Genomic DNA, 115,343 nt, shown 5'->3' on the forward strand with positions numbered 1-115,343 from the left:
TTAGTCATGGCAGATCCAAAAAAAACTGGGGTTAAAGAGCCATTAAAAACTTTTTCTTTTTCAAATTTAGATCCTGCCTCATCAAGAACCTCCAATTCTTCAAGTGAGTTTTCAAGTAAATCTCTCTCTACATATTTTGATAGCTCTTTATCTTCAAGACTTAATCTTTTCTCATTCGATTGTTTCCCTCTCACTGCTTTATCAAATAAAATCACCTCTCTTGAAAATCTATCAATAACCCCTCTAAATTCCTCGCCACTCCCAATTGGCCAGTTTATGGGTAGGGTGTTTAATCCAAGTTCTGATTCAATTTCATCAAGTAAAGAAAATGGCTCTCTTCCTGGTCTATCCATTTTATTTATGAAAGTAAATATTGGTATTTTTCGCATCTTGCAAACTTCAAACAATTTTCTAGTTTGAGGTTCTAGTCCTTTAGCAGCATCTTCCAACATAACTGCATTATCAGCAGCAGCTAATGTTCTATAAGTATCTTCGGAGAAATCTTGGTGACCCGGTGTATCTAATAGATTAATTACTGATCTTTCATATTCAAATTGCAATACAGTTGATGTAATAGAAATACCTCTTTGTTTCTCAAGTTCCATCCAGTCTGAGGTGGCTTTTCTCTGATTACCCCTAGCTTTTACTGCTCCTGCCTGTTGAATGGCACCTCCATACAAAAGAAGCTTCTCGGTAAGAGTCGTTTTCCCAGCATCAGGATGTGAAATAATAGCAAAATTTCTTCTTTTATTTACCGCGTCCAGTATTTCTTTATTATTTAGAATTTTAGTACCTAAGCTCATTTATATAATATAAGGGTCTTTCACTTAGTTCTTAAACATTACCATAGACTATTAAATAATTTTCACCTTCTTCAAACACATCTAAAGAAGATAGATCATTCTCTAAGGTGAAATTTTTTAACTCTTTAAAAGTATAAGAAGCTCTTAAAGATGCATAATAATCATTAGTTAAAATCTCATTATATTTAGTTGAACATTGTGCTTTGAGTTCTAAAGCAGACTTTTCATCTAATGGCCTTTTTAAGTCCTTGTGAAAATTTACAGTGATATTACTAGATAAACTTCTTATTGTGTTGAAGAAATCCTCAAGATTGGTAATGTGATGAATCAAACTGTTGCTTACAAGTAAACTAATTCTTTTTTTAAATAAAAAATTATTTGATCTAATATCTTTGATGTCAGAACAAATGTAGCGTAAATTTTTTAATTTTTTTTGATTATTAGAAATACTTTTATTATATTCTGCTCTCAAAATCATCTCTTTAGAACCATCTATTCCTACAACTGCAGTATTAGGCCATTTTATTGCTAACTTCTCAGAAATATTTCCTGGGCCACATCCTAAATCAACTATTAAATCTTTTTCACCTAAAAAAATATTTTTTTTCAAAAGATATTGATTTATTTGATTAATTAGATTAACTTCCCCTTCTGAAAAATCAGCTTCGTCATAAGAAATGACCTGCTCTTTTTCTTCCATTAATTCAGGTTCGGGGACTCTTTCCATATCCTTTCTTGAAACAAAGATTTCATATTAAACATAATTCTACACAAACCGTTAAATAGTGGTAAGAATAGTTGCAGACGCCACAGGTAGAGTTATTCTTCCATTACGGGTTATTTACATACGTTTTTTTTTATCGTGACTGTTGCACCAAATAAAGCTTCTTCAGAGAGCAATTCCAATAATCTTAAAAAAGATGATTTTCCGAAGACTGCGCCAGCTGCTTACCCAGTTTTTTTCAGATCTTATAGTAGAAAAACTTCAACTGGCAAAAGGGAGAACTGGAGCGAAGTAGGCGAAAGGAATTTATCGGGACTAAAAGAATTAGGAAAACTTTCTGAAGAAGAATTAATCTTAATGAGAGAGATGCAAAGTAACCAAAAAGCTCAACCTTCAGGAAGATGGTTATGGATAGGCGGAACCCCTTGGATTAATAAGAACCAAAATTTCTCAGGAGCATACAACTGCACCTCAACAAACTTAATTGATTGGGAAGCCTTCGCATTAATGATGGACTTAGCAATGATGGGATGTGGAACTGGTGCAATAATTGAGCCTCATTTCATAAATAATCTACCTACGGTAATTAACAAAATAAATATTAAATCAGTCAGTGAAGTTGGAATAACTCCTAAAGATCAAAGAGAAGAAAAGTCATCATTAGAAATTAAAGGAAAAGATCTTCACATCAAAGTTGGAGACAGCAGAAGAGGATGGGTAGATAGCTATAAATATCTTCTTGAGGCATCAAGTAACGAGAGTCTTGAAAGAGAAATTGATGTTTACATTGATTTGAAAGATATTAGGCCTGCTGGAGAATCATTAAAAGGTTTTGGAGGTATGGCAAATCCTATCAAATTGAAAGATCTTTACTCCAGAGTCGCATCACTTCTTGGAAAAGCAATTGGTAGGAAATTAAGTACTGTAGAGTGTTGTTTATTAATTGATGAAGCTGCAGTAACCATAGTTGCTGGGAATATAAGAAGAAGTGCCGGAATGAGACAATTTGCTTCAGATGATAAGGAAGCCGCATCAGCAAAAGAAAATTTATGGAGTCAAGATGAGAATGGTAATTGGAGAATAGATCCTGAAAAAGATGCTCTCAGAATGGCTAATCATACTAGGGTTTACCATACAAAACCAACTTACCAAACTGTTTTGGATGCAGTAACAAAACAATTCCATTCAGGTGAGGGGGCCATTCAATTTGCTCCGGAAGCAATCGCAAGGTCAAATGCAGATATTTTCAAAGATGATGAATTGAGAAAGGAATTTATTGAAATCTACTCAGAACAAGGCAAGGATGAAGCGAGAAATTGGATAAATAGTAGTTATGGTCCTTTTTCAGAAGAAGAGTTAGACCACAGGATGAGCCGATATGGACTTAACCCTTGTGGTGAGATCTTGGGAAATGATTTCCATTGCAATTTGGCTGAAGTTCATTTAAATCAGATTGATCCAGGAAATTTTGAAGAGCAAAAAAAAGCTTTTAAAGCAGCCGCTCTTTCTGTAGCATGCTTACTTAATCATGAATTTGAAGTTGAGCGTTACAGAAAAAGTAGGGAATATGATCCTATCGTAGGAGTAAGTTTCACTGGATTATTTGATTTTTGTGTCCATGCCTTTGGGACGCCATGGTTGAAATGGTGGGAAGCAGGAAGGCCAAATAGCGAAGAAGGGAAGGCTTTCAAAGAAAAGGAAGCTAAATTCTTAGATTCTTGGAGAAAAATAGTAAAAGAAACTGTATGGGAATATTGTGATAAGCATAATCTTAGGAGACCAAATAGATGCACAACAGTTCAGCCAGCTGGAACTAAAAGTCTTCTTACTGGAGCAGCTCCAGGTTGGCATCCTCCAAAGGCTCAAAGATTCATAAGAAGAATAACTTTCAGGAAAAATGACCCAATCGCTTTAGCTTGCATGGATTATGGTTACTCAGTAGTTCCATCTCAATCTGATAAAGATGAAAATGGTTGCTTGCTCGATAATCCATTTGATCCAAGATGTACAGAATGGTTAGTTGAAATCCCTACAGAAGTTAGTTGGGCAAATATAGACGGCGCAGACCAAATAGACATCAATAATTTCTCAGCATTAGCTCAATTTGATTTTTATATGCAAGTGCAGAAATTTTACACAGAGCATAATACCTCTGCAACCGTAGAATTTAGAGAAAATGAAATCGAGGATTTAGCTAAAGCTATTCATAATGCAATAGAAAATAATGAGGGATATATTTCAGCAGCATTGCTAGCTAGATTTAGTGCTAACGCTACTTTCCCGAGATTACCCTTTGAACCAATAACTAAAGAGGAATATATATCATTGCAGAATAAAGTAATAGAAAGGAAAGTTAATAACGATTTCTTTGACGCTCTTAATAAATATGATGTTGGAGAACTATCTGAAGCAGGACCAGCAGGTTGTGATTCAGATAAGTGCTTGCTTCCTCTTGCTAAACCAAAAGATTAAATTTTGAATAATTTGTAAATAAAAAATATAAATTAGTTTTTAAAAATTTAATTTATGGCTACCTCTTAAATAAGGACATAAATTATTTATGACATTAAGCTTAAATATTGGGAACTTTTTTAATGATTCCTCTAGTCATGCATTGGTAGATGAGCTAAGAAAAAGAACATCTGAAGAGGATATCTTAGAATTTGAGAAAAAATTTAACTCCAAAAACGAAAAAAATCTACACGTATATATATGTAGATTTCTAAAAAATAGATCAATATCCAGAGGCCTAGCCTCTAGATGGTTAATAACCATAATTGAAAACAAAGAATCAAAAATTGATGCTTTGCAAAAATTAAATATTTAGGTCAGCCCTGATAGTTTCCATAGAGCAATTCCAAAAATTGAGAATCCCATAATAAAAGTAAAAGCCAAAGCATTTACCAATTGGACCTTATCATTCATTCTGTTTGCGAATGGTAATAATTGAGCAAATAATGGAGTCTCTTCAACTATTGCAGATTTTTTTACTGTAGGTTTTTTGCTTCTAGAAAACATAAAACAAATTTTATAATCCTAAGAATTTTACATTTAAAAGTTCATTAAATAAAAAATACTTCTCAAAAACGAACAAAATGTAACCTGTAAGCAATTAAGCCATGATTAAAATAAATATTTTTATCATAAACCTAACCTATCATTAATATATTAAGTTTTTTTTCTTAAAACCTAGACAAATAATTTCAATGGATGTTATTATAAATTTGTAGCAACCGCTACCAAAACGTTCAACTTGCGTATAGCAAGCTGCAAATCGACTTAAGCCATGGAACGGGGACTTAAGCGAAACCGGAGCTAAAAAAATGACTCTAATTTACAGAGGACAAAAGTACGTCCAGAATAAAGAAGCAGCTAAAAAGCAGCACAATGAACTAACTTACAGAGGAAAAGCTTACACAAGCTAGTTTATTTAACCATTAAAAGAAAAAGCCACTTTTAGTGGCTTTTTTATTATCCATTTTTAGACTAAACAATAACTTAATACTTCTCACAAGCATTAAAATAATATGATTCAATTGCATTTATATAGTAGATAACAATGGCAGACCAAAAACCTTTATTTAAAGCTCCTTATGACATAAAAGATGTTAGTGCTCTTTTCGCCATAGTTGCCTTCGTTTTGATAATCGCTGCCATAGTTGGGAATAACTTATTTGGTTTATTTCAACAAAATGTCAACTTTGGGTGATTTTTTTTGTGGCCTAAATTTTTGGAATAAATGTGACTAATATTTGACTGTTATAACGACTTAACCCGTCATTTTTAAATAAAATTCCTCTCTCAGACAAGTTTCTTGAAATAAATTTTTAATCTTTGAATTTATAGACTATGACAAATTTCTTATGTTATAGTTTTGAAGTTCAACAAAACTAAATAGCCTCTGGAGGGGTGGTCGAGTGGTTTAAGGCTCTAGTCTTGAAAACTAGCGTGTCTGCAAGGGCACCGTGGGTTCGAATCCCACCCCCTCCGTTCTAATAAAAAGTAATTGAAGTTCAACTGAATAATATGAACGCCTTTTTGGTACGTCTTTGTTAAAGTAGTTTTTATTTATTCTATGAGTAAAGGATTTGCTACAGACACTTTAATATCCAAAAAATCGAAAAAAAAGGTTATTTCAAATGAACCGCAAGGAAGATTAATATCTTGGTCACCTTGGCCACCTGCTAATTTTCAAACACGGTATCCTGCATTCCCTTTTGTTCTTACAATATTGATTATAGTAATCGGGCAATGGTACCTTTCTTTACTCAGGTGACCCGAACCTTTTTTTGTATTTAAATTAGGATGAATTAAGTTTGAGAATTAATTTTGTTTTTTTCAATTTTATTATTTGCCCACTTTCAAGCGGCAATCATCCCGATATTATTAGGTATTAGATCTATCAATAAATTCAATCATATAAGCAAGAACAAATTGATACCTTTCGGTTTTATTTTTTTAGGATTGGCTTCGATTTCTGAAATGATAGACCATACCCAAACATCTTGGATTTATATAGATCACTCCTCTTTATTTAATTGGTTATTTTATTCTTTCCTATCTTTAGGTCTAACATGTTTATCAATATCAGTTATAAAAAATAAATTTATTCAAAAAACTAATTTTTGCATTTCTTTATGTTCAATAATCTCATATTTTTTATTTGATAAAACTATTACTCTTCTTTTTCAAGTAATAATAAGTATACTTTTAATTATAAATTGGCAAAGAGTTTTTAAAGACTGGCTTTTTATTCTTTACCCAATATTTGGTATTATTTTTACGACTTTCTTTGGCACAAGGCTCTCAATTAGTGGGGATCAATTTTGGCATGTTTTAATAGGCCCATCTGGAACAATTAGCGTTATTACCTTTTATTTAGTATTGAAGAGATCGGACAAAAAATTTACTTAAGATTCTTATGAAAATATTTGTATTTGTAAGTTTTATAGTGTGCATAGTCACAATAATCTCTCCAGTTGAAATCTTTGCTGATACCGCACTTGATGTTTACATGAATGATTTCTATTCTAAATCGAATGAAGCTAGCCAGATTCTTAAAGAAATCGAAAATAGTTTAAAAGAGGGATCAAGAAAAAAAGTATGCTCTAGACAAAGAGAGGCCGCAAGATTAGGCCTATTAGCTAATAAATCATTAATAAAAGCCTTTGAAATAGAGGGGGCTAATCCGCCAATGCAAGCAATAAAGGCTAGTCAACAAAGATGGGAATCTATTCTGAATGAGTGCTGAAGAAAGTCAGTGAATCTATAAATATTTTTAAATTTGCATTCTTACAGATTTACTAATTAAGGGAATTTCAGGTTCAACTCCAAAAATACATTGAGAAATCGAATAAATAAAAATACATAGTGTAAATATAAAAATTATTGAGCCTAATTCAACTATTGGAAATATTCTCAAGAGATATGAAATTATTATCAGAGCAATATCAATAAGTAATGCTTGGCATGCGTTATATCTTACGAAATAGGGAACATTTGGATTTCTTACTAATCCAGCAAACAAAATTATAAATAATAAAAAACTACCAAAAGGCAAAGATTTTTCAATTATTGCTATCGGGAACGTGAGTAATAAAAGAATTTTTAAAAATGCATATTTATAGAACAAATAATATCCAAAAGGTATTGATGCCTTTAATGGCAAAGTATACAAAAATACTGATGAGAGTCTTTGGAATATCTGATTCAATATATTATTGAAATTTTGTATTAATATTTTAACCTAATTTTTTGAACTTAATAAAAAGACTTACTTTCAAAAAAATCAACTTTGGCAGATGGTTATTAAATATTAGATAATTGATTCAGGTTCATAATTCAAAATGCGTATCCTACATACAATGTTGAGGGTTGGAGATTTAGATAAATCAATTGATTTCTACGTCAATAGATTAGGAATGAATTTATTGCGAAAAAAGGATTACCCTCATGGAAAATTCACTTTGGCATTTGTTGGTTATGGCTCAGAAAAAGAAAACTCAGTAATTGAATTAACTTATAACTGGGACAAAAAGTCTGAAGACTATGAGCTTGGAGATAAATATGGTCATATAGCTATTGGAGTAAAAGATATTCATCTAATTTGCCAAGGATTGGAAAAAAATGGTTGTAAAATAACAACCAAACCTAAAACGATGAAAAACAGTACTACTGTCTTGGCTTTTGTTGAGGATCCTGATGGTTATAAAATTGAACTTATTGAAAGAGATTAAAAGCTCAGAAGTCTTTAATTAAATAAACAAATAACCCAAATTTAAAAGGATTGAATAGTCTAATATATCGTTTTCATTTAACAAAAAATATCTCTAAGTTCATATTGAATAGATTCTGCAATTTCAATTCTTTTAAAAGATTATTTCTAAGATGAGGAATTATTAAAGATAACATTAGAAAATTATTTAATCTATATTAAGTCTCTTTAGAATGTATAGACAATCTATTCAGATTTATATATCATAAAATTATCGCATAAAGCTTATGCCTAGTAATTGGTCAAAAATAAGAGATGAATGGCTTGATAGAACCGCTGTTGCGAAAGATGATGCTAAATGGGCATTAGAAGCTTTAATTAATTCTGAAGAAGAGTTATTTGAAATAGAGCAGAAAATAAAGAATAAAGAGGACGCTGTAAGCCAAGTAAAATTTTTGAAGAAAAAGGTTAAAGAAACTATTTCCTCTAAAGAAATTAGTCTCGATGATATTGCATTAAACACTTCAAATTCAAACAAAGTACAGATCTCAGTACCATCAAACCTTACTTATCTTTTGAAAGTTTGGGCCGCAGCAGAAGGAAGAGATCTATCAAGTGTTGCTTTTCAATGTTTAGAAACTGGTATAAGGGAAATGAAAAGCAAAGGTTCAATACCTTCAGTAGCAGTAAATAGATATGACTCGGCCTGTCAAAAGAGGATTGCACTAGCAGAAGTAAACAATCTATTGGAGAAATACGAATTAGCTCAGGATGAAATCAAATAATTATGAATAACAGAAAAATCATTAAAGGATACAAAACATTAATATCATCAAGATTTAATGTAGATACTTCTGAAGATAAATTCAAAGATGGAATAATTTATACTCTTTATTCTGATGAATTTAATTCACTTAAAGTTGGTTTTGCTGAAAATGATAAGGTTCTAGAAAAAAAATTATCAAGTGAAGCATTGATATTACTGGATATGAAAAAAGGCAAAAAGAAAGATCTATGTTTATTATTAACCACTCTAAAAGAACTTGGCATAAAATATTCAAACAATTTTTATTTCAAATACTCAGGTTCTTTAATGAAACATTTATCTACTTTAGGTTGGCCTGTTGGAAGATCACTTTATAAACAAAGAAAGATTAAAAAAGAACTTTTATGTGCATAAATTTAAATGTAATCGCACTCTAAAGTTTCTCTAGTTTCTCTATTGGTAATTGGATTAGTTCCAGTGGCACTCTCACAAAATTTCCTAATAATATCTTTTGGCAAAAAAACATTTGTGAAGTCTGCGCCTTGTATCTTTACATTTTCAAACTGTGTACTATAAGCAAATGAATCCTCTAAGTTAGTATTTGATAAATCTGTTCCATCTAAAATAGCCGAGTCTAAAGTTACTTCTCTTAAATTGGAGTTACTTAAATTAGTATCTTTCAATTTTGCTCCATAAAGAGTAGCATTTTGGAGCTCACAATCTGATAAATTTGCATCTTGTAAATCAGTCAAATAGAAAGTTGCTCCTTTTAGATCAGATCCAGAAAAATCAGCTCCAATTAAGGATTGTTTACCATAATCCAATGCAGCGAAGCTTCTAGAAGGGAGAGTTAAAACAATCATTAAAACAATTAAAATTATAAATCTCATTTTTTGAGTAGTATTTCAATAAATTCTAACTTCTTAAGCTGAAATCTAAAAATTAATTATTTACTGAATGCTATATTTATTGAAATAACAAATCACGAACTAGGTTTTGGATATAAGTCCTTATGATGCAATTGTTGTTGGTTCTGGAGCTACAGGAGGAATAGCAGCACTTACATTGGCAGAACAAGGAATCAAAGTTTTAGTAATAGAAGCAGGGCCTCAAGTTAAAAGGCATGAAGCTAGTAATGATGAGCCAAAAAGTACATTCAAAAGATTATCAGGAGTTTTAACAAAAAAACATGCCAATCAATGCCAACATCCTGGTTATTGGAAAAATAATCCTGACTTATATTCAAATGAATTGAAGCATCCTTATGACTTCCCAACAAAAAAGCCATTTCTTTGGACCCAAGGTAAACAATATGGGGGGAGATCATTAACTTGGGGAGGCATAACATTAAGACTTTCCTCAGAAGACTTTCATCCTGCTAAAAAAGACGGATTCGGACCAAACTGGCCTATTTCATACGATGAACTATCCCCTCACTATGATTTTATTGAAAATTTTTGCGGCATCTATGGACGAAAAGATGACATTAAAGAAGTCCCAAACGGTAAATATATTGGAGAAATACCTCTTACAGAAAACGAAAATGTTTTTGGCAACAAAGTAAAATCAAAATTAAACTATCCATTTATCCAATCAAGAGGATTTGACCGTAATTCATCAGTAAAAGAAAAAAAATGGCCAAAGTCCTCTAGCTTAGGAAGCTCTTTAAAAAAAGCTTTAGATACTGGAAATGTACAAATAATCTCTAATTACCTAGTGGAGTCTTTTGAGATTAACAAGGCAACAGAGCTTGCCTCAAAACTAACGATCGTAAACCTAGAAAATGGACAAAAAGAAGTATTGAATTGTGATTTAATTTTTCTCTGCGCATCAACAATTTCAACACTCAGAATACTACTCAACTCAGAATATAAAACAAATTCCTCAGGGTTTAAAGATAATTCTGGAAAATTAGGCAAATACCTCATGGATCACATATCTATCTGTAGATTTTTTTCAGTCCCAAAAACAAAAAACTTAGATAAACCAGTAGATAATTCTCCCGATCTTTCTGGAGCAGGCAGCTTCTTTATTCCATTTGGTTCAAATTTACCAGAAATTGACGACATAAATTTCCATAGAGGTTATGGAATCTGGGGGGCAATTGATCGATTAGGGATTCCTAAATTTTTGCAAAAAGACACAAACACATCCATTGGCTTTCTTATCGCCCATGGCGAAGTCCTTCCTAGAGAGAAAAACTCAGTTTCTCTCTCACGAAAAACAGATGAATGGGGTATCCCAATTCCCTACATTGAATTCGAATGGAGCAAAAATGAATTAAATATGGCTAAACATATGGAAAACACAATACGTAAATCAATCACAGCTGCTAATGGAGAAATAAAAAATATTAATGAACTAATGAATATCCCATTAGGGAGTCTATTTACAAAAAATTTGATCGCACTTTCAGATAGTCCTCCTCCTCCTGGATATTACATTCATGAAGTAGGGGGGGCACCAATGGGGGTAGATGAAGAAACTAGCGTAGTTGATAAATTTAATAGATTATGGAGATGCAAGAATGTACTTGTATTAGATGGAGCATGTTGGCCCACATCATCTTGGCAAAGCCCTACACTTACGATGATGGCCTTGAGTAGAAGAGCCTGCTTAAATATTAAAAAGACTTAGATGGTGTAAATAATTGATTTAAATAAATTTCTGAGACAGCATTATCTGTACATCCGTTTTGAACGAGAAAAGTAGCTAATGCTGAATTTATAAGCTTATATTGATCCCAAGTTGGGTTACTTAATACGAAATCTTTCATAGTGTCATAAAGAGTTTCTGAAAGCTCTGTTTCTAAAGAGACTTTATTTGGAGAGCACTCGACAAGTTTCTTGTCAGTTAAATTTGACTGGCTGATTTGATCCATAGATTTATATTTTTCTGCATAACTATAATGATATTTATTTCTAAAAAAATCAAAAAAAATCTGCATTTAAACTTTTCAATTTATCAAATGAGACTCATGTTATAAGTTAGTTTTTAAAAAATTTACTTTTTAAAAAAGGAAATTGAATAAATCTTAAAGAAAAGTCAATAATAATGTTGATGTCCAGTTTTTTTTGAAAAATACTGGCATTTCTAATTCAATGTGGATTTGGACGTGGAAAACAACCTTTAAATTGTGGAAAATCTAGTCCAAAATACTTTCAAGAATTTATATTAAGAATACTTATATATACTGAGTCTATTAAGACTAAGTCGAGAAAGAGACAGGTGATTAATTGATTTTCAACGGATTTTCTTAAGATTTAGTCTTTATTAGGCAAGCGAAGCGTGACAGGTCCTAAAGGATGTTTTGAGTTTGGATAAATACTATGGTGATGGTGATGGTGATTATGTTCATGTTGATGAGCCTCCACATGTTCATGTTCCAAGTAATCTCCTCCTCCCGAGTTTGATTTTTCTTGGTTATGAGTTGGTATTTGATTTTGTATTTCACAAGCACCATTACATTCAGGATCACATAAATCACAACTGATACCCAAGCCCTCTACATGGTCATGATGACTTTCTTGTACCATTCCAACTTCTTTTTCAAAGCCAAATAAATTTGACCTATATTTACAGGTTGAGCAATTCATAAAATTATTACCTTCGTTATTAAGAATCTCTTCAATCCTTTCAACAAAAGTGTCGACCACATAAGACTGTGACGAAAGATATTTTGCATGTATAAATGAAATATTTGGATTATTAATAGCAACTAAATCACTTTGCCTTTTTATTCTTGTGACAAGGACACCTGAGAAAAGGAAATAAGGGAAAATAATTATATTTTTATAACCAAGTCTCGCAACATTTTTCAAGCCAGGTTCAACTAGAGGGAAAGTTACCCCAGAAAAAACTGTTTCCCCCCACCCTAAACCAATACCTTCTACGATCATTCTCGTAATTTTTGAAACATTGGAATTCGCATCTGGGTCAGAAGAGCCTCTACCAACAACAACTAATAATGATTCTTCAGGTTTGAGTGTATTATTTTGTTTAAATACATCTTTAACTCTTTCACAAGCTGCACTAATCATTAAATTATTAATACCTAATTCTCTTCCATAAATTATTTCAATACCTGTTTTACTTGAATAATTCATAAGCAAGCTAGGTATATCATTTTTCACATGGCCAGCAGCAAAAAGCATTGCGGGTATTGCAATTACTTTTTTTATAGAAAGATCTCTTAATTTGTCTAGAGCATCAACAAGTGAAGGTTTAGCGAATTCCAAGAAACCATATTCAACCAAATAGTTTGGATATCTTTTTTGGATAAACTGAGTTAATTCTTGAAATTCAGTAATGGCTAGTTTATTTCTACTGCCGTGTCCACAGATAAGTATCGCGACTTGATTATTTAACTTCGAATCTAAATTATCCAAAATCAAGTTATTACTTATACCATAATAGTAAAGAACAATATCATGTAGTGAAAAATAATAGTTTACTTGAAGTTCCAAATATCAACTCAAAAGATGCAAAATTAAAGAAATTAATTTATGACGTTGATGAGTCCTTATTTTATGAGGATAATTATTCTAATGTAGAATTCGAGCACCTTTGCGTATGTAGTGGAGGTACAACCTCTAGCTGTGCAAAAAATGGTTTTACAACTCTTGATCTAAGAAAAAATTACAACAAAATTCACCTAGATAGAAAAACCAATTTAGTGACAATTGGAGGTGGAGTAATAATGGGGGATCTAGTAAATCATTTACAAAAACATAATCGAAGTTTTCCAATCGGACTTTCTAAACTTCCTGGAGCAGGCTATATACTCACTGGTGGAGTAAGCCCGCTCAGTAGAGCATACGGATTAGCTATTGATAATATTGAATCAATAAAAGGTTTCTTGGGAAATGGCACATTTATCTCTTTAAAAAAAAATCAAATAAATCCAAAAGAACAATTGATTTGGGAAGCAATTAAAGGCGCAGCACCCTTCTTTTCAATTATTACTGAAATAGAACTTAAGACTATCCAATCTAATCCAATAAAGGTTATTGAAGGATATGTAAATCTAAATGAACTTTCAGAAATAATAAAACTATCAGAAGAATTTCCAGAAAATATTAGTCTTCAATGGATTTATGCCCAAAAAATTTATATATATATTTTTGCTGAGCTTAATAATTTAGAGGATAAAAGAACAGAAGAAAACTTAATGCTTCTAGACAAATTTCCTGCTCTAGAAAAACAATTTTATGAAAACTTTAACAAAATTAATTTTTTTCCAAAGGAATTGAATTTATATGATCTGAATGCAAATAACCATTCTGAGGTAATTAGTCTTCTTGGAGAAGATTTAAAAAATGATATCCCAATTTTTATAAAATGTTTGAGTGAAATAATGGAAAATAAACCTAATAATTCCTGTTATGTTGCTTCTCAACAATTAGGTGGCAAAACTAAAAAGTTAAATCATGGAGCAAGCTTTTTTGTTCATAGAAAAAGTACTTGGAAACCATGGATATATGCATCATGGAAAAAAAATGATCTTCAAGAAAAAGAAGCCGCTCTGGAATGGATTTATAAATCATGGAGCAAGCTAAAAAGGTTTTATCCGAATATTCACTTAGCCCAATTGCATAATCATTTGAATTCTCATGACGAAGAAATTACATTAGCCTTTGGAAATAGAATGACCGAATTGAAAACTTTAAAGAATATTTTTGACCCACAAGGTATTTTGCCTCCTCTATGAGGTAACTTCTTAATTATAAAGAAACTTAAAATGTCAAATTTCTCAAGATATTTATCTAAAAATTGGTTAGATGATCCAAAGTCAAATATTCTCTCTGGCTTAGTTGTAGCTTTTGCAATGATCCCAGAAGCAATTGCTTTTTCAGGTATAGCTGGTGTAGATCCTAAAGTTGGCCTTTTTGGTGCATTTTGCCTATCTATAACGATTGCCATTGTTGGAGGTAGAAGGGGGATGATCACTTCAGCCACAGGTTCAACAGCTCTTTTAATGACTGGACTTGTTGCTTATGGAGAATCACAAGCTCCTGGATTAGGAGTCCCATATCTCATTGCAGCTGGAATATTAACTGGAATTTTCCAAATTCTTTGGGGATACTTAAGGCTTGCCTACCAAATGCGATTCGTTCCAACAGGAGTATTAAGTGGATTTGTAAATGCATTGGCACTTTTAATATTTCAAGCACAACTACCTCAGTTAGGAATAGGGATTAAAGAATCAAAAGAATTAGTTGAACAAACTATCAGTCAATATCCAATTAACTCTCAGATTCCAGTAGTTTGGATTCTTGTAATCCTAGGATTAGTAATTATCTATGGACTTCCAAAAATCACAAAAGTAGTCCCATCTCAACTTATCGCAATAGTAGTAATTACTCTTATAAGCATATTTTTTAATCTAGATGTCCCAACAGTTAGCGATTTGGGTAAATTACCTGATGGATTGCCAAGTATTTCTCTTCCTTTTGGATCAATAGAAAATGGGAAAGTACCTTTTAGTCTTGAAACATTAGGGATAATTTTACCGACTTCACTTGCAATATCTCTCGTAGGTTTAATGGAAACCTTTTTAACTCAAGACATTTTAGACGATGTAACTGATACAAGTTCTAATAAAAATAAAGAAGCAAGAGGACAGGGAATCGCAAATATTGTGGCATCCTTATTTGGTGGAATGGCAGGATGTGCCTTGGTTGGGCAATCTGTTATGAATACTGAGAATGGTGGTAAATCTAGATTATCAACCCTCTCCTCAGGTATATCTCTACTAATTATGATTATCCTCTTGAAGTCTTGGATTGGAGCAATCCCAATGGCTGCTTTAGTAGCAATCATGATAACGATCGCAATAAGTACAGCAGATATAAATGGATTAAAAAATATTAGAAAGATACCTAAAAGCGATACTGCAGTCATGCTTATGACTTTCTCAGTTACTATGCTTACAAAACCTCATAATCTTGCGCTTGGAGTTATTGCAGGAGTTGCATTAGCTGCAATTCTTTTCAGCAGAAAAGTTGCAAAAGTTATAACTGTCTCAAGAGCAAAAGAAAATAATTTAACTACCTATAAAGTAAAAGGACAATTATTTTTTGTAAGTAAAATTTATTTTTTACAAGGATTTGATATTCATGAACATCCAGAAAATATTGTAATTGATATGTCTTTAGCTCATATTTGGGATCAAAGTGGCGTTGTTGCTCTTGAGCAAATTATTAGAAAATTCCAGAATGGTGGATCTAAAGTTGAAATTGTAGGATTAAATAAAGAAAGTCTTAACCTATTTGAAAGACTAGGTGGTATTGAAAGCGCTCATTGAAAAAAGTTAATTAAGACTAACTTGTTGATAACAAAACCAAAGCCATTGCTGAAAAAGTAAATTCCTATGAGATCTCCAAGCTGTTTTTGAACTATTTAGATCAAAATTTTCAGGTGGAGGAACATCTCCCTTTTCTTTGTCTCTTTCAATTTCACTAATAATTCTATGCACCGTATACTCAGGATGACCTAAATGCATAAGTTGTTTTTGATCATTAGATTCAAATATTGTATATCCAACGTTTTCTCCATATGCCAACAAATTCAATTTCCCTTCTTTTTGGGCCTTCTCCATTTCCAAATCTGGTAATCCAGCAAATCTACTTTGAGGACAAATAAATTCATCATCTTGTGTACCCATCAAAGGGTGTCCAGGAACAAGACTTTTTAAAGGGAATACCCCAAATAATTTCCTATCAAAAACTTGCTTATCAACCCCTGCCAAATAAGCCAGAGCAAAGCCAGCCCAACATAATCCAAGAGTACTCGCACAAGAATTTCTGGCTTCATTTACAATTTTCACAAATTCATCCCAATACTTAACCTCCTCAAAGGCTAGGTGCTCAATAGGTGCTCCAGTAATAATGATTCCATCTAACGGTTCTGGATTATTTGCTTCTTCCCAAGTTATGTATAGATTATTTAGATGATTAAGATCCCATGTTTTATAAGAGTGAGTTTTAAGCTTTATCCAAACTGGCTCAATTTGAAGAGGAGATAAACCAAGTGGATGTAGTAAGTTAAATTCATACTGTTTGCCAAGAGGCATGATATTTAAAATACCAATCCTAAGAGGACGTATATCCTGTCTTTTTGCCAATTCTGGTTCTATCCAAGATATATGATTTTTCTCGACATCACTAATCTTGTGATAGTTACTAGGAATTATTAAAGCCAATAAATCTCCTTTCCTATGTGATTTGTGAAAGTGCTTGTTCGAAATCTGCTTTTATATCATCAATATGTTCGATTCCTACAGAAACTCTTACCATTGTAGGAGTCACACCTGCAGATAATTGTTCTTCTTCAGATAATTGCTGATGAGTTGTTGAAGCAGGATGAATTACTAATGTTTTTGAATCACCCACGTTAGCAAGGTGGCTCGCCAATTTTAAGGAATCAATAAATTTTACTGCATTTTCATAACCCCCATTTAGGGAGAACATAAGCATGCAACCCATTCCCCTTCCAGTAGTATATTTTTTGGCACTAGAGTAATATGGATCAGATTCTAGGCCAGGATAATTAACACTACTTACATTAGAATTAGTATCTAACCATTTTGCTAATTCAAGAGCATTAGAAGTTTGTCTTTCTATTCTTAAACTTAGAGTTTCCAAACCCTGCAATAGCAAGAAAGAATTAAAAGGACTTTGAGCTGACCCCCAGTCTCTAAGGCATTCAAGTCTTGCTCTTAAAGCAAAAGCTATATTTCTGTTATCAGGTACTCCCAAAGATTTGCAGATATCACTACCGAATCCAAAAGCATCCCAATGAACGAGCCCATGATAAGCAGCGCTTGGCTCACTCATTAGTGGGAATTTACCATTTCCCCAATCAAAGGTTCCGGCATCAACAATAACCCCACCGATGCTTGTTCCATGTCCACCGATCCATTTCGTTGCACTTTCCACAACAACATCGGCTCCAAAATCAATTGGTCTTATTAAAGCACCGCCAGCACCAAGGGTATTATCCACTATTAGAGGAATTCCATTTTCCTTCGCCAAAGCAGAGAGTCCCTCAAAATCTGGAATGTTGAACCTAGGATTTCCCATTGATTCAACATATATTGCTTTGGTTTTATCATCAATTTTATTTCTAAAACTATCGATACTATCACCATCAGCAAATTTAACTTCTATTCCTAATCTTGGAAATTGTACTTTAAATTGATTGTAGGTCCCACCATATAAAAAAGATGTAGAGACAAAATTATCCCCTGCTGTCATGCAGTTCACGATTGCCAGGAATTGAGCAGCTTGACCTGAGGATGTTGCAAGTGCTGCCATACCTCCCTCCAAAGCTGCCATCCTTTTTTCAAAGACATCTGTGGTGGGATTCATAAGTCGAGTATAAATATTTCCAAATTCTTTTAATCCAAAAAGATTCGCGCCATGCTCGGCATTGTCAAAAACATAGGAACTAGTTTGATAAATGGGAACTGCTCTAGAATTTGTAGTTGGATCAGGCACTTGGCCTGCATGTAACTGAAGCGTCTCGAACTTTTGGTTGCTCAAAATTTTTTAAATAATCCTATTATCTATTTAACTTAAAAAAGTTCAAAAAAAAAACAAAAAAAAGATAAATATTTATAAATCCTTTTTTAATGATGGGTAATTATCTTTCATATATAAACTCAAATCCTCCTTTATCGCAGATCTGAGTTTCTCAATATTGGCAGAATCAATTATTGGGAAAGTTTTATTAGCCTCAGGATCTTTTTCAGTAATTGATTTCCAATTCTTACCTATATCTTTTTCAGAGTTGTTAAGAACCTCATCAAAATTGAAACACTTATCATTGTTCTTAGCATCAAATTCGCTAAAAGCTTTATTTATAAGCTCTTTTCTATTTTCGAATAGATTCTTAGCTTTTAAAGTATCTGGAAGACCCATAACTGGTTGTAATTCCTTAAGAAGTTTTATTTCCTCTTCAATTAAGAGTGTCCAAACACCATATTTATTTTTTTGAAGATTAGAATTACTAAAAATATTAATTTCATCGAGGTAAAAATTTAACCATAGATAATAAGATTTTTCTTCAATAGTTTTTTTAACGGATATCTTTTTATTTTGGATCTTTGGGAGTAACTTTTCTGCCTTCTTTAAAAACTGTCTGTCTTCTCTTTCTAAATTTATTAATCCCCATCTTTGACTATAGTCCCATAAATCTTCGTATCTTGTTAAGTCTTCCTGATTCCAACCAAGAGCTTTAAGTTCATGAGAACGATGAGTTAATTCCTTTTTCAAAAAAAACCTTTTAAACCATAATAATTCTAACCCTGCAAACAAGATTAGTAAATAAATTAAGAACTTTACTTTCTAGCAAATTAGAAAAATAATCAATTATTAAAATATTTATTAATAATTTTCAATACATTGATATAACTAGGATTTTTTTTAGAATTTTGATTATTATATTTATTTGTTTTAAGGGCGTTTTGCTCTTTGTCAATAAATAATTTCTTATAAAAGTTTTCAATGTCATCAAAAAGATAATCTCCTTTTAATTTTTCATTTAGTTCGAAAGATAATTCAGATTTCACAGATTCTTGACAAAAATTAGTGATTTCTTCTGAACTAATTAAAACCTCATAAATTTCTTTTTTTTCTTCTGAATTAGCATTAAAGCATAAATAAATCAGATTAATCATTGAACAATTGTTATTTTTAATTTTGAATTCTTTATAAATGTCTGGCCAAAATTTTAAAGATTTTAGACCTTCTAAACCTCCTTGACTAAGAGAGTATTTATTACACCAATTTACGAATTCTGAGACATCTTTTGGACATCTGTTGAGTTGCAAAAGCATATCGGATAAAACTTGTCCTGCTTGAAAATTCCTTGTTGGTTTTCCTTCAGTTGGTAAAGTCATACTCCCTAAGACATCAGCCTTAACAGCATTTAATTGAGAAAAAGTATAATCTCCTTTTTCACAAAATTTATCGTTAATTATCTCCCTTGCACTAATTATTTCTTCACCATAACCAAGTTCTTTTAATGAAAGATATTTATTCTCTAATTTATTTTCTTTTCTAACTTTTATTGATACTGATGCGGCCTGATCTAAACATTGAGTTAACAAAATCGTATTAATGGTAGGCAGCATTCCTGGCTTATCGGAATGAAAGTTATTTACAAAACCTGCAAATATTGATGAGATATTTTTTATTGATTTTATATATTGACATTCAATATTGTGAACTCCAGGAGAAACTTGAATTTTCGGTGATAATTGATTCAAAATGCGTGCTCCTATTAATGCTGTTAGAGCATCAGGATGGCAGAAATTTGCAGTGAAACTATCATTAGGATTTCGTAAAGCTCCGTGACGATGAAATCCTGTAAAAAAAGCTAAATTTGGATATTTATTACAAAGAATAAAAGGGTTTTTATTTTTATTATCAATGCAAAAAGAACCGACTAGACAGCCAAGAACCACATTTTCTCTTTTTAAATTTTTTCTGAGTTCTAAAGCATTTTTAACATCATCTTGTATGTGATTACTATTTGAAGCAAGAATAACTATCTCACATTTCAAGAGAAGATCTTTTAAATCAAAAGACTTTATTTTTCCCTCTGAAGAATAATTGCCCATTCTCTTAATCTTTTCAATAATCTCATTATCCATATCAGAAATAACATCATTTGAGAAAGCACCTAACAAATCTCTATCTTCCCTAGGAGCCAAGAGAATATTATTTGATTTTCCATGCATAGCACAGTTGTATGCTAGTGATGCAGGATATAAACCAACACTGTAAAAACCAACTTTGCTATTCTCTATATCTTCAATCAATGAATAAAAATATTTTTCATCCTTGATGTTTTCTACGAAATTATTCTTCATTTTTGGAAATTCTTGATAATTTTTTTAATTTCTTACCCATACCAACATTTTTCTACATTAAAGCAATTTTTGACCATAGCAAATTATTTATTGAAAATATTGAGTTTTTTAATTTATAATTTCTGAGAAAGTGGAAATTAAAAGAAAAATAATTTTAAATATGGAAAATATGGCAAGTAATTTAAATGAACAAAAACAATTAATTTCTTCTAAAAATATCTTATTTATTCAAGACATTGACGGAGTTTGTATTCCTTTAGTTAAAGATCCAATGACTAGAGAATTAGAATCAAAATATATCTATGCAGTAAAAAAATTTGCCGAGGAATTCTTTGTATTAACTTGCGGGGAACATGAAGGTCCAAGAGGAGTTAACAGAATAATAGAGAGAAGTTTAAGGAGCACTACTGAGCCTAAAAACAAAGAACTATATTTAAGAGGTTTAGCTGCCTGTGGAGTAGAGTATCAAGACAGTAATGGTGAAATAAGTTTTGAAGGAGTCTCAGAAAAAGAACTAAGTTTTTTATCTAAAGTACCTAGTTTAATAAGACCAAAATTTAATCATATAGTTAAGAATATTTTTCCTGGACTAAGCCAAGAGGATATCAATTTTCACGCAGTAAAATCAATATGTGAAACACGCTTCTCGCCAACTATTAATTTCAATAGTCTATTTGATTTAGTTCATGAAGATTCTCATAAAAGAAAGCTTATTCAAATTAGTTTTGAAAAAATGATGAATGAAATCATTTTAAAAGCTGAATCCGAAGGCCTCAAAAACTCATTTTTCCTTCATATTTCACCAAATTTAGGTAATAAAAATGGTAGAGAAACAATTAAACTTTCTTCTCAAGATGATATCGGATCAACAGACATACAATTACTTATTAAAGGAGCAGTTAAAGATTCTGGAGTTTTATTTCTTTTAAATAAATTTATTACGGATAAAACTGGTAAAGCTCCTTTTGGAAGAAATTTTAATTTTAAAAACTCTCCAAATTCTATTACGGAAAAAATTGATTTATGCAAAAGAACTATTCAAAAAGAAGATATGCCGTTGATTGTAGGAGTTGGTGACACAGTCACATCAAAAAAAAATAATGATGAAAAAAGTTATTCAAGAGGAGGAAGTGACAGGTCTTTTCTAGAATTAATACAAATATTAGGTAATGAATTTGGGATTAATAATAAGATAATTTTTGTAGATAGTAGTTCTGGTGAAGTTGAAAGACCCTCTACAAAAAAAACTGGTTTAATAGGGATCAGTGATGTTCATGACAACTTGAAATTTGACATAATTTTTAAAAATGGTCCGAAAGAATACATAAGTTGGTTTATTGAACTTGCTAATCAGAGATCAAACTTTAAAAAAAATAGTTGACTTTTTTATTTTCGAATAACAATTTATAAATAATAGATTCATGAAAGAAAAATTCCCTGCAATATATAAAGAACCTATAGAGACATTGCAAATTAACATCGGTTATAAATGCAATCAGGCTTGTAAGCATTGTCATGTCAATTCAAGTCCCCTAAGGACTGAAAAGATGTCCAATGAAATGATTTCTCTTATTCCAAAGATAATTGAAAAATATAAAATCAAGACTTTAGATATTACTGGTGGGGCACCAGAACTTCACCCAGAATTTAAAAACCTAATAACCAGCTTAAGTACAAAACAAGTTGATATTATTGATAGGTGCAATTTGACAATTTTTTTTGAAGAGGGTTATGAAGATCTTCCTCAATTTCTTGCAAAAAATAAAGTGATAGTTACTGCTTCGCTGCCGTGTTATGAAAAAAATAATGTTGATTTTCAAAGGGGTTTTGGCGTTTTTGAAAAAAGTATTAATGCCATTAAAATTCTTAATGATTTAGGCTATGGAAAGAAAGAAAATGGATTACAATTAAATCTTGTTTACAATCCTGTAAACCCAATTCTTCCTCCTTCTCAGGAAATATTGGAGAAGGATTATAAAAAGATTCTATTAGAAAAATTCAATATCGTTTTTAATAATTTATACACAATAACTAATATGCCAATAAATAGATATGAAGAATCTCTTAGAAGAGAAGGTAAACTAAATAGTTATTACAAATTACTAAAAGAAAATTTTAATGAAAAAAATTTAGAAAATCTTATGTGTAAAAAGACAATTAGCGTAAATTGGCTAGGAGAAATTTATGACTGTGACTTTAACCAACAGATAAATTTCCGAGAGAATACAGGACCAAAGACGCTTTTTGATCTATTGGATGAATCATATACTTTTGACTACGGGGTAGCTGTAAAAGAACATTGTTTTGCTTGCACTGCAGGTGCTGGGTCAAGTTGTGGAGGGACTTTAAGTTGAAACTTGCTAAATGCAATTAGGACAAATAGCTCTTACATTTAAAGAGGATTCAATTAGTTTAAAACCATTAACTTTTGCTGCAACTTTGCCTGCCTCTAAAACCTCATCATTTTCGAATTCTTCTGTTCTTCCACACCTAATGCAAATCAAATGATGATGATCAGGTGTGTCGTTACTAAGCAATTCATATCTGTGCCCACCCTCACTGAGTTCTAATTCATGAAGCAAACCCATTTGAACTAAAAGTCTTAAAGTTCTATAAATTGTTGCTAGTGAAACTTTGGAGCTTGTTTTAACTAACTTTTCATGAACCTCTTCAGCACTAAGATGCTTCCCTGAGCCAATATTTTCAAATAAATTAAGAACTTTTAGCCTCTGAGGAGTTAATCTCTTCCCATCTTTATGTAATCCATCACCAAGAGGAGAAGTGATGACTTTGTATTGAGAGGATAATGACAAAATTAACCCATGGCTATTCTCAATAATAACTCTAGATGAGAGTAAAACAACTTATTGATTTAAAATGTTTACTAAAGTTCTTCAAAATATTATGTTAAATGTATCTTTTTATATAAATGATGAATGATCAAGAAATCTCTTCTGAAAAATTATCATCGCAAGTAAACGCCTTGATAATTATTGATATTCAGGAAAAAATAATAAGACCAATTTTTAATAAGGATTCAATAATCAAAAACATTAAAAAGCTAATAGATGCTTACCAAATTTTAGAAGAAAACATATTTATATCTGAACAGAACCCACTCAAATTGGGAGTAACTATACCTGAATTATCACCCATAGCAGAATTTAGAAAATTTGAAAAAATGGAATTCAGCCTAGCTAAATCAGAAGATTTTTTAAAACAACTTAAAGATAAGAAAATTACTAATTTGATAATTTGTGGGATCGAAACACACATTTGTATTCAACAAACTGTCTTAGATTGTTTACAAAAAGGATTTGAAGTTATTCTAATATCAGATTCCATGGGAAGTCGAAATAGGGTAGAGCATGAAATAGCATTACAAAGAATGACTCAGAGTGGGGCGATCATAACAACGACTGAATCAATAATTTTTGAATTATGCAAAACTGCGGATAGAGAAGAATTTAAAGAAATTAGAAACATAATAATGAGTTAAAGAAAAATAAAGACTGGTTTGTTGTTTTGAGATAATTTAATATTTTATTAGATATAAATTTTAAGGGTTTATTTGAATATGAAATTAGTTACTGAAAACTTCCTTCTGGCAATATCTATTTTTTTTATTGGAACTTTATTGTCGATAATAATTTCAAAAGTTTCAAAAATATTTTTTAAAAAGATTTCCAAAAGAACAAAAACAGATTTCGATGATTTTATTTTTGAGGTGATCTTTGGAATTATAAAACCTATAGGTTTCCTCCTATCATTTTATTTTTCAATTGACTATTTTTTTGCTGATGAAATAACTTTCATCTCTGTCTTATTGAATATTTTGAAATTATTTATATTAATAATCATCATAAAAGCTCTCAATAAAGTTTTAATAAGATCTTTAACAGAAACGACCTCCAAAATTAATGATGCCTCAATTAGTTCGATGGTATCTTCACTAACTCCATTGATAAAAGCATTAACATGGACGATTGGCTCAATTTTTTTCTTACAAAATTTAGGTGTTCAAATGACTGCTATTTGGGCTTTACTTAGTGCAGGAGGTATTGGAGCAGGATTAGCTTTGAAAGATCCAGTTCAGGAGTTCTTTGAATATATAACAATTTTGCTTGATAAACCTTTTCAAAAAGGAGAGTTTATAAAATCTGATGGAGTCCTAGGAATGGTTGAGAGAGTGGGAGTACGATCATCAAGGATAAGAAGTATTAATGGAGAAGTAATAGTAATGAGCAATAGCGCCCTAACAAATGGAATAATTTCAAATTACGCACAAATGAAAAAAAGAAGGTTAGTGCATAAATTGGGAGTAATTTATGAAACCTCTCCAAAACTTATGAAACTGATTCCAATAATAATTAAAAAAATAGTTGAAGAGACAAAAGATGCATCTTTTGATAGATGTCATTTCACAGATTTCGGCGACTTCAGTCTTAATTTCGAACTTGTTTATTACATCCCAACAAATAATTATCTCGCCGCAATGGAAGCTCAACAATCTATAAATTTAAGAATTATTGAGGAATTTGCGGTTAATAATATAGAGTTTGCATTCCCAACACAAACCTTAAATATTGAAAGTAACAAAGCCAAATGATTTACAAATTTCTTCACTTAATATCCAGAGTTTTGAAGCCAATTCAGAATTATTTGCCTCATCACTTACCTTACTTTTAACTAATTTATGTTTTTTGAAAGATATAAGTTTATTACTTAAATGAACGTAACCAATATTATTTAAATTTGAATCAAAAACAATTTCAGAAAGTATCCTACCAGCATTTTCTATACTTTCAGAAATTCCTAAAATATTTTTTGCAGCTTTAGAAAAAATTAAATATCCAAAGAGATTAAAACGCTTGCTGTATCTAAAAAAACCAAGATCATCATTTGGTATTACTAGACCAGGAGCCCAAGTAATTACAGAAATTTTACTAGAAGAAATTTTTAATTTTTTTTCAAGTTCTTTTGCAAACAAAATATTACATAATTTACTATTTTTATAAGCTTCATCAGCATTAAAATTTAAAAATTGCCCAGTTACTTTTTTTCTTAAATTAACTAGGTTATTAAGTCCTGCTTTTTTTCCTATATTGCCACCTGCACTTTTGGGGTCGTGTACATCTGATGATGTAATAATGATTCTAGATTCTTCTTTATCTCTAATAAAATCTTTTAGGACATTTACCAAGTAAAAATGTGCAAGATGATTTACTGCAAATGTTAGTTCTATGCCTTGTTTTGATACTTTAGGATAAAAAGAGCCTGTATATTGTAATCCAGCATTTAAAATAATAACATCTAAAAAAATCTTTTTACTAATAAAGTAATCTTTAATTTTTTTAATATTCTCTAGATCTGAAAGATCACAATTTTCAATAATATTTAAAAATTTACTAAGGTAATTTTTATCAAAATATTTCTCGATTTTTATGAGAAATTCATTCTTTCTAAATTCGTTTTTAATTACAACATATAAAATATTTTTCGTCTTCAGTAAATTAATAATGGCAAAAAACCCTATTCCTGAATTACCTCCAGTAATTAAAATATTTTTATTTTTAATCATTTAAATTCCTATATTTTTTTTATGATAAAAAAATAAATAAAGTTTTTTTTATTTTGTAATCTTATAAATTATTGTTAAAACACTGAAAGCTTAGTCACTAGTATTTGAGTAATTTGATTATTATTAATCTACTCTCATTATAAATATTGGATGAAAAATATAATTCTAGGATCAGAAGTAATAATTTTTTCCATAAATTTTTTTAATCATAAGATTTATATTTAATGTCAAAAGAAAATATGCCAGATGTTCTTGTTTTGGGGGCAGGGCCTGCAGGAATGGCTATTGCCTCAGCTTTAGGGAAGGAAAAATTAGATGTTGAAGTGCTTTCTCCAAATGGACCAGATGAACCTTGGCCAAATACATATGGCATTTGGGGGGAAGAAGTTGATCAACTCGGGCTTCAGGATTTACTTGAATATAGATGGAAGAATACTGTAAGTTTTTTTGGGCATGGCGCTTTAGAAGAGCAGGACGACGAGAATAAAGCAACGGAACATTCACTAGATTATGGACTATTTGATAAGAAGAAACTCCACAATTATTGGTTTAACGAATGCAATAAGTCTTTTATTAAATGGCATCAAGGCTTTGCAAACAAAATACATTTTGAAAAATACAAGAGTACAGTAACCACAAAAGATGGCAAAACTTACTCTGCAAGATTAGTAGTAGATGCAACAGGGTATGATCCTGTTTTTCTTAAATTAAAATCCTGTGGTCCCTTAGCAGTCCAAACTTGTTATGGGATAGTAGGTAATTTTAGTAAACCTCCACTTAAGAAAGGGCAGTTTGTATTAATGGACTATAGAAATGATCATCTTAACGATGAGCAAAAAAGAGAACCGCCAACTTTTCTTTATGCCATGGATATGGGGGATGGGAAATATTTTCTTGAAGAGACATCTCTTGGTTTGGTAAACCCTCTAACAATGGAAAATTTAAAAGAGAGACTAGAGAAAAGGCTTTCTTATCGAAATATATCAATCACAAGCATGCAGCACGAAGAGCTTGGCTTATTTCTTCCTATGAATATGCCAATCCCAGATTTCAAACAACAAATACTTGGGTATGGTGGTGCTGCTTCAATGGTACATCCTGCATCTGGATATTTAATTGGTAATGTATTAAGAAGAGCTCCACTTGTCGCAAAGGCAGTCTCAAAAGCAATTAAAAACAAAAATCTAAGTACCTATCATATTGCTAGAAAAGGTTGGGAAACTTTATGGTCAAAAGAATTAATTAGGAAAAAATCACTTTACCAATTTGGATTAGAAAAACTCATGAGGTTTGATGAGAAACTATTAAGAGAATTTTTTGGCAGTTTTTTCCAACTTCCTAAAAATCAATGGTATGGGTTTCTAACTGATACTCTTTCTTTAAAAGAGATTGTATATGCTATGTGCGTAATGTTTATAAAAGCTCCATGGAGTGTAAAGAAAGGTCTTATGATCATGCATGGAAGAGAATTTAAAATGTTACTTAGGATAATATTTCCAAACATATAGTTAAAAAATGAGAACCATATTAATAACTGGAGCCAGTAGAGGTATTGGACTAAATATTGCACATAAAGAATTAAAAGAAGGCAATAGAATTAGTGTTGGCATAAGAGATTTAGAATCATTAAAAGGAAGCGCTATTGATCCCAAAAAATGGCCCGAAGGGAAAATTATAATCAACCACTATGATGCTTTAAAAAAAATTACAGCCGAAAATTGGATAAAGAATACCGTAGATGAATTTGGAGGATTTGATTCAGTAATAAATTGTTCTGGAGTATTATCGAAAGTTCCTTTCTTATACAAAGATGGTGATGAAGAAGATATTTTAAATACATTAAATATAAATTTTTTGGCAATTTGGCATTTATGTAGGCTTTCTTGGGATCATTTATGTACCTCTGGAAGAGGGAGAATTATTGTTTTAGTTTCAATGAGTGGTAAAAGATCCAAAGGTGATTTAGCCGCTTATTCTTCTTCAAAGTTTGCTTTGATGGGATTATGCCAAACCATGAAAAATAAAGGTTGGGATAAAAATATAAGGATTTCTGCAATTTGCCCAAGCTGGGTTAATACAAAAATGGCCCAAAATATCTCTTCTTTAGACAAATCAAGCATGACACAACCTGAAGATATTGCTGAAATATGCTCAACTATTCTTAAGTTACCTACCCAATCAGTTCCATTTGAAATCGCCTTAAATTGTAACTATGAAATTTAGCCTAAATTAAAAATTAAGTAAGCCATTGAAAGCATCGCAATTGCAATAAATAAACCTTTTATTCGATTAGTTAACAATGAAAAAAGAGATAAATCTTCAGAAAAGTATCCGCCAAAACTTCCTGTAATAAATAATATAACCATTGGTAGAGATGCCATTCCAAAAGAATAAGAAATAGATCTTACAAATCCAAAATTTAAATAATTAAAAATAAAAGAACCTAATGAAAACAATAAAAAAGATGCAAATAGAGTTATAGAAACTTCAGCATCTAAAGTATGAGGTAAGCTACCCTTTAATTCAAATTGCTTTTTACATTCTTTAATTTGTCTTTTAGAAAGCTTTAAATAACCAGTTTCAGGAATTCTTTGCGACTTATATTTTCTTAGTAATCTTGCTTCAAGAGTTTCTGGCTCCTTAGTCATAATTGATGTTAATAATTCATCTGGCTTTAATTTTTTAATTTTCTTTTCGAGATTATCTGTTTTCCCAATTCTATAAAGGTCTCCCACTCTAATAAGGTAAACATATCCCGACATTTGCGTTGTAAAATTAATACTGTTCCTATTTAGATAATACTAAAAGAATTAAGGAAATTAAAAGTTTTTACAATATGAAAAACGATATTTTATATTCATTCCGAAGATGTCCATATGCAATTCGTGCAAGATGGGCCCTATTAATTTGCGAAATAAAAGTAGAGATAAGAGAAATTGATTTAAAAAATAAACCTCTAGATTTTTTAAATAATTCAAAGACGAAAACGGTTCCAATTCTTATAAAAAAAAATAATGAAGTTATTGAAGAAAGTCTTGAAATCATCCTGTGGGCTCTCTCAGAGTCGAAAAAGGAAAACATCAAATTAATTTGTTTTCCTGAAAACAAAAAGGAAGAAATTTTTGAAATAATTAATGAAAACGATAACGAATTTAAATATCATTTAGATCGATTTAAATATGCCACAAGATATAAAGATAGTAATGAAGAATTTCATTTCACAAATGCTATTAAATTTATAAAGAGATGGAACGAACTACTTGCAGAAAACAAATATTTTTTTGGAGATATTCCCACAATTGCTGATTGGTCTATTTGGCCTTTTGTAAGACAATTTAAAATCGCTTGTGAAAGTCAAAAAAGGATAAATTATTTTGAACCCTCGATAAAAAACTGGTTAGATTCATTCGAAAAAAATAAAGAATTTAAAACCTTAATGTATAAATACGAATTATGGGAACCAAATTATAGAAAGAATTATTTTCCTTTTAATTAACTTTCTAACAACTTCCTTTTTTCAATAATTCTTGCTAACTCCAAAAAATATCCTGCAGTCCTAAATTTTCCAATATTTTTCTCCTTAAAATCAAGATCGCTTCTAATTTCTGCAGTCTCCGCCATTAGCAAATCTAAATCATTTGATCCAAGACTATACAATTCTCCTAGTTCGATTTCCCTTCCAAGTAAATGACTCCTGAACCACTTCCCTTTATTTTCTTGAGGTGGAATATCGTAGGGAGTAAATGACATTAAAATAAAATTTAGGCTAATACTATTCTAGGGTTCTTATTGAAACTTTTTCATCTCTACTCTATTAAAAATCAATGCAATAAAAAGAATTGCGAATGTAATTAGGGCACAAATTTCTGTCCAATAATCTAATCCAATTTTAGAAATCATTAATGGTGCAAGAACTGTAAATAGTCCCCCGGAAAGAATTAACTGAGCGAAAAGCTGTTTTGACGTAAAAATTGGTAAAGTCTTAGAAATATTTTTAGGATCTGCAAGCCTTAAAAGAAGTAAACCAGAAGCTACTACACCTGTAGAATTCCCAAACTCTATCAAGCTTTTTTCAAACCAATAATCATCAAAAATAAAGTATGCGAAATAAGCAATGCAGATTAAATTCCAAAATAAACCGAAAATAGTAAACACTAAAATAAGTATCCAATTATCAAAAACAACTGCAATATCTAAACTCGCCATAGCTGTAAAAATCAACAAATCTGTGGATAAAATACCAATCTCCCTTTGCAGAATATTTGAAATAAATTCTGTATTTTTGGTTTTCTCTAAAATATATCTTATAAGGAGCGAACCTATAAGGATAAAAGGGAATACTGGTAGTGAAAAAATAATTTCCTTCGAAAAATCTCCAAAAGAACTTGAAATATACCTTAAAAATTTAAGTAGCAAAATACCAAAAGAAATTGCCAAACCAGAGAATCCAAGATTTATTATAAAAATTCTTAAATCTGCAAAAATTCCTGTCTTATTTTTTCCTTTTAGAGTATCTTTTTGTTCAAGAATTTCCTCAGTATCTGATAGGCCTAAAGTCCTACCAAGAAAGATAAATACGCTCCCCAATATTGAAGAGGATAAAAGACCCATAGTTGCCATCGCCAAACCAAGATCTAAACCATTTTGGAAACCTAGTTTATTAAAACTTTCTCCAATTATTGATGCAGCTCCATGACCACCCTCAAAACCTACTTCTATTAAACAACTCATTAGAGGATTTGCATCCATAGATGGAGGTAGAAAGTATTTAACAACAAGACCACCGACAAAAAATTGCCCGAAACCTAGTGAAAGAGCTAATAGAAATTGATTAAAAATTGGTTTAACTAAACCATTTATATTCGGGATAGGTCTTCCCATCATTAAAGTTGCGAAGACTAATGATAAAAGAGGAGTAGGAAAATTACTCCAAACATTGATTGTTTCTTTTGGTAAAAAGTGTATCGCCCCAAATGGGCCTATGGATATACCTAAAATTCCTGATATAACTGCTATCGGCAATCCAAACCTCTCGAGTTGAACAGCTAGTTTAAATTTTCTCCCAAAAATCAACAAAAAAAATATAATTAATAATCCAAAAAAACTTATCAATAGAGAATTTGAAAAAATATCTTTATTCTGTATCGAAAAAATATCCAATGATTTCAAAAACATATAATTCTAAATCTAAATTAATAAACAATATTTTTCAAATAAAAAAGGCTCCGGTAAGAGGAGCCTTTTGATATTGGTAATAAAATTTGAAAATTAATCTTTAAGAGTAACTGTTGCACTATCAATATTACTGATAGCATTTGTAACTCTCTTGAAATCAAAGCCTAGTGCTCTTAAAGCGTGCCATAGATGACCTTGAATAAAGAAGAATCCAAAATAGTAGTGAACATTAGCTAACCATGCTCTTGAAGTGTACTCACCATCAGGAAGATCAACAGTATCTACCCAATAAGGCGATATACTAAACTTCAATTCAAGTGGTTCACCAAAGAATTCAGTTGGATAAACTGTTGTATTAGCTGCACTCCAGAAGGCTGCGATAATAGCCATCCAGCCTATTCCAGCTAGTGACCATGAGAGAACAGCTTCTGCAGATAGAAGTCCTTTACCTTTGAATTTGGTATATTCACCAACTTGCTTAGTAGCAATATGCCAAGCACCACCAGTGATCTCAACGAAAGCAAGAAAGGCATGGCCTCCCATTACTTCTTCAAGGCTATCAATAGTCAAAAAGTCTGTTTGGTGATTCCAAATTTTGGCCAAATTTAATTCATACTCAACCTGTCTTACTGAACCAATAGCTGGATCATAAATTCCATGAACTCTTGCCCATTCAACAAAAGCGATAACTGCGAAACCAAGAATAATTAGATGGTGACCAAGAATAAATGTCAATTTGTCTGGATTATCCCATTCAATATTGAATTTTCTAGCTCTTGCTACATCAGAATCTTCTAGATTTCCAGGAAGAAGTAAGGAGTGTAGAAGTCCGCCTGCGGCTAAAACCATAGAAGAAACTAAGTGAACTATTGCTATCGCTAGAACAGGTTTAGTATCTCCCATCGCAACGCCATTAGCATCAAACCCTATTCCAAGAGTTGCTAAATGAGGAAGAACGATTAAAGGTTGATGACCCATTGGGACAGTGGGGTCAAATCGTGAAAGTTCAAAAAGGGTGAATGCACCCGCCCAGAAAACAATTAATCCTGCATGAGCTACATGAGCAGCAATGAATTTTCCTGAGCGATTTGCTACACCTGAATTACCAGCCCACCATCCGTAGGTAGTATCTGGATTTCCATAGGTTTGCATTTAGGAATTGATTAGCTTAAACGTTTTGAGAATACTTTATATTTCACCAAACAGTTGAATTCATAACAAAATTGTAAAGGTTAGTAATCCTAACTATTACTAAACAAGAAGTCTTCAAAGGGTAATCCCATAACAAAAAAGGTAGATTTAATGAGGAAAATTATTCTTAGAGATATAAGTTCTATCAAATAAATCATTATTTTGAAATTCAAATAAGTTAATTAAATTTCATTTTGCTGACATTAAACGTTATTTTGTTTCATTAAACCATCCTTTTTATTGCCTCATTCTCAAACAATTATTAAATATGGGATAAGACATTTAATATTATGACTACTTCTCAAGATTCTTCTAGAAAATTTTCACTAGAAATGAAATCGGAAGTTCATTACAAAAAGGCTGCGAAATCATACAGAAAATCAAAACAATATATAAATATGATTAACTTATATCCAACTTTGCAAAATACTCTAATTGAGTGTAAGGATGAGAATCTAATAGAGTAGAGATTTTATATATTTTTCTAGATAAAAAAATTTTTTTTAGGCTGCAACATTATAGTTACCTTCAGAATAAAATTTATTAATTATTTTTCTGCACATTTTTACATTATAAAGAGGTTTGGGTTTCCAAGGTTTTTTCTGACCGAGTGGAGAGCTTTTCCAATGAATCCCAGGCTTAAGTATTCCATTTTCACGTAAAAAAGAAAGTTTAATTTCAGTGATTCCTAATTGTTCCGCGGACAACTCAGATGAGCTCCATATATCCCTTAACATTGGATTAAGTAAATATTATTAATCCTTAATAACGTTAATCTTATTTTTTTGAAAGGGGTAAAACTTTTAAATAATTATTAAGCAACAAAAAACCTAGTATTTATAAAGTGAAGAGATTTAAAAGATTTATTTAAAATTAAGAAATATTAAATACAGAATCTTCATTAACAAATATCTCGTCGATACTTTCTCCTTTCTTGAGAGATTTATAGTCATCATATTCTTGAGTTATCGATTGATGCTTTGGGAGATTGATCCAACCCTCATGCCAATTCCCACTATTTATTAATTCTTCATAAGTAGTTTGTATATTAATTTCAGAATCAACTACAGAAACCATTAAAAAAGTAATATTTCCTTTTTCTTTTGTCTCATTTACTAAAACAAAATGTCTCAATCCATTTATAGGTTTAGTAGAAGTCCAGAAATTTTCCACAATTATTTTTTCTTTATGTTTTCCTCAGAATTTTCTTTAGATATTTTTTTATATTCATTTCTAATTTCATCTAATAAAAGTTTTCTTCTGTCCATATAGTTAACTGAATCTTGTTTTGATAAGTTATATCTTTCTTTTTTAGTTAAATTCATCCAATCATTAAGATTCTTCTTATTAAAAGTTTTTGATTTTTTAGCCTTTAAAACTTTTTGCTTTCTTTGAAATTTAAGAAAATTCCTTAAATTAAAAAAAACAAATATAAAAAGAAAAATTATTGCTAAGTTTAAGAGCATCACTTTGCAAGTAAGTTATTGTTTATCCACTTTTCTAATTCAAAATCATTCTCTAAAGAAATAACCTCTTCTTTATTCCCATTACCTGATTGATCAAAGAGCCTTATAATAAATTCCCTTTTAGTCGCTTCATCATCACCAATAACAATAATACTTTTAGATTTTAGTTTATTAGCCTTTTTAAATTGTTTAGAGAATGAAGATCCACTTAAATCCAACTCAACTAACAAATCATAATTTCTTAATTTTCTTGATAGATCCATAGCTAATGGTTCAGCAATCGAGCCCTGATTAATAATATAAATATCAGTATTTCTTGGGACTTCGAGCTCTTTCCCCGCTAGTAAAATTAATCTTTCTAAACCAATAGCGAAACCAATGGCAGGGGTATTTGGCCCTCCCATTTGTTTTACTAAATTGTCGTATCTTCCTCCTCCGCAAACTGTAGCTTGAGAGCCTAGAGAGCCACTAGTAATTTCAAAGGCTGTATGGGTGTAATAATCTAAACCTCTTACTAGATTAAAATTTTCTACGTAAGGTATTTTTAAAACCTCTAATTGTTTTTTAAATTCTGAATATCTTTTATGACTTTTTTCAGACAAAAAATTAAATAATCTTGGAGCATTTTTAAGAGCTTTCTTTGTTTGAATATCTTTAGAGTCCAAAATCCTTAAGGGATTTTTAGTAATCCTATTCTGAGAATCTAAATCTAGAGAATTTTTATTTATATCAAGCCATTTTAGGAAGGATTTCAGAAAATTTAATCTATCACTTACATCACCTAATGTATTTATTTCAAGATTAAGTTCTTTTATTCCTAATTTACTCAATACATCCCAAGCTAAAGCGACAATTTCAACATCACTTCTAACTGAATCGTATCCTATAAACTCAACACCTAACTGATGAAACTGTCTTTGCCTGCCTGCTTGAGGTCTTTCATATCGAAACATAGGGCCCATGTACCAAAGTTTCTGAAGTGGATTAGACGACATGCCATTTTGTATTAACGCTCGCGCAACGGAAGCGGTTCCTTCAGGCCTAAGAGTGCAGGATCTCTCCCCCCTATCAAGAAAAGTATACATTTCCTTACTGACAACATCTGTCTGTTCACCAATACCTCTTATAAATAATTCGGTCATTTCCAATATTGGTGTTCTTATTTCTTTGATGGATGATCTTGCTAGCTGCTCTAATAAAATTTTCTCGACGTTTTGCCACTTTATTAATTGATCAGGCAATAAGTCGACTGTTCCTCTAAGATTTTTTAGGTTATTCAAAGTTCTAGAAAATAATTCAAAATTTTTAATTCAATTAGAAATTAATCTTTGATTGGTTATTTTGTGAGACAATTTTAATTTAACATTTAGAAAATCCATTGGAAATAAAAAAAGATAAAGAGAATCAACATTGCGGCACAAAACCAAAAAAAATTGCTTTTGGAATAGCACCACTTGGTATAGTCTCGATAGGAATAGTACCAATGGGAGTAATAAGTATTGGAATAGTCCCAATGGGAGTATTTTCTTTTGGAGCAGTAGCAATGGGAATAGTCAATTTATCAGTAGTTGGTATGGGAATTATCTCTGCGGGTGTTACTACTATGGGAATATGGGAGTATTCACCTAATTCTCAAAACAATCATCATAATCATTCCAAACAAATTTCAAATTCAAGCAAAGAAAATATGATGTCAGATCTATTTAACACTAAACGAGAAGCAGAAAAGGCTGCCTCAAAATACGGATGTATTGGAGCACATAAAATGGGTAATAAATGGATGCCTTGTAAGATGCACTAAATATTTTCTTGGTCAGAAATTTCTTAAATATTAATTCAAAATCTCTACTCTAAAATCAAGATTTTTTGCCTCATCAGTAGTTAATTTTCTTGACCAAGCTCCTTGTACAGGACTATTCCATCTAAACCCGGCATTTTTAGCTAAAGACCTATCTTCGTAACTAATCAGTGCCTTGTATAAAAACCTAGGTTCAGTAGCTTTAAGTAAAATTTCCTCTAAATTATGACATTTTTTGAAGACCTCAGATATGTAAAAGCAATCAGATAAAGCTCTATGTAAATTCCAAACTGGTATTGAAAAAGATAAAGCTAGATCAGTTACTGAGGGTCTATTTTTTAGTGCTTTTTGAAAAGACCAATTAATATCTTCTAAACTGCATATCCATTTTTTATTAAGTTTAGGTAATCTTCCTTTTCCAAACCATTTCTTATCAAACTCTACATTATGCGCCACAATGAAATCCGAACAATCAACAAGTTTTAAAAAGAAATTCAATCCATCTTCCCATGGTTGAGAGATATTAGTTACTTCTGCAGGTATGCCATTAACATATTCTGCTTCATTCTTATTAACCGGGAATAAAAATGAGGCCTGTGAAAGGACACATTTAAAAGAAACATCAAACAAAATACAACCTATCTCTATCACTTCATCTTTATTTTCATCTAAACCTGTTGTTTCAGTATCAAGAATTAAAATTTTTTCAATTTTTTTATTCTGATTAGGAACACTATCTTCAGAGGGATAACTGATAACTTGATCCTGAAGAATATCCAATTGATTTAATTCTTTTTTGTTAGGTAGTTCCAATTAGCAGAAAACACTCTAATTTATCTTGACGCATTTAATAAAAATTTCTCTTAAATTAATATAAATTAAGAAAATTGATTAGAAAATAATTTTTGAAACATTTTTAGTTTATGAAAGATGACTTTTACAAAATATCAATTTAATAATTTTTGTTATTGGCCTTCAAATCCTAAAAAAATTGTGGAGTTTATCGGTGGAAGTTATCTTGCTTCTAAACCAGATTTAACTTATAAGAGATTCATAGAGAGTTTAATTAATAAAAACTATGCAGTACATGCATATAAATACACTCCACAATTTGATCATCAACAACTTGCTATTAAAGCATGGAGAGATTTCAAGAATTGCCGAATATCTTTATCAAAGAGAATAGGAACATCAATTCCTTCAATAAGAATTGGTCATAGCCTAGGCTGCAAACTTCATCTAATTTCTCCTGATGGTGGACGAAATTGCGAAAAATTCATATCAATTAGTTTTAATAACTTCAGTGCTAATAAATCTATTCCATTATTGAAACAAATTTCTCAAAAATTAGAATTCAAAAGTGAATTCAGCCCAAGCCCTGAAAGAACTTTGCAATTAATTAAAAAAACATATAACCAAAAAAATAACTTCCTAATAAAGTTCAATTCAGATGAGTTAGATCAAACAGATAAATTATTGTCTTGTCTGAAAGGAAGAAAAGAAGATAATTCCAAGGGGGTAATCTTAAAAGGTACTCACACTATAATTGCAAGCGCAGGACTAAGAGAAAATTTTTTGGGAGACTGGGCCGATGATGAATTCAAAAGAAATACTATTAAAAAAATTTCCAATTTAATTGATGAATTTGATTAGGATAATTCTTTAAGCTTTTCCAAAACAGAACTATCTTCAAGAGTGCTTATATCACCGCTAATTTTTTCTCCAGCAGCTAAAGATCTTAAAATTCGCCTCATAATTTTTCCACTACGTGTTTTCGGAAGAGAGTCCGAAATTATAATCTTTTCGGGTTTTGCAATAATTCCAATTTCATTAACAACATGTTTCTTTAGATCCTCTACTAATTCTGAAGAACAGTTCACATCTTTCTCTAGAGATACAAAAGCGACTATAACTTCACCTTTTAAATCATCTTTTTTGCCAACGACTGCAGACTCTGCGACTGATTTGTGACTTACCAAAGCAGATTCTATTTCCATTGTTCCTAACCGATGTCCCGAAACACTTATGACATCATCAACTCTTCCCATAATCCATATATATCCATCTTCATCAATGCGTGCTCCATCACCAGCAAAATAAACATTTTTTTCTCCTTTAAAGGAAATATATTCCCAATAACTCTCCAAATATCTCTCTGAGTTTCCGTGAATTGTTCTCATCATTCCTGGCCAAGGTTTCTTAATAATTAAATAGCCACCCTCATTCTCCTTAACCTTATCTCCATTCTTATCGACAATTTCAACTTCAATTCCTGGGAGAGGGAAAGTAGCTGAACCTGGCTTTGTAGCAACGACTCCAGGCAAGGGACTTATCATCACGCCACCAGTCTCAGTTTGCCACCAAGTATCAACAATAGGACATTTATTTTTACCAATAACATCCTTGTACCACATCCATGCTTCAGGATTAATTGGTTCACCGACTGTGCCCAAAAGTCTAAGACTCTCCAAATTATATTTATCAGGTATTTCACGCCCAGACTTCATAAATGCTCTTATTGCAGTTGGTGCAGTATAAAAAATAGAAACCTTATATTTTTGAACAATTTCCCAAAAAGCCCCTAAATTTGAGGGTCTTGGCACTCCCTCATACATTAAGGTTGTAGCACCATTAGATAAAGGGCCATAAACTATATAACTATGACCCGTAATCCAACCAACATCAGCAGTACACCAGTAAATATCGTCATCTTTTAAATCAAAAATCCATTTAAATGTCAAATGAGACCAAAGATTGTAACCACCTATAGTGTGAACTACACCTTTGGGCTTTCCAGTAGAGCCTGAAGTATAAAGAATAAAAAGTCTATCTTCGCTATTCATTATTTCTGGTTCACAATGATCTTTTTGATCTTTTAATAATTTGTGCCACCAAAAATCTCTATCATCAACCATAGAAATATTTTTTTGGGTTCGTTGAACAACAATTACTTTTTCAACAACTTTATTTGCCCCACTCTCAATGGCCACATCAACTGCTTTCTTAAGTTCAATCACCTTATCTTTTCTAAAGCCACCATCAGCAGTAACAACAAATCTGGCGTTTCCATCAATTAACCTATCTTTTAGAGCTTCTGAAGAAAATCCTCCAAAGACAACCGAATGAGGCGCGCCAATTCTTGCACAAGCTAACATCGCAAACATCGCTTCAGGAATCATCGGCATATAAATACATACCAAATCTCCTTTTTTTACACCAATTGCTTTTAAAGCATTAGCTGCTTTACATACCTCTTTTAGAAGTTCTTCGTAAGTATATTTTTTGCTATCTCCGGGTTCGCCTTCCCATATAAGTGCAGTCTTTCCTCCAAGCCCTCTCTTAATGTGTCTATCTAAGCAGTTATATGTAATATTGAGTTTCCCTTCTTTAAACCATTGAAAAAAGGGCGCATTTTTGTTATCTAATACAGTTTGAAATGGCTCAAACCAATCTAATTCAGATTTTGCAAAAGATTCCCAAAATTGAATAGGATTATCTGATGCTTGTTTTTTTAGACTTAGTAATTCTTCTTGAGAACTAATATTTGAGTTTTCTGCAAATTTTTTTGATGGAGGAAAAATCCTCTTTTCTTCAAGTATGTTATTGATTGAATTTTTTTTATCTAATGACATTAAATGAATCTATGCTTAATAAATTTAGTCGAAAAAATTAGGGTTTTCAAAAATTTTAATATTAATTAAGCTCAAAGATTTATCTCTAAGAGATCTAATAAATACGGCTTAGAACAAATTCTGGTAGAGCCATTAAAGCTCTTTTGTATTCTGAATCAGGAAGCCAGGCAATAGCTTCTTTAGAAAGCATTGCAAATTCCTCAGCTAGTTTCCTGGAACTTTCAATAGCTTTAGAGTTCATGATGATATTAAGAGCATCATCTAGATCATCTTTTTCAGCAAGTTCTCTATTTATAAGAACTGACAAATGTTTATTTTCTTCTAAGGCATATAAAACTGGGGCGGTAAGATAACCACTAGCAAGATCACTTACAGCAGGTTTTCCAAGTTGTTTATCGTTTCCAGTAAAGTCAAGAATGTCATCTACAACTTGGAATGCCAAACCAATATTTTTGCCAAAGTCATACAAAGAGGTTAAATTTTCGTCATTTATCCCACTCAAAACTCCAGCTGCTTTGCAACTATTAGCTATTAATGATGCTGTTTTAAAATAACTTTTATTGATATACTTGGAAAAAGATTGAGCCGAATCAAATCTATTTAAATTTTGTTTAATTTCACCCTCTGCCAAATCCATTATTACTCTACTAAGTAATTTAACTACATTTACATTATCAAGATTTGCTAAGTGCCAACTTGCTTGAGCGAATAAAAAGTCACCCGCCAAAACAGCTACTCTGGTATTAAATCTACTATGAACTGTATCTACTCCTCTTCTTGTAGACGCCTCATCAACTACATCATCATGAACTAATGAGGCTGTATGAATCATCTCAGTTATTTCAGCAAGCCTTTTATGCTTGGTTGTCAAGCGAAATTCAGGTGATATAGCTCTTGAAATCAATAAAACTATTCCAGGTCTCAACCTTTTTCCCCCAGCACTAAAGAGGTGTTCTGCTGCGGCTTGAAGAATTGGGTGCCCAGCTCCTATTAGATTTTTCAGTTCTAAAATAAGATCATCAAGATCATTTTCAACTGGTTGTAGTAGCTCTGTTACTGTATTCATGATTGACCTCTTCTATATCTTAAGGAATCAAACATTACTTCGGAGGTTAACCAACCTAATTTCTTTATTAATTCCAAGCCAAAATTTTACTTTATTGGAAAAATCATCTCTTTCTGAAGTAACAAAAAATTTTACACTTTCGAAAGGAATACTCTCATAGCAGTCAGTTTCTGGAATATTAAAAGATTGATTAAATTTTTTTATTAATGCTACCGATGGATCAATAATTTTTATATTTGAATCCAATTTTTTTCTTAAAAAGTCATAAATTAAAGGATAGTGACTACATCCAAGTATTAATTCTTCAATATTTTTGTTTATTAGCGGTCTTAAGTATAAATCTGATAAACTATTTATCTTATCAAGATTTAATTTTTCTTTTTCAATTTCTGATACAAATTCTGGACATTCTTGCTGAAATACTATCGTATTGTCTTTTTTAGCATTTATAGCTTTCTTGTAATACGATGATCTAACAGTTGTTTGTGTTGCCAGGACACCAATTATTTGTTTATCAACTATTTCCGATACTGAGTTTATAAGATCAAAACAAGGGACCTCTAGCTTATCTTCAAGAATATCAAGCGCACAAGCATTTGTAGTGTTACAAGCAACTAAAAGTGCATCTAAATTCTTATCAACAAAAAAAGTACAAATCTCCTTTGCAATTAATCTAATCTCTTTAGAATTTTTGCTTCCAAAAGGTATTCTTTTTGTATCCGCCAAATAAAAAACTTCTACATCTTTACGAGTTTTTAGTAAAGAATTAAGGATAGTAAAACCACCTATTCCGCTATCAAATATCCCTATTTTAAGTTTCACCCTACTTTATCTAGATATTCGAGGATGCCTTTTACAATTGCATAGGCTAATCTTTTTCGATGATTTATTTTCTCTAATCTTCTTGCATCTAATCTTCCCGTTAAAAATCCAATTTCTACTAGGACTGCGGGCATCCTAGTATTTTTAATTACATAAAATCGACCTTGTTTAACTCCTCGATCAGGACTCCCAGGGGAAACTCTTAAAATTTGTTTTTGAATTCTTTTCGCGAGTAATCTTCCTCTCCACCCTCTGTAATAAAAGGTTTCCAATCCATTTATGTCTCTTCTTTTACCTCTTGAGGCATTTGCATGAATACTTACAAAAATATCTGCATCCGTATTATTAGCAATGGAAACTCTTGGAGGCAAATCCAAATCAACGTCATTTGTTCTAGTCAAACTTACTTTGACACCTTTTTCAGAAAGTAAATTTTTAACTATTTTTGAAACCTCTAGGACAACATCTGTTTCTCTAATACCACCTATACCTATCGCTCCTGGATCAGGTCCTCCATGCCCTGGATCGATTACAACCTCAAACTTGTTTCGTTCTACCTCTGGTAGTTTCAAGTAACCATAATTATTTTTCTTCTTATGAATTACATTTTGATTTGCTTTGATATTTCCTCTTTTCTTTTCAACTAAACCTTCACCAATCTTTTTAAATGAATATTTTGAGTTAAATAGTTTAATTCTCCATCTATTGTGATCTAAGCCAACCATTTGCCAAGTCAAAGGTTTCAAATAAGTCTCTTCCTTAAATTCAATTACTAGTCTTGTTTTACCCTTATCTGGTTTACCTAATCTAATTTCTTTTATTGGGCCATTACCTACTATTGTTCTGGGATTTTTTAATTCCCCTGGAAAATCTACCCAGAATCTATCTCCCGATATTTGGTTAGCCTTCTGAAAGTATGCTTTTAAATTTGTATTTGATTTAGTTCTTAATTCTAAAACCCCATTAGTATTTATAGCCCATGCCGCAAGAGCACTTGAAGATTTAACTGGAAGGATTGAAGAATTTAAAAATAAAAAAACGGATAAATAACGAAAAAGTTTATTATCTAAAAACTTTATCATTAGTTTGAAAACAATTTGTTTTTTCTATGTTTAAGGCTTGGCATCTGCTCCCTAATTTTCTTTACTCTTTCTTTATCCGCAGGTGCTATTGCAGCTCCCTGAGTTTTTCCGGCATCAGATAAAACTGTACCCCAAGGGTCAATTACCATTGCATGGCCATGACTTTGCCTTCTTCCATAATGAATACCAGTTTGAGCTGGAGCGACTACATATGCTGTATTCTCAATTGCTCTTGCTTGTAATAGGATCTGCCAATGATCTTTTCCAGTGAATGCTGTAAAAGCTGCGGGAATCATAATTAGCTCAGCACCATTGGAAGACAAATATCTATAGAGTTCAGGAAATCTAACGTCGTAACAAATTGATAATCCTATTTTGCATAAACCTGGGACATCTACAACAGGTGGATATTCTGCTCCAGATAAAATAGTGGATGATTCCTTGTATAAATTTCCATCAGGTAAATCAACATCAAACAAATGAATCTTGTCGTATTTTGCCAAAATCTGTCCATCTTTCCCAAATAAGGCTGACCTATTAAAAGTATGACTATCATCACCAGCAGGGACAGGATACCCTCCTCCTAAAAGAAATACTTGATATCTTTGTGACATAGTTTTCAGAAAATTTGTACACTTCTCTGACAATTCTGAAGCTAATCTAAGTTTTTCATCATCTCCTCCTAAAAAAGCAAAATTTTCAGGCAATCCTATTAACTCAGCACCTCTTCTAGCAGCTAATTCAATCTGTTCTTCTGCTTCAGTAAAATTTTCTTCAACATTTGAAGTACTCGTAATTTGCAATGCAGCTACCAAAAAATCAGTCAAGACTTTACTCCTAATGAACCAATTCGTAAATCATGAGGCACGAATCACACCTCTTTCAACTTGAGCTGGAACAATATCTAAGCAATCAAGTTCAGAGCAACATTTAAAATCATCCTCATAATCTCCAAGACTTGTCAATCTTTTGCCATGGGTTGCTGTTTTTAAACATTTCAAAATATCATTTTTCCAGACATCCCAAAGTGCCAAAGCAGATTGTAATTCGTCATTCTGAATATTAATTTCGAAATCACAGTTCTGTTTTAGGTATGAAGCCAAAGCCCCAGCAGCTAAAGAATCCTCAAGTGAATAAGAGCCTTCCCAACCACTACCAAGTATTAAAACATTTTCACTTTTTAATGAAATTATTTTTTCGGCAACTGCTTTCCTATTTGGGAGACCCATAGCAAATAAATGCTTAGCATTTTTGACTTTTTGCAATGACTTAGTCCCATTAGTCGTACTCATAAATAATCTTTTACCATTAACAACTTTTTTTGTAACTGATAAAGGAGAATTTCCTAAATCAAAGCCCTCAATCTTCTTTCCGCCTCTCTCTCCAAGCATTAGTCTTTTTTCAGCTTGCCACTTAATTGCAGATTCTTTTAATAAATTTAAATCTGCAAAAACTTGTATTGAATCAGCTCCATTTTTTAAAGCCCAAGAAATTGTGGTTGTAGCTCTTAGAACATCAATGACTACTGCAACATCGGGGCTATTTTCAGGAACATCCTTTGCAACGTGATAATAAGTAAGATTAATAATAAATTCTTTTTTTTCTGAATTTATTATAGAAAACAGTTACTTAATTTGATTATTTTTTTTTAAAAAACAAACTTATTGATAATATAAAAATAATTTGTTTTTACATAAATCTTATCAAGTAATTAATTTGAAAATGAATAATATCCGCACAATAAAAGGTGGAGTAAATTTAAACGGAAAAGTAAAAGTACCTGGAGATAAATCTATTTCTCATAGAGCTTTAATAATAGGAAGTATTGCTAAGGGTGAGACTAATATTGAGGGGTTCTTACATTCTGAAGATCCACTTTCAACTGCTGATTGTCTAAGAAAGTTAGGTGTGAACATACCAGAGATAAAACAAAATGAGCCTTTTACGATTTCTGGATTGGGTCTTGATGGATTTAAAGAGCCCAAAGAAATTCTAAATTGCGGGAATTCGGGAACCACTATGAGATTATTAATGGGGTTACTTGCCGGTCAAGAAGGCAAGAATTTTATCTTAACTGGCGACATTTCTCTTAATGAAAGGCCAATGGGGAGAGTGGGCAAACCATTATCGTTGATGGGTGGCAAAATTTTTGGTAGAGAAAAAGGAAACAAAGCTCCAATCTCAATTAATGGGAATAGATTAAAAGGATGTGTTATAGGAACTCCTGTAGCGAGTGCTCAAGTGAAATCTGCAATCTTATTAGCAGGCCTTAAAGCTTCTGGAACCACTTCTGTTATTGAACCAGCATCTTCAAGAGATCATACTGAAAGAATGTTAAAAGCATTTGGAGCAGACATCAGTATCAGAGGAGAATTAGGAAGGAATATAGTTATCAAGTCAGGTGGCAACTTAATTGGCCAGAGAATATTGATTCCTGGAGACATAAGCTCTGCTTCTTTTTGGATGATTGCTGCATCTATTGTTCCAAATTCGGAGGTTTTAATTCAAAATGTAGGACTAAATCCCACAAGAACCGGGATTTTAAATGTAATGGATTCAATGGGGTGTGATTATGAGATTTTAGATGAAACGACTATTGCAGGTGAACCTATTGGATCTATTAAAGTAAAGACTTCAAATAATTTAAGATCATTTACTATTGAAGGAGATATTCTCCCAAAACTTATAGATGAAATTCCTATCCTTACTGTTGCTGCCTGTTTTTGTAATGGAGTTTCTGAAATTAAGGATGCACAAGAATTAAGAGTTAAGGAGACAGATCGATTAAAAGTCATGGCACGACAGTTACAAAAATTCGGTGCTGAAATAATAGAAAAAGAAGATGGGTTAATTATTAATGGGCAATCAAAATTTCATTCTGCGGAAGTAGACAGTGAAACAGATCATCGAGTAGCAATGAGTCTTGCTGTTGCTTCACTTCTTGCCAAAGGTACCTCAAAAATCATGAGAGCGGATGCAGCTAGCGTCTCTTATCCCACTTTTTGGGAAGAGCTTGCCAAACTAACTAACTAGCCTTAAAAAGTTTTTGTCTGAATTAATAGAAGTTTTAACTAAAGATGGTAGTTACTCTTTAAGAAGTGTATTTTTTAAAGAAAACTTTCATAGTTTATTGGGCGCATTGGAGGAAACAAAGTCAAAGTTTACAGCTACCTCTAATTTGCAAAGATTTAAGGGAAAATCTATTAATGTTTTGGATATATGTTTTGGTTTGGGATACAACTCCGCTTCTTTATTAGATGAATTAATTAAACAAAAATCGTATTTAAATTTGTATGCGTTGGAGATTGATAAAAAGCCTCTTGAATATTCGCTTAGAAATAAATCTTTTTTTAAATTATGGGATCCAAAAGTCAGAACAATTTTTGAATCACTTTATCGAAAAAATTACTTTGAGGATCAATTTTTCAAGTGCAGTGTATTGTGGGGTGATGCTAGAGAAGAAATCAACATTATTCCTTCATCTATTAAATTCGATCTGATTTATTTAGATGGTTTTTCTCCTCAAAAATGCCCACAAGTATGGACAATTGAATTTTTATCTAAAGTCACTGAAAATCTTAATTCTCATGGTTATTTAATTACTTATTCTTCTGCAGCGGCAGTAAGAAAAACTTTAAGAAATCTTGGATTAGAAATTTTTACTATTAAGCCAAGTTTTAAAAACAGAACTTTTTGGAGTCAGGGAACTGTCGCGATATCAAAACTTGATAAGAATAAATTGAACCCAAATTTCAATTTTGAAAAGTTATCTTTAATGGAAGAGGAACATCTTTTAACTAAAGCTAGTATTCCATATAGAGATCAAGATTTAAACTCAAGTAAAGACGATATAATTAAAAGAAGATTAGATGAGCAATTTCTCTCAAATCTTTTATCTACAAAAAAATGGAGAGAGAAGTGGAGAATGACGAAGTTATCCGTTAAGAGTTAGATTTAAATAAGGATTTCAAATGAACATGTTAAGTGTTGCGATATTAGCGGCAGGAAAGGGCACTAGGATGGAAAGCTCATTACCAAAAGTTTTACATAAAATTTCCGGGAAAAGTCTTCTACAAAGAGTAATTGATTCATGTGTCGAATTAAAACCTGATCAAATTTTCGTAATTACAGGACACAAATCAAAAGAAGTACAAAAGTCAATACCAAAAGATAAAAAAATCAATTTTGTTATTCAAGAACCTCAATCAGGAACGGGGCATGCTATCCAGGTACTTTGTAAAGAAGTAAAAAAACATGAAGGAAAACTTTTGGTACTTAACGGCGATGTACCACTCATTAGGCCTAGTACTTTAAAAAGACTTTTATATTTACACGATTCAAAAAATGCTGATGTTTCTTTAATTACCACTAAGAAAACAAATCCTCATGGATATGGCAGAGTTTTTTTGAAGGGGAGTTTTATAGAGAGAATTGTTGAAGAAAAAGATTGCAATGATCTAGAAAGAGATAATCCATTAATAAATGCAGGTGTTTACTGTTTTAACTGGGGTAACTTATCAGAAATAATTAATACCTTGCAAAGCAATAATAATCAAAAAGAGATTTACTTAACAGATACAATATCTCTGCTAAAAAATTCCTCAAGTCTCGAGGTAGAGGATAATGGAGAGCTTCAAGGAATTAATAACAGAATTCAACTATCAGAGTGCGAGGAATGTATTCAGAATTCAATTAAAGAAAAACATATGCTTAATGGTGTAACTTTTATAAATAAAGCAAGTTGTTCAATTAGTGAAGAAGCTGAAATTGGTAAGGATGTAATCATAGAGGCTAATACACATATAAGGGGAAATACGAAAATAAATAGTCATTGCATTATCGGTCCAAATACTTTTATTGAGAATTCTAATGTGGGATTAAATTGTGAAATTTTAAACTCTACTGTTTATGATTCTCAGATAATGGATCATATAAAAGTTGGCCCTTATAGTCATATAAGACCTAATTCCAAAATATCTTCCCATAGCAAAATAGGTAATTTTGTTGAGATCAAAAATAGTCAACTAGAGGAAGAATCTAAAGTAAACCATCTAAGTTATATTGGTGATTCTATTATTGGAAGATCTACAAATATTGGAGCAGGCACTATTACTGCAAATTTTGATGGACAGAAAAAACATCAAACAAAAATTGGCAAAAATTCCAGTATTGGAGCAAACACAGTTTTTGTAGCACCAATAAATCTAGGGGAATCAGTAACAACAGGTGCTGGTTCAGTTATTACAAAAGACTCTAAAGATAATTCATTAGCGATCTCAAGAACTAAACAATTAAATATAGAGAATTGGAAAAAAAAGAAATCCTGATTTAGTTAATTAATTCAATAATTTTTTCAAGTTGCCAATATCTGCTCCCTTTTATAAGAATAGAATCACCTTTTTTTGTAGATTTGTTTATTTCTTGAGGTACATCTTTAATATTATTTAAAACTAAGAATTTATTCTTATCTTTAAGATAATTGGAGTAAATTTTTTCATTTTCTTTATCGCAAATAAATAAACACTTTTCTATATCTGAATTATTTATTAAGTTGAATATTTCTTTGTGATACTTTTCAGATTCTTTTCCCAATTCTTGCATACTTCCAAATATGAAAAATTTATTTCTCGGTTTTTCAAGTAGGTTTTTAATACATGCTTTTACTGACTCCGGCGAAGCATTATATGATTCATCATATATTGTTGTTTTTACTGATTTAAGAATTTTATTTCTTCCTCCTAAACTTATAAAATCAAATTTATTAAAACTTGCAAAATCAATGCCTAGCTCTTTAGCAACTGCATAAGCGAATAAAAAATTCGAAGCATTGTGAAATCCCTCAAATGAAATTTCAAAGGTATTTTCTTCAATTAAAATTGTTTTATTCGAAGGATTATAAAATCCTTGCAAATTATCATCTTTCTTAAAACTATCCTTTTGATTTTCTATATTTAATAGTTTTACTTTTATCACTCTACCTTTCCAAAATTCTTTTAAAGTTTTTTCTAGGAATGGATCATTTGCTGGAATTATTACAACCCCCTTTGGATTTAAGAACTTACTAATTTCACACTTTGCATGAGTAATATTTTTTTTTGAGCCCAACAATCCGATATGAGCTGTCCCAATGTTAGTAATAACTGCAATATCGGGTTCACTATATTTAGATAAATTCTCGATTTGTCCAATACCTCTCATCCCCATCTCAAGAACTAAAACTTTATCTTCTATATCTGTACCAAGAATAGTAAGACCAACTCCAATCTCATTATTGAAATTTGCATGAGATAATTTAATACTTCCAAGTTTATTTAAAACTCCACCAATCATTTCTTTTGTTGTGGTTTTACCAACTGAGCCAGTTATTGCAACAATAGGGATATTTAATTTTTTCCTTTTTAGCAATGCTAATTTTTGAAAAGCCTCTGTTGTGTCATTTACAACCCAATAAGGAAAATTACTAGGCAGTAATTTCTGCATCCCTTTTTTAATTACAACAGATTTAACTCCTTTATTTAAAACCTCTGGAAGAAAACTATGTCCATCAAAATTTTTACCCTTGATTGCTATAAAAAGATCATTTTTTAATAAGGTTCTACTATCAATACTTATATTCTTAAAATTCAGAAAATCTCTTTTCCCCTCTCTCAGATTTCTAATATCCCCCAAAACATTGTTTAATTCTGATAAAGAGAATTCCATTAAAAAATTAAGTCATACTTTTTTTTAAAGATGGATCAGCTGATTGTCCGTAAGAAAATTTTTCAACTTCAGCAACATCTGGCGATGGCTCTTTTATTCCGCAAACGTCTTTATACATAACTTCGTATTCAAGAGCTGATCTTTGCCAACTAAACTCTTGACTCATGGCTCTTTTTTGCAGTAATTCCCAACTATCTTTATGCCTAAATGCTTCCCAGGACCTTACTAAAGAAGTATAGAAATCTATAGGTTCAAAGCGATCAAAGCAAAATCCCGTACCATTATTATTTTCTGGGTCATGAGGTAAAACTGTATCAACTAAACCTCCAACTCGCCTTACTATGGGGATAGAGCCATATCTCATAGCAAGGAGTTGACTAATTCCACAGGGTTCAAATCTACTTGGCATTAAAAATGCATCAGAGCCACCGTAGATAAGCCTTGATAAAGAATCATCATAGGTAAGAAATACTGAGAATCTTCCTGGGTAATCTAATGCCAGTTGCCATAATCCAGACTCTAAATATCTATCTCCAGTCCCTAAAACAGCAATTTGAGAATCTGTATATGCTAATAGTCTTCTTGAAACTTGTAAAAGCAAGTCAACCCCTTTCTGATCAACTAACCTACTGACCATACCTAAAAGATATTTTTTAGGATTAACTTCGAGACCCATTTCTCTCTGCAGAATCTTTTTATTTTCTAGCCTATTTTCTAAATTCTTAATACTGAATTGTGCAGGTAAAACTGGATCTTTGGCTGGATTCCATTCATCAAGATCTATGCCATTAAGAATTCCCCTTAATTTACCTGAAATGTAATTAAGTAATCCTTCGAGGCTTTCCCCGTATTCATGGGTTTTAATTTCATCTGCATAAGTCGGAGAAACAGCATTGACCCTATCTGCGTACAACATTGCTGCAGCCATCGTGTGGTCTCCATGCATATACCAAGGACACCAAGTCATTTTTTCAAGTTTCCACCTCCAAGGGCCTTGGTATTTTAAATTATGAATTGTGAAGACAGTACTTATTTCGGGATCCTGATGCATCCACACAGGAATCATTCCAGTGTGCCAATCATGGCAATGTAGAACTTGAGGTTTCCAACAATTCCAGGCAAATTCTGCAGTGGCACTAGCAAAAAATGTAAAGCGCCAGTCCTCATTTTCGCCTCCATATATTTGGTCAGAGTCAAATGTTGGATGACCCACTAGGTAAATCACATAATTGTGAATGGGATGTTTTGCTTCATATACGGCAAAATCAGTGCCCATTGTATTTGCTCTAAAGACTGGTTCATTCGATACCTCTAAAAGACTCCACAATTTTCCATATCCTGGAATTATTACCCTTACATCGTGACCAAGTTTTATCAAAGATGGAGGCAACGAACCAACCACATCTCCCATACCTCCAACTTTGATCATTGGAGCACATTCAGCAGCGGCAAGAAGAATTCTCATTGATAATTATTTAAAAAAGTTCTTTTGAAAAATAAACTAGGGTGTCCACTTATAGTCAGAAAAGTCTGGTGGACGCTTTTCAAGGAAGGCATCTCTACCTTCTTGTGCTTCTTCAGTCGAATAGAATAATTGAGTTGTGTATCCAGATAATTCTTGAATACCTGCAATCCCATCATTCTCTGCATTGAATGAAGCTTTAAGAATACGAATAGCAGTTGGACTATTTCGTAAAATCTCTCTTGCCCAGATTACACCCTCAGCTTCTAATTCTTCAATCTTTGTAATTGCATTTATCAAGCCCATCTTCAGAGCTTCCTTGGAATTATATTTTCTACACAAAAACCAAATTTCTTTTGCTTTTCTTTGACCAACAAGTCTTGCTAAATAACTAGATCCAAAACCCGCATCAAAACTACCAACTCTTGGACCTGTTTGACCAAATATTGCATTTTCAGAGGCGATACTGAGATCACAAATTAGATGAAGTACCTGCCCTCCTCCAATTGCGAAACCAGGAACTAAAGCAATAACCACTTTAGGCAAACTTCTTATTAATCTTTGAAGTTCAAGTACATTTAATCTCTGCTTCCCTTTATCATTTTTATATCCATTTTTACCCCTTACACTCTGATCACCTCCAGAGCAAAAAGAATAAATGCCTTTCTTGTCAGGTCCCGCACCTGTAAAGAGAACTACGCCAATAGTTTCATCATTTCTTACGATATCAAATGCGTCAATGAGTTCATCTACAGTTTGAGGCCTAAATGCATTTCTTTTTTCTGGTCGATTAATTGCAATTCTCGCGATTCCCTCATCTGATTTGTGAAACAATATATCCTCATAAGATTTGCATTCTGACCAATTTAAAGTTGTTTTTCCAGGTAATACTTTCATGAAATCTAATTATTCAAAGATAGAAAATGATAAATTTAACTGCCAATTATTTTTTCTAGCAAGGCATTTTTTTTACAAATCTCATTTTCTGGATCAACATCAACTTTAATTATTACAGATTTCTGGATAGAAATGCTCCAATCTAATGCCTCTCGTAATTTTTTAAAATTTGCCACACTTTTAAAGTTTACTTGATAGCCCTCTGCGAGTTTTGGCCAGTTTATTTCTTTTGGCATAAGAAATAGTTTTTTTAATTCATCTTCTTTTAAATTTTTTTTATAAATACGATTAAATATATTTCCGCCATTATTATTTATTAGAAGAATTGTTAAGTTCATGTCGATTGAATTTTCAATCAGCCAACCGTTTATATCATGAATAAAAGCCAAATCTCCAGTCACAAGAAGTAGAGGATTTTTAATTCTAGAAATACCTAATGCAAGAGATAAAGTACCGTCTATGCCAGAAGCGCCCCTAAAGCTGAAACAATTTCTTGTTAATGTACCATTTTCTGAAAATGTGAGCCAATCTCTAATCGGACTACTCGCAGAGAGCATTATAGGATTTTCAGTTGGCCAAAGTTTTGGAACAAGATTTGCAAGCATATACTCAGTAATTTGATTATCTTGAGTAATTTTCTCTTTTAAAATTTTTTTTATCTGCTCGCCTTCCTCTATTAGATTTAAAGCCATTGGAGTAAGAGACTTTTTGTTTTTTTCGTTGATTGATAATTCTTCTAACAATAGGGAAGTGAAATTTGATAGCCCAAAATCATATTCAAATGATTTTTTTATAGGGTCCAATTTTCTATAGTTTTTTTCTTTTATAAGAATTTGTATCCCTTTGAAATTTATTAAAAACTTCTCCAAATCAATTGAGGATGACATAGGGCCAAGCCTCAAAAGTTGATGACAATTTATTGAATTTTTATTTTTTCTTAAGACTAATTCCCAATTCACGACTAGTCCTCTCAAACCAGAATAAACACCTGAAACAGGATCTGCAAATACTGGCCAACCAGTAATCTCTTGCAATCGTTCTAAAGACTTATTGAAAGAAGTTAAATCATTTATGGAACCTTGATAGGGACCTACCAAAATAATACCGGATTCATCTAAATTTAAATTTTCTGAAATTTCGAAGAATTTGTTTTTATCAGACTTTATTTCAACTTCCTGAAATATATATTTTTTCTTTAAATAAATTTTATCAAAAACCTCTAAAACATTTTTTTTATTTAAAAATGAAATACCTAAAGGCTCATCAATAGGAATATTTAAATGAATAGGACCAGGGAAGGTTGATATTTGTTTGTCAATAGATCTAACTAAATTCAAGATTTCATTTTCTTGTGTTTCATGAAGTCCATTTAGATTTGTACTTAAAACTCTTCTGCAGACTGAGCTCAAAAAATCTTCTTGATTTACTGTTTGATTAGCGCCACAATCTTTCAATCTCAAGGGTCTATCAGCAGTAAGAAATATAATACCTTTACAAGATCGGTCTGCCTCAACTGCTGCTGGCAATAAGTTACTTACAGCAGTCCCTGAAGTTGTAATAACTAAAGAGAGATTACCTGATGCAGCAGAAATCCCAAGAGAGTGAAATCCTGCAGATCTCTCATCTATTGAATTAAAAATATTTACCAGTCCTAATTTATTTAATTCTCCAGCAGCTATTGCTATAGGTGCTGATCTACTTCCAGGACATATTATTAAATTTTGAACTCCTATTTTTATAAGAAGATTCAAAAGTTGTAAACTTCTAAGAAAATTTTTGCATTCAATAGATGATGTCATAATTTATATAAATGCTTTGGGATTTTCCTAATAACTGAATTAAATAAAACATGTCTACAACTCAAGAAAAAAGAAATTCAATAATAAAGGATTTAAAAAATCTTTTAATCTGGATATCTATAGCTTTAATTATACGATGGCAGGTTATAGAGCCAAGATGGATCCCATCCGGTTCAATGCTTCCAACTCTTCAAATACAAGATAAAATTCTTGTTGAGAAACTAACCCCCAAAATCACATCCAAATCAAATCTTTCAAAACTAAAAAATAAAATAGTTGTTTTTAACGTTCCGGAACAATTAATTAATGCTGGTTATGAAGCAGATACTGCACTAATAAAAAGAGTAATTGGAATACCTGGAGACAAGGTAGAAGTAAGAGATGGTAACCTTTACTTAAATGATATAGCGCAAAACAATTACGTTTTTGACAAAAATATTAATTATTCAATGGGGCCTTTTATTGTTCCAGAAGAATCATTATGGGTGATGGGAGATAATAGAAATAACAGTATGGACTCACATATTTGGGGATTTTTACCCTATAAAAAGGTTATTGGTAAAGCTATTTTTAGATATTGGCCGTTCAATAAAATTGGACCTATTCGGTTCCCTGCCCTTAATAATTTGAATTAATGGGTACGTGATGTTGTAGGGTTTTTATATCTTGAAGTTGTAGAAATGTTTAATCCAGAATTTCTTGCTACTGAAAATAATGATCCAAACGATGAGAATGATTTAATCCAATATTTACAAAAACAATCTCCAGAAGTTTTACAAAGAGTAGCAAAATCAGCTAGTGAAGATATTCAAGAAATTATTAGACATAATGTTCAAGGTCTTCTTGGAATGCTTCCTTCAGATCAATTTGATGTAAAAATAACATCTTCAAAAGACAACATTGCTAATTTATTATCTTCTGCAATGATGACAGGATATTTCTTAAGACAAATGGAGCAAAGAAAAGAGCTGGAACAAACTCTTAAAAATGATGAAAACATGTCTATTGAAGAATAATAGTTTTAAAGATTTACTTCTTCAGGAATTATTCCTAGTTCAAACAACTTTTTATATAAACCCATTAAAAATTTATTATCGTCAGGAAGTTTGTCCCACTTTTGGGAATTAATTTCATTAATTAATTTTTGACAATCCTCTATTGTAAATTTTATAGGGGCCGTGAAATGAGCTGGAATTAAATATTCCATATCTTCAAAAGACTTGATATTTTCTAACCATTTAAGTAAAACTTCTTTTGAACGCGGAAAAATTAATTTTTGTAAAACTGGTGCAATTTGAATCTCAGGAGTATCTTTACCCATTATTTCAATAAGAGAGGATTCCCAATCTTCATCCCATAAAAAGGGATAAATACCGAAATGAGATCTCCAATTTCTAAGATCTTTTTTGAATGAATACTTAAATATTTTTTTTAAAGGTGGAATATTTAATTTACCTGGTTTCAAAAAAGAAGAAAACAAGACTAACCTTTTCCATCCTTTTTTTCTTTGTTCGAAGGAGTCAATCAAAGGTTCATCTCCTCTCTCTCTAGCATGAAAAAGAAGTGGTGTTGGATCAAAATTAAATATCTCAGGTGGTGTGGAGTCTATTCCAACTATTGCATCTGTCACATGAAGAGTTTTTGTAGGATAGTGGAAACAGCTTATCTCCTGATATCTTCCAAGACCTAAATTCAGTGGACCTAATGAAGACCATTTAAAGGAGTTTGAATGCGGAGTACCATCCTCAAACAGTATTCTTGATCTTTTTGATGGAATTCCTAAAAAATCTAATGGGAGATTTATGGGGAAACTCCATTGTCCAGGACAAAGCCAAATTTCTGCATCTTTAAAAATTCTTGAAAGAGCTGGCAGTCCGATTTTATGTTCTAGTCCAGAGGCACTCGGTAGAATTATTGTTTTTACGTTGCCGTGAATCGCAATTAGTTTTTCTAACTCATTTATTAATTCTTTTGTCGGAGGTAGTGGATTTATTAGCATCAATCCATCATCAACCTTTATTACAGTCATTCTTATTGGAACCGCAACATAATAAAGTCCCTGTATTTGTTCCAAGGACCATATTTGATCAGGAATTAATTCCCTGAAAATTGTTTTCTTTTTTCCATAAGGGTATAAGGGGAATAATGGCCACCAATTCCATTTTTTATTTAAAGTTTCATCCACCACAATCATTTATACCCAGCAAATAATTTCTTTAACTTAAATATTCCGTATCTTGGAGCGAATAAAAAAGCAAATAAAAATATAAAAGTTTGTGCCAAGACAATTGATCCACCTGTTTCAAGATCAAACCAAAAACTAACATAGATTCCTATAAGGCTTGAGATGATTGCACTTACTACTGAAATTACTGTCATATTATCAAACTTATCCGTAAGTAAATATGCTGTAGCCCCTGGTGTAATCAACATTGCAACTACCAAAATAATTCCAACGGACTGCAACCCCACAACAGCTGCCAAAGATAAACATGTGAGGAGTAAATAATGAAGAAAAAATACATTAATCCCAACTGTTTTTGCATGCCTAGGGTCAAAACAATAAAGCATTAAATCTTTTCTGAAAATTGATAAAAGGATTACTACTAATAAAGAAATGAATATAGTTTGTTTGACATCTGAAAGTGATATTCCTAATGGACTACCAAAAAGAATAGAGTGCAGATCAATATTACTTTTAATCTTAGAAACCAATACTATTCCAAGAGCGAAAAATCCAGTAAATACCAACCCAATAACAGTATCTTCCTTAACTCTAGATTTCTGCTTAATAAACCCTATCAACGCTACAGAACCAACTCCGAAAATAAATGCCCCTAATGAGAAAGGAAGACCTAATGCATAAGCAAACACAACACCAGGCATTACCGAATGTGACACTGCATCTCCCATTAAAGCCCATCCTTTAAGAGTCAAATAACTTGATAGAAAACCACAAACAGCTGCAACTAATGAACTCATAAGAAGTGCTTTTCTCATAAAGTCATGAGTTAAAGGATCTGTGATGAATGAATCTAAAGTTAAAAAAGAACAGAGCTCCATATAAATTAAAATTTAGGATTCAGGTCCAAACAAGAAATCAGGTGAGATTCCTCCAAAAGTAGTTGTAATATTTTCAGGAGTAAACACTTCAGAAGTTTCACCATAAGCTACAACAGTTTTATTTATTAAAAGAACCAAATCACAAAATTCACGGACATGAATCATATCGTGCGTTGATAATAATATGGTTTTCCCCTCATTTTTAAATTGAATAAATAATTCCGAGATAAGTTTTTCAGTTCTTATATCAACACCTGCAAAAGGCTCATCAAGAAGAAGTATTGATGCTCTTTGCGCGATTGCTCTAGCTAAAAAAGTTCGTTTTCTCTGACCTCCCGATAAGTTTCCAATAGGTGTAGATAAATGATCAGTAAGATCAACTCTCTCAATAGCATCTTTAACCGCCTGAACATCAGACTCTCTAGGAGACCTAAAAATATTCATCGAACCATATCTTCCCATCATCACTACATCCCAAACACTTATTGGAAATTGACTATCAATTCCCTCATTTTGAGGAACATAAGCAATTGTCTGATCTTTCTGAGCAGATCTTACAGACTCTCCATTTATTCTAATTTTTCCCTTTGAAATATTTACAAAGCCAGTTAAAGCATTAAAGAAAGTTGTTTTACCAGCCCCGTTCATACCTACTAACCCACAAATCTGGCCAGGTTTCAATCTTAAATTGGCATCATACAAAGCCACCTTACCGTTGTAATCTACGCAAATATTCTCTGCCTCAATCCTAAAGTTTTGATAATTGATTGTTTCCATAATTCAAAAAAGTCCTTTTTTAATCAAATCCAAATTATGCTCAAGCATTTTTATATAGGAACTAGCAGGCCCACTATCATCAGATAGTGAATCAACAAAAAGATTTCCTCCAAAATTAGCCCCAGTTTCGTTTGCAACAACCATTTGAGATTCGTTACTTACAGTACTTTCGCAAAATACAGATGGAACATTTTTTTCTTTAACTAGTGAGATTGTTCTTGCCATTCTTTTGGGAGTAATCTGACTCTCAGCATTAACTGGCCACAAATAAACTTCCTCTAATCCATAATCATTTGTCAGATACGAAAAAGCACCTTCACAACTTACTAGATACCTCCTGTCTTTATTTAAGTTATTAATAAAAAGTGAGAATTCTTTATCTATTTTAGATAGTTTATCTTTATAAATTTTTCCATTTTCTTCAAATAATGTCCTTTTGGATGGCCTCAATTCTGATAAAGAATCCACGAGAATATCTACGTATAGGATCCCTCTTTTTGGAGAAATCCAGGCATGAGGATTGGGTTTCCCTTTATAAAAATCTTCACTTATAAAAATAGGATCCAAATCTTCCGCGACAGTAATTCTTTTAACTTTTAAATTAGAGACAAATTTTTCAGCCCATAATTCAAATCCAAATCCATTATCAATAAAAACAAAAGCATTATAGGCATTTACCAAATCGCTTGGAGTTGGCTGATAGCCGTGAACTTCAACTCCAGGTTTCGTTATTGATCTAACAATAAAATCATCTTTAGCGACATTACTAATCATATCCGCCAAAACAGTGAAACTTGCCAGTATTACTTCTTTAGTTTCATTTTTATTTGATATTCTTTTACATGAGCCTGAAGCAATAGAAAGCAGAAGTATCAAACTTAAAAAAAATATATTTTTTTTCATTTTTAACATCCATCCCAAGATTATGAATTAAAAGATAGTTTCATAAGTGGTTTTCTAAGATCAGAAATAAATCCTTTCCAATTTATTTTTTCTTTTTCAAAAGCTTCTTCAACAATTTTCTCAGAATTTTTCTTTATAAAATCCAAATCAGGTTCTTCTACTCCTTTTGTTATTGCCATAAAATCAGCCAAAGAACTTGATACTACTCTTGTTAAATAAGCAGCACTGACAGCCTGAAATGTTCCAGAGACAAGCCAATTTGGGCCATGTAATTTTGTTATACCAATTAGAGTCTGTCCACTCCATTCAATAACTCCCTGAGCAATTGCAGTCTTTAAAATCTCTTTGGATACTTTATCTAAAATTTCAGGAGACCAATTACATCCCCATATAGACTTAATTTCTTTAATCATTAAAGAATTTAATACTGTCATTGCCATAACATCAATTGATGGGATAGGAGATAAGAAAACAGTTGTTGCGACAAGAATTTGATTTTTTCTTTGTATACCTTTTAACTGCATTCTTCTTATACCTTCAATTTCAGATTGCCAGGCAGCATGAAGTTCTTTCAAGAGCCTTTTTTTTGTATTTTCAATATTTTTAGACGAACTTATGAAAAACTTCCTTAACGAAAAAGGTATATTTGTTATTTCATTCTTATTCACATCAAAAGTAATAATTTTGTTTATAAAGTCACTTGAAATTTGAGACTTTAGGTCTTCTATCTGATTTTTGGCTTCTATTTCGCTAGAAGTTAAAGCCACCAACCAGATTGGCATATTTTTAGGAAACTTTTCCAGCCACAAAAAATCATTTGCCGACAAAGGCAAGTTTATAAAATATAAGATCGCATCACTATTCAAAGCTTCTTCTGGAATAATTTCAGAAGAATTGTATTTAGGTAGTTTTTCAAATAAATCAAAGTCAAACTTATCTGCTTTAAAATACCCTTTCAAAACAGACAGACAACTTTGGTAATGTTTTTGTCCAATGCAACTTATTTTTTCTTTTTGACATCTATTTAAAATCGATTCAAGTATTTTTTGTCTTTTTGGATTCTGTTTCTCCAATTCATTTGTTACTTCAAGTTCTTCAAAAAAATTTAAATCTTCATTACATAGATTAATCCAACCATCCAAATTATTTGGCTCATTAAATTTAGGCTTTTCATTCTTCAAGTAAAAATATCCCCCCAAACACAACGCAAAAAATCCTATTGAGCCCCCAGCAAAATGAATTAAGTCACTGACAAACCATTCCCCAAAACCTAACAACAATAAAATAATAAGAAGATTTTTTTTTGGAAACTTAATGAAATCCTTAAAAAGGTTGTCTTTACTAATATCAAACACAATGCTTTATTTCTCTAATTTTATTTTAATGCAAGTTGTGAATGAGAAAAGAGAAATTACATAAGTCGTTAATCAAAAGATAAAAATTTAAGCCTTTTAAAAAGACTTATTGCATAACAAGATGCTAAGTTAATAGACTATTTAAATAACTTAAGAAACATTAAGATGTCTAATTCAAATTTCAGCAATAATCCTGGACAAGAAAATTACAGAGGTCGTTCTAACAATGAAAGATCTAATTTCAGAGATAGATCGGGCGGCAGAAGAGATGGAGGAGGATTCCGCATAAGATTGAGTGATAACGAAATGAAAGCTGTTAAATCAATACAAGAGACCTTTCAATTAAGATCTACCGTTGCAGTTCTGGGTTTCTCTGTTAGAACACTTAGCGAAATGATCAAAGACGAAAAATTGATTGAATCAATCAAAGAATATGCAAAAAATAATAAAAACTCTTCTCCGAGTAGAGAATCACAAAATTCTTATGAAGAAAAGACAAAAACAGCACCTGACCCTTTTGCAAGACCTGTAAAAAGTACATCAACTGAAGAGATCCAATCTAGCGAAGTAGAAGAGGATGGCAAATAAAAAAAGAATTCTTTCGGGAGTTCAACCAACTGGTGATTTACATATTGGGAATTGGCTTGGGGCCATAAATAATTGGGTTACGCTTCAAGAGCAATATGAAACATTTCTATGTGTAGTTGATTTGCACGCAATAACAGCCTCATATAATCCCAAAGAATTATCTAAAAACACTATCTCTACAGCGGCTTTGTACGTCGCTTGTGGGATAGATCCTAATATATGCTCAATTTTTGTCCAAAGTCAGATTTCAGCACATTCAGAACTTTGTTGGATATTAAATTGCATGACCCCAATAAATTGGATGGAGAGAATGATTCAATTTAAAGAAAAATCCATACAACAAGGTAATAATGTATCTATTGGATTATTTGACTATCCAATACTTATGGCTGCAGACATCCTTCTTTATGATGCTGACTTCGTCCCAGTAGGTGAGGATCAAAAACAACATCTTGAACTTGCGAGAGATATTGCACAACAGAGAATCAATGCCAGATTTAGTAAGGATAAAAATATTTTAAAGATCCCTCAACCAATCATCATGAAGAATGGTTCAAAAATAATGAGTTTAATTGATGGTTCAAAAAAGATGAGCAAAAGTGATCCTAATGAGGGCAGTCGCATTAACTTATTAGATCCCCCTGAAACAATCACAAAAAAAATTAAAAGAGCAAAAAGTGACAGTTCTATTGGAATTGAATTTAACAACCCTGAGAGACCAGAATCAAAAAATCTTTTGATGATTTATTCAATATTATCTGGCAAAGAAATTTCTCAATGTGAGAATGAATTCTTAGAGACTGGATGGGGGACGTTTAAAAAATTAATTACCGAACAACTTATTGAATCACTAGAACCTATTCAGAAAAAATATAAATTATTAATTAATGATCCCTATCAACTAAATAAAATCCTTAATGAAGGGAAGGAAAAAGCTGAAGATTTAGCAAATCAGACTTTAAAAAGAGTTAAATCAAAATTGGGATTTTTTGAAATGGAGAAATAAATTATGCCAATAATTACCCTGCCTGATGGTTCAAAAAAGGTTTTCGAAAAATCTGTAACTATTCTAGAAATTGCCCAGAGTATAGGTGCTGGATTAGCTAAAGCAACAATTGCTGGAAAAGTAAATGATGTTCTTCTTGATGCAACAATTCCTATAAATAAAGATTCCAAAGTTATAATCATCACTTCAAAAGATAAAGAAGGTATTGAAATAATAAGACATTCTTTCGCTCATCTTATTGGTCATGCAGTAAAACAAATTTACTCTGATATTAAAATGGCGATTGGGCCTGTAATTGAAGATGGTTTTTATTACGATATTTTCTCTGAATACAGATTTACTCCTGATGATTTAATAAAAATCGAAAATAGAATTAATAAATTAATAAAAACAAACTATGACGTTGAAATTTTACAAGTTTCTAAAGAAGAGGCAATTAAAACTTTTAAAGAAAGAGATGAGACTTTTAAATTAAGAATAATTGAAGAAATTCCTGGAGAAGGTCTCATCAATTTATACAAGCACGAAGAATACATCGACATGTGTAGAGGGCCTCACGTGCCTAACACTAGACATTTGAGACACTTTAAATTACTTAAATTATCAGGTTCATATTGGAGAGGTAATAGTGAGAATGAATCATTACAGAGAATATATGGAACTGCATGGGCAAAAGAAAAAGAACTCAAAGATTATTTAACAAGAATTGAAGAAGCGGAAAAAAGAGATCATAGAAAACTTGGTAAAAAACATTCACTATTTCATATACAAGAAGAATCTCCAGGAATGATTTTTTGGCATCCAAACGGATGGACAATATACCAAGTACTGGAAAAGTACATAAGAGAAATACTCAAAAAAAATGATTATTTAGAAATCAAAACCCCACAAGCTGTTGATAAATCTCTTTGGGAAAAATCCGGTCATTGGGAGAAATTTAGAGACGATATGTTCACTACTGCATCAGAAAATCGAACATATGCGATTAAACCAATGAATTGTCCATGCCATATTCAAGTATTTAATCAAGGTTTGAAAAGTTATAAAGATTTACCAATTCGTCTTGCTGAATTTGGTTCTTGTCACAGAAACGAGCCCTCAGGCGCACTACATGGCTTAATGAGAGTAAGAAACTTTACTCAAGATGATGCACACATATTCTGCACAGAAGAGCAAATTCAAGAAGAGGTATCTACTTTTATAGATCTTGTTTTCGAAGTTTATAAAACTTTTGGTTTTGATGAAATCATTATAAAATTATCAACACGTCCTGAAAAAAGGGTAGGTAGCGAAGATATTTGGGACAAATCAGAAGAGGCTCTTACCAAAGCGCTCGATAATAAGAATCTAAAATGGGAACTACAACCTGGAGAAGGTGCTTTTTATGGTCCAAAAATAGAATTCTCGTTAAGAGATTGTCTTAATAGAGTTTGGCAATGCGGCACTATTCAGGTTGATTTCTCAATGCCTATTAGATTGGATGCAACTTATGTAGATATAGACAATGAAAAAAGAAATCCAGTTATGCTGCATAGAGCAATTTTAGGATCCTTTGAAAGATTTATAGGAATCTTAATTGAACAATATGAGGCAAAATTCCCAATTTGGCTTGCGCCTTATCAAATAATTTTATTAAGCATTACTGATAGAAATATTGAAAAATGTTTAAAGTTTAATGAATTAATAAATAATAATGGTTATCGATCAAAAGTTGATATTAGGAATGAAAAAATAGGATATAAAATACGAGAGGCAACTCTCGACAGAGTTCCTTTAATTGCAGTTATTGGTGATAAAGAGGAGGAAATTGATTCAGTCGCCTTAAGAGCTTTGAATGGAAAAAATTTAGGAATTTTCAATTTACCAAATCTTTTCAAATTAATGGATGAGTTAATAGAAAAAAAAGGGAGAACGGAATAATTTCTCATATATGAATTTTCTCGCTTGTGATTTAGGAGGTACAAAGGTTCTATTAGGAATATTCGAAAGAGTAATAAATGATGATTCACCTAAATTGTTATTCAAGAAGAAATATATATCTTCTGATTGGGATTCTTTTGAACTAATCCTAGAAGATTTTCTCAAAAATGAATGCAAAAATATTACTCATCCTTCTTCTGCATGTTTCGCTGTAGCTGGTCCTTTATATAACAACAACGCAAAAATCATGAATTTGTCATGGAATATTTCAGGAAATAAATTAAAAAATAAATTTAAATTTGAACAATGCGAGCTAATAAATGATTTTGGAGTACAAATTTATGGAATTCCTTTCTTAAAAAAAAATCAATATTCAACTATCCAGAATGGATCACAATCTGAAGGTACTAACAATGACTTGCATGCCATTGTTGGAGCCGGGACTGGCTTAGGGATTGCAAGAGGTCTAATATCAGGAAAAAAAGTAAAAGTTTTAGCCAGCGAAGGGGGACACGTTGAATACTCTCCAAAGTCAGAATTAGAGTGGAACTTAAAGACTTGGCTCAAAAATTCTTTAAATATTGAGAGGATATCTTGTGAAAGGATTGTTAGCGGCACAGGTTTATCAAGAATTGCTGAATGGAGACTAAGCAAATCTGATGCCAAAAACCATCCTCTACAAAAATTTTTAAGAGAAATTAAAATTTCTGATAGTTTGAGAAAAGAGCTGCCCGAAAAAATTTGCAATCTCTCTAAAGAAGGAGATCAGCTAATGATTGAAGTTGAAAGGATTTGGTTAGGCGCTTATGCATCTTTATTGGGCGATATTGCTCTTCAAGAATTGTGTTTTGGAGGGTTATGGATTTCTGGAGGAACTGCACCAAAACATTTCAAAAACTTTAAATCAGATTTATTTATGAAACATTTTTTCGACAAGGGAAGATTAAAAGATATTCTTAGAACAATACCTCTGAAAGTAATTTTAGATGAAGAGTTTGGACTGTTTAGTGCAGCCTGCAGAGCAAAAATGCTTTTAAATACTAACTAAAAAAAATGTCTATTCCTGAAGTAGGAAAAAAAATAAGAGTAACAGTGCCTTCCACAACTGCTAATTTAGGTCCTGGATTTGATTGTCTTGGAGCAGCATTAGATTTATATAATGAGTTTATTTTTACAAGAATCGAAGGTGGTGGAGATAGATTTGATTTAATAATGGAAAGTACAGATGGTAATCATTTAAGAGGAGGACCTGAAAACTTAGTTTTTAGAGCAGCTCAGAAAGTATGGGAGTGCGCAAATATGGATCCATTTGCACTTGAAGCAAGAGTTAAGTTAGCAGTGCCGCCTGCACGCGGGCTTGGAAGTAGTGCTACAGCAATAGTTGCTGGATTAATCGGAGCAAATGCAATAATGAACTCTCCATTGCCCAAAGAAAAACTCCTTGAACTTGCCATTGACATAGAAGGTCATCCTGATAATGTAGTTCCCTCTCTTCTGGGTGGACTTTGCTTGACAGCCAGGTCTTCTTCTCAAAGATGGAGAATCATTAGATGTGATTGGCACGATTCAATTAAAGCTGTTGTAGCAATACCTGCAATTCGTCTAAGCACAAGTGAAGCAAGAAAGGTAATGCCCAAAAATGTACCCATATCTGATGCAGTTACAAATATGGGGGCACTTACTTTGTTACTAAACGGCTTAAAAGCAGGTAATGCGGAACTTATAAAAGAGGGAATGTTTGATAAGTTACATGAACCCTACAGATGGAAACTTATTAAGGGTGGATTAGAAGTTAAAGATGCCGCACTAAATGCAGGCGCTCTAGGATGTGCAATTAGTGGGGCTGGGCCAAGTATCTTAGCTTTGTGCAAAAAAGAAAATGGTAAAAACGTCAGTCAAGCTATGGTAAAAGCATGGGAGAAGTCAGGTGTAGCTAGCAGAGCACCATTCTTAAACGTTCAAACAAAGGGCAGCCAATTTAGCACTATCTCTGGTAAGTAGTTTTACTTAGGCATTTTTAATGTTATAGTCTCAAGCTAGTACAACTTCAACTAGAATAAAAAAATTATTCATTACATAAATGAATTTAGAATCTTTTCCTTGGCTATCATCTATTGTTTTACTGCCTTTAATTGGTGCATTAATAATGCCTTTCTTGAGTTCAAAAGAAGGAGAAGATAATTCGCTACCCAGAAATATCTCATTAAGTTTTTTATTTATAGATTTTTTATTAATAATCGGCGTCCTTTTTCAAAAATTCAATACTTCAGATAGCTCTTTACAACTGGTAGAGAGAGCTTCTTGGTTACCAGCAATAGGCTTAGAGTGGTCTCTTGGAGTAGATGGTTTATCTGCTCCTTTAGTAGCTCTAAGTGGGTTAATTACATTTTTATCAGCTGCGGCTAGTTGGAAAATTAAAAAAAAATCTAATCTATATTTTGCTCTTTTATTAGTACAGGCATCAGCACAGGCACTAGTTTTCCTTTCTCAAGATTTCTTATTGTTTTTCTTGGCATGGGAACTTGAATTAGTTCCCGTGTATCTTCTTATTGCGATTTGGGGAGGGAAAAAGAAATTATATGCCGCAACTAAATTCATTCTTTATACAGCTTTAGCTTCTTTATTAATCCTCATAAGTGGATTAGCACTTGCTCTAAGTGGGGATACCTTTACTTTAAATATCACCGATTTAACCAATAAACATGTAACGGGCAGCCTAGCTTTATTATCTTATTTAGGATTTTTAATTGGTTTTGGAGTAAAACTTCCTATCTTTCCATTACATACTTGGTTACCCGATGCACATGGAGAGGCTAATGCTCCTGTTTCAATGTTACTAGCTGGAATACTCTTAAAAATGGGAGGTTATGCTCTCTTAAGATTCAATGTTCAAATACTCCCTGAAGTACATCTTCAAATTGCACCTGCGTTAATTATTCTTGGAATCATTAATATAATTTACGGAGCTCTAAATGCATTCGCACAAGATAACGTCAAAAGGAGAATTGCATGTAGCTCTGTGAGTCATATGGGTTTTGTTCTTTTAGGGATTGGAGCAGTAGATGCTCTAGGTATTAGCGGAGCAATGCTACAAATGATCAGTCACGGACTTATAGCTGCAGCTATGTTCTTTGTTACGGGCTCTTTCTATGAGAGAACAAATACTCTTTCTATCCCAAATATGGGCGGCTTAGCAAAGGTCTTGCCAATAACTTTTGCTTTTTTCTTAGCAAGCTCACTAGCCTCTCTAGCACTACCTGGCATGAGCGGTTTTATAAGTGAAATAACTGTATTTTTAGGTATCACAAGTCAAGAAGGCTTCAGCTCTATCTTTAGATCGATCACTATTCTTATTGCAGCTATAGGTTTAGTTCTTACACCAATATATCTACTATCGATGTGTAGAAGAGTATTTTTTGGCCCTAGAATTCCTGCACTAGCTTCAGTAAAAGAGATGAATGGTCGAGAGTTGACAATTGGTTTCAGCTTATTGTTGCCTACTTTGGTGATAGGTTTTTGGCCAAAAATTGCGATAAATTTATACGAATCTTCAACCAATGCTCTCAGTCAGCAGCTTACTCTAGCTAAATTAGTTGGATTAATCCCAACTTTAGTTAATTAAATTACTTTAATAAATGGATACCTCAATTTTTAAATATGGAGAATTACCAGAATTTAAAAAATTTACTCCCGAAAGCATAAGTAAACAATTCCCATTAGTACTAGAAAAGATAGCTGAAGATTTTAAAAACATAGAAAAAAATTTATCTAATTATTTACTTCAAAATGACTTAAATTGGGATAAGGTAATAAATCCCTTGAATGAAGTAAATGAAATTCTTAGATGGAGTTGGGGAGTAATAAGTCACCTAAATGCAGTAAATAATTCTGAAAGTATAAGAGACATTTATTCAAAATTTCTTCCTGAGATTATTAGCTTGAGTAATAAATTCGGACAAAGTAAAGTAATTTACAATTCTTTAGTCAAGCTTAAAGAGACAAATAACTTTGATCAAATTAAAAACAGAATTTTGGATAAAGAAATTCTTGAGATGCAACATAGAGGAATTTCACTACAAAAGGATGATCAAGAAGAATTCAACAAAATTTCAGAAAAGCTTGGAAAGCTATCAACAGACTTCAGCAATAATGTTCTCGATGCGACTAATAAATGGTTTTTAATATTAAATAAGAAATCTGAAGTCGATGGCCTTCCTGAACGAGTACTTGAATTAATGGCAATTTCTGCACACAATCACTTAAAAAAAGATGAAGAAGTCGATATCAAAAATGGTCCTTGGAAATTAAGTCTAGACATACCAACATATACTTCATTTATGACATATGCCACAGAACGTAATCTTAGAGAGAAACTATATAAGTCATTCGTTGGTAGGGCATCTAAAGGAGAAAATAATAATTCTCAAATCATTGAAGAGATATTATCTCTTAGAACTAAACAGGCTAATCTACTCGGTTATAAAAGTTGGGCAGAACTAAGTTTATCAACAAAAATGGCGAAAGATATTAAAAATGTTGAAAACCTTTTAGAAGAATTGAGAGCACCCGCATTCAAAACCGCAAAAATAGAATTAGAAATGCTCGATAAGTTTTCTAAAGCTAATGGGTTTCCTGAATCACAGAATATCGAGCCATGGGATATTAGTTATTGGTCAGAACTTCTTAGAAAGGAAAAGCTCAATTTGGATCAAGAGTCCTTGAGACCTTGGTTCCCACTAAATGATGTTTTGAAAGGTTTATTTAAATTAAGTGAAAAGCTTTTTGAAATTAAAGTTGTTGAGGCAACTGATGAGGCGCCTCTTTGGAATGATGACGTTTTATTTTTTAATATCCTCAATAAAGAAGATAAGAAAATAGCATCCTTTTACCTCGATCCATATTCGAGACCTGAATCAAAGAGAGGAGGGGCTTGGATGGATGAATGTTTGAATAAAAACAATATTGGTAAAAAGACCCTTCCTGTAGCTTATCTCGTTTGTAATCAGACTCCACCATCAAAAGACAAACCGAGTTTGATGAGTTTTGAAGAAGTTCAGACTTTGTTCCATGAATTTGGTCATGGTCTTCAACACATGCTTACCACTGTAAATCTTCCTCAAGCAGCTGGTATCAATAATGTTGAATGGGATGCAGTCGAACTTCCAAGTCAATTTATGGAAAACTGGTGTTTCCACAAAAACACACTTTTGAATATTGCTAAACACTATAAAACGGGAGAAAAATTATCCGATGAAAATTTTGAGAAGCTCCTAAAGAATAGAACTTTCAATTGTGGAATGGCGACTCTTAGACAACTACATTTCGCAATAACAGACCTCAGATTACACAGTAGTATTGATAAAAACGAAGGTAAAACTGCAGATGAAATAAGAAGAGAAATTGCAAAACAAACTACTGTTATCGAACCAATTCAAGAAGATCAATTTCTCTGTTGTTTTAGTCATATATTTGCAGGAGGATATTCTGCAGGATATTACTCATATAAATGGGCTGAAGTTCTAAGTGCTGATGCATTTTCAATGTTTGAGGAGGCTGATTTAGAAAACTCTGAAGATTTAAAATTAATAGGAAAGAAATTTAAAGATACAATACTAAGTCTGGGTGGAAGCTTACCTCCACTAGACATATTTAAATTATTTAGAGGAAGAGAACCACAAACAGATTCTTTAATAAGACACTTGGGTCTATCTGGAGCTACATAATAATTTCATCGATTATTTTGCCTACGACTGATTTATTTCTTACCAGATTTCTATGTTTATATACTTTTACTGATATTTTCTTTCCAAAATTTAAATTTGTCCACCAGCCAGGGAAAACCATCAAATCCCAATAAGTAAAGAAATTTATACACTCAATATCATTAAGAAAAACATCATTACTCGCGAGTCCTCTCAAAAACTTACTGTTTATTTTCATTTCTGATATTCCTTTAAAAGGGTATTTAGGTATAAATTGCGCCATCAAAGTTCCTTTATGAGGGGAACCTATAGATATTAATCTTCTTGTTCTTTTATATCCATTAAATTTTTGAAGCCAGTGCCTACCAATTATTCCTCCCATAGAAAATCCCAAAATATCTATTTCTTTCTCAAAACCGTATTTCTCTAAAATTAATTCGTTTAATTTATTAGTCAAATCAAGAATTGAAGTCATTCCATATGAATGCTCAAGAGTTGGGGCAAAATATTCAATACCAATATTATCAAGTTGTAGGGTAATAGAAGAAAAAATACTTGAAGTATTCCAAAGACCATGAATCAATATGATAGGATTTCTTTTTTTCAATACTTTAATTATTTTCAAGAATTCTTACTACTGACACCTTTCCATCGAAACCTGTTATTGGAGGATTGCATTTTGTCAAAATAATTTTAATTTTAGAAAGCTTAAATTCCTGATCAATGATTTCTAGAATTTCTTTGGAATATTTTTCAATTGTATAACAATATATTTTCTTTGATTGATCTTTTAAAATTTGAACTAATTTTGAATAATCAACTGTTTTTTTAATATCATCATTTACTGTACATTTTTCAAAATCAGTCCACAAAAAAATATCTAAAATAAATAGTTGTCCTAATTCCCTTTCTTCATCGAGCACGCCAACCCTAGACCAAAGTTTAATATTTTCAATTTTTAAAAAAGTTTCCATCTTTAAGAGTTTTAAAGATCTTTATGTGTGTAGATAGCCTTTCCTGATGAAAAATCATCAACTATATTCCCATCACCTTTTAGGAAATATTTATAAGTTACCAAACCTTCTAGACCTACAGGTCCCCTTGGTGGAAGAGTTTGAGTAGATATACCAACTTCAGCGCCAAATCCATATCTAAACCCATCTGCGAACCTAGTAGAGCAATTATGAAAAACACCTGCACTATCAATTACATTCATAAATTTATTGGCAGTATTTGGATTTTCAGTAATTATTCCATCTGTATGTTTTGAACTATATTTTTGAATATGTGTGATTGCCTCCTCAAGATCATCAACAATTTTAATCGATAGAATTAAATCCAAATATTCAGTTCCCCAATCTTCTAGGCTAGCCTCATACTTTAACCCTAATTCAACTGATCTCTTATCTCCGATTAATTTAACATCATTAGAATTAAAAAGTGGGATGGCCTTTTCTAAAAAAGCTGGGGCGATATCTTTATGGACTAATAAAGTTTCGATAGCATTACATGCTGCCGGATATTGTATTTTGCTGTCCAAAGCAACTGATAAAGCCATCTCTATGTTTGCCTCAATATCTATGAACAAGTGACAAATTCCATCAGCATGTCCTAGCACAGGGATTTTCGTATTCTCCTGAATAAATTTAACTAATTCATTACTTCCTCTTGGAATTATTAAATTAATATATTTCTCAAGATTTAACATCGCCATGCTATCTTTTCTGCTTGTTAGTAAACATATTGCATTTTTATCAAGACCTGATTCATTCAAACCTTCTTGTAATGCTTTCACTATTGAAGTATTTGTTAAATTGGCTTCACTACCTCCCTTTAACATTACTCCATTTCCCGATCTTATTGCTAAAGAACTAATCTGCATTACTGCATCTGGCCTTGATTCAAAAATAACTCCTAAGACTCCAATTGGCACAGTTTTTCTTTCTAAGATCAATCCGTTTGCAAGCTCTCTTTTTATTTGAACTTGATTAACAGGATCAGCCAAATCGCCAACTTTTCTTACCCCTTCAATTCCTGAATTTAGTTTTGATTTTGATAACTTTAATCTAGAAAGTAAAGCCCCAGAAATACCCTTTTTTTCTGCATTTAAATAATCCTCATTATTAGCTTCTAATATTTCTTTAGAATTTTTTTCTAGATAATCAGCCATAAAATTTAAGGCTTTAATTCGATTTTTATTTTCAGTCTGACTTATTTTTATTGATGCCAAACGAACTTTCTCAGCTTTTTCTAAAAGATCATTACCTGGTTGGGGAACTTCAAAGATATTAGCCATAATATTTTTTAGTTAATCTAATAATAATTCAAATTAACGATTCTTTAAAGTAAATTTCTTTCTGAATTAATATCTAAAAAATAATTGAACTTGACTTTTCCAATCTCCATTCAAATCATAAGAACCTAATAATTCTAAGTTTGGATTTGCCTGAAAAGTTAAAATTCCTAAAGGTGAAATATCATCTCTACCTGGAACCGTTTGAAAGGCAAAATTTATTGTATCAGTAATATCAAGACCTATTTCGGCTACCCAAGCTTGAGAAGAAAATTCCTCATTAGAAGATGATTGACCATCATTTTCTATATCAAGATTTTCATTAGAAAAAATATTATTTAATGAATCATTATTTTCTATTAACGCTGGATATAGAGATAACTGGAATCTTTCACTAAATGCATCTGCATTATTAAGTTGAGAAATAAATGCTCTATTTATTAAATTTGCAGAATTCCCTCCAATTAAACCAATTATTTGTGATCTGTTATAACTTGGAGTACTTCTTAATTGAATTCTTTTATTTTCATCAGCAAAAGATAATTGATCTAAAAATCCTTCATAAGATGCTTCTATTTTGATAAGCCTTGAATTGCCAATACCAAATGAACCATTACCACTTGAAGTAGCATCAACAGCAACATCACCTGAGATATTTAAATCCTGATTGTTTTCATTTATAGGAATTATAGAATCTGGGACTTTACTGACTAGAGAAAAATTTATAAATGGAACTACACCACTTCTCGATGCAAATAAAATATAATTATCTTTATTTTTATCAAGTTTAAAAGGAGTAGTATATAGATTTGCTCTACCTTTCCTAAGATAGATGAGTCCCCTAGCATTTAAATCTTTTCCAACCACGCCATTTAAAGTAAGGTCTAATTTGGTATCTAAATAAGCTTGAACTATCTCTGAATATTGAAGTTTAAAATCTGGTCCAAGTTTTAATTTTAGATTATTAAAACTTAAATTATCCAAATAATTTGGTAAATTTTCACCTAAGAGAACAGAATTCAAAATTGTTTCATTTGAAATTATTTCAATATTATTTTCTTTATTCCAATAGAGTTCTGGCCAATCTTTTTCATCCTCTTTTAGGATAAGATTTTTTCCTTTTTTATCATTTTGATTGGTACTATTTAAATTAATAAATCCATTATTAAAAGATAGAAAACCTCCCAAAATAGGACTTTCAAATGATCCTCTTAAATCTAAATCTGAATCTATTAAAAAATTAAAATTATCTTTCTTTAAATTAAATCTTTTCGTTATCAAATTAATTTCTGCCTTCTCGGAATCATTCTTGCTATAAAAAGGCAACGAACCTTTTATAAAAAGGTCTCCATAATCTTCAGACTGTGCTTGAAGATTATTGATCTCTAAAGAATCAAAATCAAAAATCATTAAGCTGTTTATACCTTTTAGACTATTGTTAAAAAAATCAATTTCCGAATCTTTTATTACGACAAATCCATTTAATGTAGGTTTATTTTGGGTTCCTTTTAGAATCATTCTAAGATTCACATCTCCCTCTTTAAAGGTAAAGTAGTCAGCAGCAAAAATATCTAATAACTCAATAAACTTTCCATTCCCAATCAATCTTAGATCTAAGTTATCTGATTTATTTATAGGTATTGAGCCTTTAAAACTTATTGGAATTTTAGAGTCATTTACAAGCAAAGAGAAGTCAATATCAAATACAGAGTTATCAAATTCAATAATACCTTTTTCAAATAATAATTTGTTGTTTTTAATTGATGAGTTATTAGAAGAAATTTGACTTAAGAAAGATTTATCATCAAGGTTATAAAATAAATCCATATCAAGACCTCCAAGAAAATCTCTTGGTTGATTTAAAAAAATATTTGAAGCGCTTAATGGTATTTTTTTTATTTTTAAAGAACCATTACCTTTTAATAATCCCCCTTCAAGATCAATAGAAAATTCCTCTTTTTTATTTTTATTATCCTCTCTAAATACATCAAGATAGCCATTTAATTTTGCATCCAATTTATAGTTGCTTGGCCTATCTCCCTCAATAGTTACTTTTGCATTATATCTACTACTGAATTTATTAAAGTATTTTTGCAAGTTAAGATTGTCGTCTTGCTGATTACTATTTTCAATAAAATTTTTTATAAAGTCGATTTTCTCCTTAAATGATTTATTATTGTTATTTATTTCCAAATTATCCAAAATATTCGATTTACTTATGGGAATAACTTTTTTATTATCAAAGTTAAAAATATCGACCGCGGTAAGGATAGTCCAACTAGTGCTTACATTCGTGAATTCTGAATTAATAAAATTATTTTTATTTGAATCATATTCGACTTCAATCACTCCTCCATCAATTGGATACAATGAAGAATCTATATAAAAATAATTATTATTGAAACTGAAATTAAATAATGAATTAGCTAGATTAATATTTCTATATTTACCTAAACTCCAAGCAAGTCTTCCATCAAGAGATGACTGGTCTAAAGAAATTGATCCCTCACCATTAATAATTCCATCGATTCTATCGAATTGATTTTTGTTTAAAGATAATTCAAGTTCATCAAGAGGAAAATTATCTGCTCGCCAGTTATAACTATCATCATCTTTGACTATACCTAAAGTCCCTTTATTTGAGTTAAAAACTCTTATAAAATTTGCATTATCTAGTTTAAGATCAGAATCAAACTTAATTGAAAGAAATGAAGGGATTGGAGAATATCTATTTTTCATATTAAGCAGAAATTCATTGTTTTCATTTTTGATATCTCCCTCCCATGTTTCTCTAATGCGGATACCTTTAAAGTGCGGATAATCAACATTAAAGTTTATAGAAATATCAGGATCAGTAATTTTTCCTTTTAATTCTCCTTTCGCAGTAATGAAACCCCTTATATCATTTTTTCTGAAAATATTTAAATTAGATAATTGAGTTCTATTTATATTGAAACTAGTATCTAAATCACCAAAATTAATTCCTCTTCTATCAAACCAATAGGGCATATTACCCGATAATTTGATATCTGGATTCAGGCTATTAATGTATCCAATACTTCCTATTAAATCAATATTATTCGAACTATTATTTAATGGTACATTGAGATTAAAATTCGAAGTCAAAGTTCCATAGTTTAATTTTTCTGTATTGCCAATTAAATTATTATCTTTACAAAAAAACCTAGTTGAATCTGAATTTATATTCTCTGCAAAATCTTCTGGTTTTATTTTTAAATTAGAAAAAGAAAATCTTCCTTCACAAAATGTACGCTTTGATGATTTATTAAATTTAAAGTTAGATTTAAAAGTACCCTTTTTAAAGCTAATTTTTCTATTACCAATAATATATTCAGAATTCTCAAGATCTAAACCCTCAGAAAATAAAACCAGTTTTAAAAAGTCTTGATTTAACTTTGTATTAAATTTAAGTTTTAAAAAACCCTTTTCATCAAAATTTGATTTTACATTTGCAATGATTTGTCTATTTCTTGACTTGTAAATAACATTACCTTTTACTTTTGTTTTTAATCCCGCTTTATTAATCTTCAGATCTGAATATTTATTTAAGATAAAGTTCAATTCATACTTTGATTGTGATTTTTTTGTGATTCGATCATTTTTATAAGATTCGTCCCTTTTAAAAAAATCTCTATCTATATTTATAGCTGCTGTCTTAGGACTTATTTTTAAAATCCATTTTTGTTTTAAAAAAGATTTAAAAGGCATAATGCCCACATATACATTCTTGGCTGTAATTTCAGAATCTATATTTTTTTTATCGTTAATTTTTGAATTACCTAAAGAAATACCTAAAAATCTAATCCCGACATAATCACCTAAATCAACATTTTTGTCTAAAAGATACTCAATACTTTTTTCGAGTGCTAATTTCCTAGAACTATAAGTTTCTTTTAAAAAATTATTTAATAAAAAAGTGCCTAAAAAACCTAAAGGTAAAAGCATCCCTACCAAAAGAATCTTAGTATTTAAATTTAGAGATCTAATTTTTTTCAAGTTAGAGCCCAAAAATAGAGTAGGCTTACAAAATATAAGAAATTAATCAGGTCAAAGCCACTAAATGTCTTTTTTTGAACTATTAGAGAACACACCCAAATTTTTTGGATTCTTTGGAATATTTCTTTTCATTTGCACAATAGCAGCTTTTATATTTAATTTTGGTTTTAAATTTAGAATAATTGGAGCAACTATCTTTTCATTGTTGCTTTCTTTGAGTAGTTGGGCATTTATACAAAGTTACTCCGAAAACGTTGAAATAGAAGGTGCAAAATATGTTCCAATTGTTTATGACAATGGGTTCGATTTGATTATTGCTAAAGCAGATGATGAATTTCCAGAAGAATCTATCGAACCAACTTTAGAACAATTATCGGAAAACTTAAGGAAAGGTAGCAGATCTGGTGCGAATGTAAAAATCAAGATAAGAAAACTTGAAAAAATTTCAGATGGTATAAGTAAACCAGTGGTTATAGGAGAAGTTAATAAAAATGTCAAAATGAATTAGTTTTTTAAAAATGGAAAGTAAAACTTTTTTAGATTTTTTGCCAACTAATTTTAGACATGAGAAATCTTTTTTTATTCAAAATAATCTAACTGACTTTGAAAAATTAAGTAATCTTTCGGACTTAGATATAAATCAGATTCAAAGAAAATCCTCACTATGTACATTGAATAATCTAAAGAAAATTAGAGCTATAGCTATTTTTAAAAAAGAAATTGGAATTTCTCCGCCGCAAGCATATCTTCTTTTACATTGCGGAATATCTTCTATAAAATCATTATCACTATCTACTCCTTACGAATTAGAACGCAAAATTGGTAGATTAGAAAGAAGTCTTAGAGTAAAAACTGAGACAGATATAACATTTATTCTCTTAAAAGAATGGATCAAAAAAGCTAGTCAAAACGACAAATCTATTGGAAATCTTGGATAAAAAAATTTTTTAATGTAGAATTTAGAAAAAGTTAGTGATAATGAAACCTTTGTTATTTTTTTTATTTTTGTTTTTCAACTCTTTATGCCCTGTTTTAAGTCAATCTAACTTATTGGAAACTGTAAAAAAGAATCCAAACGAAGCTAGGAATTTATGTAATAAGTTTAAAGATTTTAATTCTAAAGGTATTTCAGCTAGTTCAGATAAAGTTATAGAATATGTATCAAACAAAAAAAAGTTAACTCCCGTTAACGCAGAAATATTTTCTATTTACGTCATTGGGCTGCACTGCCCAGACATTATCTAAAGCCTAAATGTCTGGTTTAAAATGGTTTGACAAGTCTCTAGTCCTTAGAGATGGAGTAAGACTTATATCAAGGATTTGGTTACCTAATAGTAATGGGCCATGGCCTGCATTATTGATGAGACAACCATATGGAAGGGAAATAGCCTCAACTATTACCTATTCTCATCCAGAATGGTGGGCTTCCAAAGGGTATATGGTAATAATTCAAGATGTTAGAGGTATGGGTTCGTCTGAAGGGGTTTTTAATGGTTTTTCTCAAGAAGCTAGCGATACTTCAGAAACACATGAATGGGTAAGGTCTCTAAAAGAATGTAATGGAAAACTTGGCTTATATGGTTTTTCATATCAAGGATTTACTCAACTAACTGGTGAATTAAATTCAAAGCCGCCCGATTGCTTATCTCCAGCAATGACTGGAATGAATATTAAGGATCATTGGTGCTCAGATGGAGGAGCATATTGGTGGCATAACAATATTGTTTGGGGACTTCAAATCGCAGCACTGAAAATGAAAAGAGAAAAAAAATTGCTTGAGTGGGAAAAGATAAGATTAGCCTTAGAAAATAAAAGTTATTTAAGGGAAGGAATTGATATTTTAAAAAAATATGATCCAAATAGCTTTGTTTTGGAATGGCTTAAAAATTTAAATATTGCTCGCCCATTTCAAGAATTTAAACCAATTTCAACTTGGATTAAACAACCTATGTTAATTATTGGAGGACTATGGGATCCACATTTAAAAGGTGCCTTTGATCTTTATAAGATATCTAAAGAAGCTGGTGGGAACCCTGAGATTATTATTGGGAATGCGACACATCTAAACTGGTGGAAGGGATCACAAGAATCTTTATTAAAATTTTTTGATAAACATTTAAAATCAGATGAAAAATTTAATTCTAAGAATTATAAAGACGAAAAAAAAATATGGAATATTTCATTAAATAAGTGGGAAGAATTAGATAATAAATTTCACCCTGAATTTATTTTTGGACTTAAAAGCGATGGCATAGCAAATGTAGAGGTTGAAGATGGAAGTCTGACCATAAATTCAAAAGGATCAGGATGGTTCACAATTGTTAATGACCCATGGAGACCTACTCCATCTGACGGTGGTCATTTAGGTCCTAATCCAGGAAAGTTTAATAGAAGTTTTATTGATAAACGCCTTGATGTAGGTGTTTTTCAAACCAATTCTTTTGAAAAAGATCAATATTTGAGAGGAGTTCCCACATTAGAAATCCAAGTAAAAAGTGATCAGCCTAATTTTGATATCTGCCTTGCTTTATCTCTAGTTGAAGAAGGGAATGAAAAGGTGAATCAATTTTCAACCGGGTTCTTAAGGGTTAAAAACTCCAAAATAAGTGAAGAATGCATTTATCAAATAACAATGCAGCCAACAAATATTTGTTTGATTAAAGATAGCAAACTTCGTTTATCTATATCTTCATCAGCTTATCCCGCGATTGGAGTTAATCCTGGATTTGGGGAGGAAAATGTTGGAGCGCCTTCAGCAAATCATAGAGTTATTACTCTAAGTTTTAGCCTTAATAAAACATTTATGAAAATGAACCCTTTTTTTTATAAATAATTATTTTTTTGGTTAATCATTTGATATTATTAATCCTTAATATCTACCAGTCATGATCGAGACAATTCAAGCAGACTGGATTAAATCAGAAGCCATCAACCTAGAAAATTGTTGCAATGATAATCCATTAAAAATATTAGGTCCTCATTTTTATCAAGAACAATGGGTAATAAGGGTATGGATGCCTGAAGCCGACGAAGTCAAAATAAATTTTAAAAACAATACCTATAAGGCGGAAAGCATAAACCATAAATGGCTTTTTGAAGCTATCCTGCCTGAAAATCCAAATTATAATTACGAAATAAATATTTCAAGAGGAGGGATCACACATACACAACATGACCCTTGGTCATATACAGAAGAGTGGATGGGAGAAGTTGATAGACATCTTTTTGCAGAAGGTAACCATCATCATATTTGGGAAAAAATGGGAGCACATCTCATTGAAGAAAAAAACCAAAAAGGAGTCATGTTTTGCATTTGGGCTCCAAATGCAAAATCAATCTCAATAATTGGAGATATAAATTCTTGGGATGGAAGACATCATCCAATGCAAAAAAGATTAGGAGGAATTTGGGAACTATTCATGCCAACAATGCAAGAGGGCGACACATATAAATACGAAATAAGAACTCAACAAGGTCATATTTATGAGAAAGCTGATCCATATGGTTTCCTTCATGAAATCAGGCCTCAAAATGGTTCAATAGTTTCAAAATTGAAAAACTTTAATTGGAATGATAGTTCATGGATTTCAAATAGAGATTCTTCTAGTCAAATAAACAAGCCAATTTCAGTTTATGAAATGCATTTAGGAAGTTGGCTCCATGAATCAATAGATAATAAATACCTGGAGGACAATGGTAAACCAAGAGACCCAGTGCCTGCAGCCGATTTAAAACCTGGAACAAGATTATTAACTTATCCAGAATTAACCAATAAACTCATCTCTTACGTAAAAGAGAGAGGATTCACTCATATTGAACTAATGCCAATATCTGAACATCCTTTCGATGGTTCATGGGGATATCAAGTTACAGGCTGGTATGCACCAACAAGTAGATTTGGCACCCCAAATGAATTTAGAGAGTTTGTAAATAAATGTCATGAAGAGGGCATAGGCGTCATTCTTGATTGGGTACCTGGTCATTTTCCAAAAGATAAGCATGGTTTAGCATTTTTTGATGGTTGCCATCTTTATGAACATGGAGATTCACGAATAGGTGAACACAAAGAATGGGGAACACTGATATTTAATTACAGCAGAAACGAAGTAAGGAATTTCTTAGTAGCGAATCTCGTTTATTGGTTTGAAGAGTTTCATATTGATGGCATAAGAGTAGATGCTGTAGCTTCAATGCTTTACAGAGATTACCTACGTCCGGATGGAGAATGGATACCCAATGAAAATGGTGGAAATGAAAATATAGAAGCCGTTAAATTTCTTCAACAGGCTAATCATGTTCTCTTCCAACACTTCCCAGGTGCACTTTCTATCGCTGAAGAATCAACAACTTGGCCAATGGTAACCAAACCAACTGACATGGGAGGGTTAGGGTTTAACTTGAAATGGAATATGGGATGGATGCACGATATGCTTGATTATTTTGAAATAGATCCTTGGTTTAGGCAATTCCATCAGAATAGTGTCACTTTCTCAATTACATATAACTATACAGAGAACTTTATGCTTGCACTTAGTCATGATGAAGTTGTCCATGGGAAAAGTCATCTTTTGCATAAAATGCCAGGAGATGACTGGAAGAAATATGCAAATACTCGAGCATTACTTACTTATATGTGGACTCACCCAGGCAAAAAAACGATATTTATGGGGATGGAATTTGGGCAAAGACAAGAATGGAATGTTTGGGATGATCTGCAATGGGAGTTACTAGAATTTGAGCCTCATAAAGGTATCAGAAACTTGATTGATGACCTAAACGTTCTTTATAAAAATGAACCTGCATTATGGAAAAATGACTTTGATCCTTATGGATTTCAATGGATTGATTGTAATGACAAATCTAATTCAGTTATAAGTTTCATGAGAAGAGAAAACGATACCAATGAGTGGCTTGTTGTAGTTGCCAACTTTACACCTAATACTCATGGGTCATACAAAGTAGGTGTTCCTTTGGAAGGATTCTATAAAGAAATATTTAATTCAGATGGGTCTAGATACGGGGGCAGTAACAAAGGAAATATGGGTGGTAATGAAACTATAAATTACAATATTCATGATTATCAAAATGCTCTAGAACTTGTGTTGCCCCCATTAAGCGTAAGTATCTTCAAACATCAATCAAAAAAATAAGAAGGCTCATTTAACTTAGTGCTTCATATAAATGTTCATATAACGCTTTTGCTCTGCTTTACATTGTAAGATTTTTAAGTTGGATTTTAATTTTTTTTTAAAAATATCGAATTGAAAAATGGGTCAAGATTTACCACTACTACTTTCTGCCGCCTTAGGTAAAAAAGTAAATAGGCCTCCAGTATGGATGATGAGGCAAGCAGGAAGATATATGAAAATCTATAGAGATTTAAGGGAGCGTTACCCAAGCTTTAGAGAGAGGTCTGAAAATCCAGAACTATCATATGAGATTTCAATGCAACCTTTTCATGCTTTCAAACCTGATGGAGTGATCCTTTTTTCAGATATTCTCACTCCTCTTCCAGGGATGGGCATAAATTTTGAAATAATTGAAAGTAAAGGTCCAATAATTGAGGACCCAATAAGAACTCTTAACCAAATAGAAAATTTAAAAGAATTAAATCCAAGTGAGAGTTTAAGTTTTGTTGGGCAAGTTCTTTCTTCACTAAAAAAAGATGTGAATAATGAGGCAACAGTTTTAGGTTTTGTTGGCGCACCTTGGACTCTTGCCGCATATGTAGTTGAAGGTAAAAGCAGTAAAAATTATTCTTTAATAAAATCAATGGCTTTTAAAGAACCAGATTTACTTCATAAACTTCTTGATCATTTTGCAAAATGCATTGGTGAATATCTTAAATATCAAATAAAATCTGGAGCGCAAGTAGTACAAATTTTTGATTCATGGGCTGGTCAACTAAGCCCACAAGATTACGATATCTTTGCTGGGCCGTATCAAAAAAAGGTTGTTGACATTGTAAAAGCGGAATACCCAGAAACACCAGTAATTCTTTACATATCAGGAAGTGCTGGTGTCATAGAAAGAATGGCAAAAACTGGAGTCGATATAATCTCATTAGATTGGACAGTAGATATTGAAGAGGCTTGTAAGAGAATCCCTAGCGGGATAGGAATTCAAGGTAATGTTGACCCAGGCATTTTATTCGGGAACAAAGAATCAATAAAAGAAAGGATAGATAATACTTTCAATAAAATTAAAGACAGAAAATATATTCTTAATTTGGGTCATGGGATTTTACCTGGGACTCCAGAAGAAAATGCTCAAACATTTTTTGAACATGGAAAAAAACTCACTTACTAGTCAAAGTCTTGGCATATAAAAACTTATTAATCACAGGTGCGAATGGATGTGTTGGCCAATATTTAGTTGATTGGTTTTTAAAAAACACAAAATTCAGGCTTTATCTAATGGTAAGAGACAAAAGTAAGTTGCCAATTTCTGTTCAAGAAAATAAAAAAGTCAAGTTAATGGTGTGTGATATCAGGGAATCATGTAAGTATAAAAAGGAAATTAGTCAAATTAATTACCTAATACACACTGCTACAGCTTGGGGAGATCCAAGAAGAGCCTATGAAGTAAACATTAAAGCTTTTGAAGAGTTACTTGAAATGCTTGATATTGAAAAGTTAGAAAAGATTATTTATTTTTCAACAGCTAGCATTCTTGATACCCAAACAGAATTAATGAGGGAATCATTGATTTATGGAACAGAGTATATTCAAACAAAATACGAATGTTTCCAGAGACTCAGAGAAAGCTCATTTGCTGAAAAAACTTTCGCTGTTTTCCCTACCTTGGTTTTTGGAGGAAATCTTGGGAAAAAAAGTAAATATCCCGTAAGTTATTTAACTAGTGGATTGAAAGAAATCGGGAAATGGCTTTGGTTAGCAAGATTTTTAAAACTCGATTCTAAATTTCACTTTATACACGCAAATGATATCGCCCAGATTTGCGGGTTTCTAATTAAAAATCATAAAGAAGAGCAATACAAAGGCTTTAGAAAATTTGTCCTAGGTCAGAAATTTATTTCAATTGATCATGCCATAATTACACTTTTAAAAAGAAACAATATGAGGAGATATTTTGCGATACCCCTTACAAAAAAAATTCTAAAAATATTATTAAGAATTCTTCCCATCCAAACCACCCCTTGGGATAGCTTCAGTATCAAGAAATATGACTTTAATCATGTCCCCATCACTAATCCTGAGACTTTCAAACTTAAAAGTTATGCCAAATCACTAAATGATATTTTAAGGTTATCAAAGTTACCAAGCTGTAATAACAATTAAAATTCTCACAGTTAGGCTCCCAAAGCCTTGTAATATATATAAATAAGTAAATTTTAATTATGTTACGTTCAATCTTTGCAGGGTTATTCGCAATAGTTTTAACTCTTGGTTTAGGAATTTCATCAGTTTCAGCTAAGACTGTTGAAGTAAAACTTGGAACGGATGCTGGAATGCTTGCATTTGAACCAAGTACGGTAACCATTAGTGCTGGTGATACAGTTAAATTCGTCAATAATAAATTAGCTCCTCACAACGCAGTTTTTGATGGACATGAGGAATTGAGTCATGCAGATCTAGCTTTTGCTCCAGGAGAATCTTGGGAAGAAACATTTGATACTGCAGGAACTTATGATTACTATTGCGAGCCTCACAGAGGAGCTGGAATGGTAGGCAAAGTCATTGTTGAATAAATCTTCTAAGTAGTTAAATACTTTTTTTACCTAATATTTATTACAGTCATATCTAAATTTGATTGATGAAAATAGTTCCAAGCGAATTTTCTAATTCTGCTTGGAACTGTTTTATTTGTGCCAAAGAAATTGCTTATAAAAATCACCAACAAGACTTAGACTCAGATAATTTATTATTAGCTCTCATAAAAAAAGACAACTTTACAAAAAAGATCTTAAAAAATAATAATGTAAATATCAAAGAGTTTGAGAAAGAAATAATATCTTCATTAAATTCAAAAGCAAAAATGAAAACCACACAAGATAATTTATATATCGGTGAGACTCTTCACAAAATATTTTTGAAAGCAAATCATATTAAAAATACTTTAAATGATGTAGTGATATCAACAGAACACTTAGTTTACGGTTTCACTTATGATGATAAATATGGATTTCAAATTTTAAATCAAAAAGGTATTCCAGAATTTCTTGAAACTATAAAGAAAATGAAGTCAGATCCAGCAGTAAAAAAAGAATTTGATACTTCTAATGAGTCTTTGGGAAAATATGGTATTGATCTAACTCAATATGCACGAGATGGAATTTTAGACCCAGTTATTGGGAGGGATGAAGAGATTAGAAGAACAATTCAAATATTGAGTAGAAGAACAAAAAACAATCCTGTTCTTATTGGAGAACCTGGAGTTGGGAAAACGGCCATTGTTGAAGGGTTAGCTCAAAGAATTATTAATGGCGATGTACCTTCTGCTCTACAAGATAGGCTACTAATTTCATTAGATATGGGTTCACTTATAGCTGGAGCAAAATATCGTGGAGAATTTGAAGAAAGAATAAAAAATGTCCTGAAGAAAGTTAAGGAATCAGACGGTAAGATCATTCTTTTTATTGATGAAATTCATACAGTTGTTGGAGCTGGTGCTAGTGGAGGTTCTTTAGATGCAAGCAACCTATTAAAACCAATGCTTGCGAGAGGAGAACTAAGATGTATTGGTGCTACTACTATTATTGAACACAAACAAAATATAGAAAAAGATCCTGCTTTAGAACGAAGATTTCAGAAAATAAAAATTGATGCTCCTTCAATAGATGATACTGTATCAATATTAAGAGGATTAAGAGAAAGATATGAAGTTCATCATAGTGTAAGAATTTCTGATAATGCTTTGGTTGCAGCCGCCACCCTTAGCGAAAGATACATTAACGATAGATTTCTTCCAGACAAAGCAATAGATCTAATCGATGAAGCAGCCTCAAGATTGAATATGATCATAACTTCCAAACCTGAAGAAATTGATGAGATTGATCGAAAAGTTTTGCAGTTTGAAATGGAAAAATTATCTTTAAAAAGAGAAACAGATGATTTTTCTTTAGAAAGATTAAAAAAAATCAATAATGAACTTATATCCCTTAAAGATAAACAGGCAGAATTAGGCTCTAAATGGAAAAAAGAAAAAGATGAAATTGATGAGATTAGCACCATAAAAGAAGAGATTGAATCTGTTCAATTGAAAATAGATCAAGCCAAAAGGAGTTTTGACCTCAACAAAGCAGCAGAATTAGAATTTGGAACTTTAAATTCTTTACAAAAAAAATTAAAAGAAAAAAGTGAGTATCTAGTTAATTCTCACAAAAATGGAGAGACAAGTCTTTTAAGGCAGGAGGTTACTTTTGATGATATTGCAGAAGTTGTCTCAAAGTGGACCTCTATTCCAGTTCAAAACTTGAACCAGTCAGAAAAAGATAAACTTTTGAGCCTCGAGTCAATCCTTAAAGAAAAAATTATTGGTCAAGATAGTGCAATTAGGGCTGTTGCAGATTCCATTAAGAGATCAAGGACTGGTCTAAATGATCCAAGCAAGCCTCTAGCCAGTTTCCTATTTTTAGGTCCAACTGGTGTTGGAAAAACAGAGCTTAGTAAAGTAACTGCCAAAATTATATTCGATTCAAATTCTTCAATTACAAGACTGGATATGTCCGAATATATGGAAAAGCATTCAGTAAGTAAAATTATAGGTGCGCCTCCTGGATATTTAGGTTTCGAATCAGGCGGTCAATTAACTGAAGCAGTGCGGAAAAATCCTTATTCGGTAATACTTCTGGATGAAATAGAAAAAGCTCATAATGACATTTTAGATATTCTTTTACAGGTTCTTGATGATGGAATTATTACTGATGGTCAAGGTCGTACGATCAATTTCAAAAATTCAATCATTGTTCTCACAAGTAATTTAGGAAGTCAATCAATAAATGATTTATCAGTTAGAAAAGAAGATACAAATGAAATAAAAAAAGTTGTAGATAATGAACTTAAAAATTTTTTCAAGCCTGAGTTTTTAAATCGACTTGATGAAATAGTTATTTTTAATAATTTAGAATTAAATGACATAAAGGAAATTGCCAAAATCCAACTTAAAAATTTAGAAAAAAGACTTAACAAAAAAAACTTAAAATTCAAAATTGCGGATGAGGCAATTAACCAACTTGTCGAAAATAGTTTCGATCATGCCTATGGTGCAAGGCCTTTAAAAAGAATTATTCAAAAAAAAATTGAGACAAAAATTTCAAATAATATATTGAATAATCATTACCTTAATAAAGACGAAATTAATGTTTATCTAGTTAATGGAGAGATAATTGTTGATTAAAGATCTAAATTAAATAATTCTTTATGACTTGAAATTTAACAACTTTAATTTAAGATTTGAACCAATCAGGAAATTCCTCATAATTTGCTTTGTTAGATTTATTTTCTTTTGATTCTGTTTTCCAACAACATGTTCTGCCCTTATCCTTATCCTGCAAGTATTCATTAGCCCATCTCCAAATTAATTCAGAAGTGAACTCCATTCCCACATTATCCATAATTCTCAAATCTAAAGCATCTAAGTCATGTAATTTTTCCCAGTAATTCAACAAAGGGTCATCTTTATTTACTAAAAAAGTATGGTCGAATTGCTCCTTTAATCTATTTTCTAGGGGCTTTAGACTTGAAAAATCCACGACAAAACCATTTAGGTCTAATTTTTTGGCAGTGAACCAAAAGGTGAATGATCTTGAATATCCATGCACAAATCTGCAGTGTCCTTCATGACGCCATTGCCTATGTGAACAGGGAAAATCCTCGTAACTTTTGCTGCATGAAAATTTCAAAGAATGAATATACATCAATTAACTGTTAGGATAATTTTTAATAAAACACAATTAGTAGGATTTAACATAACAAAAATAATGGCTTATTCAACTAATTTTTCGATAGAAGATCTACGCTTTGATAATTATGGATTAATCCCTGCAATAGCACAAGATTGGCTTGACGGATCAATTCTTATGCTTGCATGGATGAACAAAGAATCGTTGACAATGACACTTGAGACCAAAAACGTTCATTACTGGAGTAGATCAAGATCCGAAATTTGGAGAAAAGGAGCTACAAGCGGAAGTACCCAAATACTGAAGGAGATAAGATTCGACTGCGATAATGATGCACTAATCCTTTTGATTGAACAAAATGGTTCAGGAGCATGTCACACTGGGGAAAAAAGTTGTTTTTTCAATGAAATACAAATAAATCAAAGTGATAAAAAAGAGAAGAAAACAACTCCCTTCTCAAACATTTGTTCTGAATTATTCAATACAATTAACGATAGATCAATCAATCAATCAGAAAAAAGTTACACAAATCATTTATTAACAAAAGGCAGTAATACTATTTTGAAAAAAATAGGAGAAGAATCTGCAGAATTTATCATGGCTTGCAAAGATAATGATAAAAATTCGATCTCAAATGAAGCTGCTGACTTAATTTATCATCTGCAAGTAGCCCTTTTGCATAAAGGCGTTGAGTGGAGAGATGTACTTGCTGTTCTAGAATCAAGAAGAAAAAATTAAATAATTAAAACTTAAAATTTATAATTTTTTAAAATGAAAAATTAAAAAAAAATGTAAATAACTAATTAATAATTATTAATTAATTATTAATTAATTATTACATGTATGGCTTATTACTGAATTGACTATAAGTTGAATATATCAACAATGAGGTAAATCGTGAGTTCATTAAGCGATTTTCTTGGAGAAATAGGTCGTCATCAACTTTTGACTCCCGAAAGAGAACTCACAATGGGCAGAAAAGTCCAAGAGATGGTTGTGCTTATTAACAGATGTCAAGAGGCAGGAGGTAAAGGGCCTGCTTGTGAATATTCAGAAGCTGAAAGAAAAAAAATCAAAATTGGTGAAAAAGCTAAAAACGAGATGATAACAGCCAACCTAAGACTAGTTGTCAATCTTGCCAAGAGATACCAAGGAAAAGGATTAGAATTACTGGACTTAATTCAGGAGGGGACATTAGGTCTTACAAGGGCAGTAGAAAAATATGATCCGTCTAGAGGACATAGATTTTCTACCTATGCTTATTGGTGGATTAGGCAAGGTTTAAATAGAGCTTTGTCAACTCAAAGTAGAACGATAAGGATTCCCGTCAACATTAATGAAAAACTTACAAAACTAAGATCTGCGAAATCAAAGCTTATGCAACTTAAAGGTATTCCACCTAGTAGTAATGAGTTAGCTGAAGAAATGAAAATAACCAAAGAGGAAATTGACGAACTCCTCTCTTGCGAATTGAGAAGCATCACTGTTAGTCTCCAAGGTACTGTTAAATCAAAATCAGACCCTTCCGAGTTAGTTGATATTCTTCCAAGCGATCAAACCCCACCAATGGAATTAGCCGAGTTAGCTGAAAGGACAGCCTCGGCTTGGAAGTTATTAGATAAAGCAAATTTAACTGAGAAAGAAAGAAAGATTGTAAGCCTAAGATTTGGGTTGGACGGCTCAAATGAATGGAGAACTTTAGCTGAAGTTGCAAGACATATGAGTTGTAGCAGGGAATATTGCCGACAAGTTGTGCAACGAGCATTAAGGAAACTTAGAAAAGCAGGAATACAGAATGGATTAGTTGATAGTATTATCTAAAAATTCTGTTAAAAATATTTAAATTTCATTTATAAGGATGAAAGAAAATTACAAAAACCAAGAAAATATATATGATGCTGAAGTTTTAGAGAGTTCAACATTTGATGAAAATATCATTATCAAAATTCTTATTAAAGCAGGAAGAACAATTGCAAAGCCTGCCTTAGAGGTTTTAGAGATGGCTTTAGATCCGTATACTCCAACACAAGTAAGAGTTTCATTAATGGCTGCGCTAGCCTACTTAATTATGCCATTTGATCTTTTCCCTGACTTTATGCCTGTAGTTGGTTTTAGTGATGATTTTGTAGCCCTCACAGCAGTACTCAGTATATGGAGCAAATACATGACTCCTTCAATAAGAGCAAGAGCAGAGAATAAGCTTAATAAGTTATTCCCTTTTTATTGAATGAGTAAATTATCAATACAGGAAGAAAAAGAACTCGTCTCTTTTATTAAAGATTGGTTAAAATCGCATGGATTTACCCAAAAAGACTTAGCAAATGAATTAGATATTAAATCGAGCAGAACCTCCGAGATTGTTCTAAAAATTAAAGAATTATATAAAAAAGGCGGCATGTTCAATATTGCAAAAAATCTTATAAAGATTGAGCAAAAATGGTTAAACAATATCAAGAACGATTATAGAGAAACAAAACAAACACCACCATATAATCAATTAGATATCGACTCATTAGTAAAACAGATAAAACAAGATACTAGTAAATAAATATTGTTTAAATACTATATATATTTTTAGTTAAAAATCATATAAACTCTTAAAACTAACCTTTAAATAAATATCGTTTTAGCTCCTAAATACCATAAATAATTAAATTATTAAAGCAAAAAAATATGTATTTTCTTTTAAATTAATTCTTTATCAATTAATAATTAATAATTACTAAATTTTTTTCGTAAATCATATTTAAAATGCCTGAATCCATGGATAAATATCATAATTAATCCATATACCTTTTTCCCAATATATATCCTCCTCAATAAGATCTTTCAACTCGTTTACATCATTAGCATTAAAAATTCCAAACAAATATTTGGTACATTTTGTTGGCCCTAATGTAACTAGAATATCTCGATCTTTTAAGTTTTTAAGTCTATTAAGATGTTGTTCACGAAATGGTTCCCTTTTAAAAATTGCATCTTCACAGTACCTTCCAAAAACTACAAACTTTTCCATTTTTAAATATAAATAATAGAATAAATACATACTAAATAATTGCATATAATACACGCAAATTGCTATGTTATTTAATACAACTTTCTTTTAATTAATTATGCTAACTGGTAGCGATCTCCTTGCAAAAGTTAAAGAACTTGGTGATGTTAGCAAATCTGAGCTTGTTCGCGCCTGTGGATATGTTTCCACTAAGAAAAACGGAGGTGAACGCTTAAACTTTACCGCATTTTATGAAGCACTTTTAGAAGCAAAAGGGGTTAATCTTGGTGATTCTGGAGTAGCGGGTATTGGGAAAGGTGGAAGAAAACTTAGTTATATTGCTACAGTTCAAGGCAATGGAAATCTCCTGATAGGGAAAGCATATACAGCACTTCTTGATTTAAAAGCAGGTGATGAATTCGAAATTAAGCTCGGAAGAAAACAAATTAGATTATTACCTACAAAATAATCTCAAATACAACAAAACAAATTGGATATATGATTTTTAATTAATTTTATATAATTAATTCTTTTAATTAATAAATTATCTTTGTATTTATTTTTTTTTATCGGCAGCTAAACGCATTTCTTTACAAAATTCACCAACATGATCTACAACATCTTTCTCACTTGAACTAGAGATTCGTTTTACAAATGCACTTCCAATAATTACTCCATCTGCTCCCCACTCACGAACTTTATTAACATGTTCTGAAGTAGATATTCCAAAACCAACAGCAATTGGATTGCTATTTACATCTTTTAACTTAGAAATAAGATTTTCAACTCTATTTTCCATTTTGCTTCTCTCACCAGTGACACCAGTAACACTTACTAAATAAGTAAAGCCTTTTGTATGATTTGATATTTGTTTCATTCTTTCAAAAGGAGTTGTTGGAGCTACCAATAAAATTAAGTCCATAGAATGGTTACTAACTATTTTAGAAAATTTATAAGCTTCTTCTAAAGGGAGATCAGGAACTATTAGTCCGGAAACTCCAGCATTAGATGCCATCTCACAAAACTTTTCAAAACCAAAACATAGTAATGGATTTAAGTAAGAAAAAAGAATGATGGGAATCTTTAATTTACCTTTTAAAGACTCTAAAAGTTTTATTACTTTTCTTAGGCTAGTTCCTGACTTTAAGGCGCGAGAGGCCGCCACTTGAATAACAGGTCCGTCTGCAAGGGGGTCACTATAAGGGACACCTAATTCAATAAGGTCAGCGCCATTTTCTTGTAACTTTAATAAGATCTCAGAGGTTATTTCAATATTTGGATCTCCAGCCATTATGAAAGGCATCAAAGCCAATTTCTTCTTATTTTTTAACTCACAAAACATCTCATCTACCTTAGATAAAGATTCATTTTTAGTAATTTGCATTTTGTTATTTTTCATAATTTTTTGATATTTTTCTATAAAAATTTATGTTTTTTTCTCTAAATCTTCCATTAATTTTTGCTGCTCTTCCTTTGACAATGAGTTGAATTTGGTTTCTAGTTTATCATTAACAACTTTTTCATACTCCTTTCTATAACGCTTCCTTTGTTCCATAAAAGTCATTTTTCCATTTACAACTCTATAAACATAAGATGTTACCCAAGTAATAACAATCAAAATCAAGATGCAACTTGAGAGAGTAGTGGCTGTAAAATTGTCGATACCAATTTGCGGTGCAAATTCATAACTAATTAATCCTATTAATGAAATAAATAAACCTATTTGTATAACTTTACCTTTAGTCAATTATTTACCCTTTTCCGCTTCCTTTTAGTCTGAGATTTAAAAATGGAGAAAATAAAATTAAACCTGGAAAGAAAAGAAATACAAGGCCATAAATTCCTAATCTTTCAAATTTGCCCATAATATTCCATCTATTATTCATCCAGTAAAATAGTAATAATGGAATAACCAATAAATATGTAGAAATAATTCCAACATAAGCAATTAAAGTAGCGAATGAATTATTGAAAAAACTTTCCATTTTGATTTATGGTTGCTTAGTTAAAACATAACAACTATTGGAAGTTATCGTCAGAACTAAAAATAAATAATTAAATAATGGGAGTGGGGGGACTTGAACCCCCACGAGCTAAATCGCTCGACGGATTTTAAGTCCGGCGCGTCTACCAATTCCGCCACACTCCCAAAGGAATTTGCGCTTTCTAATCGTAGCTGAAAGTAACCCATTTAACCAAGAAAAATTGGAATATTTACACTTTTAATTGTCAGATTAAATCTAATTTTTTTAATTCACTATTCCTTCTACTTGCCATTGTAAAGTTTCACCTGCATGAAATGGTTTTATTTGTCCGACAATATTTTTTTCTTCAACAACATCAATATATTCTTTAATTTTGTTAGGTCTAGAGACTAATTTTAATTTTTCTTTATTTGGTGGAACATTATAAAAATTAGGGCCATTCAAACTTGCAAACTTTTCAAAATTATCTAGAGCATTCTCCTCTTCGAAAACTGTTAAGTAGCTTTCTATTGCTACTGGCGAATTAAAAATGCCTGCACATCCACAAAACGCCTTCCACTTCCTAAGGTGTGGAGCAGAGTCAGTCCCCAAGAAAAAACATTTTTCCCCACTTGTTGCCGCTCTCCTTAAAGCGAGTCTATTATTTTCCCTCTTAGCAACTGGTAAGCAGTAAAAATCACTGTTTAAGCCTCCAAAAAACATTGCATTTCTATTTATATGCAAATGATGCGGAGTAATAGTAGCCCCAATATTATTTTCTTGCACAAAATCCACTGCGTAAGAGGTGGTTATATGTTCTAGAACGATTTTTAATTTTGGAAATCTTTTGGTTATTTGAGAAAGTTCTTTATCTATAAAAACTTCTTCTCTATCGAATATATCTACTTCAGAATCAGTCACTTCCCCATGAATTAAAAGAGGCATTCCAGAATCTTGCATTAATTCAAAGATCTTATATAGATTTTCTATTTTCCTAACTCCATGACTGGAATTTGTTGTGGCATTAGCAGGATATAATTTTGCTGCAAAAAAAACATTATTTTTAAAACCATTAATTAGTTCCCCTTCATCAGTGTCATCTGTTAGATAAATTGTCATTAATGGTTCAAACTTAGAACTTTCTGGTAGCGCTTCAAAAATAGATTTCCTGTAAGAAATAGCGCTATTGATTGATGTTATGGGACTTTTAGTATTTGGCATAACAATGGCTCTTCCAAAATATTCCGAAGTAAACTGAATGATATTTTTTAATACAAGACCTTCTCTTAAATGTAAATGCCAATCATCAGGTTTTATTATGTTTAAAGTCTTCAAAATTTTTTCTATTTAATCAATTTTAACAGCAAATTAAAATTGACAATAAATTGTAGATATTCGAGGATAGTTATTAACCAATAATGAAAATTTTTATTATCTAAATTTAATCCTAAATATGAGTGATTTTTTATTTCCAATAATAGAAATATTTTTAGGCGTAGTTCTACTTTTTACTGGAGGAGAGTTCTTTATTCAAGGAGCCATATTTTTATCATTAATCTTAGGAATACCTCAAATAGTAATTGGTTTGACAGTTGTTTCTCTTGGAACAAGCTCTCCTGAGTTGTTGGTAAGTTTAAGTTCAATTTTAAAAGGCAGTGATTCGCTTGCGGCAAGCAATGTAATTGGAAGCAATATTTTTAATGTTCTCGTTGTTTTGGGCATAAGCTCATTGATAACACCTCTTAAAGTAAAAAGCAGAATAGTCAGAAGAGATGTGCCTCTTTTAATGGCAATTTCTTGTGCAGTTTGGGCTATGTCATCAACAGGCTTATTAACATTGCAAGCAGGGATATTTCTAATATTTTGTTTAATCTTAAATACAATATGGGAAATCAATACGATCAATGAGAAAGGAGAGGAGACAAAAGATGCTGAACCAGAGATAGAAGAATTAAAAGATAACCATAAAGGGAAAATGAATATTTTACTAAAGTTAATATTGGGGATATTTCTTTTAAGCTTTGGTTCAAATATTTTAGTAAATGGTTCTCAAACGCTCGCTACTCTTTTGGGCGTAAATGAAATTGTTATTGGTTTAACTATCGTCGCAACTGGGACATCTTTACCAGAATTAGTAACTTCAATAATTGCTGCATTTAAAGGCAAAACAGATCTTGCGATTGGGAATGTAATAGGAAGTAATTTACTCAATCAACTTTTAATCCTTGGAAGTTGCAGTATTTTTTCAGGATTTAAAGGTTTAGTAATTGAACATAGTTTAATAAAAGTTGACTTACCTTTTATGGTTTTAACTACATTTGCATGCTTACCAATTTTTTGGAGCAAAGGGAAAATCACAAGAATTGAAGGATTTATTTTGCTTAATCTTTATATTTTCTACATTCTCGATAAGATACTTTTCCTGAATGAATTTAACTTCCTTTCTGAATTAAGGATAGGTTTATTTATTTACTTTGCCTTACTTATAGTATTTCTGATTGTTCAAGAAAAATTAAAATTTTCTAAATCATAATTTTATCCATACATAGTCACAAATTCTTCTGAGATAGTTGGATGCAAAGCCATTGTAATATCAAAGTCTTTTTTTGTTATCCCTGCATTTAATGAAATTGATACCATTTGAATAATCTCAGACGATGTTTCTCCAAACATATGACATCCTAGGACTTTGTCAGTTAGCTTATGAACTACAATCTTCAACATACATTTTGATTTATTCTTTTTAAAGGTATTAGACATAGGGGTAAATTTGCATTTGAAAATTTTTATATTTTTTTCAGAGTAAATCTCTTTAGCTCTTTTCTCGCTTAAGCCAACTGTTGAAATTTCTGGAATAGTAAAAACTGCCTTAGGGATATATTCATAATTCACTTTTCTTTTTTGATCATTAAAAAAATTATCCGAAAAAACTCTCCCTTGTTCTATTGCTACTGGAGTTAAGTTTGGTTTATTTATTATATCGCCAACTGCAAAAATATTTGCGTTGCTTGTTTGATTAAGTTCATCGACATATAAATATTGGCCATCCATCTTTAGATTTAAAAAATCTAAATTTAGAGGCAAAAGATTTGGTTCTCTTCCTGTAGCAATAAGAATATTATTAGTTAGGAGTCTGTCTCCCGAGTCTAGGGTAGATTCCAGATTTCCATTTACTTTCTTGATAGACTTTAATTGAGTATTGGTTATTATATTGATATCAGTAAAAGTAGGTGATTCTTCTAGGCATGAAGAAAGATCCTCATCAAAACCATTAAGTAAATGTTGACCTCGAATTAATTGAGTTACTTCAGTACCTAAATTTCTGAAAATAGAAGCAAATTCACAAGCAATATATCCACCTCCTACTATTAATATTGATTTGGGAAACTTTTCTAATTCAAAAATATCATCACTAGTCCATGCCAAATCTACCCCAGGAATATTTAATTTCTTTGGTTTACCTCCAACTGAAATAAGAATTTTTTTTGAATTTATTTTGTTTTTAATTTTCTTTGTGTTTGAACAAATAATTTCTAATTCATTTTGAGTAATAAATCTTCCTAAGCCTTCAAAAATAGTTATATTCATCTTTTTTAAAGAATTTCTATGTAAATTACTTAATCTAGAAACCTCCTCCCTAACATTCTTCAACAAAATATTTGATTCAAAATTAATACCTTCATTTTTTAATCCATATCCTTCAGAAGAATCAATATTTTTTTTACTTTTAGCTGCATAAACCATTAATTTCTTAGGCACACATCCCCTTATCACACAAGTTCCTCCTATTTTATTTGCTTCTATGATTGCGACTTTTGCTCCATAACTAGCCGCACGTTTAGCCGCCGCGAGTCCTCCAGATCCAGCGCCAACAACAACTAAATCAAATTCAAATTCCAAGACTTTTTTTAATCAATTATTATAACGTTAGTTTATAGCTTTAATTCAAATAATGAATGGGATTTTGACATGGGATGATTTAAATAAATTTGAAATTGAAGATCTTGATAGAGTCCATGGTGTAAATAATTCCTACGCAAATTTAAGATTATTTGGACATAGCGAAAATGATGTATTAGTTACTCTCTATAGAGATAGGCATTCTTGGTGTCCTTACTGTCAGAAGATATGGTTATGGCTTGAATTTAAGAAAATTCCATACAGAGTCAAGAAAATAAATATGTTTTGCTACGGCCAAAAAGAAAGTTGGTTCCTTGAAAAAGTCAGATCCGGGAAATTACCTGCAATTGAATTTAAAGGAAAAGTTATAACTGAAAGCGACGATATCATAGCTTTTTTAGAAAATGAATTTGGAGCACTTGGATCTTTTATAACATCTAGTCACCTTATCAAAATTCGAGAGTTAGAAAGAGAAATTTTCAGATCCTGGTGTAATTGGCTCTGCCGAGAAAGCTTTAATTTTATAGATAACTCTTTTAGAAAAAAAAGATTTAAAGAATCCATTTCCAAACTCGATGAAATCTTAAGTAGCTCAAAATCAGGGTTTGTTGATCCATCAGTTTCTAACACGGGTGATATAGAGCCTGGTGTTGGAGATATAATTTTTATTCCCTATATGGAGAGAATGAATGCATCACTTATATATTATAAAGGGTTTAATTTAAGATCTAATTATCGTCATGTAGATAACTGGCTTACCCTTTTTGAGGGGACAAGTGCTTATAGAGGCACTCAAGGAGATTTTCATACTCATTCTCATGATTTACCCCCACAAATGGGAGGATGCTATAAAGAAAGCAATGAACAACAGATTACTTTCTCTAAGCTAATAGATACCGGGGAAGGTTTAGGTAATTATGAATTAAACCAAAATTATGAGTCAAAATATTATGCAACAATTGCTCTTAAAAGAGTGATAAAGCATAAAGACAATTTACTAAAGGTAAACCCATACAATAAAGAATCCTTTGACGAATCATTGAGATCAGCTTTGAGCCATATGATCACAGGTGAAGTATTAATCCCTAAAAAACTTTCAGGAATCTCTCTAAGATACTTAAAAAACAGAATCTCAGTTCCAAGAGATATGCCAATTATTTCAGCAAGGTTATTAAGGCAATCATTAAATAAAATTGAATCGCTTAGTAATATCAATGAAATAGATAAGATACCTTTTAGGCATAGATATGATCAAGATCCAATAAATTTCACTTCTAGTTATAAGTAAAACTATAAATTTTTTCTTGAATCTATTTGAAGTAAATCTCTTATTTTTTGAACCTGACTTGCAATATTTGGATCAATAGATAACTTTTTTTCAACTTGTTCAATAGCATACATAACTGTTGTATGGTCCTTACCACCAAATTCATCTCCAATTCTTGGTAGGCTTAGATCCGTACCATGTCTCATAAGATACATACCTATTTGTCTAGCTTGACTTACTGGTTTTCTCCTACTTGAACTGATCAATTCATCAGTAGAAACTTTAAAGAAATCTGACACTTTATTAATAACTTGTTTTGGAGTAACAACTACACCAACACTATTAGGATCAAGCATTGGAGCAATTGATTGAACTGTCATTGGCAAGCCTGTTATTGATGCAAATGCAACAGCTCTAGTAAATGCTCCTTCCAATTCTCGAATATTCGAAGTGAATCTTCCTGCTATAAATTGAATTAAATCTCTTGGAAGACTCATCCTCTCTTGTTCTGCCTTTTTTTGAAGGATGGCTGTCCTAGTCTCAAGATCAGGTGGTTGAATATCTGCGGTCATACCCATTGAGAACCTAGAAATTAATCTCTCTTGAATTCCCGACAATTGATTTGGTGGTCTGTCACTTGCAATAACTATTTGACTTCCTGATTCGTGAAGTGCGTTAAAAGTATGAAAGAATTCTTCCTGTGTATACTCTTTGCCTTCTAAGAACTGTATATCATCAATTAAAATCAAATCTACATTTCTATATTTATCTCGAATAGCTGTCATTCCATCTCTTCGAATACCACTAATAACATCATTTGTAAAAGTCTCTGTAGATACATATTTAACTTTTGCTTCTGGATCTATTTCTACTCGATAATGCCCTATTGCTTGCATTAAATGAGTCTTACCAAGGCCTACTCCTCCACAAATAAATAATGGATTGAATTCTCTCCCAGGAGATTCGGCAACGGCTAAAGCTGCGGCATGAGCCAACCTACTATTTGGACCTACAACAAATCTTTTAAAGACGTAGCGTAAATTTAAACCATTAGGATTTTTGAATTGATTTTTTGAAGAATTATTTTGGTTATTACTAGAAAAAGATCTTGATTTATGATGAACATTCTTTTCGTTAGCTTTATCTTCATTTGTTAGATCGCTGCTGGTATTCGTTTCAGATTTAAAAACAACTTTTACATCATGACCGCAGATTTCCTTCGCAGCTTTTTCAATAGTTTCACAATAATTCTTTCTCAACCAATCACTAGAAAATGTATTTGGGGCGATTAGAGTTAATAAGCCATTTTCAAAACAATTAAACTTAGCAGGCCTTATCCATGTCTCAAATGAAGGCTTACTTAAAGTTTTTTGGAGTGATTGTTGAACTTCCGCCCAAATAGGATTAGTTGCTTGCAAAGTTTTATTCTCTAGATTATTAATCTAGTTGGAATTTAATAATTGGCCATTATCAAATCACAAGATCACGACAAATTTAAAATTATTTAACAAAGTATCGACTAAATTTATAAAAATAAATTTTATATTTTTTAATAGGCATATAATTATTTTAAATTTAACTAAATTATTGGATAAAGCATTACTTATAATCATGGCGAAATGGCATGGTTTTGGAAGATGCAAAACAAGATTATCAAAAGATATAGGTAAAAGTAATTCAGCGAAAATACAAAGTGTAATGACAAAACACACTATTTCAGTTGCAAAATTTCTTCAAGAAAATAAACTGCTTGATATTTCTATTGCCATAACTGGTTTGGGAGTAGGAAATTGTAGAAAATGGTCTAGAGAATTAGGCATCAAAAAATTTAATTTGCAGGGGAAAGGCTGCTTGGGAGAAAAAATGAAACGGCAAATAATTATCAACAAAAAATTTTGTGCAAGGCATAAAATCAAAAATATTATTTTTATTGGTACTGACCTTCCAGATTTATGCCATCAAGATTTATTGAATACTCTAAAAGAGCTTCAACATAATGATCTTATTTTAGGACCATCTAACGATGGAGGATATTGGCTTATCGGTTTATCAGAAAAAATAATGTTATCACATACATATTTACCTTTTATCAACATAAAGTGGGGAACAGAAAATGTTCTTCAAAATACAATTGATAATTTTGCTTCTAAAAAATTAAAATACAAGTTTCTAGATAAAAAAATAGATATAGATACAATTATTGATATTGAAAATAGAAAATAATCGACTTGTCAAAAATTTCAATTATCATTCCAACAATTAATGAAGCTAGTAATTTGCCATTATTGCTTTCAGACTTGTCAAGTATTCAGAAAGAGGGCGAAATCATAATTGTTGATTCTGGAAGTGAAGATAAAACTATCGACATAGCAAATATTTATGGAGCGAAAGTATTTATATCCAAAGAAAGGAATCGAGGTTTACAATTAGATATTGGAGCTAAAAATTCAAAAGGAGAGTGGCTCATATTTTTACATGCAGACACAAGATTAACTCATGATTGGTTTAAAAAAATAAACTCATTTTTAGAGGGAAACAAGAATATTATTTACTATTTTGAATTCAAAATTAATCACAAAAAGATAATTTATAGATTTCTCGAAATGCTCGTGAATATTAGAAGTAAATTTTTTAAAAAACCGTATGGTGATCAAGGTTTAATAATTCATAGAACAACCTATTTTAAGAATAATGGATTTAGAAATATACCTTTGATGGAAGATGTAGATTTTTTAATGAGATTAAACAAAAAAAAAGATTTAAAACAATTAAATTTTCCTATTTTTATAAGTTCAAGGAAATGGGAAAGAACTAATATTTTTCTCCAAGCTATTAAGAACTGGCACTTTAGAAGAAGATGGTTAAAAGGCGAATCGTTAAAATCTATATATTCTGACTACTACAAAAAATGATTAATTTGCATACCAAAAAGCACATTTCGACCCTCTAGGTTCTAAAATCCAACCTTGTCTTTTGTAAAATGAAACCACTTCAGCATCAGCAAAAAGGGTTACTTTAGAAATGCCAATATTTTTCAATTCTTTTAGGACATACCTCATTATCTCTTTCCCCAATCCAAGTCCTTGATAGACAGGGTTAATAGCCACATCCCAAACTGTTGCTTCTAGAATTCCATCGCCAGTGCATCTTGCAAATCCAACTAGTCTGGGAAATTTATCATCATGACGCCATAACCCAACCACCAAAATACTGTAATCTAAAGCTCTTTTTACTCTCCTTATAGGCCTTCTGCTCCAACCAACAGTTTGCAAAAGTTGATCTAGTTCTATTAGATCTAAATCTTTATTTTTACTACATACAAAGATTTCTTCTTTAGTTGTATGAGTGAACTCATAAGAATTCAAACCATAGAGATCTATCAGCTCATCCTTTGATATACTGTTTGATTTTTTTATTAACGATCCTTGGTTTCTAAAAATCATTAAAAATTCACGAATCCCTTTTGTTGAAGCTCAGAGAGCTGAAAATATAAACCCTTTTTAAGTCTTAATTCACTATGCGTTCCCTCCTCAACTAATGATCCCCCTTTTAAGACTAAAATTTTATCAGAACTTTCAATAGTTGCTAATCTATGAGCTATTACTAATGCTGTTCTTTTTGACAGAATTCTTTCAAGATCTTTTTGCAAAGTAGCTTCTGTTGAGGGATCCATAAACGCTGTTGCTTCGTCCATTATTAAAACAACAGGATTTCTAATAGCTACTCGAGCTACGGAAAGAAGTTGTCTCTCTCCCGAAGAGAGATTTCCTCCTCTCTCTCTTAGTGAGGTGTTCAAACCTTCTGGTAATTTTTTTAACAAATTATCTAACCCTAATTCGTAACAAAGATTTTCTAATTCAAGATTGTCTAGATTCGAATTAAGTTTTAAATTATCTGCGACATTTCCACTAAAGATAAAGGTATCTTGCAAAACTACTCCCAACATATTTCTAAGAGTTGCAATAGGAATATCTTTGATATCAATATCATCGATTAAAATTTGACCCGATTGAGGTTCATACAATCTACACAATAGTCTTATTATGGTTGTCTTACCTGAACCAGTTGGACCTACAAAAGCCACATGCTCTCCTGGATTAATCTTGAAAGATAAATTTTTTATAATGTGTTCTCCTTCGTTGTAGAAAAAATTAACATTTTTGAACTCAATTTTGCCCTTAAATTTTTTATTTACATTTTTAGCATTTTCTAAAAAATGTTTTGCGGAAGTAGAATCTTTAATCTGTATTTCTTCATCCAATAATTCGTTTATTCTTTCTACAGCTGTTAAACCTCCTTGTATTTGAGTAAATCTTTCTGCAAGCTGCCTTAAAGGTTCAAAAAGTCTTTGAGAATATAAAATAAAAGTTGTTAATGTTCCTAAACCAATATTTCCAGAAGTAACAAGATATCCTCCAACTGCCAAAACCAAGGAAACTGCAGCAAGAGAAATCCATTCTATAAACGCTGAAATACTACTGTCATAAAATATTGTTCCATTAACTGCTTTCTTATAAGCAACTCCAGTTTTGGAAAATTTTTTGCTATTAAAAGCCTCTCTTCTGAACATCTGAACGACTTCTAAACCTTGAAGATTCTCTTGAAAATCAGAGTTTAGTTGAGACAATTCTTCCCTTACTTGATAATTGGCTCTTCTGTAACGTTTTTGAAGCCAGATAATAAAATATGAAACTGGGATTTGAGTCAAAAGTAATAAAATGGCAAGCCCCCGATCAATTGACAGCATTGTCAAAGAAATTACTATCAGACTAACGAAATCAGCAATGACTCCTACTGCCCCACTCCCAAAAACCTCGGCTAAAGCATCAACATCATTTGTTAATCTTGTTAATAATTTCCCCACAGGCATTTTATCGTGATACCTAAGAGATAAAGATATTGAATGATCAAAAAGTTCTCTTCTTATTCTTGCTGTCAAACGTTGTCCCACTGCTTGGATATTGTAAGTTTGGTATCCCTGCAGAACTAATCTGAATAAAACAGTTATAAATAAAGATACGATAATGGCATTTATCGACTGCCCAAAGAAAGTTTTACTTAGCCAAACATCTGTAGTTTCATTCTTTAGAATAGTAATTGCTTGACCAACTAATAATGGTTGAATAGCTCCAGAGAAAGAAACAGGTAACAAAACTATCAAGATTAGATAGATTGTTTTTTTATCTTTTGTTAAAAATTTACCTAACTTTTTAATCCTTCTAAAATCTTTAAAAAACATTTAGCTAATCTTCTATAAAGCATTAGTTGATTCTATTGATAAAATTGTATCTCTGAGATGATTATCATCTAACCTCATAGATAAAGGATTTCCAATTAGTCTTGCAGTCGAGTAATAAAGATCATCTATTTTAATCAAACCATTCTCTTTGAGAGTCTTTCCGGTTGCCACCAAATCAACTATTGCCTCTGCCATACCCGTAATAGGACCAAGCTCGACTGATCCCGTCAAATGTACTATATCTACAGGAATATTTAATTCTTCAAAATAAGATCTTGCTGTTTTTGTAAATTTACTTGCTACTTTACAATTCGCTGGGAGATCGGTTGGTTTTAAATAATTGCTATTTTTCTTAACCGCCAACGACATATGACAACCCCCAAATCCTAAATCTAATAATTTTGCGACTTTTAATTCAGATTCTCGTAAAACGTCATACCCAACAATACCCAAATCAGCCTGCCCATAACTTACATAAACAGGCACATCCCCATTTCTTACTAATAGAGCTTTTGCCCTTTTGCAATTTGATTCAAAGGTTAATGATCTATTATTTTCTTCCAACGCATTAGAGAAATCTAACCCAGCTTTTTTAAAAGTTGAAATTGAATCTTTTAACAGAGCTCCTTTTGGTAAAGCTATAGTAATCATAGATCAATTTCTTCCAAGGATTCTTCATTCTAATTTAACAATGGAATTTAATAAAGCTCGAAATATAACTGGACTTAGAGTTTTAAGTGATAACGTCATATGGTTGTTGGTAAAAGATAAATCCGTTGTAGTTATAGATCCATCAGTACACGAACCAGTTGTTAGATATATAAATGAAAACAATTTTCACTTAGAAGCTATTTTGCAAACTCATCATCATTCAGACCATATTGGAGGGACGAAGTCTCTTATTGAAAAATGGCCAAATGTAAAGGTGATTGCTTCCTCCAAAGAAAAAAAGCGAATCCCTTTTCAAAATGTATCTGTTGAAGATGGAGAAACTTTAAACATTTTAGGGGAAGAAGTAAAAATAATTGAAGTATTAGGTCATACAAACTCACATATTGCCTTCTTTTTGAATGGGGAAGATCCTGTTCTTTTTATTGGTGACACATTATTTTCTGGAGGCTGTGGAAGAATTTTTGAGGGAACTTATCAACAAATGTATTCTTCACTAGAAAGAATCAAATCTTTACCAAAAAATACTCTGATATATTGTGCACATGAATATACAAAGGAAAATATATTGTGGGCATTGAATCTCAAGCCAAAAGATCAAGATATAAAAAATAAACTTTCGGAAGTTGAAAAAAAACTTTCACTTAATGAATTGACAATTCCATTTTTACTTGATGAAGAGATGAAAATAAACCTTTTCTTAAGAGCAAAAAATTTAGAAGAATTTACTTTTTTAAGAGCAAATAAAGATTTATGGGTTTAAATAGATAGGTATCTTCCTAAACAAATGTCCCCCAAACAAGTAATTAAAACATCAAATGCTCCTGATCCAGTAGGACCTTATAATCAAGCAATAAAAGCTGGAGATTTTATCTATTGTTCTGGTCAAATTGCTATAGACCCAGCTGTAAATGAAATAACTTGTTTAGGTGATATAGAGAAGGAAACTATTCAAGTTTTAAAAAATCTTGCAGAAGTTCTTAAAGCTGGTGGAGCCAAAATAGAGGATGTAATAAAAACAACTATTTACTTAACGGACTTAAGTAATTTTCAAATTGTCAATAAAATATATAGTGATTTTTTTAATATAGAGAATCCTCCCGCAAGGGCCTGTGTGGAAGTTTCATCTCTACCAAAAGGAGTTTTAGTTGAAATAGATTGCGTCGCATTTCTAGATTAATTTCTAATTATTGAGAAATTTGAAATATGAACCAATTGTGCACCATAGTTGTATAGATTATTAGTTGATAATTCATCTTTGATCTATGTCAGCAGCAAAGCTTAATATAGATGAACTAGAAGCAGGTTATCCTTTATTTTGCAAAGCTCTTAGACTATTAATCTTAAAAGGAAACTCAGTTAAAGATATAGAAAAGACAGTATGTTGGGGTCATCTTGAGACTTTAAATAGATGTCTACCTGGTAGATATAAAGCCCCAACATATTTAATGGCTTTAATCAAAAGAGATATTGCAAAGCCTAATAATTATTAAAAAGGACTAATACTCTAAATAAAATTTATCAATATCCATTGAAAAGTCTTTTTCCTTTTCTGATATTTCTTTATTATCTAAAAATATTGAAAGACTTACAAAATTCTTACCGAAGCTGATATTTGGATAGACATCCCTTTCTTTGCATAATTTCTCAATTTCCCCAATGAATTTACTAATTTTTGAGTATTGATCAAATTCAAATCTTTTTTCAATCCTCAAAGGTGATTCCCTTTCATTCCACATTACATTCTTTATTCAAGACTAGTTACACTATACATTCAACAAAGTTTATAAATAAATTTTTGAAGTTAAAATTTTTAGTCACTCTCCCAATAATCAATAATACCTCCAATTGTTAAATCCGTTTGAACTTCTGGGTTAGGGCATGCAAACCTCGCAGCAGAGCCACTGGCAGTAAAAACCCAGTTACCTTCTCTAGCACCAACAGGATCAACAGCAACTAATTTCTTGCCCTTATTATTTTCCAAAATTCTTAAATTCATATATCCTAAGCCAGCGACTCTTTGAGTACATACCATTCTTCCTAATACCTTCATAATTTCCATAATTTATATCCTCCTTTTTTATGACTTGTCAGAATCCCAATGATCAATTATTCCAACAATCGTTAAATCGCTTGGATAAGATTTACTTCCAGCTGCTTCCCTAGCAGCAGAACTTCCAACACAAATAACCCAATCTCCTGGCTTACAGCCAACAGCATCAACTGCAACTTTTTTAGAAGAACCATCTAATACAACCTGCAGATGTTTATGTTCAAAACCAGGAATCCTATTGGTAGAAACAAGTGGTTTTACAACCTTGCAAATCAACATAATTAGTGAGCCTCCTCTGTTTTTTTATCTAAAGACATTCCAATAATTTTGGCGGAATGAATGTTGTCCCTATCTCTAATAGTAGAGCAAGTGTGTAACAAACCTTGATCAACTAAATTTTTATATCTAATTGATATCGCATTATTAACTCTTTCACAATCTTTTATTGCCCTCTCTTTTGCACCAGGCACTTTTCCAGAGTAATCAAATCTTATTACTACTGGAATAGGTAGATCTTGAGAAACATTTAATCCAGAAAAAATCTTCACTCCTACATCTAAATCTGGAGCCCCTTCTTCGACTGTATCTAAATGAGCAAAATAAGTTAAATTTCTGAGATGTACTTCTTTAAAACCTATACCTACTCCAATAAACCTCTCTGCATGTCCAATATCTTCATAGGAACCATTATGAAAACTCTTAACATAATCAATTTGAGAAATATTATTGACAATTAATTTATACATAAATTTTTCAAGTCCACTGAGTTTATCTTTTGAAGATTGTTTAGAAATTATTTGACAAATTTCTCTCTCTGCATCCTCTTGTGAAAAGTTTATTGTTGAATTATAAATTTCCAAAGTAGAAATAGTTTTTTCTAAATCAATCCCTCCATCCCTTGTTGACAAATGTATTTTTAATGAATCAGTGTCTGTATCAAGTCCAATTAACATTAAATCCACAGAAGCACCACAGCAAAAGCTATTCTCTACAGCCTCTTTGAAAGCATATAGTTTACTTCTACCTTCTTCTGCCGCTAACTCCTCATTACTCCCATGAGCTGCACATCCCTGATGCAAAGGATCTACAGAACTAAAATGATAAGTTACAACTTTTAAATACCTGGTATCTTTATGCGCTTCATTAGGAATATTCTCTCTATATCTTTTATGTTCAGTTTTTACCCATCGATTAACGGTATTTTCAATATCAAATAGTGCTCCAGCATGGGATCTTCTTCTTACTGAACTAAAAGGTATTCTCATTACATAAGCAATTGAATGAGCTAATCTTCCATCTGAACAAGGAGTTATATCAAGTAAATGTATTCCGCAATCTAAGAGAAATTTTTCAAAGTCTTCCGCATCCCTACTTCCAGCGGCACCGTCAAGTGGATCATTGTTAAAAAAATTGTCGCTAAGTTTCTCATGCTGTTTGAAAGCACACCATGCATATAAAGCCCTCATATCAAGAGGTTTAACCCAGGATTTATCTAATACATGTAGGGGTAAATCTATTCCCAAATTTTTTCTTGATATTTTCTGAGCCTTATTTATAAAATCTTCGTGATGTTGAATTCGAGCAATTTCCTTGAGAGTTGGAACAATTTCGTCAAAATCACCTTTTATTTTACTTTCATACCTAAATAGATTTTCATTTTGGATATTGTTAGTTAATTTATGAGAATTTCCAGAATTTGGGGAATTATTTGATTCTTTAGTTTGTATATGGATATTTTCAGTAAAAGTTTTCATTGGAGCTGTTGGCCCCAATGTGAAGTTCTTGGCTTTAGCCAGTCCTCTTAAAGGCATTATTTACTTAACCTCTTGCACCACCTGAAAAGGTAACAAGTTGTCCTTCACGAGTATTGCCACTAGATCCAGTTATCAAGAAATCTGGTTTTTCTGTTTCCTCATTTCTTTTAACTTCCATATGGGGCATTGCGCTCATAAATCCTGCTCTTGATGGATTTCGCTTTCTAGAGGAAGCTCCTTCTGTACCTGTTACCTTATCGCCACGATCCCAATCATCTCCAGTTACGTTTCCTACTGATTGTCCTTCACCAGTAATCCTTGATGCAACTCTTTTTTCAGGTGTCTTTGCAACACGGTCTGCCTCTTCAATTTCCATTTTTTGTTTATAAGTAATATTTTTATTAGGTTCAAATCTAAATTTTTCAGTCCCAGTGACCTTATCAACTGCCATATCAAAAGGACCTGTTACCTTTGAACCATTTTCATATTCATTACCTGTAACTCCTTGAGTATTTTTTTCAGAATACTTATCTCTTGATGGTGATTTAACAGAGAATTCATTCCAAGAGTTACCTGCTGACTTTTCTGGATTCGCATAAGCAGTATCATTTGGAGGATTATCACAAGCTTGTGAAAACTGATCTCCGCCAACATAAGGAGTCCCTGTTAGATTTTTACACGCACCTTTCTTAGCACCAGTCATTACTCCGCCAATTCCTGGTTGTTGTCCTGTAAGTCTGGCATTTGAATTATTTCCAGAATTAACTGTTGATCGGGATTTCATATCTTCAGAAATCTCAGTACTACAATTATCATTAATCTGATCCAAGCCTGCGTATGGTGTTCCTGTTAGCACTTTGCATGAACCCGGTTCATCTCCAGTTACTATTTTTGATCTTCCTGTCATAGTCCCGCTGATTAAATTTGACTTTGAAGAAAGACTTAAACCTACTTTTCTAGCTTCTGGTATTGGTTTTGAACCACAAAACTTCTCATATTGTTGAGAACCTATGTACTCATCACCAGTTACATTCTTGCAACTCCCTTGTTCATTGCCTGTCATATGGTCTGATCTTCCTACACCTGTACCAGTTACATTATTCCCATTAAGAGTGTTGTAACTGCCTACTTTTTCAAATGCTTTACCTTTTGGATTTGGCTCTGAGCCAAGATATTGATCTCCAGTTAACTGATGTCCAGAACCTGATTCATCTCCAGTTACCAGAGTTGATCTACCTGGAAGTGATCCAGATACTTTTAATCCATCAGTTGTAGTACTATGTTTAACCTTTGAGGGATTTTTTGGAACATCACCACAATACTTCTGTGATTGATTAGCAGATACATATTCAGTACCGGTAAGGTTTTTACAAGTTCCTGGCTCATCGCCTGTGACCCTCTCAGATCTACCGACTTCATTTCCGGTTACTTTATTACCTGTTGTTGTAGAGGTAACAGTAGATCTAAGTGGTTGTTTATAACTTGGTCTATCTTGACAAAATTGATCAAGTACTTCTGCTCCCATATATTGAGTACCTGTGACAGTTCTGCATGTACTTGCTTCATTACCTGTAGTTTTTACAGATCTATTAGCTTGTGTTCCAGTAACTATTTGACCTGAATCAGTTTCACTTTTACCAACTTTCCAGCTAGCATCAGCAATATTTTGTTTGGCTCCATTTTTATTTGGACCACATGGTCTACATTTACCATTACCTTTTTTGCCTGTGGCACCAGTTTTACTTCTTAGCTCTCTCACTCTCTGAGAAATCTCTCTGCTACTTAAATCTGGGTCTCCCCTTCTAGCTAAAGAAGCTGCACTGGTATTTTGTTTAGTTGCTGATTTACCATGCTTGGATTGAGCTTCTCTTCTCGCTAAAACAATATCTCTACTTGTATTAGTAATAGGCTTTCTTTTCTGATTAATTCTTCTTTTAACGTTTGGTTTTGATGTTTTAATTTCTGTATTATGGGAATTTTGAACTTCTTGATTTTTGCTTGTGGTAGTTTTGACTGTGTTTACAGGACTTTCTTTTTTAACATCAGTTCGAGTTCTATCGGATGAAGTTATAGCTGATTTCCCATGGGTAGACATTGCTTTTCTTCTCTCTATTACTAACTCTTTACTAGATAAATTTGTGGGAGAAGATTTTCTATTTACATGCGTTTTTGGAATATGTTTTGTAGCTGGTTTAGAAAAGTTTTGATTATTAGGAGAAGACTGAGTCCCAGAAATCTGTATATCTTGAGAAGATCGAACTCTATCTTGCGTTGTTGAAGAATAAGCAGCAGCTTTTTTACCGCTATCACTCATCGCCTTTCTTCTTTCTAGTGCAATCTCTCTACTGGTTTTTTTTGACATAATCTTCAAATGTGAAACTCTTTTGAAAAACTTTCTCCAAAAATATTTTTTGGAGAAAGATATTTACTACATAAAGTAGATTTAACGTCCTTGGAAAACTACAAAAGCTGTTCCTTGGCTTTGAGTGTAAGCATCGTATCCGATGATTCTTACATGGTGATCAGGATATGCTCTATGACATGCCTCTAATTCACTTACAACCAAGTTAAGATCTTTTTCCCCAAAGAATGGGAGTTTCCAATAAGACCAATAAGTTTGCATACTTCCACTAGGATGAACATGCTCAATAACAGGACTCCAGCCTTGAGCAATTATGTATGCAATTTGATCGTATATTTCTTCCTGGGTCATCGGTGGTAAGAAACCGAATGTTTCCAGGGTTGCAACTGTTTGATAGTCGCCTACTGTGCTCTGGAAAGGCATAATTAATTTAAATGTGAATGAAATTTACTCGTAATAGAACGAGATTTGTAGAAGTTTGAGGAGAAGAATCTCCTCAATTTTGAAATCTGGTTTAACCTTGAACGTCTAGTTTGTCGACGGTATCAAATTCAAACTTAATTTCCTTCCAAGTTTCAAGAGCGATAGCTAATTCAGGACTGTGTTTAGCAGCTTCCATAAGAATGTCTCTACTCTCTTTTTCGATTTCGCGACCAGCATTACGTGCTTTTACGCAAGCTTCTAAAGCAACTCTGTTGGCTGCAGCTCCAGCAGCTGAACCCCATGGATGACCATGTGTTCCTCCACCAAACTGAAGACAAGAATCATCTCCAAAAATTGCTAGGAGTGCAGGCATATGCCATACGTGAATACCACCTGATGCGACAGCAAATACTCCTGGCATTGAACCCCAATCTTGATCAAAGAAGTTACCTCTTGATCTATCTTCGGGAACAAATGACTCTCTTAAGTTGTCAATGTAACCAAGAGTTGTTTGACGATCACCTTCTAGTTTTCCAACAACAGTTCCAGTATGCAGTTGATCGCCTCCGGAGAGTCTCAAACATTTTGCTAGAACCCTGAAATGGATACCGTGTTTTGGATGTCTATCAATAACAGCATGCATCGCTCTATGAATATGTAGAAGCATGCCATTTTTACGACACCAGTTTGCTAATCCAGTATTTGCAGTGAAACCGCCAGTTATATAATCATGCATGATGATTGGCATATCTAGCTCTTTTGCAAATTCAGCTCTTTCGTAAAGCTCTTCAGGAGTGTTGGCAGTACAGTTTAGGTAGTGACCCTTAACTTCGCCAGTTTCCTGCTGAGCAAGCTTAACTGCTTCTGCAACAAACTCAAACCTTTCTCTCCAACGTTGGAATGGCTGAGAGTTTATATTCTCGTCATCCTTCGTTAAATCGAGACCACCTCTAAGGCACTCATATACAACTCGACCATAGTTTTTACCAGATAATCCTAATTTAGGTTTAATGGTACAACCAAGTAGAGGTCTTCCATATTTGTTTAAACGATCTCTTTCAACTACGATTCCATTTGGTGGACCACCGCAAGTTTTGATGAAAGCGATTGGGAATCTAATATCTTCTAGACGTAGGTGTCTTAGAGCTTTAAATCCAAAAACGTTTCCTACAAGAGATGTTAATACGTTTGTAATAGAACCTTCTTCAAAAAGATCTAAAGGATATGCAATAAAAGCATAAAAAGCTTCAGGGTCTCCAGGAACGTCTTCGATTCGATAACAACGTCCTTTATAAAATTCTAAATCTGTAAGTAACTCGGACCAAACTGTTGACCAAGTACCTGTTGAAGATTCAGCGGCAACAGCTGCTGCAACTTCTTCTCTGGGAACACCTTCTTGACCTGTACATTTGAAACAGGCTAGTAAATCGGTGTCTAGGGGTACATATTCTGGAGTCCAGTAGGTATCTCTGTACTCCTTTACCCCTGCATCATACTTCTTACTCATAAGGATAAATTTAGGTCTGTGTAGGGAAAATAATTATTGTGCAAAATTTAAAAATTTGCTTTATTTATTAGTCCTTTTGACCAAGAAATTCACCGTTACCAAGAGCTGGTTCAACTTCTCTATGAGGACGAGCAATAATGTGAGCTGCAACTAAACCGTCACCAACTCTTTCACAAGCATCAGCACCAGCTCTTACAGCTGCGTTAACTGCTCCTGTTTCTCCTCTAACTAATACTGTGACATAACCGCCACCTACGAATTCACGACCAATAAGGCGAACTTCTGCAGCCTTTGTCATTGCGTCAGCTGCTTCGATTGCAGGTACAAGTCCGCGTGTCTCGATCATGCCGAGAGCGATACCCATTGTTTCTGTAGCCATTGTCTACTAATTACTAAATGTGGAATGTTCAATCCGAAGAATGCTTCATTAAGTACTTATAAGTCAAGCGTTTTCGATAAAATCTCCATTAATGTTTTTTCTATCATTCATAAGTTAAACTTATCACCCTTGGTACTATTGATATGTCAATACTTATGCAAATTAGTTAGTGCATCAAAACATACTGTTGTGTTAAGAAAAAATTTACATTATGTTATTTCCGTACGAGGCAGGCCCTGTCTACACAGGTGTGGAATGTTCAACCTTTCCTGTCTCCGTATCTAGCTTTGAAGTAAGATAATATCCTCAATAAATTTATTTATTATTTTGAACCATCCAGTCCTTACTATTGCGAGTGGCAACAAAACTAAAGTTTCTGAAATTTCGGCAATGCTGGATGTTTTGTCTTTAAGGGTTCAGAAGCAACCAGAATATTTAAATGTCGAAGAGACTGGAGACACATATTTTGAGAATGCACTTTTAAAAGCAAAAGCAGCTGCTTTAGAGACAAAAACCTGGGCATTAGCTGACGATTCGGGACTTGAAGTAGATGTTTTAGATGGTCGACCAGGCATATATTCTGCTCGATATGCCAAAAACAACTCTGAAAAAATTAAAAAATTAATTAATGAACTTTCTGATAGTCCCTACAGGAGCGCGAGATTTATAAGTTGTATGGTTTTATGTGATCCCTCAGGAAACTTAGTGAAGGATTCAACTGGAATATGCTGGGGAGAAATTCTTAAGACTCCAAAATATCCAAATGGGGAGTTCGAATCTGTTTTTTGGGTAAAAGAAGCTAACTGTGTTTACGGTGAGCTATCACAATCACAACTAAGTAAGTTAGGAAGCAGGGGTAAAGCCGCCAGAATTATGTCACCTTACCTCAAAAAAGAAATTGGTTTAAATTAAAAAATTCTCAATAATTTGAAATTTCATCAATTGCTCTTATAGCAGCAGCTGCTGCTTCTTCTACATCTCCTTCTTTCCCAGCGAGAGTTAATCTACCAAAAGCGCCAACTGCCTTTACATCTACAACAGTTATATTTGATGCTTTTTCTGCTTCATTTGCTGCTTTTAAGACATACCCAGCTGGTTCAGTTTCTAATATAAACATGCTCATTCCAGATTGAATCATTGATCCACTTCTGTTTTGTCTATTTATTAAAACAGCATGGTCTGGAGTAATAGCTCGAATAACTTCTGTCCAACTTGTTGAAGGTTTGGTTCTTTTTCTAACTTCACTTCCAATAGCATCTAGAACAACATCCCCAGAATGTAAAACAGTACTTTGATCTTTGTGATAAAGAGCAAGAGAGCCAAATGCTCTTTCAACAATCATCTGACCAAGTCTTACATTACTTGCTTTTAGGGCAATATCAGTGACTCTATGAACGGCCATCCCTGGTGAAACTTCCATCCATAGGCATGAATCTCCAGGTATGGGTAAAAAACCCCTACTAACCGTCCCCATATATGCAGCTAATTGAGGTTGAAGAGAATCTAAAAAAACATATGTTCTCAACTCAATTTGCTCAACTTGACTTGCTTGTCTGGACACCAAAGACTTTTCTGAATCAGTTGTAATAAAACAGCTTGCACCACTGGCCTGAGATTGCACCTCAGATCCCGTGACTAGGGAACTTCCTTTTTTTCGTTCCCCTCTGTTTAAACTAGAAGTTGGTTCCATTCACGCGACTATAACGGATAATGGTTCATTTTTTCTATTAAATTTACTTGCATGCTTCCAACAAAACGATAACTTCAAGTAAAAGATATGCATTTTTATGGGAACTTCTCAAAAAAAAGAACCAAATGTTTCTGGTACTAAAAAAGAATTAACTCCTGATCAAACTCTTGGATTAGTTAGCCTTAGCTTGATGCAAAAACTATCTCAGAAAGACCCATCTTTTAGTTGGTTAGAAGAAGATAAAATTGAAAAAGTAAATCTTAAGAACCTTAGAGATAGATTGGAGTTAACCCAATTAGCTATAAATACTGGAGCACCTTTAACCACTTCAGAAGTGACAGCTTTAATTGGGGCAAAGCCCGGTAAATCTAAGTTAGAAAGAGCAGGATTATTAGCAACTAAAATAGCTAGAAATGTGTGGAAACTTTCGAAAACAAGTCAAGGAAATTCCTTCTACAGAAATTAAAATACGCCCCAAAAGTTTTTTTCATAATTCCCATTTAAGTATTTAAACATTCATATAAGTTTTTTAAATGTGTTCATTTTGTAAGAGAACTTATTAATTACTTTCTTAAATTAAAAAGTGTATGCAAGCTTGAACTATAAGCTCTTGAAAATTTTTAATGAGTAAAGTTGAATTTAATAAGGAAACTGGGCCCAGGGAAGTTTTTTGTGGTCTAACTTCAATAGTTTGGCTCCACAGAAGAATGCCGGATGCTTTTTTTCTAGTTGTAGGCTCAAGGACATGTGCTCATTTAATTCAAAGCGCTGCTGGAGTTATGATTTTTGCTGAGCCAAGATTTGGTACAGCTATTCTCGAAGAAAAAGATCTTGCTGGTCTTGCTGACGCTCATGAAGAATTAGATCGAGTTGTAAATGATCTTATTGCGAGAAGACCAGAAATAAAAACTCTTTTTCTAGTTGGATCTTGTCCAAGTGAGGTAATCAAATTAGATCTTGCCACTGTCGCAGAGAAATTAAATAAAAGATTTTTAGGTCAAGTGAGATTCGTTAATTACTCTGGCAGTGGGATAGAAACAACTTTTACCCAAGGTGAGGATGGCGCCTTAAAAGCTTTAATTCCATTAATGGAGTCATCAAATGAGGAGAAATTATTATTAGTTGGTACTCTTGCAAATAATGTAGAGGATAGGTTTAAAAAGATTTTTAAAAATTTAGGAATTTCAAATATTGAGAGCTTCCCGCCCCGTCAATCAACAGAATTACCGAAGATTGGCAAAAATACAAAAGTTTTATTAACTCAGCCTTATTTAAGTGATACCGTTCGAGACCTAAAACATCGTGGTTGTGAAATAATTTCGGCTCCATTTCCTCTTGGTATCGAAGGAAGTACTGAATGGTTTTTAGCTGCAGCGAAAGCTTTCAAAATTAATGAACTTAAAGTTCATGAAATTATTTCGCCTTTAATTAGTAGAGCAAAACTTGCTCTTGAATCTCATAAAGAAATACTTAAGGGGAAAAGATTATTTCTTCTTCCTGAATCGCAACTGGAGATATCCTTGGCAAGATTTTTGCATAATGAATGCGAAATGGATCTTGTAGAGGTGGGCACTCCTTACCTAAATAAAGATTTAATGAAAGAGGAGATTAATTTATTACCTGATAATACAAAAATTGTCGAAGGACAACATGTAGAAAAACAATTAGATCGAGTAAGGGAATCTAATCCAGACTTAGTAGTTTGTGGAATGGGTTTAGCTAACCCACTGGAGGCCGAAGGAATTAGTACTAAGTGGTCCATAGAAATGGTATTCAGTCCAATTCATGGAATTGATCAAGCCGCAGACTTAGCAGGTCTCTTCTCTAAACCTTTAAGAAGGAATCAAATACTAACTAAGAAAACTTTAGTAACTCATTAAAAACTATGGAATTAACTCTTTGGACTTATGAAGGACCGCCACATGTTGGTGCGATGAGAATTGCTTCTTCAATGAAAGATCTTCATTATGTTCTTCATGCCCCTCAAGGAGATACATATGCAGATCTTCTTTTTACAATGATTGAAAGGAGGGGGGAAAGACCTCCAGTAACTTATACAACTTTCCAAGCTAGAGACCTTGGAGGCGATACAGCTGAATTAGTGAAGAAAAATATTAAGGAAGCTGTCGAACGATTTAAACCCAAAACTCTTTTAGTTGGAGAAAGTTGTACGGCAGAATTAATCCAAGACCAACCTGGGGCTCTTGCAAAAGGAATGGGTTTTGATATGCCAATTGTTAATCTTGAATTACCTGCCTATAGCAAGAAAGAAAATTGGGGAGCTTCAGAAACTTTTTATCAATTAACAAGAACTCTTTTGAAAGAGAAAGTAAGTTCTTCAGAAAAAATAAGTCCTCTAAGGTGGAAGGAGTTAGGTCGCAGACCAAAAGTCAATATACTGGGTCCTTCATTACTGGGATTTAGATGCAGAGATGATGTAATTGAAATCCAACGCATACTTTCAGAGCAAGGAATAGATACAAACGTAGTTGCTCCATTAGGTGCTAGTCCAGATGATATTGAAAGACTAATTGATGCTGAAATAAATATTTGTCTTTATCCAGAAATTGCGGAAGCATCATGCGAATGGCTTAAACGGAACTTTGGAATGGAATATACAAACACTATTCCAATTGGAATAAAAAATACAATTGAATTTATAAGTGAAGTTCATAACAAGTTGGATCTCCCCTTGACTAATAAAGAAGAATTAGAAAATAAATCAAAACTTCCTTGGTACTCAAAATCAGTTGACTCTAATTACTTAACTGGCAAAAGGGTTTTTATTTTTGGTGATGGAACACATGCAATCGCAGCCGCAAAAATTGCCAAAGAGGAATTAGGTTTTGAAGTAGTTGGTCTTGGGACATACAGTAGGGAAATGGCAAGACAGGTAAGAGCAAAAGCAAAAGAACTTAATGTGGAAGCTTTAATTACTAATAATTACTTAGAAGTAGAAGATGCAATGAAAAAAGCCGCACCTGAACTAGTTTTAGGGACTCAAATGGAAAGGCATAGTGCCAAGAGACTTGGCATTCCATGTTCAGTAATAAGTACACCAATGCATGTTCAAGATGTTCCTGCAAGATATAGCCCACAAATGGGATGGGAAGGAGCAAATGTGATTTTTGATGACTGGGTACATCCCTTAATGATGGGATTAGAAGAGCATCTTATAGATATGTTTAAACATGACTTTGAGTTTGTCGACGGTCATCAAAGCCATTTAGGACATACAGCGACAAACACAAAGGACATTTTAAATTCTTACGAAAAAGAAGAGAATAATCCAAAAGAGGACATTATTTGGACTGAATCAGGTAGAGCTGAATTAACAAAAGTTCCATTTTTTGTAAGAGGTAAAGTTAAAACAAATACCGAAAAATATGCAATCTTGAGAGGAATTCCAGAAATAAGCGATGAAACTCTTTACGATGCCAAGGCATATTTTAGTTAATTTTTTACTAATAAATTTTAATTTAGCCATGAGTATTTTCACTCATAACTTAACAGATTAAATTCTAAAATTGTAGTTATAAGAACATATTTCCTGCTTTTAATACAATTGAATACATATTTGTTTAGAAACATATTT

General features: G+C 32.0%; 121 protein-coding genes and 2 tRNA genes (1 of these 123 cut by a window edge). 61 read left to right on the plus strand and 62 right to left on the minus strand.

Annotated elements, in window-relative coordinates; translation table 11 throughout:
- A protein-coding gene (locus tag BS621_RS01360) for a peptide chain release factor 3 (protein WP_025934975.1) crosses the window boundary here: on the minus strand, positions 1-803 show its 5' portion. The gene continues 835 nt to the left of window position 1, outside the view; the window shows 803 of its 1,638 coding nt (coding positions 1-803); the start codon lies at positions 801-803; its stop codon lies beyond the left edge, outside the window.
- Between the two features lie 31 nt (positions 804-834).
- The gene (locus tag BS621_RS01365) at positions 835-1,530 is read right to left on the minus strand and encodes a class I SAM-dependent methyltransferase (protein ID WP_077141549.1); all 696 of its coding nucleotides are present in this window, start codon (positions 1,528-1,530) and stop codon (positions 835-837) included.
- 135 nt (positions 1,531-1,665) lie between these two features.
- Here BS621_RS01365 and nrdJ point away from each other — a divergent pair, with 135 nt between their 5' ends.
- Together nrdJ and BS621_RS01375 are read left to right on the plus strand one after the other, a co-directional pair.
- Positions 1,666-3,999, plus strand: a complete 2,334-nt coding sequence (nrdJ, locus tag BS621_RS01370; protein ID WP_077141550.1) for a ribonucleoside-triphosphate reductase, adenosylcobalamin-dependent — start codon at positions 1,666-1,668, stop codon at positions 3,997-3,999.
- Between the two features lie 88 nt (positions 4,000-4,087).
- Positions 4,088-4,354 carry an RNA recognition motif-containing protein gene (locus tag BS621_RS01375; RefSeq protein ID WP_077141551.1) on the plus strand — a complete coding sequence of 89 codons (267 nt, stop codon included), beginning with the start codon at positions 4,088-4,090 and terminating at the stop codon, positions 4,352-4,354.
- Here the strand turns inward: BS621_RS01375 and BS621_RS01380 are convergent.
- Positions 4,351-4,545 (minus strand): hypothetical protein, encoded by a 195-nt coding sequence (locus tag BS621_RS01380; protein WP_011818162.1) that lies wholly within the window; start codon positions 4,543-4,545, stop codon positions 4,351-4,353. The two genes, BS621_RS01375 and BS621_RS01380, sit on opposite strands and share 4 nt — an antisense overlap.
- Positions 4,546-4,850: 305 nt before the next feature.
- Between BS621_RS01380 and BS621_RS01385 the strand changes: the two genes are divergently transcribed.
- The 6 genes from BS621_RS01385 to BS621_RS01405 all read left to right on the plus strand — a co-directional run bounded on the left by BS621_RS01385 (position 4,851) and on the right by BS621_RS01405 (position 6,778).
- A complete protein-coding gene (locus tag BS621_RS01385) occupies positions 4,851-4,952 on the plus strand; it encodes a DUF4278 domain-containing protein (protein WP_011862700.1) in 102 nt (33 codons plus the stop codon).
- A gap of 134 nt (positions 4,953-5,086) precedes the next feature.
- Positions 5,087-5,236 carry a hypothetical protein gene (locus BS621_RS09380; protein WP_011818161.1) on the plus strand — a complete coding sequence of 50 codons (150 nt, stop codon included), beginning with the start codon at positions 5,087-5,089 and terminating at the stop codon, positions 5,234-5,236.
- A gap of 194 nt (positions 5,237-5,430) precedes the next feature.
- A tRNA-Ser gene (locus BS621_RS01390) sits at positions 5,431-5,517 on the plus strand.
- An 85-nt stretch (positions 5,518-5,602) separates the two neighbouring features.
- Positions 5,603-5,803: a hypothetical protein gene (locus BS621_RS01395; protein ID WP_077141552.1), complete on the plus strand. Its 201-nt coding sequence runs from the start codon at positions 5,603-5,605 to the stop codon at positions 5,801-5,803.
- A 53-nt stretch (positions 5,804-5,856) separates the two neighbouring features.
- The gene (locus BS621_RS01400; RefSeq protein WP_077141553.1) at positions 5,857-6,441 is read left to right on the plus strand and encodes a hypothetical protein; all 585 of its coding nucleotides are present in this window, start codon (positions 5,857-5,859) and stop codon (positions 6,439-6,441) included.
- A 7-nt stretch (positions 6,442-6,448) separates the two neighbouring features.
- The gene (locus tag BS621_RS01405) at positions 6,449-6,778 is read left to right on the plus strand and encodes a hypothetical protein (protein WP_077141554.1); all 330 of its coding nucleotides are present in this window, start codon (positions 6,449-6,451) and stop codon (positions 6,776-6,778) included.
- Positions 6,779-6,805: 27 nt separating this feature from the next.
- Here the strand turns inward: BS621_RS01405 and BS621_RS01410 are convergent, their stop codons facing one another.
- Positions 6,806-7,240, minus strand: coding sequence for a Tic20 family protein (locus BS621_RS01410; RefSeq protein WP_077141555.1), 435 nt, complete (start codon positions 7,238-7,240; stop codon positions 6,806-6,808).
- A 133-nt stretch (positions 7,241-7,373) separates the two neighbouring features.
- On the opposite strand from BS621_RS01410, the gene gloA reads away from it, so the two are divergent.
- The 3 genes from gloA to BS621_RS01425 all read left to right on the plus strand — a co-directional run bounded on the left by gloA (position 7,374) and on the right by BS621_RS01425 (position 8,921).
- A complete protein-coding gene (gene gloA / locus BS621_RS01415) occupies positions 7,374-7,763 on the plus strand; it encodes a lactoylglutathione lyase (protein ID WP_011862668.1) in 390 nt (129 codons plus the stop codon).
- 265 nt (positions 7,764-8,028) lie between these two features.
- Positions 8,029-8,526, plus strand: coding sequence for a VHS domain-containing protein (locus BS621_RS01420; protein ID WP_077141556.1), 498 nt, complete (start codon positions 8,029-8,031; stop codon positions 8,524-8,526).
- Positions 8,527-8,528: 2 nt separating this feature from the next.
- Complete coding sequence (locus BS621_RS01425) at positions 8,529-8,921, plus strand: LEM domain-containing protein (RefSeq protein WP_077141557.1); 393 nt, start codon at positions 8,529-8,531, stop codon at positions 8,919-8,921.
- A gap of 2 nt (positions 8,922-8,923) precedes the next feature.
- Here BS621_RS01425 and BS621_RS01430 read toward each other — a convergent pair whose 3' ends face one another.
- Positions 8,924-9,397 carry a pentapeptide repeat-containing protein gene (locus tag BS621_RS01430; RefSeq protein ID WP_077141558.1) on the minus strand — a complete coding sequence of 158 codons (474 nt, stop codon included), beginning with the start codon at positions 9,395-9,397 and terminating at the stop codon, positions 8,924-8,926.
- Between the two features lie 106 nt (positions 9,398-9,503).
- Between BS621_RS01430 and BS621_RS01435 the strand changes: the two genes are divergently transcribed.
- Complete coding sequence (locus BS621_RS01435; protein WP_077141559.1) at positions 9,504-11,144, plus strand: GMC oxidoreductase; 1,641 nt, start codon at positions 9,504-9,506, stop codon at positions 11,142-11,144.
- Here the strand turns inward: BS621_RS01435 and BS621_RS01440 are convergent.
- Positions 11,131-11,388, minus strand: coding sequence for a DUF2811 domain-containing protein (locus tag BS621_RS01440; protein ID WP_025953651.1), 258 nt, complete (start codon positions 11,386-11,388; stop codon positions 11,131-11,133). The genes BS621_RS01435 and BS621_RS01440 overlap by 14 nt on opposite strands.
- Positions 11,389-11,770: 382 nt before the next feature.
- Positions 11,771-12,901: a sirohydrochlorin chelatase gene (locus tag BS621_RS01445; RefSeq protein ID WP_423246150.1), complete on the minus strand. Its 1,131-nt coding sequence runs from the start codon at positions 12,899-12,901 to the stop codon at positions 11,771-11,773.
- 41 nt (positions 12,902-12,942) lie between these two features.
- Here BS621_RS01445 and BS621_RS01450 point away from each other — a divergent pair, with 41 nt between their 5' ends.
- Positions 12,943-14,217, plus strand: coding sequence for an FAD-binding protein (locus BS621_RS01450; RefSeq protein WP_077141560.1), 1,275 nt, complete (start codon positions 12,943-12,945; stop codon positions 14,215-14,217).
- Between the two features lie 30 nt (positions 14,218-14,247).
- On the plus strand, positions 14,248-15,813 hold the full coding sequence (locus tag BS621_RS01455) for a SulP family inorganic anion transporter (protein ID WP_032517670.1): 1,566 nt from the start codon (positions 14,248-14,250) through the stop codon (positions 15,811-15,813).
- Positions 15,814-15,819: 6 nt separating this feature from the next.
- Here the strand turns inward: BS621_RS01455 and BS621_RS01460 are convergent, their stop codons facing one another.
- The 4 genes from BS621_RS01460 to BS621_RS01475 form a co-directional block, all read right to left on the minus strand.
- A complete protein-coding gene (locus BS621_RS01460; RefSeq protein ID WP_025888005.1) occupies positions 15,820-16,710 on the minus strand; it encodes a homoserine O-succinyltransferase in 891 nt (296 codons plus the stop codon).
- A gap of 13 nt (positions 16,711-16,723) precedes the next feature.
- Positions 16,724-18,052: an O-acetylhomoserine aminocarboxypropyltransferase/cysteine synthase family protein gene (locus BS621_RS01465; protein WP_025945833.1), complete on the minus strand. Its 1,329-nt coding sequence runs from the start codon at positions 18,050-18,052 to the stop codon at positions 16,724-16,726.
- Between the two features lie 72 nt (positions 18,053-18,124).
- Positions 18,125-18,784: a hypothetical protein gene (locus BS621_RS01470; RefSeq protein WP_077142632.1), complete on the minus strand. Its 660-nt coding sequence runs from the start codon at positions 18,782-18,784 to the stop codon at positions 18,125-18,127.
- 92 nt (positions 18,785-18,876) lie between these two features.
- Positions 18,877-20,385: a hypothetical protein gene (locus BS621_RS01475; protein ID WP_077141561.1), complete on the minus strand. Its 1,509-nt coding sequence runs from the start codon at positions 20,383-20,385 to the stop codon at positions 18,877-18,879.
- A gap of 160 nt (positions 20,386-20,545) precedes the next feature.
- On the opposite strand from BS621_RS01475, the gene stpA reads away from it, so the two are divergent.
- Together stpA and arsS are read left to right on the plus strand one after the other, a co-directional pair.
- The gene (stpA, locus tag BS621_RS01480; protein WP_077142633.1) at positions 20,546-21,766 is read left to right on the plus strand and encodes a glucosylglycerol 3-phosphatase; all 1,221 of its coding nucleotides are present in this window, start codon (positions 20,546-20,548) and stop codon (positions 21,764-21,766) included.
- A 40-nt stretch (positions 21,767-21,806) separates the two neighbouring features.
- The gene (arsS, locus tag BS621_RS01485; protein ID WP_077141562.1) at positions 21,807-22,739 is read left to right on the plus strand and encodes an arsenosugar biosynthesis radical SAM (seleno)protein ArsS; all 933 of its coding nucleotides are present in this window, start codon (positions 21,807-21,809) and stop codon (positions 22,737-22,739) included.
- Positions 22,740-22,745: 6 nt separating this feature from the next.
- On the opposite strand, the gene BS621_RS01490 is transcribed toward arsS, so the two are convergent.
- Positions 22,746-23,198: a Fur family transcriptional regulator gene (locus BS621_RS01490; protein ID WP_025906563.1), complete on the minus strand. Its 453-nt coding sequence runs from the start codon at positions 23,196-23,198 to the stop codon at positions 22,746-22,748.
- 119 nt (positions 23,199-23,317) lie between these two features.
- On the opposite strand from BS621_RS01490, the gene BS621_RS01495 reads away from it, so the two are divergent.
- Both BS621_RS01495 and BS621_RS01500 read left to right on the plus strand, forming a co-directional pair.
- A complete protein-coding gene (locus BS621_RS01495; protein ID WP_077141563.1) occupies positions 23,318-23,884 on the plus strand; it encodes an isochorismatase family protein in 567 nt (188 codons plus the stop codon).
- Between the two features lie 78 nt (positions 23,885-23,962).
- A complete protein-coding gene (locus BS621_RS01500; RefSeq protein ID WP_077141564.1) occupies positions 23,963-24,994 on the plus strand; it encodes a mechanosensitive ion channel family protein in 1,032 nt (343 codons plus the stop codon).
- On the opposite strand, the gene BS621_RS01505 is transcribed toward BS621_RS01500, so the two are convergent.
- Entirely contained in the window at positions 24,965-25,966 is a 1,002-nt protein-coding gene (locus BS621_RS01505) for an SDR family NAD(P)-dependent oxidoreductase (RefSeq protein WP_077141565.1), read from the minus strand. The two genes, BS621_RS01500 and BS621_RS01505, sit on opposite strands and share 30 nt — an antisense overlap.
- A gap of 224 nt (positions 25,967-26,190) precedes the next feature.
- Between BS621_RS01505 and crtL the strand changes: the two genes are divergently transcribed.
- A complete protein-coding gene (gene crtL, locus BS621_RS01510; protein WP_077141566.1) occupies positions 26,191-27,474 on the plus strand; it encodes a lycopene beta cyclase in 1,284 nt (427 codons plus the stop codon).
- Positions 27,475-27,481: 7 nt separating this feature from the next.
- A complete protein-coding gene (locus tag BS621_RS01515) occupies positions 27,482-28,189 on the plus strand; it encodes an SDR family NAD(P)-dependent oxidoreductase (protein ID WP_077141567.1) in 708 nt (235 codons plus the stop codon).
- Here BS621_RS01515 and BS621_RS01520 read toward each other — a convergent pair.
- Positions 28,186-28,728, minus strand: coding sequence for a GIY-YIG nuclease family protein (locus BS621_RS01520; protein WP_077141568.1), 543 nt, complete (start codon positions 28,726-28,728; stop codon positions 28,186-28,188). The genes BS621_RS01515 and BS621_RS01520 overlap by 4 nt on opposite strands.
- A gap of 74 nt (positions 28,729-28,802) precedes the next feature.
- On the opposite strand from BS621_RS01520, the gene BS621_RS01525 reads away from it, so the two are divergent.
- On the plus strand, positions 28,803-29,462 hold the full coding sequence (locus tag BS621_RS01525) for a glutathione S-transferase (protein WP_077141569.1): 660 nt from the start codon (positions 28,803-28,805) through the stop codon (positions 29,460-29,462).
- Here BS621_RS01525 and BS621_RS01530 read toward each other — a convergent pair.
- The 3 genes from BS621_RS01530 to BS621_RS01540 all read right to left on the minus strand — a co-directional run bounded on the left by BS621_RS01530 (position 29,459) and on the right by BS621_RS01540 (position 32,293).
- Entirely contained in the window at positions 29,459-29,716 is a 258-nt protein-coding gene (locus tag BS621_RS01530) for a hypothetical protein (RefSeq protein WP_011862645.1), read from the minus strand. The two genes, BS621_RS01525 and BS621_RS01530, sit on opposite strands and share 4 nt — an antisense overlap.
- Before the next feature lie 36 nt (positions 29,717-29,752).
- Positions 29,753-31,141, minus strand: a complete 1,389-nt coding sequence (locus tag BS621_RS01535; protein WP_077141570.1) for a sodium:solute symporter — start codon at positions 31,139-31,141, stop codon at positions 29,753-29,755.
- A gap of 93 nt (positions 31,142-31,234) precedes the next feature.
- Positions 31,235-32,293 (minus strand): chlorophyll a/b binding light-harvesting protein, encoded by a 1,059-nt coding sequence (locus tag BS621_RS01540; protein ID WP_025931626.1) that lies wholly within the window; start codon positions 32,291-32,293, stop codon positions 31,235-31,237.
- Positions 32,294-32,622: 329 nt separating this feature from the next.
- Here BS621_RS01540 and BS621_RS09385 point away from each other — a divergent pair, with 329 nt between their 5' ends.
- Positions 32,623-32,799: a hypothetical protein gene (locus tag BS621_RS09385; protein ID WP_198025607.1), complete on the plus strand. Its 177-nt coding sequence runs from the start codon at positions 32,623-32,625 to the stop codon at positions 32,797-32,799.
- A gap of 36 nt (positions 32,800-32,835) precedes the next feature.
- On the opposite strand, the gene BS621_RS01545 is transcribed toward BS621_RS09385, so the two are convergent.
- The 4 genes from BS621_RS01545 to hisS form a co-directional block, all read right to left on the minus strand.
- Positions 32,836-33,069: a hypothetical protein gene (locus BS621_RS01545; RefSeq protein ID WP_077141571.1), complete on the minus strand. Its 234-nt coding sequence runs from the start codon at positions 33,067-33,069 to the stop codon at positions 32,836-32,838.
- 136 nt (positions 33,070-33,205) lie between these two features.
- The gene (locus BS621_RS01550; RefSeq protein WP_077141572.1) at positions 33,206-33,505 is read right to left on the minus strand and encodes a TIGR02450 family Trp-rich protein; all 300 of its coding nucleotides are present in this window, start codon (positions 33,503-33,505) and stop codon (positions 33,206-33,208) included.
- 2 nt (positions 33,506-33,507) lie between these two features.
- Positions 33,508-33,657 carry a hypothetical protein gene (locus BS621_RS09660; RefSeq protein ID WP_225866710.1) on the minus strand — a complete coding sequence of 50 codons (150 nt, stop codon included), beginning with the start codon at positions 33,655-33,657 and terminating at the stop codon, positions 33,508-33,510.
- A gap of 140 nt (positions 33,658-33,797) precedes the next feature.
- On the minus strand, positions 33,798-35,078 hold the full coding sequence (hisS, locus tag BS621_RS01560; RefSeq protein WP_077141574.1) for a histidine--tRNA ligase: 1,281 nt from the start codon (positions 35,076-35,078) through the stop codon (positions 33,798-33,800).
- A gap of 98 nt (positions 35,079-35,176) precedes the next feature.
- Here hisS and BS621_RS01565 point away from each other — a divergent pair, with 98 nt between their 5' ends.
- Positions 35,177-35,599: a hypothetical protein gene (locus tag BS621_RS01565; protein WP_077141575.1), complete on the plus strand. Its 423-nt coding sequence runs from the start codon at positions 35,177-35,179 to the stop codon at positions 35,597-35,599.
- A 30-nt stretch (positions 35,600-35,629) separates the two neighbouring features.
- Here the strand turns inward: BS621_RS01565 and BS621_RS01570 are convergent, their stop codons facing one another.
- Complete coding sequence (locus BS621_RS01570; protein ID WP_077141576.1) at positions 35,630-36,409, minus strand: 3'-5' exonuclease; 780 nt, start codon at positions 36,407-36,409, stop codon at positions 35,630-35,632.
- Between the two features lie 117 nt (positions 36,410-36,526).
- Here BS621_RS01570 and BS621_RS01575 point away from each other — a divergent pair, with 117 nt between their 5' ends.
- Positions 36,527-37,249, plus strand: a complete 723-nt coding sequence (locus BS621_RS01575; RefSeq protein WP_077141577.1) for a DUF1350 family protein — start codon at positions 36,527-36,529, stop codon at positions 37,247-37,249.
- Here the strand turns inward: BS621_RS01575 and acs are convergent.
- The 6 genes from acs to BS621_RS01605 form a co-directional block, all read right to left on the minus strand.
- Positions 37,246-39,228 carry an acetate--CoA ligase gene (acs, locus tag BS621_RS01580; RefSeq protein WP_077141578.1) on the minus strand — a complete coding sequence of 661 codons (1,983 nt, stop codon included), beginning with the start codon at positions 39,226-39,228 and terminating at the stop codon, positions 37,246-37,248. The genes BS621_RS01575 and acs overlap by 4 nt on opposite strands.
- 94 nt (positions 39,229-39,322) lie before the next feature.
- Positions 39,323-40,294, minus strand: coding sequence for a solanesyl diphosphate synthase (sds, locus tag BS621_RS01585; RefSeq protein ID WP_077141579.1), 972 nt, complete (start codon positions 40,292-40,294; stop codon positions 39,323-39,325).
- 27 nt (positions 40,295-40,321) lie between these two features.
- Complete coding sequence (gene murI, locus BS621_RS01590) at positions 40,322-41,116, minus strand: glutamate racemase (protein ID WP_077141580.1); 795 nt, start codon at positions 41,114-41,116, stop codon at positions 40,322-40,324.
- On the minus strand, positions 41,113-42,198 hold the full coding sequence (locus BS621_RS01595) for an N-acetylmuramoyl-L-alanine amidase (RefSeq protein ID WP_077141581.1): 1,086 nt from the start codon (positions 42,196-42,198) through the stop codon (positions 41,113-41,115). The genes murI and BS621_RS01595 overlap by 4 nt, the downstream gene beginning before the upstream one ends.
- A complete protein-coding gene (locus BS621_RS01600; RefSeq protein WP_075448521.1) occupies positions 42,198-43,025 on the minus strand; it encodes a carbon-nitrogen hydrolase family protein in 828 nt (275 codons plus the stop codon). The genes BS621_RS01595 and BS621_RS01600 overlap by 1 nt, the downstream gene beginning before the upstream one ends.
- A gap of 30 nt (positions 43,026-43,055) precedes the next feature.
- Positions 43,056-43,784: a 2-phosphosulfolactate phosphatase family protein gene (locus tag BS621_RS01605; RefSeq protein ID WP_077141582.1), complete on the minus strand. Its 729-nt coding sequence runs from the start codon at positions 43,782-43,784 to the stop codon at positions 43,056-43,058.
- 130 nt (positions 43,785-43,914) lie between these two features.
- Between BS621_RS01605 and aroA the strand changes: the two genes are divergently transcribed.
- The 3 genes from aroA to glmU are packed head-to-tail and all read left to right on the plus strand — an operon-like array spanning position 43,915 to position 47,525.
- Positions 43,915-45,231 (plus strand): 3-phosphoshikimate 1-carboxyvinyltransferase, encoded by a 1,317-nt coding sequence (gene aroA / locus BS621_RS01610; protein ID WP_198025703.1) that lies wholly within the window; start codon positions 43,915-43,917, stop codon positions 45,229-45,231.
- A gap of 13 nt (positions 45,232-45,244) precedes the next feature.
- Complete coding sequence (locus BS621_RS01615; protein ID WP_077141583.1) at positions 45,245-46,150, plus strand: tRNA (5-methylaminomethyl-2-thiouridine)(34)-methyltransferase MnmD; 906 nt, start codon at positions 45,245-45,247, stop codon at positions 46,148-46,150.
- A 25-nt stretch (positions 46,151-46,175) separates the two neighbouring features.
- Positions 46,176-47,525, plus strand: a complete 1,350-nt coding sequence (glmU, locus tag BS621_RS01620) for a bifunctional UDP-N-acetylglucosamine diphosphorylase/glucosamine-1-phosphate N-acetyltransferase GlmU (RefSeq protein ID WP_077141584.1) — start codon at positions 46,176-46,178, stop codon at positions 47,523-47,525.
- A gap of 1 nt (position 47,526) precedes the next feature.
- Here the strand turns inward: glmU and BS621_RS01625 are convergent, their stop codons facing one another.
- From BS621_RS01625 to menD, 4 genes are read right to left on the minus strand one after another with little or no spacing between them, the layout of a single operon-like run.
- Positions 47,527-48,900: a UDP-N-acetylmuramoyl-tripeptide--D-alanyl-D-alanine ligase gene (locus BS621_RS01625; RefSeq protein WP_077141585.1), complete on the minus strand. Its 1,374-nt coding sequence runs from the start codon at positions 48,898-48,900 to the stop codon at positions 47,527-47,529.
- A gap of 7 nt (positions 48,901-48,907) precedes the next feature.
- Positions 48,908-50,365 carry a glycogen synthase GlgA gene (gene glgA / locus BS621_RS01630; protein ID WP_077141586.1) on the minus strand — a complete coding sequence of 486 codons (1,458 nt, stop codon included), beginning with the start codon at positions 50,363-50,365 and terminating at the stop codon, positions 48,908-48,910.
- A 36-nt stretch (positions 50,366-50,401) separates the two neighbouring features.
- Positions 50,402-51,259, minus strand: coding sequence for a 1,4-dihydroxy-2-naphthoyl-CoA synthase (gene menB / locus BS621_RS01635; RefSeq protein WP_077141587.1), 858 nt, complete (start codon positions 51,257-51,259; stop codon positions 50,402-50,404).
- A gap of 35 nt (positions 51,260-51,294) precedes the next feature.
- Positions 51,295-53,058 (minus strand): 2-succinyl-5-enolpyruvyl-6-hydroxy-3-cyclohexene-1-carboxylic-acid synthase, encoded by a 1,764-nt coding sequence (menD, locus tag BS621_RS01640; protein ID WP_077141588.1) that lies wholly within the window; start codon positions 53,056-53,058, stop codon positions 51,295-51,297.
- A 50-nt stretch (positions 53,059-53,108) separates the two neighbouring features.
- Here menD and lepB point away from each other — a divergent pair, with 50 nt between their 5' ends.
- Both lepB and BS621_RS01650 read left to right on the plus strand, forming a co-directional pair.
- Complete coding sequence (gene lepB / locus BS621_RS01645; protein WP_077141589.1) at positions 53,109-53,693, plus strand: signal peptidase I; 585 nt, start codon at positions 53,109-53,111, stop codon at positions 53,691-53,693.
- Positions 53,694-53,738: 45 nt separating this feature from the next.
- The gene (locus tag BS621_RS01650; protein ID WP_012007422.1) at positions 53,739-54,074 is read left to right on the plus strand and encodes a DUF760 domain-containing protein; all 336 of its coding nucleotides are present in this window, start codon (positions 53,739-53,741) and stop codon (positions 54,072-54,074) included.
- A 5-nt stretch (positions 54,075-54,079) separates the two neighbouring features.
- Here the strand turns inward: BS621_RS01650 and BS621_RS01655 are convergent, their stop codons facing one another.
- From BS621_RS01655 to BS621_RS01675, 5 genes are read right to left on the minus strand one after another with little or no spacing between them, the layout of a single operon-like run.
- Positions 54,080-55,252, minus strand: coding sequence for a DUF4336 domain-containing protein (locus tag BS621_RS01655; protein WP_077141590.1), 1,173 nt, complete (start codon positions 55,250-55,252; stop codon positions 54,080-54,082).
- Positions 55,249-56,121, minus strand: coding sequence for a metal ABC transporter permease (locus tag BS621_RS01660; protein ID WP_077141591.1), 873 nt, complete (start codon positions 56,119-56,121; stop codon positions 55,249-55,251). Before BS621_RS01660 ends, BS621_RS01655 begins: the two co-directional genes overlap by 4 nt.
- A gap of 12 nt (positions 56,122-56,133) precedes the next feature.
- A complete protein-coding gene (locus BS621_RS01665) occupies positions 56,134-56,898 on the minus strand; it encodes a metal ABC transporter ATP-binding protein (RefSeq protein WP_077141592.1) in 765 nt (254 codons plus the stop codon).
- A 3-nt stretch (positions 56,899-56,901) separates the two neighbouring features.
- A complete protein-coding gene (locus tag BS621_RS01670) occupies positions 56,902-57,801 on the minus strand; it encodes a metal ABC transporter substrate-binding protein (protein WP_077142635.1) in 900 nt (299 codons plus the stop codon).
- A gap of 20 nt (positions 57,802-57,821) precedes the next feature.
- Positions 57,822-59,156, minus strand: coding sequence for a YcjF family protein (locus BS621_RS01675; RefSeq protein WP_077141593.1), 1,335 nt, complete (start codon positions 59,154-59,156; stop codon positions 57,822-57,824).
- 165 nt (positions 59,157-59,321) lie between these two features.
- Between BS621_RS01675 and BS621_RS01680 the strand changes: the two genes are divergently transcribed.
- From BS621_RS01680 to BS621_RS01710, 7 genes are all read left to right on the plus strand, one after another.
- A complete protein-coding gene (locus tag BS621_RS01680; protein ID WP_077141594.1) occupies positions 59,322-59,744 on the plus strand; it encodes a hypothetical protein in 423 nt (140 codons plus the stop codon).
- Positions 59,734-60,750 (plus strand): tryptophan--tRNA ligase, encoded by a 1,017-nt coding sequence (gene trpS / locus BS621_RS01685; RefSeq protein WP_077141595.1) that lies wholly within the window; start codon positions 59,734-59,736, stop codon positions 60,748-60,750. Before BS621_RS01680 ends, trpS begins: the two co-directional genes overlap by 11 nt.
- 3 nt (positions 60,751-60,753) lie before the next feature.
- The gene (thrS, locus tag BS621_RS01690; RefSeq protein WP_077141596.1) at positions 60,754-62,670 is read left to right on the plus strand and encodes a threonine--tRNA ligase; all 1,917 of its coding nucleotides are present in this window, start codon (positions 60,754-60,756) and stop codon (positions 62,668-62,670) included.
- A gap of 10 nt (positions 62,671-62,680) precedes the next feature.
- Positions 62,681-63,718 (plus strand): glucokinase, encoded by a 1,038-nt coding sequence (locus BS621_RS01695; RefSeq protein WP_077141597.1) that lies wholly within the window; start codon positions 62,681-62,683, stop codon positions 63,716-63,718.
- 5 nt (positions 63,719-63,723) lie between these two features.
- On the plus strand, positions 63,724-64,671 hold the full coding sequence (thrB, locus tag BS621_RS01700) for a homoserine kinase (RefSeq protein WP_077141598.1): 948 nt from the start codon (positions 63,724-63,726) through the stop codon (positions 64,669-64,671).
- A gap of 79 nt (positions 64,672-64,750) precedes the next feature.
- The gene (locus BS621_RS01705; protein WP_077141599.1) at positions 64,751-66,292 is read left to right on the plus strand and encodes an NAD(P)H-quinone oxidoreductase subunit 4; all 1,542 of its coding nucleotides are present in this window, start codon (positions 64,751-64,753) and stop codon (positions 66,290-66,292) included.
- Between the two features lie 13 nt (positions 66,293-66,305).
- Entirely contained in the window at positions 66,306-68,393 is a 2,088-nt protein-coding gene (locus BS621_RS01710; RefSeq protein WP_077141600.1) for a M3 family metallopeptidase, read from the plus strand.
- Here BS621_RS01710 and BS621_RS01715 read toward each other — a convergent pair.
- The 4 genes from BS621_RS01715 to BS621_RS01730 form a co-directional block, all read right to left on the minus strand.
- Positions 68,386-68,979, minus strand: a complete 594-nt coding sequence (locus BS621_RS01715; protein WP_077142636.1) for an esterase/lipase family protein — start codon at positions 68,977-68,979, stop codon at positions 68,386-68,388. The genes BS621_RS01710 and BS621_RS01715 overlap by 8 nt on opposite strands.
- 4 nt (positions 68,980-68,983) lie before the next feature.
- Positions 68,984-69,346, minus strand: coding sequence for a dihydroneopterin aldolase (folB, locus tag BS621_RS01720; protein ID WP_025931591.1), 363 nt, complete (start codon positions 69,344-69,346; stop codon positions 68,984-68,986).
- A gap of 11 nt (positions 69,347-69,357) precedes the next feature.
- On the minus strand, positions 69,358-70,668 hold the full coding sequence (locus tag BS621_RS01725) for a glutamate-5-semialdehyde dehydrogenase (protein WP_077141601.1): 1,311 nt from the start codon (positions 70,666-70,668) through the stop codon (positions 69,358-69,360).
- Between the two features lie 66 nt (positions 70,669-70,734).
- Positions 70,735-74,631 (minus strand): translocation/assembly module TamB domain-containing protein, encoded by a 3,897-nt coding sequence (locus tag BS621_RS01730; RefSeq protein WP_077142637.1) that lies wholly within the window; start codon positions 74,629-74,631, stop codon positions 70,735-70,737.
- A 115-nt stretch (positions 74,632-74,746) separates the two neighbouring features.
- On the opposite strand from BS621_RS01730, the gene BS621_RS01735 reads away from it, so the two are divergent.
- The 9 genes from BS621_RS01735 (at position 74,747) to BS621_RS01775 (ending at position 85,041) form a co-directional block, all read left to right on the plus strand.
- Positions 74,747-75,190, plus strand: a complete 444-nt coding sequence (locus BS621_RS01735) for a DUF2518 family protein (protein WP_077141602.1) — start codon at positions 74,747-74,749, stop codon at positions 75,188-75,190.
- Positions 75,191-75,200: 10 nt separating this feature from the next.
- Entirely contained in the window at positions 75,201-75,620 is a 420-nt protein-coding gene (locus tag BS621_RS01740) for a DUF4332 domain-containing protein (RefSeq protein ID WP_077141603.1), read from the plus strand.
- 112 nt (positions 75,621-75,732) lie between these two features.
- Positions 75,733-75,927, plus strand: a complete 195-nt coding sequence (locus tag BS621_RS01745) for a hypothetical protein (RefSeq protein ID WP_423246148.1) — start codon at positions 75,733-75,735, stop codon at positions 75,925-75,927.
- A 7-nt stretch (positions 75,928-75,934) separates the two neighbouring features.
- Complete coding sequence (locus BS621_RS01750) at positions 75,935-77,515, plus strand: CocE/NonD family hydrolase (RefSeq protein WP_077141605.1); 1,581 nt, start codon at positions 75,935-75,937, stop codon at positions 77,513-77,515.
- Between the two features lie 52 nt (positions 77,516-77,567).
- Positions 77,568-79,832 carry a 1,4-alpha-glucan branching protein GlgB gene (gene glgB, locus BS621_RS01755; RefSeq protein ID WP_077141606.1) on the plus strand — a complete coding sequence of 755 codons (2,265 nt, stop codon included), beginning with the start codon at positions 77,568-77,570 and terminating at the stop codon, positions 79,830-79,832.
- A gap of 118 nt (positions 79,833-79,950) precedes the next feature.
- Positions 79,951-80,991 carry a uroporphyrinogen decarboxylase gene (gene hemE / locus BS621_RS01760; protein WP_025971907.1) on the plus strand — a complete coding sequence of 347 codons (1,041 nt, stop codon included), beginning with the start codon at positions 79,951-79,953 and terminating at the stop codon, positions 80,989-80,991.
- Between the two features lie 8 nt (positions 80,992-80,999).
- A complete protein-coding gene (locus tag BS621_RS01765) occupies positions 81,000-81,983 on the plus strand; it encodes an NAD-dependent epimerase/dehydratase family protein (RefSeq protein ID WP_077141607.1) in 984 nt (327 codons plus the stop codon).
- 59 nt (positions 81,984-82,042) lie between these two features.
- Complete coding sequence (petE, locus tag BS621_RS01770; protein ID WP_025894221.1) at positions 82,043-82,393, plus strand: plastocyanin; 351 nt, start codon at positions 82,043-82,045, stop codon at positions 82,391-82,393.
- Between the two features lie 65 nt (positions 82,394-82,458).
- Positions 82,459-85,041, plus strand: coding sequence for an ATP-dependent Clp protease ATP-binding subunit (locus tag BS621_RS01775; RefSeq protein ID WP_077141608.1), 2,583 nt, complete (start codon positions 82,459-82,461; stop codon positions 85,039-85,041).
- 49 nt (positions 85,042-85,090) lie between these two features.
- On the opposite strand, the gene BS621_RS01780 is transcribed toward BS621_RS01775, so the two are convergent.
- Positions 85,091-85,561, minus strand: a complete 471-nt coding sequence (locus tag BS621_RS01780) for a 6-carboxytetrahydropterin synthase (protein WP_025931581.1) — start codon at positions 85,559-85,561, stop codon at positions 85,091-85,093.
- 63 nt (positions 85,562-85,624) lie between these two features.
- On the opposite strand from BS621_RS01780, the gene hisIE reads away from it, so the two are divergent.
- The 4 genes from hisIE to BS621_RS01800 all read left to right on the plus strand — a co-directional run bounded on the left by hisIE (position 85,625) and on the right by BS621_RS01800 (position 88,094).
- On the plus strand, positions 85,625-86,284 hold the full coding sequence (gene hisIE / locus BS621_RS01785; protein ID WP_077141609.1) for a bifunctional phosphoribosyl-AMP cyclohydrolase/phosphoribosyl-ATP diphosphatase HisIE: 660 nt from the start codon (positions 85,625-85,627) through the stop codon (positions 86,282-86,284).
- Positions 86,285-86,443: 159 nt separating this feature from the next.
- Complete coding sequence (locus tag BS621_RS01790; RefSeq protein WP_025931579.1) at positions 86,444-87,367, plus strand: sigma-70 family RNA polymerase sigma factor; 924 nt, start codon at positions 86,444-86,446, stop codon at positions 87,365-87,367.
- Between the two features lie 37 nt (positions 87,368-87,404).
- Positions 87,405-87,773 (plus strand): YkvA family protein, encoded by a 369-nt coding sequence (locus tag BS621_RS01795; RefSeq protein ID WP_077141610.1) that lies wholly within the window; start codon positions 87,405-87,407, stop codon positions 87,771-87,773.
- Positions 87,774-88,094: a hypothetical protein gene (locus BS621_RS01800; protein WP_077141611.1), complete on the plus strand. Its 321-nt coding sequence runs from the start codon at positions 87,774-87,776 to the stop codon at positions 88,092-88,094.
- Positions 88,095-88,292: 198 nt separating this feature from the next.
- On the opposite strand, the gene BS621_RS01805 is transcribed toward BS621_RS01800, so the two are convergent.
- Positions 88,293-88,562: a YciI family protein gene (locus BS621_RS01805; RefSeq protein WP_077141612.1), complete on the minus strand. Its 270-nt coding sequence runs from the start codon at positions 88,560-88,562 to the stop codon at positions 88,293-88,295.
- A gap of 97 nt (positions 88,563-88,659) precedes the next feature.
- Here BS621_RS01805 and BS621_RS01810 point away from each other — a divergent pair, with 97 nt between their 5' ends.
- On the plus strand, positions 88,660-89,010 hold the full coding sequence (locus BS621_RS01810; RefSeq protein WP_077141613.1) for an AbrB family transcriptional regulator: 351 nt from the start codon (positions 88,660-88,662) through the stop codon (positions 89,008-89,010).
- Positions 89,011-89,097: 87 nt separating this feature from the next.
- On the opposite strand, the gene trpA is transcribed toward BS621_RS01810, so the two are convergent.
- The 5 genes from trpA to pyrC form a co-directional block, all read right to left on the minus strand.
- Positions 89,098-89,940 (minus strand): tryptophan synthase subunit alpha, encoded by an 843-nt coding sequence (gene trpA, locus BS621_RS01815; protein WP_077141614.1) that lies wholly within the window; start codon positions 89,938-89,940, stop codon positions 89,098-89,100.
- Positions 89,941-89,967: 27 nt separating this feature from the next.
- A complete protein-coding gene (locus BS621_RS01820) occupies positions 89,968-90,288 on the minus strand; it encodes a DUF3007 family protein (RefSeq protein WP_077141615.1) in 321 nt (106 codons plus the stop codon).
- Positions 90,289-90,292: 4 nt separating this feature from the next.
- Complete coding sequence (locus BS621_RS01825; RefSeq protein ID WP_077141616.1) at positions 90,293-90,526, minus strand: NAD(P)H-quinone oxidoreductase subunit L; 234 nt, start codon at positions 90,524-90,526, stop codon at positions 90,293-90,295.
- A gap of 78 nt (positions 90,527-90,604) precedes the next feature.
- Positions 90,605-90,690 (minus strand) — tRNA-Leu (locus BS621_RS01830).
- Positions 90,691-90,790: 100 nt separating this feature from the next.
- Complete coding sequence (gene pyrC / locus BS621_RS01835; RefSeq protein ID WP_077141617.1) at positions 90,791-91,840, minus strand: dihydroorotase; 1,050 nt, start codon at positions 91,838-91,840, stop codon at positions 90,791-90,793.
- Positions 91,841-91,958: 118 nt separating this feature from the next.
- On the opposite strand from pyrC, the gene BS621_RS01840 reads away from it, so the two are divergent.
- The gene (locus tag BS621_RS01840) at positions 91,959-93,038 is read left to right on the plus strand and encodes a calcium/sodium antiporter (RefSeq protein WP_077141618.1); all 1,080 of its coding nucleotides are present in this window, start codon (positions 91,959-91,961) and stop codon (positions 93,036-93,038) included.
- A gap of 2 nt (positions 93,039-93,040) precedes the next feature.
- On the opposite strand, the gene gorA is transcribed toward BS621_RS01840, so the two are convergent.
- Positions 93,041-94,405, minus strand: coding sequence for a glutathione-disulfide reductase (gene gorA, locus BS621_RS01845; protein WP_077141619.1), 1,365 nt, complete (start codon positions 94,403-94,405; stop codon positions 93,041-93,043).
- A 52-nt stretch (positions 94,406-94,457) separates the two neighbouring features.
- Between gorA and BS621_RS01850 the strand changes: the two genes are divergently transcribed.
- Positions 94,458-95,693 (plus strand): glutathione S-transferase, encoded by a 1,236-nt coding sequence (locus BS621_RS01850; protein ID WP_077141620.1) that lies wholly within the window; start codon positions 94,458-94,460, stop codon positions 95,691-95,693.
- 2 nt (positions 95,694-95,695) lie between these two features.
- On the opposite strand, the gene dnaA is transcribed toward BS621_RS01850, so the two are convergent.
- Positions 95,696-97,090, minus strand: coding sequence for a chromosomal replication initiator protein DnaA (gene dnaA / locus BS621_RS01855; RefSeq protein WP_077141621.1), 1,395 nt, complete (start codon positions 97,088-97,090; stop codon positions 95,696-95,698).
- A 193-nt stretch (positions 97,091-97,283) separates the two neighbouring features.
- On the opposite strand from dnaA, the gene BS621_RS01860 reads away from it, so the two are divergent.
- Together BS621_RS01860 and BS621_RS01865 are read left to right on the plus strand one after the other, a co-directional pair.
- Positions 97,284-97,895 (plus strand): TIGR04282 family arsenosugar biosynthesis glycosyltransferase, encoded by a 612-nt coding sequence (locus BS621_RS01860; protein ID WP_025931567.1) that lies wholly within the window; start codon positions 97,284-97,286, stop codon positions 97,893-97,895.
- A gap of 5 nt (positions 97,896-97,900) precedes the next feature.
- On the plus strand, positions 97,901-98,584 hold the full coding sequence (locus BS621_RS01865) for a TIGR04283 family arsenosugar biosynthesis glycosyltransferase (protein WP_077141622.1): 684 nt from the start codon (positions 97,901-97,903) through the stop codon (positions 98,582-98,584).
- On the opposite strand, the gene BS621_RS01870 is transcribed toward BS621_RS01865, so the two are convergent.
- From BS621_RS01870 to hisG, 3 genes are read right to left on the minus strand one after another with little or no spacing between them, the layout of a single operon-like run.
- A complete protein-coding gene (locus tag BS621_RS01870; RefSeq protein WP_077141623.1) occupies positions 98,585-99,115 on the minus strand; it encodes a GNAT family N-acetyltransferase in 531 nt (176 codons plus the stop codon).
- Positions 99,115-100,911: an ABC transporter ATP-binding protein gene (locus BS621_RS01875; protein ID WP_077141624.1), complete on the minus strand. Its 1,797-nt coding sequence runs from the start codon at positions 100,909-100,911 to the stop codon at positions 99,115-99,117. Before BS621_RS01875 ends, BS621_RS01870 begins: the two co-directional genes overlap by 1 nt.
- Positions 100,912-100,923: 12 nt before the next feature.
- Complete coding sequence (hisG, locus tag BS621_RS01880; protein WP_077141625.1) at positions 100,924-101,562, minus strand: ATP phosphoribosyltransferase; 639 nt, start codon at positions 101,560-101,562, stop codon at positions 100,924-100,926.
- A 40-nt stretch (positions 101,563-101,602) separates the two neighbouring features.
- Here hisG and gloB point away from each other — a divergent pair, with 40 nt between their 5' ends.
- From gloB to BS621_RS01895, 3 genes are all read left to right on the plus strand, one after another.
- Entirely contained in the window at positions 101,603-102,343 is a 741-nt protein-coding gene (gene gloB, locus BS621_RS01885; protein ID WP_077141626.1) for a hydroxyacylglutathione hydrolase, read from the plus strand.
- 24 nt (positions 102,344-102,367) lie between these two features.
- Positions 102,368-102,760, plus strand: coding sequence for a Rid family detoxifying hydrolase (locus BS621_RS01890; RefSeq protein ID WP_077141627.1), 393 nt, complete (start codon positions 102,368-102,370; stop codon positions 102,758-102,760).
- An 85-nt stretch (positions 102,761-102,845) separates the two neighbouring features.
- Positions 102,846-103,073 (plus strand): DUF3136 domain-containing protein, encoded by a 228-nt coding sequence (locus tag BS621_RS01895; protein WP_002806681.1) that lies wholly within the window; start codon positions 102,846-102,848, stop codon positions 103,071-103,073.
- A 6-nt stretch (positions 103,074-103,079) separates the two neighbouring features.
- Here the strand turns inward: BS621_RS01895 and BS621_RS01900 are convergent, their stop codons facing one another.
- From BS621_RS01900 to BS621_RS01935, 8 genes are all read right to left on the minus strand, one after another.
- Positions 103,080-103,319, minus strand: coding sequence for a 4a-hydroxytetrahydrobiopterin dehydratase (locus BS621_RS01900; RefSeq protein WP_077141628.1), 240 nt, complete (start codon positions 103,317-103,319; stop codon positions 103,080-103,082).
- A 74-nt stretch (positions 103,320-103,393) separates the two neighbouring features.
- Complete coding sequence (locus tag BS621_RS01905) at positions 103,394-103,642, minus strand: carboxysome peptide B (RefSeq protein ID WP_077141629.1); 249 nt, start codon at positions 103,640-103,642, stop codon at positions 103,394-103,396.
- 18 nt (positions 103,643-103,660) lie between these two features.
- Positions 103,661-103,912, minus strand: coding sequence for a carboxysome peptide A (locus BS621_RS01910; protein ID WP_077141630.1), 252 nt, complete (start codon positions 103,910-103,912; stop codon positions 103,661-103,663).
- A gap of 2 nt (positions 103,913-103,914) precedes the next feature.
- Complete coding sequence (locus BS621_RS01915) at positions 103,915-105,444, minus strand: carboxysome shell carbonic anhydrase (protein ID WP_077141631.1); 1,530 nt, start codon at positions 105,442-105,444, stop codon at positions 103,915-103,917.
- 7 nt (positions 105,445-105,451) lie between these two features.
- Positions 105,452-107,749, minus strand: a complete 2,298-nt coding sequence (gene csoS2, locus BS621_RS01920) for a carboxysome assembly protein CsoS2 (RefSeq protein ID WP_077141632.1) — start codon at positions 107,747-107,749, stop codon at positions 105,452-105,454.
- Positions 107,750-107,830: 81 nt separating this feature from the next.
- The gene (locus BS621_RS01925; RefSeq protein WP_011376108.1) at positions 107,831-108,172 is read right to left on the minus strand and encodes a ribulose bisphosphate carboxylase small subunit; all 342 of its coding nucleotides are present in this window, start codon (positions 108,170-108,172) and stop codon (positions 107,831-107,833) included.
- Positions 108,173-108,263: 91 nt separating this feature from the next.
- Positions 108,264-109,679 carry a form I ribulose bisphosphate carboxylase large subunit gene (locus tag BS621_RS01930; protein WP_002805854.1) on the minus strand — a complete coding sequence of 472 codons (1,416 nt, stop codon included), beginning with the start codon at positions 109,677-109,679 and terminating at the stop codon, positions 108,264-108,266.
- 67 nt (positions 109,680-109,746) lie between these two features.
- Positions 109,747-110,058: a BMC domain-containing protein gene (locus BS621_RS01935; RefSeq protein WP_002807869.1), complete on the minus strand. Its 312-nt coding sequence runs from the start codon at positions 110,056-110,058 to the stop codon at positions 109,747-109,749.
- 327 nt (positions 110,059-110,385) lie between these two features.
- On the opposite strand from BS621_RS01935, the gene BS621_RS01940 reads away from it, so the two are divergent.
- Positions 110,386-110,970: a non-canonical purine NTP pyrophosphatase gene (locus BS621_RS01940; protein ID WP_032517753.1), complete on the plus strand. Its 585-nt coding sequence runs from the start codon at positions 110,386-110,388 to the stop codon at positions 110,968-110,970.
- A 7-nt stretch (positions 110,971-110,977) separates the two neighbouring features.
- Here the strand turns inward: BS621_RS01940 and BS621_RS01945 are convergent, their stop codons facing one another.
- The gene (locus BS621_RS01945) at positions 110,978-111,748 is read right to left on the minus strand and encodes a hypothetical protein (protein ID WP_011818055.1); all 771 of its coding nucleotides are present in this window, start codon (positions 111,746-111,748) and stop codon (positions 110,978-110,980) included.
- Between the two features lie 97 nt (positions 111,749-111,845).
- On the opposite strand from BS621_RS01945, the gene BS621_RS01950 reads away from it, so the two are divergent.
- The 3 genes from BS621_RS01950 to BS621_RS01960 all read left to right on the plus strand — a co-directional run bounded on the left by BS621_RS01950 (position 111,846) and on the right by BS621_RS01960 (position 115,205).
- Entirely contained in the window at positions 111,846-112,214 is a 369-nt protein-coding gene (locus BS621_RS01950) for a hypothetical protein (protein ID WP_077141633.1), read from the plus strand.
- A gap of 157 nt (positions 112,215-112,371) precedes the next feature.
- The gene (locus tag BS621_RS01955; RefSeq protein WP_077141634.1) at positions 112,372-113,628 is read left to right on the plus strand and encodes a ferredoxin:protochlorophyllide reductase (ATP-dependent) subunit N; all 1,257 of its coding nucleotides are present in this window, start codon (positions 112,372-112,374) and stop codon (positions 113,626-113,628) included.
- Between the two features lie 5 nt (positions 113,629-113,633).
- Positions 113,634-115,205 carry a ferredoxin:protochlorophyllide reductase (ATP-dependent) subunit B gene (locus BS621_RS01960; RefSeq protein WP_077141635.1) on the plus strand — a complete coding sequence of 524 codons (1,572 nt, stop codon included), beginning with the start codon at positions 113,634-113,636 and terminating at the stop codon, positions 115,203-115,205.
- Positions 115,206-115,343 lie beyond the last annotated feature (138 nt).

Origin of the sequence: Prochlorococcus sp. RS04, assembly GCF_001989455.1 — a bacterium.
In the GTDB taxonomy this organism is placed as follows: Bacteria; Cyanobacteriota; Cyanobacteriia; order PCC-6307; family Cyanobiaceae; genus Prochlorococcus_A.

Excerpts from the sequence above, each read along its gene's own strand:
- BS621_RS01535 (WP_077141570.1), bottom strand. The coding sequence starts at position 31,141 with ATGTTTTTGAAATCATTGGATATTTTTTCGATACAGAATAAAGATATT.
- BS621_RS01810 (WP_077141613.1), top strand. The coding sequence starts at position 88,660 with ATGCTAACTGGTAGCGATCTCCTTGCAAAAGTTAAAGAACTTGGTGAT.
- thrS (WP_077141596.1), top strand. The coding sequence starts at position 60,754 with ATGCCAATAATTACCCTGCCTGATGGTTCAAAAAAGGTTTTCGAAAAA.
- BS621_RS01440 (WP_025953651.1), bottom strand. The coding sequence starts at position 11,388 with ATGGATCAAATCAGCCAGTCAAATTTAACTGACAAGAAACTTGTCGAG.
- BS621_RS01825 (WP_077141616.1), bottom strand. The coding sequence starts at position 90,526 with ATGGAAAGTTTTTTCAATAATTCATTCGCTACTTTAATTGCTTATGTT.
- hisIE (WP_077141609.1), top strand. The coding sequence starts at position 85,625 with ATGGCTTATTCAACTAATTTTTCGATAGAAGATCTACGCTTTGATAAT.
- BS621_RS01895 (WP_002806681.1), top strand. The coding sequence starts at position 102,846 with ATGTCAGCAGCAAAGCTTAATATAGATGAACTAGAAGCAGGTTATCCT.
- BS621_RS01725 (WP_077141601.1), bottom strand. The coding sequence starts at position 70,668 with ATGGCTAATATCTTTGAAGTTCCCCAACCAGGTAATGATCTTTTAGAA.
- BS621_RS01430 (WP_077141558.1), bottom strand. The coding sequence starts at position 9,397 with ATGAGATTTATAATTTTAATTGTTTTAATGATTGTTTTAACTCTCCCT.
- BS621_RS01660 (WP_077141591.1), bottom strand. The coding sequence starts at position 56,121 with ATGGAGCTCTGTTCTTTTTTAACTTTAGATTCATTCATCACAGATCCT.
- BS621_RS01655 (WP_077141590.1), bottom strand. The coding sequence starts at position 55,252 with ATGATTGTGGTGGATGAAACTTTAAATAAAAAATGGAATTGGTGGCCA.
- thrB (WP_077141598.1), top strand. The coding sequence starts at position 63,724 with ATGTCTATTCCTGAAGTAGGAAAAAAAATAAGAGTAACAGTGCCTTCC.
- BS621_RS01925 (WP_011376108.1), bottom strand. The coding sequence starts at position 108,172 with ATGCCTTTCCAGAGCACAGTAGGCGACTATCAAACAGTTGCAACCCTG.
- BS621_RS01365 (WP_077141549.1), bottom strand. The coding sequence starts at position 1,530 with ATGGAAAGAGTCCCCGAACCTGAATTAATGGAAGAAAAAGAGCAGGTC.
- BS621_RS01870 (WP_077141623.1), bottom strand. The coding sequence starts at position 99,115 with ATGATTTTTAGAAACCAAGGATCGTTAATAAAAAAATCAAACAGTATA.
- BS621_RS01495 (WP_077141563.1), top strand. The coding sequence starts at position 23,318 with ATGAATGATCAAGAAATCTCTTCTGAAAAATTATCATCGCAAGTAAAC.
- gloB (WP_077141626.1), top strand. The coding sequence starts at position 101,603 with ATGGAATTTAATAAAGCTCGAAATATAACTGGACTTAGAGTTTTAAGT.
- BS621_RS01380 (WP_011818162.1), bottom strand. The coding sequence starts at position 4,545 with ATGTTTTCTAGAAGCAAAAAACCTACAGTAAAAAAATCTGCAATAGTT.
- stpA (WP_077142633.1), top strand. The coding sequence starts at position 20,546 with ATGGAAAATATGGCAAGTAATTTAAATGAACAAAAACAATTAATTTCT.
- BS621_RS01955 (WP_077141634.1), top strand. The coding sequence starts at position 112,372 with ATGAGTAAAGTTGAATTTAATAAGGAAACTGGGCCCAGGGAAGTTTTT.
- gloA (WP_011862668.1), top strand. The coding sequence starts at position 7,374 with ATGCGTATCCTACATACAATGTTGAGGGTTGGAGATTTAGATAAATCA.
- BS621_RS01650 (WP_012007422.1), top strand. The coding sequence starts at position 53,739 with ATGTTTAATCCAGAATTTCTTGCTACTGAAAATAATGATCCAAACGAT.
- lepB (WP_077141589.1), top strand. The coding sequence starts at position 53,109 with ATGTCTACAACTCAAGAAAAAAGAAATTCAATAATAAAGGATTTAAAA.
- BS621_RS01420 (WP_077141556.1), top strand. The coding sequence starts at position 8,029 with ATGCCTAGTAATTGGTCAAAAATAAGAGATGAATGGCTTGATAGAACC.
- BS621_RS01475 (WP_077141561.1), bottom strand. The coding sequence starts at position 20,385 with ATGAAGAATAATTTCGTAGAAAACATCAAGGATGAAAAATATTTTTAT.
- BS621_RS01805 (WP_077141612.1), bottom strand. The coding sequence starts at position 88,562 with ATGGAAAAGTTTGTAGTTTTTGGAAGGTACTGTGAAGATGCAATTTTT.
- BS621_RS01520 (WP_077141568.1), bottom strand. The coding sequence starts at position 28,728 with ATGTCGGGATATGTTTACCTTATTAGAGTGGGAGACCTTTATAGAATT.
- BS621_RS01930 (WP_002805854.1), bottom strand. The coding sequence starts at position 109,679 with ATGAGTAAGAAGTATGATGCAGGGGTAAAGGAGTACAGAGATACCTAC.
- BS621_RS01500 (WP_077141564.1), top strand. The coding sequence starts at position 23,963 with ATGAAATTAGTTACTGAAAACTTCCTTCTGGCAATATCTATTTTTTTT.
- BS621_RS01530 (WP_011862645.1), bottom strand. The coding sequence starts at position 29,716 with ATGTCATTTACTCCCTACGATATTCCACCTCAAGAAAATAAAGGGAAG.
- BS621_RS01780 (WP_025931581.1), bottom strand. The coding sequence starts at position 85,561 with ATGTATATTCATTCTTTGAAATTTTCATGCAGCAAAAGTTACGAGGAT.
- BS621_RS09660 (WP_225866710.1), bottom strand. The coding sequence starts at position 33,657 with ATGAATTTAACTAAAAAAGAAAGATATAACTTATCAAAACAAGATTCA.
- BS621_RS01540 (WP_025931626.1), bottom strand. The coding sequence starts at position 32,293 with ATGCAAACCTATGGAAATCCAGATACTACCTACGGATGGTGGGCTGGT.
- crtL (WP_077141566.1), top strand. The coding sequence starts at position 26,191 with ATGTCAAAAGAAAATATGCCAGATGTTCTTGTTTTGGGGGCAGGGCCT.
- BS621_RS01910 (WP_077141630.1), bottom strand. The coding sequence starts at position 103,912 with ATGTTGATTTGCAAGGTTGTAAAACCACTTGTTTCTACCAATAGGATT.
- BS621_RS01860 (WP_025931567.1), top strand. The coding sequence starts at position 97,284 with ATGGCGAAATGGCATGGTTTTGGAAGATGCAAAACAAGATTATCAAAA.
- hemE (WP_025971907.1), top strand. The coding sequence starts at position 79,951 with ATGGGTCAAGATTTACCACTACTACTTTCTGCCGCCTTAGGTAAAAAA.
- BS621_RS01900 (WP_077141628.1), bottom strand. The coding sequence starts at position 103,319 with ATGTGGAATGAAAGGGAATCACCTTTGAGGATTGAAAAAAGATTTGAA.
- BS621_RS01385 (WP_011862700.1), top strand. The coding sequence starts at position 4,851 with ATGACTCTAATTTACAGAGGACAAAAGTACGTCCAGAATAAAGAAGCA.
- BS621_RS01710 (WP_077141600.1), top strand. The coding sequence starts at position 66,306 with ATGGATACCTCAATTTTTAAATATGGAGAATTACCAGAATTTAAAAAA.
- menB (WP_077141587.1), bottom strand. The coding sequence starts at position 51,259 with ATGAAAGTATTACCTGGAAAAACAACTTTAAATTGGTCAGAATGCAAA.
- BS621_RS01515 (WP_077141567.1), top strand. The coding sequence starts at position 27,482 with ATGAGAACCATATTAATAACTGGAGCCAGTAGAGGTATTGGACTAAAT.
- BS621_RS01960 (WP_077141635.1), top strand. The coding sequence starts at position 113,634 with ATGGAATTAACTCTTTGGACTTATGAAGGACCGCCACATGTTGGTGCG.
- csoS2 (WP_077141632.1), bottom strand. The coding sequence starts at position 107,749 with ATGTCAAAAAAAACCAGTAGAGAGATTGCACTAGAAAGAAGAAAGGCG.
- glgB (WP_077141606.1), top strand. The coding sequence starts at position 77,568 with ATGATCGAGACAATTCAAGCAGACTGGATTAAATCAGAAGCCATCAAC.
- BS621_RS01950 (WP_077141633.1), top strand. The coding sequence starts at position 111,846 with ATGGGAACTTCTCAAAAAAAAGAACCAAATGTTTCTGGTACTAAAAAA.
- BS621_RS01405 (WP_077141554.1), top strand. The coding sequence starts at position 6,449 with ATGAAAATATTTGTATTTGTAAGTTTTATAGTGTGCATAGTCACAATA.
- BS621_RS01800 (WP_077141611.1), top strand. The coding sequence starts at position 87,774 with ATGAGTAAATTATCAATACAGGAAGAAAAAGAACTCGTCTCTTTTATT.
- petE (WP_025894221.1), top strand. The coding sequence starts at position 82,043 with ATGTTACGTTCAATCTTTGCAGGGTTATTCGCAATAGTTTTAACTCTT.
- BS621_RS01505 (WP_077141565.1), bottom strand. The coding sequence starts at position 25,966 with ATGATTAAAAATAAAAATATTTTAATTACTGGAGGTAATTCAGGAATA.
- BS621_RS01395 (WP_077141552.1), top strand. The coding sequence starts at position 5,603 with ATGAGTAAAGGATTTGCTACAGACACTTTAATATCCAAAAAATCGAAA.
- glgA (WP_077141586.1), bottom strand. The coding sequence starts at position 50,365 with ATGAGAATTCTTCTTGCCGCTGCTGAATGTGCTCCAATGATCAAAGTT.
- sds (WP_077141579.1), bottom strand. The coding sequence starts at position 40,294 with ATGAATACAGTAACAGAGCTACTACAACCAGTTGAAAATGATCTTGAT.
- BS621_RS01905 (WP_077141629.1), bottom strand. The coding sequence starts at position 103,642 with ATGGAAATTATGAAGGTATTAGGAAGAATGGTATGTACTCAAAGAGTC.
- BS621_RS01735 (WP_077141602.1), top strand. The coding sequence starts at position 74,747 with ATGTCTTTTTTTGAACTATTAGAGAACACACCCAAATTTTTTGGATTC.
- BS621_RS01375 (WP_077141551.1), top strand. The coding sequence starts at position 4,088 with ATGACATTAAGCTTAAATATTGGGAACTTTTTTAATGATTCCTCTAGT.
- BS621_RS01945 (WP_011818055.1), bottom strand. The coding sequence starts at position 111,748 with ATGGAACCAACTTCTAGTTTAAACAGAGGGGAACGAAAAAAAGGAAGT.
- BS621_RS01750 (WP_077141605.1), top strand. The coding sequence starts at position 75,935 with ATGTCTGGTTTAAAATGGTTTGACAAGTCTCTAGTCCTTAGAGATGGA.
- trpA (WP_077141614.1), bottom strand. The coding sequence starts at position 89,940 with ATGAAAAATAACAAAATGCAAATTACTAAAAATGAATCTTTATCTAAG.
- BS621_RS01775 (WP_077141608.1), top strand. The coding sequence starts at position 82,459 with ATGAAAATAGTTCCAAGCGAATTTTCTAATTCTGCTTGGAACTGTTTT.
- hisG (WP_077141625.1), bottom strand. The coding sequence starts at position 101,562 with ATGATTACTATAGCTTTACCAAAAGGAGCTCTGTTAAAAGATTCAATT.
- trpS (WP_077141595.1), top strand. The coding sequence starts at position 59,734 with ATGGCAAATAAAAAAAGAATTCTTTCGGGAGTTCAACCAACTGGTGAT.
- BS621_RS09380 (WP_011818161.1), top strand. The coding sequence starts at position 5,087 with ATGGCAGACCAAAAACCTTTATTTAAAGCTCCTTATGACATAAAAGAT.
- BS621_RS01915 (WP_077141631.1), bottom strand. The coding sequence starts at position 105,444 with ATGCCTTTAAGAGGACTGGCTAAAGCCAAGAACTTCACATTGGGGCCA.
- BS621_RS01840 (WP_077141618.1), top strand. The coding sequence starts at position 91,959 with ATGAGTGATTTTTTATTTCCAATAATAGAAATATTTTTAGGCGTAGTT.
- BS621_RS01665 (WP_077141592.1), bottom strand. The coding sequence starts at position 56,898 with ATGGAAACAATCAATTATCAAAACTTTAGGATTGAGGCAGAGAATATT.
- BS621_RS01730 (WP_077142637.1), bottom strand. The coding sequence starts at position 74,631 with ATGCTTTTACCTTTAGGTTTTTTAGGCACTTTTTTATTAAATAATTTT.
- arsS (WP_077141562.1), top strand. The coding sequence starts at position 21,807 with ATGAAAGAAAAATTCCCTGCAATATATAAAGAACCTATAGAGACATTG.
- BS621_RS01890 (WP_077141627.1), top strand. The coding sequence starts at position 102,368 with ATGTCCCCCAAACAAGTAATTAAAACATCAAATGCTCCTGATCCAGTA.
- BS621_RS01575 (WP_077141577.1), top strand. The coding sequence starts at position 36,527 with ATGACTTTTACAAAATATCAATTTAATAATTTTTGTTATTGGCCTTCA.
- BS621_RS01425 (WP_077141557.1), top strand. The coding sequence starts at position 8,529 with ATGAATAACAGAAAAATCATTAAAGGATACAAAACATTAATATCATCA.
- BS621_RS01545 (WP_077141571.1), bottom strand. The coding sequence starts at position 33,069 with ATGTTAAGGGATATATGGAGCTCATCTGAGTTGTCCGCGGAACAATTA.
- BS621_RS01740 (WP_077141603.1), top strand. The coding sequence starts at position 75,201 with ATGGAAAGTAAAACTTTTTTAGATTTTTTGCCAACTAATTTTAGACAT.
- acs (WP_077141578.1), bottom strand. The coding sequence starts at position 39,228 with ATGTCATTAGATAAAAAAAATTCAATCAATAACATACTTGAAGAAAAG.
- BS621_RS01595 (WP_077141581.1), bottom strand. The coding sequence starts at position 42,198 with ATGATAAAGTTTTTAGATAATAAACTTTTTCGTTATTTATCCGTTTTT.
- BS621_RS01625 (WP_077141585.1), bottom strand. The coding sequence starts at position 48,900 with ATGGAATTCTCTTTATCAGAATTAAACAATGTTTTGGGGGATATTAGA.
- BS621_RS01670 (WP_077142635.1), bottom strand. The coding sequence starts at position 57,801 with ATGAAAAAAAATATATTTTTTTTAAGTTTGATACTTCTGCTTTCTATT.
- BS621_RS01875 (WP_077141624.1), bottom strand. The coding sequence starts at position 100,911 with ATGTTTTTTAAAGATTTTAGAAGGATTAAAAAGTTAGGTAAATTTTTA.
- BS621_RS01695 (WP_077141597.1), top strand. The coding sequence starts at position 62,681 with ATGAATTTTCTCGCTTGTGATTTAGGAGGTACAAAGGTTCTATTAGGA.
- menD (WP_077141588.1), bottom strand. The coding sequence starts at position 53,058 with ATGACATCATCTATTGAATGCAAAAATTTTCTTAGAAGTTTACAACTT.
- BS621_RS09385 (WP_198025607.1), top strand. The coding sequence starts at position 32,623 with ATGACTACTTCTCAAGATTCTTCTAGAAAATTTTCACTAGAAATGAAA.
- BS621_RS01705 (WP_077141599.1), top strand. The coding sequence starts at position 64,751 with ATGAATTTAGAATCTTTTCCTTGGCTATCATCTATTGTTTTACTGCCT.
- BS621_RS01525 (WP_077141569.1), top strand. The coding sequence starts at position 28,803 with ATGAAAAACGATATTTTATATTCATTCCGAAGATGTCCATATGCAATT.
- BS621_RS01935 (WP_002807869.1), bottom strand. The coding sequence starts at position 110,058 with ATGGCTACAGAAACAATGGGTATCGCTCTCGGCATGATCGAGACACGC.
- glmU (WP_077141584.1), top strand. The coding sequence starts at position 46,176 with ATGTTAAGTGTTGCGATATTAGCGGCAGGAAAGGGCACTAGGATGGAA.
- BS621_RS01795 (WP_077141610.1), top strand. The coding sequence starts at position 87,405 with ATGAAAGAAAATTACAAAAACCAAGAAAATATATATGATGCTGAAGTT.
- folB (WP_025931591.1), bottom strand. The coding sequence starts at position 69,346 with ATGGAAACTTTTTTAAAAATTGAAAATATTAAACTTTGGTCTAGGGTT.
- BS621_RS01850 (WP_077141620.1), top strand. The coding sequence starts at position 94,458 with ATGAATGGGATTTTGACATGGGATGATTTAAATAAATTTGAAATTGAA.
- BS621_RS01455 (WP_032517670.1), top strand. The coding sequence starts at position 14,248 with ATGTCAAATTTCTCAAGATATTTATCTAAAAATTGGTTAGATGATCCA.
- BS621_RS01680 (WP_077141594.1), top strand. The coding sequence starts at position 59,322 with ATGTCTAATTCAAATTTCAGCAATAATCCTGGACAAGAAAATTACAGA.